This is a genomic window from Micromonospora sp. NPDC048830 (assembly GCF_043198215.1).
Classification (GTDB): Bacteria; Actinomycetota; Actinomycetes; order Mycobacteriales; family Micromonosporaceae; genus Micromonospora.
This window is the reverse complement of sequence record NZ_JBICUP010000003.1, coordinates 173,015-267,431: the sequence shown is the minus strand read 5'-3', so window position 1 is coordinate 267,431 and position 94,417 is coordinate 173,015. Positions and strand designations below refer to the sequence as shown.

Here is a 94,417-nt window from a genome sequence, read left to right as displayed (position 1 = left end):
AGTTTCTGACCTTCGACAAGCCAGAAACCTAGACGGGACACGGCGTGCCCTGTTGATCAGGGCGTCAACCCACCCACGAGAACATCACAAGAGCCATTTTTCGGTCAGTCTCGCGGCCCGAACAGGCGAGCGCGAAACCTGGCCGAGTAAGCCAGACTGGCGCCTGCCGAGCTGCGCCCGCCCGATCCGACGCACGACTTTCGGCAGAAGCGGATGCGGAGTGGTCCGCCGAAGTAGGGGCGCCCGTTACGTGGTGTTACCGATCGCGGTTCGCGGCGCAGGACCCGGAGGTAACGGTCAGCGCCGGCCCGGCGGCTGCCCGCCGACTCGCCTACGTTCCGAGGCCGAACTGTCGGACCCGACAGCCGCAGCGTCCGGCAGCCGCCGCCGCAGATCCGCCAGCCGCCGCAGATCCGCGACAATCGCCCACAAAGCCGGACCAACTGTTCGCAGCAGGCAGCGGCACCAGCTTCAGGGAGCGCTTCAGGTGCCGTCGAGGCCATGGTGGGGCCGCACTCATGTACGGCGGCGGTCCACGGCGACGGGGCGACACCGGTGAGAGGGCTCGCCACGTCACCGCAGGGATCCATTATCGGAGGTACCAGCTCCGCCAACGACCCGCCGCAACGATAACCAAAGTCATCTAATTTCTCTACGATGCGGCACCGGGACGGGCGGCTGCCCGGTCACGCCGACGATAAGGCGAAGGGGCACGAAGCTGCGCGGCCGACGTGCGCCCTGGGTGAGCGCCGCCGGCCGGGTCCGCCTCACCTGAGGTACGCACCCCCTACCTCGCGGACGCGACCACGATAATGAATTCCGATTCGGATGTCACCGAGCGCGTGGCATCGGGCGGTAGTACGACGGCGCCAGCCCAAGCAGGAACGACCAGCAGTGGCCACCTGAGCCGGGGAAGGTGTCGACTGTTGACGCGGGCCCGGTGACGTGATGTGCTCGGCACGTAACGCTAACGGCAACCATGGTCGTTAAGGCCCTGAGGAGGACCATGTCTCTCACCGTGCCGCCTGCCCTGCTCGAAGCCGCCGAGACGGGCCCCGTGGATGACGACGCCTTCGTCGCCTGCGTCCGGGACTCCCTCCCGTACGCCTGGGACACCGTCAGTCGGGTGGTCGCCGACCTGGAGTCGTCTGGCGCCGAATTCGCTGACAACGTCGTGCCACCGCCCACTGAGGCGGAGCGCGGGCAACTGCTGCGCGCGCTGGCCAGCGACGCCATCCGGGCGGGCCTGGAGCGCCACTTCGGGGTGAAGCTGGCGTTCCAGAACTGCCACCGGGTGGCGGCGTTCCGGCTCGGCGCCGTGGACTCCGACACGTACCGCAGGTTCGTCTCGACTCGCGGACAGCTGCTCAACCAGTCGCCGGAGCTGCGTGATTGCTGACGCGCCCGGCGCCTCGCGACCCGGCGAGCAGGTCCAATGGCACCTGTTCCTGCTCGCCGGGCACCGCGCCGGCGGCACGCACGCGCAGGCACTGGCGGACGCGCACCGCTACGGCCTGGCCGCGGAGGCCGCCGGTTACGCCGGCGTCTGGGTCGCCGAGCACCACTTCATCTCCTATGGCGTGTGCCCGTCCGCCGTCACCTTCGCCGCGCACCTGCTCGGGGCGACCCGCCGCATCACCGTCGGCACCGCCGCCTGTGTGCTGTCGGTCCGGCATCCGGTGAGCCTGGCGGAGGAGGCGGTGCTGCTCGACGAGTTGTCCGGGGGCCGGTTCCGGTTGGGGATCGCCCGGGGCGGGCCGTGGGTAGACCTCGAGGTTTTCGGCACCGGCCTGGATCGCTGCACGCACGGCTTCGCCGACGCGGTGGAGATCGTGCTGCGGTGGTTGTCCGGCGCGGCGCAGGTCGCCGGCAACGAAAGGTTCCCCTTCCGGCCGGTGCAGGTGGTGCCCCGGCCCCGTCGGGGAGTGCCCGTGTGGGTCGCGGCGACCTCGCCCGCCACCGTGGACCTCGCCGCCCGCCACGGCCTCCCGCTGCTGCTCGGGCTGCACGCCGACCTGACGGAGAAGCGGGCGTTGCTCGACCGATACGTGCAGGTCGCCGCCGCGCACGGTCACGACAGCACGCAGGTGCCGCACGCCAGCGCCCATCTGGCGCACGTTGAGGACACCGACGCGGATGCCGCTCGGACGGTGCGAGAGCGGCTCCCGGCGTTGCTGGCCGGCACCAGGGAGTACGTCCGACTCGACGGCGCCGCGGCCGGCCCGCCCGACATCGACGAGTACGTCCGGCGTCTGATCGCCATGCACCCGGTCGGGTCGCCGCAGCGGTGCCGGGCGGCCGTGGACGCGGCCGCGGCACTTCCCGGCGTGCGGCACCTGCTGTTTCTGGTCGAGGTGACCGGGGACCGCGCGACGACCCTGCGCACCATTCGGCGGCTCGACGGTGAGGTGTTGCGCCAGCGGTAGCGGGGGCCGAGAAGGTGACGAACGGCCCGATGGCGAACCGTTACGGCGAGTCGCCCCGGATACTGCTCGGTAGGCTCGAGTCATCACGTACGCTCCCGATCATGGAAATGGTTTCCACTAGAGCGAAAGGGTGTCAGCGGTGAAGGTCGCGTTCGTGGGCAAGGGCGGCAGCGGCAAGACGACTCTCGCCGCGCTGTTCGTCCGGCATCTCGGTGGCCAGGGCCTGCCGGTGCTGGCCATCGACGCCGACATCAACCAGCATCTCACCGTCGCATTCGGCGGCGATGCGGACGCGCCGCGGGTGAGGCCGCTCGCTGAGCACCTGCCGGCCATCAAGGACTACCTTCGCGGGGCCAATCCCCGCATCGTCAGCGCGGATCGGATGGTCAAGACGACTCCGCCGGGGCGCGGTTCACGGCTGCTGCGGGTGGTCGAGGACAACCCGATCTACGCCGCCTGCGTACGGGAGGTCGGTGGAGTGCGGCTGGCGGTCACCGGCGAGTTCGCCGCCGAGGATCTCGGCGTGGCCTGCTACCACTCGAAAGTGGGAGCGGTGGAGCTGCTGCTCAACCACATGCTCGACGGGCCCGGCGAATACGTGGTGGTGGACATGACCGCGGGCGCGGACTCGTTCGCCTCCGGGCTGTTCACCCGCTTCGACCGCACCGTGCTGGTGTGCGAGCCGACCGTGCGCAGCGTCGGGGTCTACCGGCAGTACGCCGGCTACACCCGCGACTACGGCGTGGCCCTGTCGGTGGTCGGGAACAAGGTCGAGGACGCCAGCGACGTGGAGTTCCTCCGCGAGCACGTCGGCGGCGATCTGTTGACCTGGTTCGGCAGGTCTGGCTACGTGCGCCGAGCAGAGCGGGGCACGGTCGGCCCGCTGGCCGAACTCGAGCCCGCCAACCAGGCAGCCCTCGCCCAGCTCGTTGAGGCGGTGGACGACACACCGCAGGACTGGGCGGCCTTCACCCGGTGGGCGCATGAGTTCCACCGGCGCAACGCCGCCGCGTGGGCCAACGAGCGCGCCGGGGCGGACCTCACCGACCAGATCGACCCGGAGTTCCGGATGGGACCGCACGCGGTCAGTGAGCCCGCGGTGGTGGGCGGCTGACCCAGGGAGTCGTCAGTCAGGCGGCGCACTTGCCGCAGGTGCCGAAGATCTCCAGGGTATGACCGACGTCGGTGAAACCATGTTGGCGCGCGACCTGGTCAGCCCACCGCTCCACGGCAGGGCCGGCGACCTCGACCGCACGCCCGCACTTCCGGCACACCAGGTGATGATGGTGCCGGCTCTGGCTACACCGCCGGTACAGATACTCCCCGCCCGGCAGCCGCGTCGAGTCGATCTCGCCGGTGTCCACCAGCATCTGCAGCGTCCGGTAGACGGTGGTCAGGCCGACCCGCGCCTTGCGGTCGACGAGCATCTGGTGCAGCTGCTGCGCGCTGTGGAAGCCCTCCACCTCGCGCAGCAGCGCCAGCACCTCGGCGCGCTGCCGGGTGTTACGGGTCGCACCGGGCATTGTCTCGGTCACCGTCCGCCGTCTCCGCTCGTCCCGGCGCCTGTCTCGACGCCCGACTCCCATGTCCTCCCGTGACGCTGGCGGTCACGTGATATCCGAACCCATTATGCATTGCGCATATGTTCACACTCACGCTGTCGGCAACGGCAGGCCGGCGCAACGGAACAGGAGTGGCGTCAGGGCACCTGCGCCTCGCAGCGGCGACGAGTGCACATGTGACACCGAAGGCGCCTTGGTCACGGGCAGGTCACAACGCTTCGTGCGCTTAGTGACAACCGCTTTCAATGGGCGGATGATCCCCTTCAGCCGCGCCCGTCATCGGGCGCTCGCTCTGGGAGGAATCCGCCCGTGAGACACCTAACCGTTACCTTTCAGTGCGCTCTAGTGAGCACACGGTTGGTAGTCGCGCCTTGCGGTGGGACGGTCCCGGTCTGACCGACTGGTGTCGTGCCGGGTTCACGCTTCATGGCCACCCGCCCGCGTACGCGGGTCTTCTGGTCGGCTCCACGTGCTGCCACCGGGCCACTCCCGGCGGTGTCGTGCCTGGCCGTGAGGGCGGCCAGATTGAGCGAGGCGTTGAGATCTCGATTGAGGACCAGGCCGCACGCCTGGCAGTGGTACTCGCGCTCGGACAGGGCCAGCTTGGCGCGGCCCACGCCGTACGAGGGTGGGCCGGCGATCGTTGCACGGGTGTTGATATGAGCACCTGACAGCTAGACGCGCTTATTGCACATGACTACCGTTCCGCTAAACCGATGAGCAAGGAGCGGTTGTGACCCCATCCATTCGAATGCTCGGCGCCGTCCTGGCGATCGCGGCGATCGGCGCCGCTGCCGGCTGCGGTGCTGACACTGGCACCGCGACCGCGGCGAAGAACGGCACTATCGCGGTGGTCGCCACGACGCCTGAGGTCGCCGACTTCACGCGCAACGTCGGCGGCGACGCCGTCAACGTCACCCAGATCATCAAGCCGAACGTCGACCCCCACGACTACGAGCCCACCCCCGCCGACATCCAGGCCATCGGGGCCGCCACACTCGTCATCAAGAACGGCGTCGGGCTCGAGGAATGGCTCGACGCCACCATCTCCTCGGCCGGCTTCAAGGGCACCGTCGTCGACACCTCACAGGGAGTGGCCCTGCGCAGGGGCGACCCCGGCGACGAAGAGACGAAGGACGGCGACCCGCACATCTGGCACAACCCCCGCCACGCCAAAATCATGGCGGAGAACATCACGAAGGCCCTCGTCACCGCCGACCCCGGCCATGCCGACACCTACCGCGCGAACTTCCAGGCGTACGCGGCGAAGCTCGACAAGCTCGACGCCGACAACGAGCGCAAGCTCGCCGCCCTGCCAGCGGACGACCGCAAGCTGGTCACCAACCACGACGCGTTCGGCTACTACATCGACCGCTACCAGCTGCAGTTCATCGGCGCGGTGATCCCCAGTCTGGACACCAGCGCCGAGCTGTCCGCCACCCAGATCAGCGACCTCGTGGTGAAGATCAAGGCCACCGGCACCAAGGCGATCTTCAGCGAGAGTTCCCTACCGCCCAAGGCCGCCGAGGCGATCGCCCGCCAGGCAGGCGTGAAGGTGGTCGGCGGGGAGGACGCCCTCTACGGCGACAGCCTCGGCCCCGAAGGCACCCCCCAGGGCACCTACCTCGGGGCCGAGGAACACAACACCGACACCATCGTGGCAGCCCTCGGTGGCTGAACCCACCGCCGCGCCGGTAGCCGATTCCGCCCTGCACCTCGCGCAGGCCGGCGTCGGCTACCGGCGCCACGCCGTCCTCACCGACGTGAATCTCACGGTGGCGCCCGGCCAGGTCGTCGCCCTCGTCGGCGCCAACGGCGCCGGCAAGTCCACCCTCATCAAGGCCGTCGTCGGCCTCGCCGACATCCTCGCCGGCACGATCACCGTCGGCGGACGACCAGCGCGGCGCGCCCGCGGCGCGGCCGCCTACGTGCCGCAGGTCGACACCCTCGACGCGGACTTCCCCGTCACCGCCGCCGACGTCGTGCTCATGGGCCGCTACCGGCCCGCCCGCTGGCTACGGCAGATCCGCGCGACCGACCGTGCCATCGCCGCAGACGCGCTGGCGCGAGTCGGGCTGGCCGACCGTGCGCGCACCCGCTTCGGGCTGCTGTCCGGAGGCCAACGCCAACGGGTCCTGCTCGCTCGCGCCATCGCCGCCCAGGCCCGACTGATGCTGATGGACGAACCCTTCAACGGTCTCGACGTCACCAGCCAGGACGTCATCGTGACGCAACTGCGGGACCTCGCCGCCGCCGGCACCGCCGTTCTGCTCAGTACCCACGACCTGCGCCTGACCCGCGACCTCGCCGACACCGCCTGCCTCATCCGCGGCGGCCGCGCCGTCACCGGTCCCACCGAACAGGTCCTCGCGGAGCTGCCCGGCGCCTACGGCTACGGCAGCCAGGCCGCCGACCTGCACGCCGCGCGGCCCGGGCGGTGACGGCATGAGTGGTCTCGTCGCGCCGTTCAGCGTGCCGTTCATGGGCCGCGCCCTCGCCGAGCTGCTCCTGCTCGCCGTGGTGTGCGGGCCGGTCAGCGTACTGGTCTTCCTGCGCCGGCTGGCCTTCGTCGCCGACGCGCTGACCCACACCGTCTTCCCCGGCGTGGTCCTCGGATTCCTCGTCGCCGGCTGGACCGGCATCGCCGGCGGCGCGCTCGTCGCCGCCCTGCTGACCGCGGTAGCGCTCACCGGGCTCACCCGCTGGGGTCTGCTCAGCGACGACACCACCGTGGCCGTGCTGCTGACCGCCATGTTCTCCCTCGGCGTCGTGCTCGTATCCCGGCAACACTCCTACACCAGCGACCTGACCGCGTTCCTGTTCGGCCGGCTGCTCACCGTCACCCCCGCCCAGCTCGCGCAGACCGCCGTGCTGGCCGCGATCGTGCTCACCGGCCTCGCCGTCACCGCCCGGCCGCTGGTCCTGCGGGCCTTCGACCCCATCGCCGCCGCCACCGCCGGCTACCGCCTCACCCTGCTGGATCTCGGGCTCAACACGGCCGTCGCGCTGGTCGTCGTCGCCGCCGTGCAGGCCGTCGGCACCATCCTGGTGGTCGCCCTGCTCATCGTGCCCGCCGCCACCGCGCGCCTGCTGACCGACCGGCTCACCGCCATGGCCGTGATCGCCACCGCCGTCACCGGTCTTGCCGCCTACCTGGGCCTGCTGGCCAGCTGGACCACCTCCGTCCGGTACGGCGTCCGGCTCACCTCCGCCGCCGCGGTGGTGCTCACCCTCGTGGCCTGCTACCTGCTCGCCCTGCTCGCCGGCCACCCCCGCCGCCCGCCGACCCCACCCACTGCGACGGTGACCCGGTGAGCTGGCTACTTCAGGACACCTTCGGCCGCGCCCTGGTCGAAGCCGTCGCCGTCGGGATGCTCACCGGACTGGTCGGCGTGCACGTCGTGCTGCGCCGGCTGTCGTTCTTCACCATGACCATGGCCCACGCCACGTTTCCCGGCGTGGTCGCCGCCTCCATCCTCGGCATCAACATCTACCTCGGCGGCGTGGTCGCCGGGTTGCTGACCGCCGCCGCCGTCGCCGCCCTGGCACGTACCCGCGGCCAAGAGACCACCGCCGCGACCGGGGTCATCCTCTCCGCCGGCTTCGCGCTCGGCGTCGCGCTGGTCGCCACCCAGAACGGTTTCAGCCGGGACCTGTCCGCCTTCCTCGTCGGCTCGATCCTCACCGTCACCACCGAGAACCTGGTCGTGACCGCCGCCCTGCTGGCCATCACCACGGTCGCGCTCACCGTCGGGGGCCGGCACCTGCTGTACGTCGGTTTTGATCCCGCCGGCGCCCGCGCCGCCGGGTACCGCGTCCGGCTGCTCGACCTCGCTCTCCTGCTGCTGGTCGACCTCGTCGTCGTCGCGATCGTGCCTGCCGTCGGCACCATCCTCGCCCTGGCGCTGATCGTCGCCCCCGCCGCGGCCGCCCGCGCCTGGACCGACCGTCTCGCCCCCATGACCGCTCTCGCCGCCACACTCGGTGCCGGCAGCGCGGTCGCGGGACTGTGGTTCTCCCGGCTGTGGGATGTTGCTGCCGGTGGCAGCATCTCGCTGGCCGCCGCCGCCGTCCTGCTCGTGTCGCTGGCGGCGCACCGCCTGCGCGACGGGTTCCGCACGATCTTCCTCAGCGCGACGTGACCGCCGAACCCGCCTCGATCGAGGAGATCAGCGAGCTGCTACGCACCATCGCCCACCCGGCGCGCATCCGCATCCTGCTGCAGCTCACGCGAGCCGACGCCTGCGTCACCGAACTTTCGGGCGTACTGCAGCTACCCGCCCCGCACGTGTCGCACCAGCTTCGGCACCTGCGCCACGCCCGCCTCGTACGCCGCTACCGCCAGCAGGGCCGGATGCAATACGCGCTCACCAGCGTCCCCGCCGTATCTCTCGTCCTGGACGTGCTCAAGCACTGCAGTTGACATCCTCCCGGCCCTGATGGGCGGAGATTCCCACGGTCGCCCGTGAGGCTTCCTGTTTCATCGCGGCGGGGAGTTGATCAATCCGAAGACGGCGTGAGCGGCGGCTCGCGCCGCCTGCTCGTCCGTACCGGGGGCGACCGCGCGGATCGCAGTCGCCCAGATCTCGACGTAGTTGCGTTGCAAGCGGCGGACCCGGCACCGATCGGCCTCGCCGAGGCTGGCGAGGTCGCGGCTTTGGACGACGATGAGGGCTGGCTGGTCGAGGGCGAACTCGACGTGCCAGTCGACCAGCGTGGCGAGGACCGCGGTCAGGTCGTCGAGGCCTGCTGTCCGGCGGCGCGCCTCGGTCAGCAGCCGTTCGCTGACGCCAACCAGCATGTCTCCCAGGATCGCCTCCTTGTTGGCGAAGTGCCGGTAGAGCGCGGGTCGGGAGATGTCCACCGCGCGCCGATGTCGTCGGCGCCGGGGTCCTGGGCGTCGCCGCCAGGTTGCGCGCCGCGTTGGACTTCTTCCGCAAGAGCGATATGGCAAGCTACCAAAAATGCGACAATCCGGGCATGCCCGCTGAGCCGACCGACGCGCGGAGCAGATCCGCGTCGACCGCCGCGCAACTACGGCGGTCGACGGCGGCAAGTTTCGTCGGGACCGCTATTGAATGGTATGACTTCTTCCTGTTCGGGCTGGTCACGGCGACCGTGTTCGACCGTCTGTTCTTTCCCCGACTCAATCCGACGGCGGGCACCCTCGCTTCCCTCGCAGCCTTCGCCGTGGCCTTTGTCGCCCGACCGCTAGGCGGCGTGCTGTTCGGACATATCGGGGACCGGATCGGGCGAAAAGCGACGCTCATCCTCACGCTGCTGATAATGGCCGTCGGCACGAGTGTCATCGGCCTGTTGCCCACCTACAGTGCGATCGGGATCTGGGCGCCAGCCCTGCTGGTGATCGCCCGGCTGGTGCAAGGGCTGTCGGCCGGCGGCGAACTGGGCGGCGCCATCCTCATAGCTGTCGAACCCGCGCCCGCCAAGCGTCGCGGCTACTACGGCTCGTGGCCGACACAGGGGGTGAACGCAGGCCTGGCGCTGGCCAGTGCGGCCTATCTGTTGGTGGTTCACCTGACCGGGAACTCGCTTCTGAGCTGGGGCTGGCGCATCCCGTTCCTGGCCAGCGCAGTGTTGCTGCTGGTCGGACTCTATGTCCGGCTGCGGGTACTGGAGACGCCGGAGTTCCGCGAGATCCGCAAGTCGGGGCAGCGGGCCGCCGTCCCGATCGCCGTCATCCTGCGGCACCACAAGCGGGCCCTGTTGATCGGGATGGGTGCGCTGACGGCGGGGACCATCCCGTTCTACATCGCCACCGTGTTCACCCTGTCCTATGGACCGAAGCAACTCGGCATGTCGCCGCAGATGATCCTGGCCGGTACGGTGGTCGCGGCGCTGGTGGCGGTACCGCTGATCCCGCTGCTCGGCGCCTTGTCCGACCGGCTGGGCCGGATCCGGGTGCTCAAGGCCGGCGCGGTGTACATGGCACTCATCGCGTTCCCGTTCTTCTGGCTGTTCGAAACAGGCGATCCCGTGCTGGTGGGCCTGGCGCTGTTGTTGGTGGTGGCGGTCGGCACGGCAGTGACCTTCGGCGTCCTGACGAGCTTTCTCGCCGAGTTGTTCGACGCTCCGGTACGCTACTCCGGCATTGCCCTGTCGTATCAGCTGAACGCGGTGTTGACCAGCGCTCCCGCACCATTCGTGGCGGCCGGGCTGTACGCCTGGGCGAAAGGTTTCTGGCCGGTCGCGGTATACATGATCGTCGGCTCCCTGGTCGCCCTCGTTGCCCTGGTGGCCGCTGGACGCAGGTCTGATGGCCCCGGAGAGCATCGATAATCGGTGCGCCACCACTTCTCCTGCTGACCCACCACGCTTCGGATGTGTCGGCAGCCGCGAAGGACGAGCGCCCGCGCCGCTACCGGTGCGGGCGTTCACAAGGGTCGGCGACCGCACCAGCCGTCCGGCGGTCGAGACTGCCGCCGGCGCGAACACCACGCCGGCGGCCCTCCTCCCGGTCGATGGAATCCGTCCGTGTCTCGCGGCCTACGGCCTGGTCATTCCTCGTCGTGCACCCGCACCAAGTTGCGCCGACGTCGTCGATTCGGACGTCAGCGCGGCGGGTGGCGTCGTCACCAGGACGCCTTGCGGATCCCCGGCAGTTCGCCCCGCAGCGCCATCTCCCGGAACCGCACCCGCGACAGCCCGAAGCGGGTCAGCACACCTCGCGGTCGGCCGTCGATGACGTCGCGGTTGCGTAGCCGCACCGGGCTGGAGTCGCGGGGCAGCCGCGCCAGTTGGCGGACGGCGTCGTCCCGCACCGCCGGGTCGGTGTCCGGGTGGGCGATGGTCCGCTTCAGCTCGGCGCGGCGCTGCGCGTGGCGAGTGACCAGGTCGGCGCGGCGGGCCTGCCGGTTGGCGAGGCTCTTGCGGGCCATGTCAGCGCGCCTCTCGGAACTCGACGTGCCGGCGGACGACCGGGTCGTACTTGCGCAGCACCAGTCGGTCGGGGTCGTTGCGGCGGTTCTTGCGGGTGACGTACGTGTAGCCGGTGCCGGCGGTGCTGCGCAGCCGGACGATCGGGCGGACGTCGGTCTGCCGGGCCATCAGACCGTCACCCCCTGGGCGCGCAGCTCCGCGACGACCTTTTCGATGCCCTTGCGGTCCACGGTCTTCAGCGCCTTGGCGGTCAGCGTCAGGCGGACCCAGCGTCGCTCCGAGGGCAGCCAGTAGCGGTGGTTCTGCAGGTTGGGGTTCCACCGGCGGCGGGTGCGCCGGTGGGAGTGGGACACGGCGTTGCCGAAGCTCGGCTTCGCGCCGGTGACATCACAGCGACGGGACACAAGCACTCCTCAAGGTTTGCCTTAACGATAACGGTTTTCATTCTTACCGTGGCCGGTCGGCAGCCTCCGCCCGGGGTCCCCGAACGACCTCGGCCGACGCCGGCGAGCCGGGACGATTCCCGACGCCACGGGCAGATCGCCCACGACCACCGACGCCACCGGGCCAACCCGGCACTTTCCTGCGAGAAGACCTTGCCTGCCGCCCGCCGTCGACCACATGCCTATAATGACAATCGTTTTCGACTAAGTCGAGAGGACCGTGATGTCGACGTCCCCGCTCGCACCGGCCAACGCCGGAGTTCCGGCGTCCGACGCCCGACCGTCGTTGACCGTGCTCAGTGGCTTCTGGCCGTCCGCCACGTACGCCGTGGCCCGCAGCCTGCTCGCGGCGGACCCGTCGCTGCTGCTGATCCGCCACGACCTCGCCGGCCTAGGGGCCGGCACCGTCCACCGCATCGTGCGCGACCGCGAGGGAATACTCGAGGACGAGCGCATCACGCTCGCGCACGGCTGTGTCTCCTGCACCCTGCGCGAGGACGTACTGCCGACCCTTGCCCGGCTGGCGCGTGCCCACCCACGCCGGGACCTGGTGCTGATGCTGCCGGAGGTGGTCGAGCCGGAAGCCGTCGCCGCGGTCTGCGCGCACTGCCTGGTCGACGGCGCGCCGATCACCGACCTGCTGCACGTCGACTCGTACGTCACCGTCGTCGACGCCGAGCACCTGCTCGACGGGCTGGCCAGCACCGACGGCCTCAAGGCCCTCGGCATCCACACCGCCGACAACGACGACCGCGGGCTCGCCGACGTCGTCGTCCGCCAGATCGAGTACGCCGACACCCTCGTGCTGTGGGGACAGTCGCGGGAGGGCCCGTACGACACCAGCCGGCTGTCGGTGCTGCTGGAGCGCATGGCGCCGTGGGCGACCCAGGTGCGGGTCGACGGTGAGGTCATCGACGCCAGCACGCTGGCCCGCCAGCTGCGCGGCACCAGTCGGCACCGCCCCGAGATCCCCGGTGTCCTGACCCGCGGGTTGGAGGGCTACAGCCTCGGCCTGCACGATCCGCACCCCGACTGCGGAGTGGTGTCCGTGGTCTTCCGCGCCCGCCGCCCCTTCCACCCACGACGGCTACACGACGTCCTCGAGGAGGTCAACGCCGAGGTGATCCGCTCCCGGGGGCACCTGTGGCTGGCCAGCCAACCGGACAGCGTCATCGCCTGGGACTTCGCCGGCGGCGGCCTCAGCCTCGGCTCCCTCGGCCGCTGGCTGGCCGCCCTCCCCGACCGGCACTGGGACGAGGCGTCCGACCACCGCCGGCTCGCCGCCACCCTCGACTGGGACCTCTACTACGGCGACCGGCACCAGCACCTCGTCTTCATCGGCCTCGACCTCGACCCCGCCGGCCTGCACCGCACCCTCGCCGGCTGCCTGCTCACCGACGCCGAACTCGCGGACGGTGAGGACACCTGGCGCGGCTACGACGATCCGTTCACCGGCTGCTTCCCACTCGCCGACCTCGACCCGACCGACACCGAAGGAGAACCCGTATGAGGCCCGACATCCACCCCAGCTACAAACCCGTCGTCTACCGCGACCGCGCCGCCGACTTCGCCTTCCTCACCCGCTCCACGGCCACGAGCGACCAGACGATCGAGTGGACGGACGGCCACACCTACCCCGTCATCGACGTGCAGATCTCCTCCGCCAGCCACCCCTTCTGGACCGGCAAGCAGCGCCTGCTCGACACCGAGGGCCGGGTGGAGAAGTTCCGCGCCAAGTACGCCCGCCGCGGACCGCAGCAGCCACGATGACCGCGGCGCGTATCGGCTGGGCGGTGCACGCACCCCGAGCCCGCGCCGCTATTGGAAACAGTTTTCGGTTTCGTGTTCTAGTGCTAGCCCGAAGCCGCCGCCCTGAGAGGGAGACGTATGACCCAGCCGTACCGGCCAGCCGAGTGCCTGGAGGCCGTAAGCGCCTGCCTGGCGGAGGTGCTCGATCTCGACCCGCTACAGGTGCAGCCCGATGTGCGGCTCACCGAGCTGGGCCTGGAGTCGTTCACGGCCGTGCGGCTGCGGCGCCGGCTGCGCGAGGATCTCGACGCCGACCTGCCGCTGACCGTCTTCCTGGACGGGGCGACACCACGCACGGTCGCGGCCGCAGTGGAGTCGGCACGCCAGCAGGCCACCGACTCGATCCGAAGCGTGCCGGAGCAGGTAACCGTCTCCGCCGACTCCGGACGCGAGGCGTTCCCCCTCACCGCGGTCCAGGCCGCCTATCTGGTGGGCCGAGACCCGTCCTTCCCGCTGGGCGGCGTGGCGACCTTCTTCTACTTCGAGTACGACCGGCAGCCCGCGGGCGATCCGGAACTGGACGTGCTGCGGCTGGAGGCGGGCTGGAACCGGCTGGTCGCCCGTCATCCCATGCTGCGGATGGTGGTCGACGCCGACGCGCGGCAGCACATCCTGCCCGCGGCGCCGCCCTACCGCATCGCGGTGGTCGACCTGCGCGCCCGCGACGACGAGGACGTCGCCGGTGAGCTTGCCCGGCTGCGGCACCAGTTTTCCCACCAGCTACGGCCGGTTGAGGTGTGGCCGCTGTTCGACGTGCGGGCGGCGCTGCTGCCGGACGGGCGGACTCGCCTGTTCGTGGGGATGGACATCATCGCGCTGGACATGGCGAGCTGGATGCGGCTGATGCGCGAGTGGGGGCAGCTCACCGCTGACCCCGACGCGGACCTGGCGGAGGTGTCCACCACGTTCGCGGCGGTGCTGGCCCGCCGCGAACTCGATCCGGCTGAGGCGGTGCGGCGGGCCGCCGATCACGACTACTGGTCGCAGCGGGTGCCGGCCCTGCCGCCCGGTCCGGCCCTGCCATGGGCGAAGGCGGCCGCCGACCTCGGCGTGCCGCGTTTCACCCGGTACGCCGCCGAGCTGACCGACCAGCAGTGGGCAGGTCTGCGGCGCCGCGCCGCGGCCCGTGGCATGTCCGCGACGGCGGTGCTGCTGGCCGCGTGCGCGCTGGTGCTGCACCGCTGGGGTGCCACCGCGCCGTTCTGTCTGAACACCACGCTGTTCGACCGGCCCGATGATGCCGGCCTCGATGCCGTCGTGGGCGACTTCACCACCACCGTGCTGAGCGAGTCCCCGGCCGTCGACCTCACCGCGTGGGACGGGTTCGGCTCGTACGCCGCCGTGGTGAACCGCCGGTTCTGGACGGACCTGGACCACCGCTCCGTCTCCGCCGTCGAGGTGCTGCGCGAACACCGCGACGGCGACCTCACCCCGGCGTACCCGGTGGTGTTCACCAGCGGTGTGGGCCTGGGCGGCGACGGCGCGGGACCGACCGCCTGGCTCGGGCGGGAGGTGTTCGGGGTGTCGCAGACCCCGCAGGTGCTCGTCGACCACATCGTGTGGGACGAGGCCGACCGCCTGCGGATCGCCTGGGACACCGTCGACGGCTGCCTGCCCGACGGCTTCGCCGCCGCGATGCGCGATGCGCACCTGCGCCTCCTGAGGCGTCTCGCCGACGATGAGGCCGCCTGGTCCGATCCGGCGCTGGGGTGGGATCCGTCGTTCCTGCCGGACGAGCCGCTGGACCGTGCGCCGTTCGGCGATGCGGGGCCGCTGATCGACGATCCGCTGCGGGCAGCCGCCGCGCTGGCGCCGGACGCGGTCGCGCTGCTCGGCGACGGCGGCCCGGTGACGCACGGCGACCTCGCGGCGCGCGCCAGGCGCACGGCCGCGGCGCTGACCAGCCTGGGTGTCGGGCCCGGCGACCTGGTGGCGGTGGCGGCGCCCAAGGGCGCCGCACAGATCGCCGCCGTCCTCGGTGTCACGGCCAGCGGGGCCGGCTATGTCCCCGTGGAGCCGACCTGGCCGGCGCCCCGCATCGCCTCGGTGTGCAGCCAGGCCGGCATCCGGCACGCCCTCGTGGTCGGCGAGGCGCACCCGTCGTGGCCCGACGGGGTGCGGGTGCACCAACCGCAACCGGACGGCGCCCTGCCGGCGCCGCAGATCGACGACCGCCGCCGGGCGGCACCGGACGATCTGGCGTACACCATCTTCACCTCCGGCTCGACCGGGCGGCCCAAGGGCGTCGCGGTGGAGCACCGGCAGGCCCGCACCACCCTCGACGACCTGGCCGACCGGTTCCCGCTGACCGTCGACGACCGGGTCCTGGCACTGTCGGCGATGAGCTTCGACCTGTCGGTGTACGACGTGTTCGCCGTCCTCGGCGCCGGCGCGGCGATGGTGTTGCCGGATCCGGCCCGGCAGCGCGACCCGGGCCACTGGCTGGACCTGATGCACCGTCACCGGGTCACCGTGTGGAACACCGCCCCGGCGCTGCTGGAGATGCTCGTCGAGTACGCCGAGATCGACCCGGACGCGGCCACGGCCGCGCTGTCGGCGCTGCGGCTGGTGCTGCTGTCCGGTGACTGGATCCCGGTCACCCTGCCCGACCGGCTGCGGGCCCTGGCTCCCGGGGCGCAGGTGGTCAGCCTCGGCGGCGCCACCGAAGGCGCGATCTGGTCGATCTGCTACCCGATCGGCCCGGTCGACCCGTCGTGGCCGAGCATCCCGTACGGGCGCGCGCTGCGCGGCCAGTCGTTCCACGTCCTCGACGACAACGGCCGGCCATGCCCCGTCGGGCATGCCGGGGAGCTGTACATCGGCGGTGACGGGGTGGCCCGCGGCTACATCGGCGACCCGGAACAGACCGCACACCGCTTCTCCACCCACCCGGTGCTGCGCCGCCGCGTCTACCGCACCGGTGACCTCGGTCGGTGGCGGCCCGACGGCACCATCGAGTTCCTCGGCCGGGTCGACCGGCAGGTCAAGATCCGCGGCCACCGCATCGAGCTGGGCGAGATCGAATCCGTGCTCGACCGGGCGCCCGGCGTGCGGCAGTGCGTGGCCCGCTCCGTACCCGGCCCGGACGGCCGTCCCCGCCTGGTGGTCTACGTCGCGGCCGCCGACCCCGGACGCCGCGCCGAGCGACGAGGAGCTGGCCGCCCGGCTGCGGGCCAGCCTGCCGGACTACATGGTGCCGAGCCAGTTCGTCCGCCTGGCCGCGCTGCCGGTGACCGAGAACGGCAAGGTCGACTACGCCGCCCTGCCGAACCCGTACGAGGCTGCCTCGGTCCCGGCTGCCGCCGTCGCAACCGGCGACACCGGGGCCGGCGAAGCTCCGCTTGCACCGCCGCCTGGCGCCGGCCGGTTGCCGGCGTTGCTGCAGGACGCCGCGCGCCTGGGTCTACAGCTACGCGTCACCGTGCACCCGGGGCGCCTGGACCCAGCCGCGGCCCTGGCGGCGGCGGCCGCCCTGGCGGCCGGCGGCCCCCTGCCCCTCGCCGACGGGTACGAGATGACGCCCCGCCTGGCCGACGACGCGCTGCTGGAGCTCGCCGTCACCGCCCGCTCGGCGCCGCCGGCCGTCGACAAACCGGCAACCACGCTCGAACCCGCGCTCGCCCCACACATCGCCGACCTGCCGGACCCGGAGCTGGAGCGCGGCATCGCGGCCGTTCTCGGCGACCTGCTGGGCGCGCCGGTCGACGTCACCACCCCGTTCTTCCGGCTCGGCGCCACCTCGCTGACCCTGGTTCGCGCCCACCGGAGGCTGGCCGCCGAGGTCGGCGGCGACCTGGCGGTGGTCGACCTGTTCACCCATCCCACGGTGCGCGACCTGGCACGCCACCTCACCGCCCGACGGTCCGGCGGCGCACCCACCGCCGCCGGGAATCAGGGCCTTCCCGCGTTGGTCGCCGCCCCCGGTCCCCTCGATGCCGGCACCCACTCCCCTGCCGGAGAACCGCCGCAGCCGCCCGCCGGCGTGGCGCCGCGGCCGGCGGGCCGGCGGCAGGCTCGGGCCGTCGCGGCGGAGGCCGCCCGATGACCGGCGGGCCGATCGCGGTCACCGCCGCGTCCTGCCGGTTTCCCGGCGCGGTCGACGTCGACGCCTTCTGGCGGCTGCTCGTCGACGGCCGCGAGGGGCTGACCCGGTTCACCGACGAGGAGTTGGCCGACCGGGGTGTGCCGCGGCGGCTGCGCCGTGACCCGGCCTACGTGCCGGTCGGTGGGCTGATCGAGGGGCAGGAGCTGTTCGACCCGGTGCCGTTCGGGCTCACCGACGCCGAGGCCGCGCTGCTCGACCCGCAGCAGCGGCTTTTCCTGGAGTGCTGCTGGCAGGCCCTGGAGCAGGCCGGGCACGGCGGGGGCCGCGACGCCGGTGCGGTCGCCGTGTTCGCCGGCGCGGCGCACAGCGCGTACCTGACCAGTAACCTCGCCGGCCGGTGGGACCCCACGGGCGGCGGCGCCGACCCGGGCGGCAGCCTGCAGACCGCGATCAGCACCCACACCGACTACCTGCCGCTGCAGGTCGCGTACCGGCTCAACCTGACCGGGCCGGCGATCGCGGTCAACACCACCTGCTCCACCTCCCTGGTCGCGGTGCACCTGGCCGCGCAGTCGCTGCTGGCCGAGGAGTGCGACACCGCGCTGGCCGGCGGGGTGTCGCTGATCGTGCCGCAGGGCCGCGGCTACCGGCACGTCCCGGACGGGATCTTCTCCGCCGACGGGCGGGTCCGCCCGTTCTCCGCCCGCGGCACTGGCATCGTCTACAGCCAGGGCGCCGGCGTGGTGGTGCTGCGCCGGCTGGCCGACGCCCTCGCCGACGGCGACCCGGTGCTCGCGGTGCTGCACGGCAGCGCGGTCAACAACGACGGCGCGGACAAGGCCGGATTCACCGCCCCGTCGGTACGCGGGCAGGCCCGCGTCGTGGCCGAGGCCCTCGCGGTCGCCGGTGTCGAGCCACGCCAGGTCGGTTACGTGGAGGCGCACGGCACCGCCACCCGGCTCGGCGACCCCGTCGAGGTGGCGGCGCTACGGCGGGTCTTCGGCGCCGACGGGCCGGCCTGGTGCGGGCTCGGCTCGGTGAAGGGCAACGTCGGCCACGCCAACTCCGCCGCCGGCATCGCGTCGTTCATCAAGACCGTGCTGGCCCGCTTTCACGGGATCGTGCCGGAATCGCTGCACGCCAAGCCGGTCAACGACCTGCTCGGCCTGGACGGCTCACCGTTCGACGTCGTCACCGAGACCCGGCCGTGGCCGGCCGCGCCGTACGCCGGGGTCAGCTCGTTCGGCATCGGCGGCACCAACTGCCATGTGGTGCTCGGCCCCGCACCGCACCAGCCGCCGTCGGCCCCGGACGGGCGGCCGCAGTTGCTCGTCGCGTCCGGCCACACCCCGCAGGCGGCCGCCGCCACGGGGGCCGCGCTGGTCGCGGTGCCGGCCGACGAACGGCTGGCCGACGTCGCGTACACGCTGCAGGTGGGGCGCGCGCACGGCCCGCATCGAGTGGCCGGCGTAGCGGATGTCGGGCGACGGCGGCGGATGTCGGCGCCGGTGGCCGCGGCGACGCGGCCACCCCGGCTGGTGTTCGCCTTCCCCGGCGCCGGCAGCGCGTTCGCCGGCATGGGTGGGCAGCTCTACGAGCAGGAACCCGTCTTCGCCGCCGCCGTGGACACATGCGCCGACCTGCTCGCCGGCGAGCTCGGCGCCGACGTGCGCGCGGCGCTGCGCCCGGACACGGACCCGGCGCGGCTGGCCGACGCCGCGTTCGGGTTGCCGGCGCTGTTCGCCGTCTCGGTCGCCACCGCCCGACTGCTCGACAGCTGGGGTGTCCGACCGGACGTGGTGCTGGGCCACAGCGTCGGCGAGTACGCGGCCGCCGTCGCCGCCGGAGTGTTGAGCCTGCCTGAGGCCGCCCGCCTGATCGCCGTGCGGTGCACGCACGTCGCCCGGTCCGCCGGTGGCGGGGCGATGCTGGCGGTGCCGCTGCCCGCCCGGGAGGTGACCGGGCTGCTCGCCGGGCACCCGGCGCTCGACCTGGCGGTGCTCAACGCGCCGGACGCGTGCGTCGTTGCCGGCCCGGCGGCGCCGCTGCAGGCGCTGGAGGAGGCGCTGCAGTCCGACGGCGTCGCGGTGACCCGCCTGCGGGTGTCCGCCGGGCTGCACTCCCGGCTGGTCGAGCCGGCCCTGCCTGCGCTGCGTGCGGCGGCCGACACGATCCGCCCGCGGCGGCCACGCGTCGAGTACGCGTCGACCGTCACCGGCGCCCTCGCCGACGCCGAGCTGACCGACCCCGGCTACTGGGTGCGGCAGCTGCGCCAACCGGTCAGGTTCTCCGAGGCGCTCCGCGCCGCCGTCGGAGACGCCCCGGCCGTGCTGGTGCAGGCCGGGCCGGGTGCCGCGCTGGTGACCCTCGCCCGACGGCACGGGTTGGCCGCCCTGCGCGACGCGCTCGCGACGCTGCCGGCCGACGAGCCGGGCGCCGACGCGGTCACCCTGCGGGAGGCGGTCGGCGGCCTGTGGTGCCACGGCACGCCGGTCGACCTCGCCGCCCTGCACCTGCCGGGCCGTCGCAAGGTCACCGCGCCCGGGTACGCCTTCCAACGCCGGCGCCTGTGGATGGACCCGGCGGACACCAGCAGCAGCGCCGGCGACGGCCAGACCGACACCGACGAGCCGCTGCTCGTGCCGGTGTGGCACCAACAGCCCCCGGCACCAGCCGCGCCGCGGCTGCCCGGCAACTGGCTCGTCGTGCCCGGCGTCGACCAGCGGCTCGCCCGGGCGGTCGTCGACGCTGTCCGCGCCGCCGGTGGCGCGGCCCGCACCTGCGACGCCGACAGCGACCTCGCGGCCCAGGACGAGCCGGCGTGGGCCGGACTGATCGTCCTACCCGGCGCGCCGGTCGGCGAGGACATCGTGGATGCCGACGCCGGCGCCGCTGCTGGTGCTGGTGCCGCTGCTGGTGCTGGTGCCGCTGCTGGTGCTGGTGCCGCTGCTGGTGCTGGTGCCGCTGCTGGTGCTGGTGCGGGCGCCGGCATCGGTGCCGTGGCGGCTGAGGTGGTCCGCGCCGCCACGCTGGCCGGCCGGCTCGCCGCGGCCCCGGTCCCGCTGCTCGTCCAGGTCACCCGCAACGCCCTCGCCGTCCTGCCGGCAGAACGGCCGGATCCCGCCGGTGCCGCGGCCCGCGTGCTGCCCCGCGTCATCGCCCAGGAGCGGCGCGGGCTTCGGTGGCGCACCATCGACATCAGCGGCGACGACGGCACCGGGACGGTCGCGGCCCACGTGGTCGCCGAGGCGGCGGATCTCGCCGACGGTACCGGGTCGGGCATGGAGGTGGCTGTCCGCGGCGAGCAACGCTGGCGGCGCACCGCCGTGTCGTGGCGCCCAGCAGCCGGGGACTCCGAGGCCACCGCAGGGACAGCGGTGATCGTCGGCGGGCTCGGCGAGGTCGGCCTGACCATCGCCGGTCACCTCACCGGCGCCGGCCACCGCGTGGTGCTCACCTCCCGGCACGGCGAACCGCCGCCGGACAGCGACCGTGGCCGGGCGTTGACCGCGCTGCGCGACGGCGGCGCCGACGTCACGGTGCGGCGGCTCGACGTCACCGACGCTGCCGCCACCGTCGCCCTGCTCGCAGAGCTGTCCGACCGAGGACCGCTCGCGCTGCTGGTGCACGCCGCCGCAGCAGTCGGCGACGACCGGTGGGTGATGCTGCGCGACACCGCACCCGCCGACGTCAACTGGCATCTCGCGCCCAAGCTGACCGGCGCAGGTGTCCTGCGCGACGCCGTCGCCGCGCTGCCGGACGAGCGTCGACCCGGTCTGGTGCTGCTGATGTCCTCGGCGGCCACCATGCTCGGCGGCGTCGGCACCGGCCCGTACGCGGCGGCCAACGCCGCCCTGGAGGCGTACGCCCACACCGCCCCCACCGGACGGACCCGGTGGCTGGCCGTGGCGTGGGACGGCTGGCGCACCAGCGCCCACCGCGAAGACGCCGCCGTCACGCTGACGAGCACCCTGGACGCCGCCAGCGGCCTCGCCGCCCTCGACCGGCTCCGCGGCGCGGTCACCGCACCACCGGTGGTGGCGGTGTCCCACCGCGACCTGGTCACGGCGATGGCCGCTGCGGCCCGGGCCGGAGCGCAGGCCGCGCCGGCCGCACCGGTCGCGTCGGCGGAATCGGCGCTGACGGCGGTCGAACGCGCGGTCGCCGACGTGTGGGCGCGGTTGACGGGCAGCCCGGTCGACAGCCCGACGGCCGACTTCTTCGCCCTCGGCGGCCACTCCCTGCTGGCGACGCGGATGCTCGCCGAGCTGCGCGACCGGTTCGGTGCCGACCTGCGCCTGCGTGACCTGCTCGACCACCCGACCGTCGCCGGCCTGGCCACGCTGCTGAACCCGGCCGCCGGTGTCCCGGCAGCCGAACCCGCGGCGGTGGCGCTGCCGTCGCCGGCTGGTCCATCGGGCGTCGACGCGGACGGCACGTTCCCGCTCACGCGAGTACAGCACGCCTACTGGGTCGGCCGCGCCGGTGGCTACCGGTGGGGAGACCGGCCCTGCCATTTCTACCTGGAGTACGACTGCCCGAACCTCGACCTCGACCGCTATCAGCAGGCGTGGCGGCAGGTGATCGACCGGCACCCGATGCTGCGGGCCGTCGTCACCACCCAGGGCCGCATGCGCGTTCTCGACGACCTGCCCGCCTACCGCGTCCGGGTCCACGATCTGACCGGCGCCGACGATGAGCACCGACAGCACCGCCTGGCCGCGCTGCGCGAGCGGATCTCCACCCGGCCCGGCCCACCGGAGACGTGGCCGCTGTTCACCGTGCAGGCCGCCCGCCTGCCCGACGGCGCGGTCCGGCTGTTCATCGGCGTCGACGTGCTGATCTGCGACGCGTCGAGCTGGTGGCTGATCGACCGGGACCTGCGCGCCTTCTACACCGATCCGCACGTTCCCTTGCCGGCGCCGGTGGTGCACCCCGCCGCCTGCGTGGCGGCGCTCGATGCCCGCCGCGCCGGCCCGGCCGCGGCGAAGGCTGCCGCGTACTGGCGGCAGCGGCTGCCCGGCCTGCCACCGGCGCCGGCCCTGCCGGTGGCCGAGCACACCGCCGCCCGGTTCGTGCGTCGCACCGCCCGGCTGTCCCCGACCCGGTGGCGGGCGCTGCAACGGCACGCCGCGCGGCACCGGCTCACTCCGAACGCGGTGCTGCTGGCCGCCTACGCCGACGCCCTGCAGGAGTGGTCCGGCAGTGACCGGTTCAGCGTCATGCTCACCCTGTTCGACCGGCCGGACGACCTGCCCGGCGCGGGTGCGGTCGTCGGTGACTTCACCTCCCTGATCGTGCACGAGGTGGACCGGCGCGCACCGGCGCCGTTCGTCGGGCGGGCCGCCGCAGCGCAGCAGCGGCTGTTCGCCGACCTGGACCACCGGGAGTTCTCCGCGCTGGACGCCCTGACCGAACGCTCCGCCGCCGGAGGACAGCTCGCGTCGGTGCCGGTGGTGTTCACCAGCGCCCTCGGTGTGGCCGACATGATCGGCGAGGACCACGACCTGCAGTGGGCCGGCCGGCAGGTCTACGGGGTGAGCCAGACCCCGCAGACCCTGCTCGACCATCAGGTGCTCGAACAGGGCGGCGAGCTGTGGCTGCAGTGGGACGCCCTCGAACCGGTCCTCGACCCCGGTCAGGTCCAGGCGGCGTTCGACGCCTACGCCACCGCGCTGACCCGCCTGGCCGACGACGCGGACGCCTGGACCGACCAGCCGGCCGCCGGCTCCCACAGCCGCCCGGCACCGGTCACGTACCGGCCGGCACTGGCCGAGCTGCCGGACGTCGCGCTGCCGATCCGCGCCGGCACCGGAGCGCACAGGCTGTTCCTGATGCATCCGTCCGGCGGAGACATCCTGTGCTACACCGAGCTGGCCCGGCTGCTCGACGAGCGGGTGAACGTGGTGGCGCTGACCGACCCGGCCCTGGTCGGCGCGGCAGCACCGGACACCGTCGCCGACCTCGCCGCGCTGTACCTGGCCGTGGTGCGGCGGCTGCAACCGGCCGGCCCGTACCTGATCGGCGGCTGGTCGATGGGCGGCAGCGTCGCCCAGGAGATGGCCCGCCAGGCCCACGCCGACGGCACGCCGGTGCCGCTGCTGGCCATGGTGGACTCCAACGACCCGACCCACATCCGCCCGATTTCCGGCACGCCGCCGCAGGTGCAGGCCGATCTGGTCGTCCGCCATCTCGGCGCGCTGGAGGCCTACCTCGGCATCGACCTGGACAGCACCCGGCCCGGCCTGCGGGACCGGCTGGCCGCCGCCACCGAGGACGACCGATACGGCCACGCCGAACGGCGGCTGCGTGCCCACCGGCTGCTCGGCCGCGGCGAGCAGGTCCGCGACCGACTGGCGGTCCTCGACCGCCACCTGCGGGCCCTGGCCGCCCACGAGCCGGCCCGGCTCGACGCCACCGACACCACCACCCTGCTGGTACGCGCCGAGCAGCCGGCGCCGCGCAACTCCGGCATCGGCATGGGCGTCGACGACACCCCACCCGGCGAAGCCGCCCTGGGCTGGGCCCGGCATCTGACCGGTCCGCTGCGCGTCGTCGGCGTCGACGCCCACCACTACTCGGTGCTGCGCCGCCCCGCGGTCGCCGCCGTCGCCGACGCGATCAACGAAGCGCTGCACCCGCACCTGTCCACGAACAACGGCATCCGATCCTGAAGGTGATCATGGCAATTTCCCTACGGCGCCGGCGTGCCGGCGTCCTGACCGTCCTCGCGTTGCTGGCCACCGTGGCCGGCTGCGGCGGCACCGCCGCGCCGGCCACGACCAGCTCCGGCGACACGCTGCGCTACGTGTCGATCGGCTCGCCCGCAACGGCCAGCAACGACCCGCACGGCGGGCTGGCCAACGAGTCCGACGCGCTGCGCTTCGCCCTGACCTACGACGTGCTCACCGGCCAGGGACCCGACGGCCGTACCCAGCCGCGGCTGGCCGAGTCCTGGCAGCCCGACCCGACCCTGACCAGATGGCGGTTCGCCCTGCGCCGCAGCGCGGTGTTCAGCGACGGCCGGCCGGTGCGCGCCGCGGACGTGCTGTACTCGCTGCGGCGCATCGAACGCAAGGCCGCCGAGAACTACGGCCGGCTCGCCGCGTTCGACCTGGCCGCCTCGCAGGTCGTCGACGAGCACACCGTCGAGGTCGTCAGCCGGCAGCCGTTCGCCGACGTGCCCCGCGCCCTGGAGTCGGTGACGTTCGTGGTGCCCGAGGGCAGCGACGACTTCACCACCCCGGTGCCCGGTTCCGGGCCGTTCCGGCTGGTCAGCAGCGACGCGCAGACCGCGGTGCTGGAACGCCACGACCGGTGGTGGGGTCCGACCCCGCCGCTGCGTCGGGTCGAGGTTCGCGCCGTGGCCGACCCGCAGGCCCGCGCGCAGGCCGTGCTGTCCGGGCAGGCCGACGTGGCCGCCAGCATCGCCCCGACGGCGGCGAAGCAGGCCGAGGGTCGCGGTGACCTGACGCTGGTGCGCCGCCCGGCGGTGACCATGTACCCGTTCGTGATGCGCACCGACCGCAAGCCCTTCACCGACCCCCGGGTACGCGAGGCGGTCAAGCTGGCCGCCGACCGGCCGGCGCTGGTGCAGGCGGCCTTCCTCGGCTACGGGCAGGTCGGCGACGACGTGCTCGCCCCGGCCGACCCGTCCGCCCCGACCGGGCTGGCCCCACGCCAGCGCGACGTCGCCCGGGCCAAGCGGCTGCTGGCCGAAGCCGGCTACGGCAACGGCCTGACGGTCACGCTGCACACCACCACCTCCTACCCGGGCATGGACACCGCCGCGACCCTGTTCGCCCGCCAACTGGCCGAGGCCGGTATCACCGCGCAGGTGAAGCTGAACCCGCCGGACACCTACTTCACCAACGTGTGGGCCAAGCAGGACTTCTACACCGGCTACTTCGGCGGCATCCCGTTCTTCGACGTGGCCCGGGTGGCGCTGCTGTCCACGTCCCCCACCAACGAGACGGCCTGGAGGCGGCCGGCGTTCGACACCGCCCTGAACGCCGCCCTGGCCAACCCCGAGAGGGCCGCCCGCAACCGGGCCCTGGGTGAGCTGCAGCGGCAGGTCCGCGACGAGGGCGGCTACGTCGTGTGGGGCACCGGCGACGGCCTGGACCTGACCCGCAAGGGTGTGCAGGGCCTGCCCACCGGTCCGGGGTTCGCCCGGCTTTTCATCGACCAGGTTCGGATCGGAGCATGATGCTCCGGCTGGTGCGGGCGCCGCTGCTGCTGGTCGGGGTCTCGGTGCTGGTGTACGCCGCCACCGAGGCCCTGCCCGGCGACGCCGCGGACGCCCGCACCGCCGGGCGGGCCACCGCCGCGCAGCTGGCCGCGCTCCGTGCCCGCACCGGCCTGGACGCCGCGGCCTGGCAGCGGTACCTGGACTGGGTCAGCCGCCTGCTGCGCGGCGACGCCGGTGTGTCGCTGCTGTCCGACCGGCCGGTGGCCGACCTGGTCAGCCAGCGGCTGCCGGCCACCACCACCCTCGCTGCCGCCGCCCTGGCGGCAGCCGTGCCGGCGATGCTGGCGCTGGCCTGGGTCGCCGGTGCGCCGTCGCGGACCGGCCGGATCGCCGCGGCCGCTGTCACCGCCGCGGCGGCGGTGCCGCAGGTGGTGGTCGCCGCCGGCCTGACCGCCGTGTTCGCCGGGATGCTCGCCTGGCTGCCGCCGGTGTCGCTGCTGCCGCCCGGCGGCACCCCCGCCGACCCGCGGGCGCTGGCGCTGCCAGTGCTCAGCCTGGCGCTGCCGTCGGCGACGTACGGGGCGGCCCTGCTGCGCGGCGTCGTCGCGGACGCCGCCGCGCGGCCGTACGTGCGCGACGCGCACCTGCGCGGGCTGCCCCGATGGCGCGTCGCCGTTCTCTACGTCGGCCCGATGCTGCTGGCCCCTGCGGCACGCGTCGTCGCGGTGGTCGCCGGTGGTCTGGTCGCGTCGACCGCGGTGGTGGAGACCCTGTTCGGCTACGCCGGGCTCGGTGAGCTGCTCACCGGGGCCGTGGCCAACCGGGACACGCCGGTGGTGCAGGCGGTGGCGATGCTCGCCGCCGCGGTCGTGCTCGCCGGCTTGTTCCTCGCCGACCTGCTGGCCGCCGCCACCGACGCGCGGAGCGCCGCATGACCGGCCCCTCTGCCCGGCTCTCCCGCGTCCGGTACGGCGCCTGGGCCGGGGCGGCGGCCGTGACGGCCGTGGGTCTGCTGGCGGTGGCGGGCGGCATCCTGGCTCCCCACGATCCCACCGCCCCGGTTGGTGCCCCCTGGACGCCGCCGGGCCCCGACGCCGCCTGGGGCACCGACGCCCTCGGCCGCGACGTGCTGTCGAGGGTGCTCGCCGGCGGCGGGCATCTGACGCTGACCGCCGCCGCGGCGGCGGTCACCGCCAGCACGCTCGGGGTGGCCGGCGGGCTGGTCGTCGGCTGGCACCGCGGCCGGGTCTCCCGGCTGCTGGCCGCCGGCATGGACCTGCTGCTGGCGGTGCCGCTGCTGCTGATCGCGATGGTTCTCGCCGTCGCGCTGCCAGGCCCGGTGGCGGTGGTCGCCGGCACGGTGTGCGGGGGCACCCCGCTGACCCTGCGGGTGGTCGCCGACACCGTCACCGCCGTACGGCACACCGGGTATGTGGAGGCGGCCCTCGGCCGCGGCGAGTCCGACCCGGTGATCCTGGCGCGGGAGGTGCTGCCCGCGCTGGCCGGGCTGGTCCGCGCCGACCTGGCCGCCCGGTTCGTCGTCGCCCTGCAACTGGCCGCCGCGCTGAGTCTGCTGGGCCTGGGTCCGGCGCCACCCGCGCCGGACTGGGCCGCCATGATCCGGGAGAACCTCATCGGCGCGGCCCTCAACCCCGCTGCGCTGGCCGCGCCCGCGGCCGCGCTGGCCGTGGTGTCCCTGCTCGTCACGGTCGCTGGTCAGCTCGCCGGCCGCACCCGCGGACGGCCGGCATGACCGGCCACCGGTTCACATCAGACGGCGGGCTGTCCGTCACCGGCCTGCACGTCGTGGACGCCGGCGGACGCACCGTGATCGGCCCGGTCGACCTGCACGCCGCGCCGGGCGAGGTCGTGGCGCTGGTCGGTCCGTCCGGCACGGGCAAGACGGTCCTGCTGTCGGCCGTGCTCGACGCGCTGGCGCCGCCGCTGCGGCGCGCGGCGGGTCAGGTGCGCTGGCAGGGCACACTCATCGCGCCCGGCACGGCGGCCCGCCGGTGGCGGCGCCGCTGCGTCGGGGCGGTCGGCCAGGATCCCGCCCAGGCGCTGCACCCGTTGCGGCGCGCCGTCACGCTGATTGCCGAGAGCGGCGCCGATGCCGTGTCCAGCCGGGCAGCGCTGGCCGCGGTCGGCCTCGACCCGGCCAGGTACGCCGACCGCCGCGCCCACCAGCTCTCCGGCGGACAGGCCCAGCGCGTCGCCGTCGCCCGGGCGGTAGCCGCAGCACCCGATCTGCTGGTCCTCGACGAGCCGACCAGCGCCCTGGACGAGGCGGCCATGCAGCTCGTGGCCGCCGCGGTCCGCGCCCGGCGTGGCGATCCCCGCTGCGTCACCCTGCTCGTGTCGCACGACGCCGCCGTCGTGGCCGCCCTCGCCGACCGCGTTGTACAGATCGGCGCACCGGTGACGCCAGCGAAGACCGGATCGGTGTCGCGGCCGGCGCCTGGGGCCACACCGCTGCTGAGCGTCCGCGGCCTGACGGTGTCGCAGCCGCCCGGCGGCACCGCCCTGCTACGCGAGACCGACTTCCAGGTGGCCGCCGGCGAGCTCGTCGCGGTGCGCGGACCGTCCGGCTGCGGAAAGAGCACCCTGCTGCGGGCCGTGGCGGGGCTGCACCCGGTCGACGCCGGGCACGCCCGGCTCGGCGGCACGGACCTGCCGTGGCCGGTCCGCAAGCGAGCCCGGCCGCTGCTGCGGGCCGTCCAACTGGTCGGCCAGCACCCGGCCGACGCGCTCAACCCCGCCCACCGCGTCGGCGCCGCGCTGGCCCGCCCGCTGCGCACCCTGGCCGGCGCCGACGCCCCCGACACTCACGTCGCGCGACTGCTGACCCAGGTCGGCCTCGACCCGGACATCGCCGCACGCCGCCCCCACGAGCTGTCCGGCGGGCAGCGGCAACGCGTCGCGCTCGCCCGCGCCCTCGCGGCCGGACCGCGGCTGCTGCTGGCCGACGAGGTCACCGCCGCGCTCGACGCCGCCACCGCAGCCGGTGTCCTGGACCTGCTCGACCGGCTGCGCGGCGACGGCCTGGCGGTACTCACGACCAGCCACGACCCGGCGGTCGCCGCCCGCGCCGACCGCGTCCTGCTCCTGCACGACAACCACCTCGCCTCGGAGGATCCCGCACATGCCCGTTGAGCCGCCCACCCCGACCAGCCAGGCCGCCGCTGTGCTGGCCGCCCACCCGTGGATCGCCACCGCGTACCCCGACGAGGCGCGCGGCCTGCGGATCGCACCGGACCCCGCCGCGCTGACGGTCGGCGCCCACCCCGGCGCGCTGGTCGTCGAGTTCCTGGACCACTGGAGCGAGCTGTACGAGGCGACCTACGCCGGCGCCCGCGGCCGCCACGCCGACGACCTGGACCTGTCCGGCTGGCGGGCCACCGACACGGGCCGGCCGCTGCCCACCGACCACATGACCGAATGGGTCGATCGGACCGTCGCACTCATCCGTGGCACCGGAGCCCGGCACGTGCTCGAACTCGGCTGCGGCACCGGGCTGCTGATGCACCGCCTGCACCCGCACCTGACCGGCTACGTCGGCACCGACGTAGCCGAACACGCCGTAGCCACGCTGTCGGCGACCGCGCCGCCCACCGTGCGGGTGCTACGCGCCGCCGCCCACGAGCTGGCCGGCCCGCCCGTACGACGGGCCCTGCACGAGCTCGACTTCCCGGGCGGGCGGCCGGACTGCGTCGTGCTCAACTCGGTCACCCAATGCTTCCCCACCGTCGCCTACCTGACCCACGTCGTGGCCACCGCCATCGACCTCGTCGCACCGGGCGGCGCCGTGGTCGTCGGCGACGTGCGCCACGCCGGCCTGCACGAGCACTTCTGCCGGTGGGCCGAACGCGCCGCCGACCCGGACGCCGACGCCGCCACCGTGGCCGCGCGGGCGACGGCCCGCGCGGCCCGGGAGGAGGAGCTACTCGTCGACCCGGCCACCATCGCCGCCGCCACCGGCGGCACCGGCCGGGTCGTGCAGGTCGGCGTGTACGCCAAGACGATGCGGGCCGACACCGAACTGACCCGCTACCGCTTCGACACCGTGCTGCACGTCGACGCCGCGGCCCCGGCGTCGCGTCCGCCCGCCGTGCGGTGGGCTGACCTGCCAGCACCCGACCGCCTCGACGCGGTGCGGAAGCTGCTGGCCGACGGCCCCGTCCACGTGCACGGCGTCCCCAACGCACTGCTGCACCCGGGCGCCCCGGACGCCGTCACCGCGCACGCGCTGCAGAACGTGACCGGCGACCGCGGTGCGGTGCTGCTGGACCCGTGCGACCCCACGCTGCTGGAGCTGGTCGCACCGGCCGGCGCCGTTCCGGTTCCCGCCGCTGCGCTCGCCGCCAGCGACCGGCAGGCCCACGAGCCGCTGCCCGCGTTCGTGCGCCGACGCCTGACCGAGGAGGCCCGTCGCACCCTGCGCCGCCGCCTTCCCGCGGCCGCCGGCACCCCCGTCCGCGTCGACCTGGGCCGGGCCGCCCGATGAGCGTCGAGTTGCTCCGGCAGCGGGCGACGCAGGCCGGCGAGCAGGCCATGGCCGGGGTGAACCGGGCGGCGTTGCCGGGATTCATGCGCCGCCTCGACGAGGCGGCGCTGGTGGCGATGGCGGCCACGCTGCACGCTGGCGGCGTTTTCCGGGCAGGTGTGGCGCGCACCGGGGACGAGGTCGGTGACCTGCTGCGCGTCGCCCCTCGACACCGGTGGATCCTGCGCCGCTGGCTGGCCGTGCTCACCGCCGAGGGCTGGCTGCGTCACGGCGCCGGCCCCGGCCGCCACCACGGGCTACGCCCGGCCACCCACGACGATCTCGCCGCCACCGCCCGCGACCTCGACGCCGCCCGCGCCGGCCTGGGCTACCCGGCCGCGATGACCCGGTTCTTCACCACCGCCGCGGCGCACCTGCCGCAGCTGCTCCGCGACGAGGTCCCCCTGCAGGCGCTGCTGTTCGCCGACGACGACCTGGCCACCGCCGAGGCCGCCTACAAGGACAACGTCATCAACGGCTACCTCAACGCGGTCACCGCCGTCGCCCTCGCCGCGTTGGCCAGCCGGCACCGTAGGCTGGAACCGCTGCGAATCCTGGAACTCGGCGCCGGCGTCGGCGGCACCACCACCGACGTGCTGCCCGCGCTGGCCGGGCAGCCGGTGACCTACCACTTCACCGACGTGTCCCGGTTCTTCCTCGACACCGCCCGGGGCCGGTTCGCCGCCTACGACTTCCTCACCTACGGGCTGTTCGACATCAACCGCCGCCCCACGGAACAGCTACCCGCCGGCTCGCAGGATGTCATCGTGGCCGCGAACGTCGCGCACAACGCGGTCGACGTGACCCGGCTGCTGGCGGGGCTGCGCGCGCTGCTGGCACCCGGCGGGCACCTGCTGCTCATCGAATCCTGCCGCGAGCACTACCAGATCGCCACGTCGATGCAGTTCCTCATGTCCGCCCGCCCGGGCACCCCGGCGGCCGGCAGCGGCGACCTGCGTGCCGGCACCGACCGGATCTTCCTCACCCGCACCCAGTGGCTGGCGCAACTGTCCGGCGCCGGGTTCACCGGCGTGCTGGACCTGCCGCACCCCGACGATCCGCTGAGCGCCCTCGGCCAGCACGTCTTCCTGGCAGCCCGGTGAGCCGCCCCGGGCGTCCTGCCGCTGCGGCCACCGGCCGTCGCGGTCCCGCTGCCTCACCCGACGCGTACGGCACGGACCACGTCCATGGGGCCGACCTCGGCGCGCAGTCCCGCCTCGGCCAACTCGGCCCTCAGGTCGTACTCGGACAGTACGTGCCAGGGGTAGTCGACGGTGTGTTCCCGCAGCGCCACACCGTCGCCGTCGAGCACCCGGTAGCGCATCCGCCAGGTCACCGTGTCGGGCGCGGCCGGCTCGGCGGCGCCGCCGCCCTCATAGGTGTGCCGGCCGATGCGCACCGCGCCGAACGTGGCGAACCCGACCACCGCCGGCTCGGCCGGCGGCTGCAGGTTGACCACCAGGGGCGCGCCGGGCGACAGGCGCGCGGCGACCCGGTGCCAGAATTCGCGCCGGTCCTGCGGGGGCAGGTGTCCGATCATGTTCGCCGCGAGCACCGCGCCAAGCTGCTCGGGCAGCGACGCGCTGAGGGCGTCGCCGGCCAGCACGGTGACCCGCTCGCGCAGGTCCGCGTCGGCGGCGACGCGTGACAGCAGCACCGCCCGCAGGACCGGCGACGGCTCCACGGCCAGCACGGTGGCAGTGGGGCACGCATCAGCCAGTATCTGCGTACCGAGTCCGGTGCCGGCGCCAACGTCGAGCACCGGCCCGTGCTCGGGATCGACCCCGCGCAGCGCCGCCCGCACCGGATCGCGGAGCACCTGCCATGCCGGTCCACTCAGGACGTCGATGAACTCCCCCGACGCTTCGTACCCGTCTTTCATGCCGCCAGATTAGTGGAAACCGTTCTCATTTTCGACTAGGCTGCCGTGGTGACATCCCGGCCATCACCGCTGGAGACTGCGACACCCATGACCCTCACCTCGACCGCCGCCCCCACCGAGCACGACCAGACCACCGTGCTGGCCGGCATCTGGGCCGAACTGCTCGGCATCGACCCCGACGCGCTACCCCGTGACGTCAGCTTCCTGCGTCTCGGCGGCGACTCCGTGCTGGCCGTACGGATGTCCGCGCTGGTGCGCCGGCGACTCGGCGTGCAACTCGCCCTGTCCGACGTACGCGTCGACACCACACTCACCGAACTGGCCGCTCTGGTCGCCAGCCGCGCCGCCGGCACCACGACCGACGACCGGCCCCTGCCCGTAGACCTGCACCGCCGCGCCGACCCGGCAGCGCCGTTCCCGCTGCTGCCGCTGCAGCAGGGCTACTTCGTCGGCCAGCAGGACGGCTGGGAGCTGTCCTACGACTCCGCGCACTACTACCTGGACCTCGCCCTGACCGGCCTCGACACCGACGAGGCACCGGAGGCGCTGCGCGACGCGCTACAGCGTCTGGCCGCCCACCAGCCCACCCTGCGGGCCCGGGTCACGCCGGAAGGCCACCAGCACGTGCTGCCCCTGGAGCATCCCGGCGCGGTTCCGCCGCTGCACGTGCTCGACCTGCGCGACGATCCGGACCCCGACGCTCGGCTGGAGGTGCTGCGCCGCGAGATGAGCACCCGCGGCCCCGATCCCACCCGCGGGCCCGGCGTCGACGTACGGCTGAGCCTGCTGCCCGCCGGCCGGGGTCGACTGCACCTGTCGCTGAGTCTGCTGCTGGTCGACGGCTGGTCGTCCAACGTGTTCACCCGCGAGCTGCTCACCCTCGCCGCCGACGTCAACGCCACCCTTCCCGCCCTCGACGTCGACTTCGGCGACTACGTCAACGCCCTCGAGCACCTTCCCGCCACCGCCGGATGGCGAGCCGACCGACAGTGGTGGCGGGCGCAACTGCCGAGCTGGCCCGCGGCACCGGCGCTGCCGCTGACCCGCGACCCCGCCGAGGCGACGCCCCAGGTGATGGCGAACCGGGAGGCCCGGCTGCCGGCAGCAGTCTGGACGGCGCTGCGGCAGCGGTGCGCCGAGCAGGGCGTCACACCGTCCGTCGCCCTGCTCACCGCCTACGCGGCCGTCCTGGCCCGCTGGGCCGGGCACCACCGGCTGCTGCTCAACACGTTGCAACTCAACCGGCTTCCGCTGCACCCCGACGTGCACCGCCTCGTCGGCGCGTTCGCCTCGACCATGCTGCTGCCGGTCGACCTGCCACCCGGTGCCACCTTCGCCGAACTGGCCGGGCAGACCCAGCGCCGGTTCGCCGAGCACACCGCCCACAACCTCGTCTCGGGTGTCGAGATCGCCCGCGACCTCGCCCGCCTGCGGGGCACCCACCGGCCGGTCGCCCCGGTGGTGTTCCTCAGCACCATCGGCATGGACGCGGCGATGGGCGAACGTGCGCCCCGGCACGCGGGCCCGCTCGGCGACGTGAACGCCACCGACCACCACCACCAGCTGCGTACCCCGCAGGTGGCCCTCGAAGCGCGCCTGTTCGAGCTCGACGACGAACTCGTGCTGGTGTTCAGCACCGTCGCCGAGATCCTGTCCGCCGAGCAGGTCGACCGGGCGTTCGCGGAGTTCGTCGACCAGGCTGCCACCCTCGCCGACGCCGACGCCTGGCACGAGGCGGTGCCGCTGCCTACCGCGCCGGACCCCGGCCCCCTCACCGGTGGTCTACGCCTCGGCCTACTCGACGAGGCGCCGCAGGCTTGCCACGACGAGCCCGGCCCGCCCCGCGATCGCGTCGAGGAACAGATCGCCGCCGCCTTCGCCGACCTGCTCGGCGTCGCGGTCACCGACCGCACCACCAGCTTCTTCACCCTCGGTGGCGATTCCCTGCTCGCCGTGCGCGCCCTCGCCCGGCTCGCCCGCGACGGCCTCGCGGGCGCCACCGTGCGGGACTTCCTCGCCGCGCCCACCGTTGCCGGCCTCGCCAACGCCACTCGCCCCACCCAGAACCAGTAGAGGGAGCACCAACGAGGTGTACGACGTCATCATCATCGGCGCCGGCGCCGCCGGGCTCAGCGCCGCCCAGGTCCTCGGCCGCCAGCAACGCCGCACCCTGCTCATCGACGGCGGCCCACCGCGCAACCATCCCGCCGACGGCATCCACATGTACCTCAGCCGCGACGGCTTCCCACCCCTACGCCTGCTCGGCACCGGCCACCGCGAACTGGCCGCCTACCCCAGCGTCGAGATCCGTCAGACCCGCGTCGAGGCCGCCCACGGCAGCATCGACGACTTCGCCGTCACCCTCACCGACGGCACCACCCACCACGCCCGCCGCCTGCTGCTGGCCACCGGCCAGGTCGACGAACCCTGGCCTGTCGACGGCGTCGCCGAACGCTTCGGCCGCAGCGTCTTCCACTGCCCCTTCTGCCACGGCTGGGAAGCCCGCGGCAAGAGCATTGCCGTGCTCGGCCGCGAACCCGCCCAGGTCATGCTCGCCGCATACCTCGCCGACCGTTACACCGACGACATCGTCGTCGCCACCCACGGCCCGCACCAGCTACCCGAGCCGATCCTGGACAACCTCAACGCGCTGAACATCCCCCTCATCGAGCAGCCGGTCACCGCGCTCACCGGCGACCTCGACGCCCTGCAGCTGCACCTCGCCGACGGCACCACCCTGGACCGGCAGGTCGTCTTCCACCGGGCGCCCACCCGCCAGCACGCACCCCTGGCCGCCCAGCTCGGCGCCGAACTGCTGCCCGACGGCTACGTGCGCGTCGACGAGTTCGCCCAGACCACCGTGCCCGGGGTGTCCGCCGCCGGCGACCTCGCCCGCCTGCCCGCCCTACCCGACGGGCTCACCCTCGTCAGCCAGGCCGCCGCCGACGGCGTACGCGCCGCCGTCTGGCTCGAACAGGGCCTGTTCCGCGCCGGCCTACCCGTCCCCCTTCGCTGACAGCCCCGCTGCCGACTGCCACGGCGACAGTTCCGCACGGCCGACCGGCCAGCAGGTATCCGAGGGGGCGATCCAGGCGCAACCGCGAAGGGCCCGGCCCGCCGAAGCGGTCCGGGCCCGTGTGGGAGAACGCGTCCGTTGCTGACTAGAGAGTCAGGGTCCAACTGTCGATGTAGCCCGTGTCCGCCGTGGCGGCGTCCTGCACCCGCAGACGCCAGGTGCCGCTTCGCGCCTCGCTGGAGAGGTTGACGGTGTAGGTCTGGTTGATGTTGTCGGCACTGCCGCCAGCGCGGTTGTGCAGGACGTAGGCGCTGCCGTCCGGGGCGATCAGGCTGACCACCAGATCGCCGATGTACGTGTGGACGATGTGCACTTCGACCTTCGAACTGCTCGACCCGGTGCCCGTACAACCAATCGAAATGTTGCTGTACACCGTCGTGTTGTCGGGAATTGACACATTGGTGCCATTGGTGGCGGGTGGGCACCCCCCAACCGGATTGACCGTCCAGGTGAACGACGTACTGCCGGTCTGGCCCGTACTGTCCCGCGCCGTGACCGTCGTGGTGTAGGTCGCCGCGGTGGTCGGCGTACCGGTGATCTGCCCGGTCGAGGAGCTGATGACCAGGCCGGCCGGCAGGCCGGTGGCCGACCAGGTGTACGGCGCGGTGCCACCCGTGGCACTGTTGCCCAGGGTCACCGCGGTACCGACCGTGCTGGTCTGGTTGCCAGGGTTGTTCACCGCAAGGCCGCCTGGCGCGCCGCCGAGGGACTGCGCCGCCGCCCTGATGTCGTTGGCGAAGTAGCGCACCTCGGTGTAGACACCGGGCGCGTTGGGACGGGCGCAGCCGATGCCCCAACTGGTGATCCCGACCTGGATCCACTGGCCGGCGGCGTTGCGCTTGAACATCGGACCACCGGAGTCACCCTGGCAGGTGTCCACTCCACCCGTACTCATGTAGCCGGCGCAAATCTCCTCGTCGTAGATCAGACCGGAGTAGCTGCCGCCGGCGCTGGCACAGGTCGGATCGCTCACGAACGGAACGTCGGCCTTCATCAGGTACCGCGACTGGGGGCCGCCCTCACTGGTGGCGCCCCAGCCCGCGACGGTGAAGGTGCCGCTGTGCAGCGAGGTGTCCGTGGCGATCGGCAGCAACGGACTGTTGATCGGGCTCGACAGGCGTATCAGCGCCCAGTCTTTGCCGGTGCCGTTGTACCCGGGCGCCCGGTACACGTAGTTGGACGTCCGGGTCACCCGGTTCGCGTCCTGCAGGTCCACCACGCCCCAGGTGGCCGTGATGGAAGTGGTCGGGCCGGTAGCCCCCACGCAGTGCGCCGCGGTCAGCACCAGGCTCTGGGTGTACATGGCGCCACCACAGCCCATCGACAACCGGACCATCCATGGAAATTCGCCCTGCGCCGCCTGCGTGCCACCCACGACCATCGGACCGACGTCAGAAGCGTGGCTCGGCACTGCCGTGAGACCACCGCCCATCATCGCTCCGACCAGCGCCACGACGCCGACCCGGAGCGCCTTGCCCAGTGCTCGTCTCAACAGATTCCTCCCTCGATCCACCGGCGCGACGCGCCCACCCATGCGCACATCGCCGCCTGCTGCAAGGTAACCCCAACAGAGATTAATTTCAATGTAGAAGATTACTGATGGGAGTGGGTTGAGGGAGGTCCCTCACGGCTGCTCGCCGACGCCACGGACTGCTCGCTGGCGAGCATGTTGACGCCGAAGCAACGAGTGGTACGGACGACGGCCAACAGATCGGAGTTCCGGCTCAGCGAGACCAGGATCATCGGCGGGTCCATGGAGAGCGGGGCGAAGGCGCTCACGGTCGTACCGTGGGGCAGACCGCACGACATCGCGGTGACGACCGGGACCGGGTGCAGACATGGGCCATGTGCTCGCCGCGGTGGGCGGCACCGGACGGGACACGTTCACCCGGCTGGCCCGGCAGGTCAAGGCGTGGGCGCGGGCCCGAGGGCTGGACTCGGCGCCGCACGGCTGGTTGCCCGGGCTGGCCTGGGCGGTGCTCGCCGCCCGGACCGTCGCCGACGGCGGGCGCGACCTGGTCGACTTCTTCGGCAAGTGGGCCGCGTGGGACTGGCGGCAGCCGATCGCCCTGCCCGGCCACCCGCCGGTGCCCGGTGGCGCGGTCGCCGTGGCCACCCCCACGTGGCCGGTGCGATCCTGCACTGGGCAGGTCGGTGTGGGTGGCGCCCGGACCTGCTCACCCAGGAGTTCTACGAGGCCTGGGAGGTCGCGGCGGCCGACGCCGACCCGTGGCCGCGGCTGCTCGCCCCGCCGCCGCTGCACCGGCGGCACGCCGTGTGGGCGGTGCTGGCCGTCCACCGGGTGCCCGGCGAGGCGTACCCGGTCACCGCCGGTCGGGTCCGGGGTCGTCTCCGTGCCCTGCTGTCGGTCCTGGAGTCGGCCGGCAGCCCGGACGTGCACGCGTGGCCCTGGCCGTTCGAGACCGCCGACGGCGTCACCCGACACGCCGTCGGGCTGGGGCGTGCCCCACCGGACCGGGACCGGCTCACCCGGCTCACCGCCGACTGGTGTGCCGACCTGCCCGGCGTCGACGTCGGGTGGGCGGCCGGCGGCGCGGTGCCCACCCTGACTTACCTGTGGCAGGTGCTCCAGGCGTACGAGCGGACTCGATCGCGCGAGCCATCGGACCATGGTGCCGCAGCCCACACAGGCTGCGGCACCTTAACCGGAAGACTCTTCTCAGTTATCAAGCATGAGAAGACTCAGCTCGGATGAATTCCGGCATTACTGGAAGCAACTGGGCGCCTGCAGATTCCGATAGATCTTTGATGTAGCGGAATGCGCCGCAGTCATCTCCTGAGCCTCATACAATCGAGCTGCCATCTGGGTCCGCTCCTGCGGAGACGCAGAACGCCAACCAATCTTCAACGCGGCGTTGTAGAACGCTTCGGTCTCAGAGGAATCGAGTCGTGCCCGCCCCTCGTGTTGCACTGTTGCCCAGGGCATCTCCCTCGCTGCACGCTGGCCCACCCGGGCGCGCCCGCGCTGCCGTTGCTGCAGGGGCCTTGTCAACCTCGATCGCCGCGACCGGGCAGGACTCAGCGGCGTCCAGCACGTCGTCGAGACGGTCTGCCGCGGGGCGTGGCTCCAGCAGCCGTACCCAGCCGCTGTCATCGGCGCCGAAGACGTCGGGCGCCGCAGCCCGGCAGTGGCCCATCGCCATGCACCGCTCGGGGTGGACGGTGACCTCAATGCCGGTGCCGCTCACAACCGGACCGGCCGCTTCTCCCAGCCCCGGGCGACCGCGTTGCGCGTGCGACGCACGGCAGGTTCGGAACCTGCGCTGAAATCGGGGTAGTGCCGTAGCAGTTCCTCGAACACGACCTGTCCCTCCAGGCGGGCCAGCGCAGCGCCGACGCAGAAGTGGATGCCGTGCAGGAACGCGAGATGCTTGTTGTTCTCGGCCCGGTGGATGTCGAAGCGACCGGGGTCGGGAAAGGCTCGTGGGTCGCGGTTAGCCGTGGCGATGCACGGCGCTACGAGTGTCCCGGCCGTCAGGTGCTGCTCGCCGACGATGGCGTCCTTTGTCAGCAGCCTGAAGGTGAGGTGCAGCGGCGGATCGATCCGCAGCATCTCTTCGATGGTTTTCGGCAGTAGCGCAGGATCGGCGGCGATCTCGGCACGTACCTCGGGGTTGTCGAGCAGCAGGGTGATGCCGTTGCCGATGAGGTTGGTGGTCGTGTCGTTGCCGGCGACCAAGAGCAGCGCGATCTGTGCGATGAGTTCGGCCTCGCTCAGCAGGTCGCCGTCGTCGGTCCTGGTCTGCACGATGGTGGAGATCAGGTCGTCGGCGGGGTGGGCACGGCGCTGCTCGGCGAGGTCGGCGAGGAAGTCGAAGAGCACCAGGCTGGTGCGGATCGCCTCGTCGCGCCGCTCACCTTGGACCATCGGGTCGAACGTGGAGGCGTAGGCGAACGACCAGCTGCGGAAGTTGCCCCAGACGTCCCGGGGGACGCCGAGGATCGAGGCGATCACCGCCACCGGTACATCGGCCGCGAGCCGCGGCATGATGTCGATTTCGCGACCGGGCTCGAACTCGCCGAGCAGGGTGGTGGTCGCGTCGAGCACGGCGCCGCGCCAGCGTTCGACGGCATCGGGCGTGAACGCTGTGCGGAAGGTCGAGCGGATCCGGGTGTGCACCGGTGGATCCGCGCACATCAACACCCGCGACGCGATCTCGACGAATCGCTGATGTTCGGTGTCTGCCGGGTCGTGCATCCCGGCTGGCGTGACATCGAACAGGTCGTTTGAAAACGTGGTGTGGTCGGTGGCGATCCGTCGCACGTCCGTGTAGCGGGTCACGAAGAAGCTCCCCAGCAGCGGCGAGTAGTGCACGCCGTCGCCAGCCTCGCGTAGTTCGTCGTACAGCGGGAACGGGTCCTGGACCACACCTCCGAACAGGTCCGCGAAGATCGACTCCGCCCCTCTCGTTCCGCGGTCCGTAATGGTCTCGCTCGCCATGACACCTCCGATGTGTTGATTACAAGGAGTGTGGAGAGGTGATGAGGCAAAGTCAACGATCCGTCGAGGCCGTACCCGTGCCCACCGGCATTAGGTCCGGCTTGTTCTTTACGTGCGGCACGAGCACGGACAGTGAGGTCGATGCAGGGGGTCTCATTTGACGCGGTGCCGTGCAGGAGATGAAGGTTTTGTGGCCCTTCAGCATCGCCCTGTGGGGGGGAGATGCCAAACCGACTCAAGCTGCGTTGGCTGAAGACCGTCGCGGTGAGCGTTGAGAAGTATGAACGCTTGACGGGTCAGGTTGAGTTCCCCCTGCTTCGATGGAGCGGTGGTTACCTGCTGCCAGCTGGCGCAGGGGTGACGATATCCGGCTCGGCTGGGTGTGTTGGCGGGTGTGCCAGGCGGTTTCATGCTCGTCAGGGCTGCGGTCGCCCAGTTCCTTCTGGATGCGGCGGGTGTTGTACCAGCCGTCGATGTAGGCGAAGATCGCGTTTTCGGCCCCGTCGCGGGTCTGAGCAATCCCGGGGCCCTAATATCGGCGGCCATGGGCATCCGGGTGAACTACGTGCTCGTTCGGGACGGACGGTGCGAGCGGTACGCAAGGCGGTGGCGCCGGCCACGGACTCGATTATCACTTCGCGGTCGGGCCTGACATCACGCTTCGCTGGCTCGCCCAGCTCGACGACTACCGGGACGACTTCTGGTTCCACGACCTGGTCTGCGAAGGCGGGTGCTCGTCGACGTCGACGCCCGCCACCTGCTGCTCTTCACGGAGCTGGGGCAGTTCTACCTCCATGAGCGGTACGCCTACCGCGCGGGGCTGCTCGACGCGTACCGGCGCACCTGGAGCGGGTGGACGGTGAACTGGGCGTACGACGGGATCGCCGACCTGGCGGCGTACCTCGGGGAAGCCCGCGACCAGGTGCGCAGCGACTCCACGTGGTGGCACGGCCTGTACCCCGACGGCGGCGACCGGCCGAACGGCCCGGTGGAATACCTGGTCAGCGTTGCCGACGCTGACGGGTGCCGGGCGTACGCCCTGCCCTTCGAGTCCTGCCCGGCGTGGCTGCTCGGTCCGCGCCTGCTGGACCGGCTCGACCCGCGCGACCTCGTCACAGGGTGCTCGACACTTCCGACGGCGGGGCTGCACCTCGACCTGGCGCGGCGTCGGGCCGGGCTGTGGACCATCCGACCACTGGCCGGCTTGGCCGAGAAGTGGTCCGAGCTGTGGCCAGGCTGGGAATTGGAGCTGTGAAGAAGCGATTGCTGATCTTGAAAGCATCCGTGAGGCGGTCGGTGTCGGCACATGGATAGTGATCGGCCATTCGTGGGGTTGTGATCTGGGTGTACGCTACGCGGTCGAACATCCAGAGGCGGTGGCCGCGGTGGTCGGCATCGCTGGCAGGGGTCCCCAGCGTGACCGCACATGGTCCGAGGCGTACGAAGCCGGTAAGGCCGCAGAGCCGGTTGCCAACATCGACTGGGTGCCCGAAGTGCATGCGGCTCTCAGCGGTTCATTCACCGATTGGATTCATCAACCCAATCTATGGCGCGGACTGGCCGACTGCGGCGTGCCAATGCATTTCATCGCAGCCGGCGACGACATCCGCCCGTCGTGGCCACTAGCGCAACTTGCCGCGCTGGTCCCGCGCGGGAGGTTCTCCACCGTCCCTGGCGTACCGCATGACTTCTGGTTCACCCACCCCGAGGTGTGGACCAAAACCGTCACGAACGCCTGCACCGCTTCGTGACCTCAAACGTAGACATGCGCGCATCTCGGCAGTTCGAGATGCCCGCTCGACTCAGACGCCAACTACCCGCGGTGATCGCTCTTGATCGCTCAACAGGAACGGATGGCGGCCCGATGAGTGCGTCTGATCTTGACAGTCGGCGTGTGCTGAACAGCGGCGGCGAACTGCGATGCAAGTGAACCCGCCGCTGCACCTCATACGGTCGCCTGTGCGGTTGGCTGCGCGGTTGCGGTCAGTAGGTCGGCGGCCGGGCGTCGTGGGCGCAGGCTGCCGGCAAGACACAGCAGTACGCCGAGCGTTAGCCACGTCGCGAGGACGATGACCGAATGGGTGGCGCCGTGGCCGTCGAAGAAGGCGGTGGACCGCAGCAGCCGGCCGCCCGCGCCGGGCGGCAGCAGTTGGCCGAGTGTGCCGGACCAGCCGGGCAGCATTTCGGGCGCGGTCGCGGTGCCCGACAAGGGATTGCCGATGAGCATCATGGTGGCCGCGCCCAGGCCGAGCCCGGCGTATCCGAGCAGGGACTCCAGCCCGAGGATAGTCAGGGAGGTGGCCGCGACGGTCAGGGCGACCGCTCCGGTGTTCGCCCAGTAGGAGCCGGTCAGGGAGCCGAACCAGAACTGCAGGATGGCCGCTACGGCCAGGCCGCCGGTGACGGCGAAGGCGAGCGCTCCGATGACCCGGCGGGTGGTGCCAAGGACGAGTCTCGCCAGCAGAAGTGCGGCGAGCAGACCGCCCATGACCAAGGGCAGGGCCCCGGCGGCCAAGCCGGCGCCACGCGGATCGTCGGCTGGCAGCGGGACGAGGTCGCGGACGGCGGACGGCGTGCTGGCGCCCTGGGACTGCGCCTGGTTGAGCGCGGTGGCGATGCTGTTGAGAGTCTGGGCGACGGCTGGGCTGCTGGCGGTGGCGAGGATGACCTGTGGTGCGCCGGAGCTTACGTCGATCGCCCCGTACGCTTCGCGGTCGCGGATCAACTGTTCGGCCGCGGCGGTATCGGCGACTTCGGTGATCTCGAAGGCGTCGGGAAGGCGCTCGTCGAGGGCGGCACTGATCTGTCTGAGCGCGGGTGCCGGCCCGGCGACGGCGATGGGCACGTCGTGCACCGACGAGCGTACCGAGGGCCAGGCGAAGGCGGTCAGGAGCACGCTGACGGCCACTGTGAGCAGGGCGACGGCCCTGGCCACCGCCGACCAGGGCGACGGCGATGCATCGGTTGCGGGCTGGACCTGAACGGCCATGTCATCTCCTCCGGATCGGACGGTGTTCATCGCAGGGTGAGCGGGAGTAGTGGGCTCTCAGCGCGCGGGACGGCAACACGTCGCTGCACACTGTCGGCATGCGGCTGGTGGCGTCCGAAGCCTGGGAGCGGTTCATCGCAGCGCGGGTGCTGCGCCTGGCCGCGATCGGCGTCGGGTCACCACTGCGCGATGAGCGGCGGGTCCGGTTCGTGCTGCCGCCAGGCTTCGGCGAGGCGGGCGAGGCGGGTGGGGGCGGCGATACCGCGCACGGTTGCGATCTTGCCGTTGGTGATGTCGAACGCCACGGCGCCGACGACCTGGTCGCCGAGCACGAAGAGGATGGCGGGGGCGCCGTTGACGAGCGCGTAGTGGATGGCGGGCGTGCCGCCGACAAGTCGCCGTTTCGCGGGTGTGGGTTTGAAGCCGGCCCGTACCACGGCGGCGATGCGATACGGAGTGTCGTACCGCAGCAGCGTCTCGGTCAGGCCGCCGCCAGCGCCGTCGGAGATCGCGGTCGCGTCGTCGGTGAGCAGCGCCACCAGCCGTTCGGTGCGGCCCGAGGAGGCAGCGGCGAGGAATTCCTCGACGATCCTGCGGGCGGATGCCGGGTCGACTTCGCCGCCGCGGCGGCCCGCGGCGGTGATGCGGCGCCGGGCCCGGTGGAGGTGCTGCTGGCTTGCCGACTCGGTGATGTCGAGGATCTCGGCGATCTCGGCGTGGCTGTAGGAGAACGCTTCGCGCAGGACGTAGACGGCCCTCTCGAGGGGTGACAGGCGCTCCATGAGAGTCAGCACGGCCAGGGAGACCGATTCGCGCTGCTCGAAAGTGTCGGCCGGGCCGAGCATCGGGTCGCCGTCGAGGAGCGGTTCGGGCAGCCAGGCGCCGACGGTGCGTTCGCGGCGGGCTTGTGCCGAGCGGAGCCGGTCGAGGCACAAGTTGGTGACGACCTTGGTCAGCCATGCTTCCGGCACCTTGATCCGCTGCCGGTCGACGGCCTGCCAGCGCAGGAACGCATCCTGCACGGCATCTTCGGCGTCGGCGGCGGAGCCCAGCAGCCGGTACGCCAGCGAGGTCAGCGGGAACCGGCTGGCCTCGAACCGGCTGGTGTCGAAGCGATCAGTGGCGGTGCTGTCCACGCGGATCACCCTAGGCGGCTACGCGGCCGCCTTCTTGACGGACGCATCCGGCGCGACGGTCAGGCGGTACTTGTGCGTGGGCAGGCCGAAGGTCGGGTGCGAGGTGGCCCACAGCGACATCTTGAGGATGCCAGCCTTGATCCGCGCGGCCTTTCGGCCGCCCACGTACTTCGGCTTTGCTTGCGCTTCGTCGTCGACCAGCTGCAGGATCCCGTCCTGCCGCCCGAGGCTGATGTGGTTGCCCGGGTAGGCCAGCTTGGTGTGCGCGATCTTGCGCCCGGTCAGGCGTCCCACGATCGCCTCGATGGCCTGCTTGCTGGTGTAGCCGGCCGAGGCGCAGGACATCGGCAGCGGGCGGCCGTTGTCGCCGATGGCGTAGGCGCTGTCGCCGGCGGCGTAGACGTTCGGGTGCGAGACCGACCGCATGGTGCGATCGACGACGATCTGACCGTTTTCGGTGACGTCCAGCCCGCTGGCGGCGGCGATGGGGTTGACCGCGAACCCGGCCGTCCACACGGTTGCGTCGGACGCCAGGGCGGTGCCGTCGGCGCACAGCACCCGCCTCGCTTCGACGGCTTCGACCTCGGTGTGCTCCAGGACGGTGACGCCCAGCCGGTCGCAGGCCTGGCGCAGGTGGCTGCGGGCTCCGGCGGAGAGCCGGGCGCCCAACTCGCCGCGGGCGATCAGCGTCACCGACAGGCCAGGCCGGGATTCGGCGATCTCGGTGGCGGTCTCGATGCCGGTCAACCCGTCGCCGACGACCAGTACCCTCCCGCCTCCGCGCCGCCTGCCCTGGCTGTCCAGGCGCTCGCGCAGGCGAAGCGCCGAGGGCCGGGCGGCGATGTCGAAGGCGTGCTCGGCCACGCCGGGGACGCCGCGGTCGTCGCCGTGGCTGCCGAGGGCGTAGAGAAGCGTGTCGTAGCCGAGTTCGCCGCCGCCGTCGGTGTCGGCCACGGTGACGACCTGCTGCTCGGGGTCGATGGCGGTGACACGGGCCAGGCGCAGCCGTATTCCCGTGCCCGCGAAGACGTCGGCGAGCTTCGGAGCCTTGATCTCCTGGCCGGCCGCGAGCTGGTGCAGCCGCAGCCGCTGGACGAAGTCCGGCTCGGCGTTGACCACGGTGATCTCGGTGTCCGTCGGGGACAGCCGGCGGGCCAGGTTCCCGGCCACGAAGGCCCCGGCATAGCCGGCGCCGAGGATGACGATGCGGTGCTTCATGTGTTGCTCCTGTCGGTTCGCTTGCTCTCGTGAGTTGAGCGGAACGGCGCCCCGATTGCTGACAGGAACTGCGTATGGCATGGGTCACAGCGGCCGCAGCGATGCTACGCGTCGGCATCACACCCGAACCTGGCCGTGCTGAAGAATGGCCGCGCCAATGTGGTCCACTTCACCACCCTCACCGCACTCTGCGAAGCCCTCGACTGCCAGCCCGGCGACCTGCTGCGCTGGGGCTGGGAGACCGCGGACTCCGCGGGCGCGTGAGGGCCACGGCCACCGAGACCTGCGACGCGGGCGCCGGGCGCTGCGGTGAGCCGATTCTGCGTACAAGTTCAAACGCACTGCTTTCGGCAAGTCCGGGCGTTCTCAGATCCGTCAGCCGGCTACCGACAGTAACGGTAGATCGGCGGCAGATGAAGTTGTCCTACCGCTCGGCGAGTTTGATCGCTTTGGGGTCGTGGCGATCCCGGCGAAGCCACGACGGCGGCCGGGTGCCGGCCATCCGCCGACCGAAAGCAGTCCCACCCCCGCTGACGCCAGCACGGCGAACCCGGCCGTGGCCACGACCGCCACAGCGAGCGGCGCAAGGGCACGGCTATGGGCACAGCCGGCCGCCGATGCGCCGGGTCAGTTCGGCGGTCGTTCGGGCGACCTGCCGGGCCAACTCGCGCTGCCCGTCGACGTCCACGTCGGCGGCAGGGTAGGTCACGGCCACGGCCGCGACCGGGTGGCCGGTGTGGTCGTGTACGGCTGCGGCGACCGAGGAAACCTCGGGTGTGACCAGCCCCTCCTCGATGGCGTAGGTGCGTTGCCGGACTCGGATCAGCTCGGCGCGCAGCTGGGCCAGACTGGTGACGCCGACGCCGTGCCGCTGCACGAACGCGTCCCGGCCCGGGAAGAGGGCGCGCACCTGGGCGTGCGGCAGGGCGGCGAGCATGGCCAGGCCGCTCGCGGTCAGCGCCGCCGGCAGCCGTACCCCGACATCGGTGACCAGCGGGGGGCGGCCAGGCGCGCGCTCCTCGATCACGTAGAACACCTCGCGGCCGTGCAGCACGGCCAGATGGGCGTTGTGCGAGCTGGTCTCGACCAGGCGGGTCAGCAGCGGCCGGGCGACGCGCTGCAGCGGGGCCTGACGGGAGTACGCCGAGCCGAGGGCGAACGCTTCGACCCCCAGGCCGTACCGCCGCTCCTCCGCCAGGTGCATCACGAATCCCTCGTGCCGCAGCACCGCCAGCAGGTGGTAGACGGTGGACCGCGGCAGCTCGAGGTCGCGCGCGATCGACGCGGCGGGGAGGGGTTCGGCGTGCCGGGCCAGCAGCTTGAGCAGGCTGATGGCGTGGGCCGCGGCGGGGACGTTCGCCATGCCCCCAGTGTCTCAGATCCGAGACAGAACCTGGCTGCCGGTCGTATCCGGCAGGCTCGGTCGTCGGTTCGAATAGAGGGCATGAGAACAGCCCAACCCCGTCGGGCCGCTGCCGTCGTCACGGTCGGCACCGGCCCGCTGAGCTTCGACGACGTCGTGGCGGTCGCCCGCCACGACGCCCCCGTCGAGATCTCCGCCGATGCGCTGTCCGAGATCCGCAGGAGCCGCGAGATCGTCGAGGCGCTCGCCGACGACGCTGAGCCCCACTACGGCGTGTCCACCGGGTTCGGGGCGCTGGCGACCCGGCACATCCCGGTCGAGCTGCGCGCCCAGCTCCAGTCCAGCCTCGTCCGCAGCCACGCCGCCGGGTCGGGGCCGGAGGTGGAGCGGGAGGTCGTCCGGGCCCTGATGCTGCTGCGCCTGTCGACGTTGGCGACCGGCCGTACGGGAGTCCGCGCCGAAACCGCGCTCACGTACGCGCGGCTGCTGAACGCCCGGATACACCCGGTCGTGCACGAGTTCGGCAGCCTCGGCTGCTCCGGCGACCTCGCGCCGCTGGCGCACTGCGCGCTGGCGCTGATGGGTGAGGGCCCGGTGCGCGACGCCGCCGGTGAGCTGCGCGACGCCGGGGACGCCCTACGCGAGGCAGGCATCGAGCCGGTCTCCTTGGCTGAGAAGGAGGGCCTCGCGCTGATCAACGGCACCGACGGCATGCTGGGCATGCTGGTGCTGGCGATCAGTGACCTGCGCCACCTGCTCAAGGTCGCCGACCTGACCGCCGCGATGAGCGTGGAGGGGCTGCTCGGCACCGACGCCGTGTTCACCCCCGAGCTGCAGGCCCTGCGTCCCCACCCGGGCCAGGCCGCCTCCGCGGCCAACATCCGCGCCGTGCTCGCTGGCAGCCCGATCGTGGCCAGTCACCGCAGCCCGGACTGCACCCGCGTCCAGGACGCCTACTCGCTGCGCTGCGCGCCGCAGGTGGCCGGGGGCGCCCGGGACACCGTGGACCACGCGGTGCTGGTCGCCTCCCGGGAGCTGGCCGCCGCGGTGGACAATCCGGTAGTCACCCGCGACGGGCGGGTCTCCTCGAACGGTAACTTCCACGGCGCCCCGCTGGCGTACGTGCTCGATTTCCTCGCGGTCGTCACTGCGGACGTCGCCTCGATGGCCGAGCGCCGCACCGACCGGTTCCTCGACGTGGCCCGCAGCCACGGGTTGAACGCCTTCCTCGCCGAGGACCCGGGCGTCGACTCGGGCTACATGATCGCGCAGTACACCCAGGCCGCGCTCGTCTCGGAGCTCAAGCGGCTCGCCGTACCCGCCAGCGTCGACTCGATCCCGAGTTCGGCGATGCAGGAGGACCACGTCTCGATGGGCTGGTCCGGCGCCCGTAAGCTGCGCCGCGCCGTCGACGCGCTGACCCGCGTGCTCGCCATCGAGCTACTCACGGCCGCGCGCGGCATCCAGTTGCGGGCGCCGCTGCGCCCCTCCCCCGCCACCAGCGCGGTGATCGACGCCCTGCGCGAGGTGGCCCCCGGTCCTGGGCGCGACCGCTTCCTCTCGCCGGAGATCGACGTCGCCGTGCGGTTCGTGGCCAGCGGGGCCGCGCTTCGCGCCGTCGAGTCGGTCACCGGACCGTTCAACTGACCCCCGGGCAAGCAAGGAGACACGCCATGGAAGGCGCACGTCCCGTCCGTGCCGCGCGCGGCACGACTCTGACCGCCAAGTCGTGGGCCACCGAGGCCCCGCTACGAATGCTGATGAACAACCTGGACCCGGAGGTCGCCGAGCGCCCCGACGACCTCGTGGTGTACGGCGGCACCGGCCGCGCGGCCCGCGACTGGAAGTCCTTCGACGCGATGGTCCGCACCCTGACCACGCTGGAGCGGGACGAGACGATGCTGGTGCAGTCGGGTCGCCCGGTGGGCGTGCTGCGGACGCACGAGTGGGCCCCGCGGGTGCTCCTGGCCAACTCCAACCTTGTCGGCGACTGGGCCACCTGGCCTGAGTTCCGGCGGCTGGAGCGGCTCGGCCTGACAATGTACGGCCAGATGACGGCCGGCTCGTGGATCTACATCGGCACGCAGGGGATCGTGCAGGGCACGTACGAGACGTTCGCGGCCGTAGCGGAGAAGCGCTTCAACGGCACCCTGGCCGGCACGCTCACGCTCACCGGGGGCTGCGGCGGCATGGGCGGGGCGCAACCGCTCGCGGTGACCCTGAACGACGGGGTCTGCCTGATCGTCGACGTGAACAAGGCCCGCCTCGACCGCCGGGTGCAGCACCGCTACCTGGACGAGATCGCCACCGACCTGGACGACGCGATCGAGCGGGTGCTGCGCGCCAAGGGCGAGCGCCGCGCACTCTCCGTCGGGCTGGTCGGCAACTGCGCCGAGGTCTTTCCCGAACTGCTGCGTCGTGGTGTCCCGATCGACATCGTCACCGACCAGACCAGCGCCCACGACCCGCTGTCGTACCTGCCCGAGGGCGTCTCGGTCGAGGACTGGCACGACTACGCGGAGGGGAAGCCCGAGGAGTTCACCGCCCGGGCCCGCGCATCGATGGCCCGGCACGTCCAGGCGATGGTGGAGTTCCAGGATGCCGGCGCCGAGGTCTTCGACTACGGCAACTCCATCCGGGACGAGGCACGGCTCGGCGGGTACGAGCGGGCGTTTGAGTTCCCCGGGTTCGTCCCCGCGTACATCCGGCCGCTGTTCTGCGAGGGCAAGGGCCCGTTCCGCTGGGCGGCCCTGTCGGGCGACCCGAAGGACATCCACGCCACCGACCGCGCCGTGTTGGAGCTGTTCCCGGACAACGACCGCCTGCAGAAGTGGCTACGCGGGGCGCAGGAGAAGATCGCGTTCCAGGGCCTCCCGGCGCGCATCTGCTGGCTGGGCTACGGCGAGCGGGACAAAGCCGGCCTGCGGTTCAACGAGATGGTCGCCTCGGGCGAACTCAAGGCGCCGATCGTCATCGGGCGGGACCACCTGGACGCCGGCTCGGTCGCCTCGCCGTATCGGGAGACCGAGGCCATGCTCGACGGGTCGGACGCCATCGCCGACTGGCCGCTGCTGAACGCGCTGATCAACACCGCATCCGGGGCGTCCTGGGTATCGATCCACCACGGCGGGGGTGTCGGCATCGGCCGGTCGATCCACGCCGGCCAGGTGTCGGTCGCGGACGGGACCGCCCTGGCGGCCGAGAAGGTGGCACGGGTGCTGACCAACGATCCCGGCATGGGCGTGATCCGCCACGTCGACGCGGGCTACGAGCGCGCCGAGCAGGTCGCCGCCGAGCGGGGCGTGCGGATCCCGATGCGGGAGAGCTGAGCCGCTGCGATGAGCTCCGCCAGCACGTGGGCGGCGATCGAGCCGATCGGGCGCGATCGCCGCACCCGGGCCTCGACCTCATCACCGACCGGATGGGCAACCAGTGGTCTTCTCTTCACTCGGGTCTCCCCCGAGTCTCGCCGGACATGTGAGCGGCACCCCACGTGCCGGATCCCGAAGACCGGACCGGGCGGGTGGACGGTGAGCGAGCGCCCTGGCCCAGGACGGCAACGGCGTCCGGGGCGGTAACTCCGGACGCCGTTGCCGTCGGAAAACTCACCACTCGCGCAAATGCCTCCTATCACTTGCGCTTGCGGATCTCCTCGGCGGCCTGTGGAACGACTGTGAACAGGTCGCCGACGACGCCGAAGTCGGCGAGTTCGAAGATCGGCGCTTCGGCGTCCTTGTTCACCGCGACGATGGTCTTCGAGGTCTGCATGCCGGCCCGGTGCTGGATCGCACCGGAGATGCCCAACGCGACGTACAGCTGTGGGGAGACGGTCTTGCCGGTCTGGCCGATCTGGAACTGGTGGGGGTAGAACCCGGAGTCCACGGCGGCGCGGGACGCGCCGACGGCGCCGCCGAGCAGGTCGGCCAGCTCCTCGAGAAGTTTGAAGTTGTCGGCGTTGCCGACCCCGCGGCCGCCGGAGACGACGACCGAGGCTTCGGTGAGCTCCGGGCGGGAGCCCTTCTGCTCGGCGACCCGGTCGACGACCCGGGCCAGCTTGTCCGCCTCACCAACCTGCACGGTGAGCTGCTCGACGGCCGGTGTGGCCGCCGCCGGGGTCGGGGTGAGCGAGTTCGGGCGGACGGTGACCAGCGGCAGGCCGCGGGTGACCTTGGACTTCACGATGGTCGAGCCGGCGAACGCCACCTGGGTCGCGGTGCCGTCCGCGTCGAGGGCGACCACGTCGGTCAGGATGCCGTTGTCCAGCTTGACGGCCAGCCGGGCGGCGATCTCCTTGCCCTCCTGCGACGAGGCGAGCAGCACGGCGGCCGGCTGCACCCGCCGCACCAGGTCGGCGAGCACGGTGGCCTTCGGGGCCACCAGGTAGCCGTCGATGTCGGCGCTCTCGGCGGCGTAGACCTTCTCCGCGCCGTACTCGCCCAGCCTGCCGGTCAGCGCGTCGGCGGCGCCGGGACCGCCGAGCACCACCGCGGCGGGCGTGCCCAGCTCGCGGGCGAGGGTGAGCATCTCCAGGGTGACCTTCTTGACGCCGAACTCCCGGGTGGCGTCGACGACGACGAGAACCTCAGCCATGTCCAGACCCCTCACACGAACTTCTCGGTGGCGAGGAACTCGACCAGCTGCACGCCGCCGGAGCCCTCATCGGTGACCTTGGTGCCGCCGGAGCGCGGCGGCCGCTTGCTGTGCTCCAGCACGGCGCTGGTCGCGCCGTCGAAGCCGACCTCCGTCGGGGCGATGCCCAGATCGGCCAGCGACAGCGTCTGGACCGGCTTCTTCTTCGCGGCCATGATGCCCTTGAACGACGGGTACCGCGGCTCGTTGATGGTGTCCCACACCGAGACCACCGCCGGGGTCGAGGCGGTGACGACCTCGTAGCCCTCCTCCGTCTGCCGCTCCACCGTCAGGGTCGCCCCGTCGACGGTCAGCTTCCGCGCCCCGGTCAACGCCGCGACGCCGAGCCGCTCCGCGAGCATGTGCGGCATCACCTGCACCCGACCGTCGGTGGACTCCGAACCACACAGCACCAGTTCCGCATTGAGCCGACCGAGGGCGGCGGCGAGCACCTTCGACGTGGCCACCGCGCAGGAGCCGTGCAGGGCGTCGTCCACCACGTGCACCGCCTTGTCCGGACCCATGGACAGCGCCTTACGGATCGACTCGGTCGCCTTGTCCGGACCCATGGTCAGGACGGTGACCTCACCCCCGTGCGCCTCCTTGATCTTCAACGCCTCCTCGATGGCGTACTCGTCCATCTCGTTGATCACGTTGTTCGCCGAACCGCGGTCGACGGTGTTGTCGTCAGCACGCAGGTTGCGGTCCGCGCCCGAATCAGGCACCTGCTTGACGAGTACGACGATATTCATCGCGTTTCGACATCCTCTCTACGTTGTTCGCCACGCCGGGCCGCGAGGCGACACACGGCTCAGTTGAATGAGCTTTCTTCGGCCCTGACACCCGATGGATCAAGCCAGCGCCGGACGGTAGATGTCTGCCCCGCGAACTGCTGAAACACGGTCCAGGGCTCGGACGATGTCCTCGACCCGCTCCTTGGCGTCGCCGAAGAGCATCTGGCTGTTGTCGCGGAAGAACAACGGGTTCTGCACGCCGGCGTAGCCTGTGGCCATCGACCGCTTGAAGACGATCACGTCGTGGGCGTTCCAGACCTTCAAGACCGGCATGCCGGCGATCGGCGAGGACGGGTCCTCCGACGCGGCCGGGTTGACCGTGTCGTTGGCGCCGATGACCAGGACCACGTCGGTGGCGTCGAAGTCGTCGTTGATCTCGTCCATCTCGAGCACGATGTCGTAGGGCACCTTGGCCTCGGCCAGCAGCACGTTCATGTGGCCGGGAAGGCGACCCGCCACGGGGTGGATGCCGAACCTCACGTTGACGCCCCTGGCCCGAAGCTTCGCGGTCAGGTCGGCAACGGGGTACTGCGCCTGCGCCACCGCCATGCCGTAGCCGGGGGTGATGACGACCGAGGACGCGCCGGCCAGCAGCTCGGCGACGGCGTCGGCCTGGATCTCGCGGTGCTCGCCGTAGTCCCTGTCGCCCCCGGGGCCGGCCTCGACGCCGAAGCCACCGGCGATGACGGAGATGAAGGAGCGGTTCATCGCCTTGCACATGATGTAGGACAGGTAGGCACCGGATGAGCCGACCAGCGCACCGGTCACGATCAGCAAGTCGTTGCTGAGTAGGAACCCCGAGGCGGCCGCGGCCCAACCCGAGTAGCTGTTGAGCATCGAGACCACGACCGGCATGTCGCCGCCACCGATGGAGGCGACCAGGTGCCAGCCCAGGGCCAGAGCGAGCACCGTCAGCACGACGAGGACGACATCCTGTCCGGTGCCGCCGGCGTCGATGGCGGCGTAGACGATGGTGAGGATCGTGAAGAGGACCAGCGAACCGACGTTGATGAAGTTCTTGCCCGGCAGCATGAGCGGGGCGGACTTCATCTTCGCCGAGAGCTTCAGGTTGGCGACGATCGAGCCGGTGAAGGTGACCGCGCCGATGAAGATACCGATCGAGACCTCGGCCTCGTGGATGTTGTTGAGGCTGTCCAGAGCGTAGTGCGAGCCCTGAAGGTGGCCGTTCCACCCGATCGCGACGGCGGCAAGGCCGACGAAGCTGTGCAGCAGCGCGATGAGCTCGGGCATTCCGGTCATCTCGACGATCCTGGCCCGCCACAGGCCGATCACGGCACCGACCGTGATCGCGGCCAGCATGAGCGGGATCGAGATCATGCCGCCGTCGAGGTCGGTGGTGACGTCGACGACCAGGGCAACGGTCGCGACGAGCGCCATCGCCATGCCGACGATCCCGTAGGTCAGGCCGTTCTTGGCGGACTCGTGCTTCGACAGGCCCGCCAGCGAGAGGATGAACAACAGCGAGGCAACGATGTACACCGCGCCAGTGGTGGAGATGATGTCCATCGCTCAGACCCCCTTGTTGAACATGCCGAGCATGCGCCGCGTGACCGCGAAGCCACCGAAGATGTTGATCGAGGCAAGCAGGGTCGCGACGGCGGAGAGAATCCGTATGGTGGTGTTCTCCGAGGCGACCTGGATCAGCGCGCCGACCACGACCACGCCGGAGATGGCGTTGGTGACCGACATCAGCGGCGTGTGCAGCGCGTGCGCCACCTTGCCGATGACGTAGTAACCGATCACGATCGAGAGCATCAGCGTCGTGAAGTGCCGCGGGATCGGGTCCGGCGCGGTCGCGTTGACCAGCCAGAGCAGGGCGATGCCGCCCAACACCAGGCCGACCTTCGCACCTGCGGACAGCCGCGCCTTCTCCTCCTTGACCGGAGCAGCAACCGTGGGAGTCGCGGCCGCGGGGGCGGCCGAGACCTGCACGGCCGGCGGCGGCCAGGTGGACTCGCCATCCTTGACGACGGTGATGCCACGCTGGACGACGTCGTCGAAGTTCAACGTCAGGTTGCCGTCCTTCTCCGGGGTCAGCAGCTTGAGCAGGTTGACGACGTTGGTGCCGTACAGCTGCGACGTCTGCGCGGCCAGGCGGCCGGCGAGGTCGGTGTAACCCAGGATCGTCACGCCGTTCTGGGTGACGACCTTCTGATCCGCCACGGTGCCCGCGACGTTTCCCCCGTTGGCCGCGGCCATGTCGACGATCACGGAGCCGTTCTTCATGCCGGCCACAGTCTCGGCGGTGAGCAGGCGCGGTGCCGGGCGTCCGGGTATCAGCGCGGTGGTGATGACGATGTCGGCGGCGCGCGCCTCCTCGTCGTACATCGCGGCAGTCGCGGCCTGCTGCTCCTCGGTCATCTCCTTGGCATAGCCGTCGGAAGACTTCTCCGCCTTGAACACGGACCGGTCCAGCTCAACAAACTGCGCGCCCATCGACTCGACCTGCTCGGCCACCTCGGGACGCACGTCGAACGCGCGCACGACCGCACCCATCGCCGATGCGGCACCGATCGCGGCCAGGCCCGCGACACCGGCGCCCACCACGAACACCCGGGCCGGAGGGATCTTGCCCGCGGCGGTCACCTGGCCGGTGAACATCCGGCCGAACTCGTGCGCGGCCTCGACCACGGCGCGGTAGCCCGCGACGTTCGCCATCGAGGACAGCACGTCCATCGGCTGCGCGCGCGAGATCCGCGGCACCGCGTCCATCGCGAGCGCGGTCACGCCCTGCGCCTGCAGCTCCTCCAGCAGCTCGGGGCTACGGCCCGGCGCCATCATCGAGATGATCGTGGCGCCCTGCCGGAGCCGGCCGATCTCCTCGTGGGTGGGGGCGTTGACCTTCACGACGACGTCGGCGGCCCACACCTCCTCCGTCGTACCGACCCGGACACCAGCGGCGGTGTACGCGCTGTCGGGCTGGTCGGCGAGGTCGCCGGCGCCCGACTCGACGATCAGGTCGTAGCCGAGGTTGGTCAGTTGGGAAACGGTCTTGGCGGTCGCCGCAACCAGGGCGCCCTGTTTCGACTCGCTCGGGATGCCGATGAGCATCGATACCCTCCTTCTCTCGTTTCCACCGGGTCCACCCTGTCCGGGCAGCCAAGGGAGCGCCGGGCGACGGCGAGCCGCGAGACCCTGCCGTTGCCGACGGACGACCGGTGCGATCCCGGGCCACGGGACGGTCACGGCAGGATGCCGTTGTCCCCCGTACCCCTGTCACGAATAGCGACCACGGACCCGGTGCGCCTGGCACACGCGTTCGATGGCCATGCATGCCTCCTCGACCTGCTTGCCGAAGCCCTGCCCGCGCTGTCGACCCGCCGTCGGCGCCGGGGGGCGATGCCGACGTGGGTCAGCGCCTTGAGGGCGATGGCGCCACGCCTCGGGACGTCGACGCGGCCAAGGGCACGGCCAGGAGGGCGCACTGCCAGGTCAGCCACATCGCGAACGCCCGGGCTTCGTAGCGGTCGACGCCGGCGTCGCGGATGGACGGACCTCTTGCTGGTCGGGAGAGACCGCTAGTAGAGCGCCTTCCCGCCATCGAGACGGATGACCGTGCCATTCAGGTAGGGCGAGCACGTCGCGAGGAAGAGCAGCGTCTCCGCGACATCGTCGGCATCCCCGTTGCGGAACTCGTACCGCGTCCCGACCCGGTAGGTGTCGCCATCGACGAGCGGTTCGCCGCGATAACGACGCAGCGCGTCATTGGTGCCGTCGTCCGAACGGAAGAACTGCGTCGGTGCCACCGCGTTGCACTGCACCGTCGGAGACAACGCGACGGCGAGCTGCTCCATGAGCCGAATCAGGGCCGTCTTGGACAGGCCATGCGGAATGAGGTTCGGCCATGCCTCGTTGGTCGAGTTCCCCACCAGCGCGATGATCCTGCCGTGTCCCTGTGCCTTCATGACCGCGGCCGCGGCTTGGCTGAGGAAGAACGGTCCCCGGATGTTGACCCCGAATGAGGCGTCGAAGTCGTCCTCGGTCACATCTTCGAACTCCTTCGCGCGAAGTGAGCTCGCATTATGGATCAGCACGGAGAGATCGCCGCGCCAGGCCGCCGCTTGGTCCACGAGCCGGCGGGCGTCCGCGGTGTTCGACACGTCCGCCTCCACGGCGATCGCCTCGCCGCCCTCGGAGCGGATGAGCTTGACGGTCTTCTCGGCGAGCTCCGCCTGCTTCCAGTGGTTCACCACCACCGCCGCCCCGGCCGCTCCGAACCTGCGCGCGAACACGCGGCCCGCACGTTCGGCCGCGCCGGTGATGAGAACCGTCCGGCCGACGATAGATGAACTCATGATGTCTCCAGATAGTCAGAATGAGGGGAATGAATTCTGGACTGGTCCCCGCCACGGCGACGGGCCGCAGGCGGAAGCAGAAGTGTCTCGGCGGACGGTAGGTCAGACTTGGCGGATGCCGGCCCGCCACACGGCGCTCGTGAGCGGGACCCCGGGACGGTAGGCAAGGTGGGTGACCGAGGGGGCGTCCAGCACCTGAAAATCCGCCCGCCGGCCAGGACCAATCACCCCGACGGCCGGCTGCGCCGCGCCACGGGGATCGAGCCACCCCTCCTCGTCCATTCCCAACGCGATCGCCCCTCCCAGCGTCGCCGCGCGGACCGCCTCCTGCACGGTGAGACCCATCTGCAGCACGGCGGTGGCGACGGAGAACGCCATGGAGGTGGTGAAGGACGTCCCGGGGTTGCAGTTCGAGGCGATCGCGACGACCGCGCCGGCGTCCAGGAGACGCCGGGCAGGCGCGAGCGGCATCCGAGTGGAGAGGTCGCAGGCCGGAAGAACCGTCGCGACGGTGCCTCGCCTCGCGCCCGCCCAGGAGGAGGCCAGGGCCGCGATGTCGTCGTCGGTCAGGAAGCCGAGGTGGTCCACGCTGAGGGCGCCGTACTCGACAGCGAGCTGCGCCCCTGGCCCGTGCCCGAGCTGGTTGCCGTGCAGGCGACGCGCCATTCCCCGCGCCCTGGCTACGTCGAGGATCCTGCGGGTCGCCGCCTCGTCGAAGGCGCCGACCTCACAGAAGACGTCCACCGCGGTCACGAAGGGAGCGACGGCGTCGAGCATCGGACCAGCGACGAGCGCGACGTACCCGTCCGGGTCGGCGCCCGCGGGCACGACGTGCGCGCCGAGGAACGTCACCGCGTCCGCGTGCCGACCGGCCAGGCGAGCTGCCCGTACCTCGTCGGTCACTGTCAGGCCGTACCCGGTCTTCGTCTCGATCGTCGTCGTCCCGCCCCGGCGCGCCTCCGCTACCAGCCGCTCGATGTTTCCCTCGAGATCCGCGTCGCTCGCCGCCCGCGTGGCCTGGACCGTCACGTTGATACCGCCCGCCGCGTACGGCTCACCGGCCATCCTCGCCTCGAACTCCGCAGTGCGGTCCCCGGCGAAGACCAGGTGGGTGTGGGAATCGACCCAGCCCGGGAGCACAGCTCGTCCGGCCAGGTCCACCCTCCGGTCGGCGGGGGGCGCCGCACGAGATGGCCCGACCCACGCGATCCGGTCTCCTTCGACGACCAGCGCCGCATCGGGGATCCGCCCGCCGTTGGCCTCGTCGTTCGTGGTCAACTCTGAGATGCCGTCGATGACGACGGCTTCCTGTGGCTCGTTCACGTCCTGGTGCCTCTGGCTGTCCCACATGTCTGCAGGCCCCTCATCCCCGAAGCTGGCCCTTGCGCGGATCACGCAGCCGGGAGAACTGCGCCGTCGAATAGCTGCGCCCGCTGGTTGGGGCGAGGAACGGTTCGGCGGTGTGGTCGCGGCCGTCCAGCTCTGTCTCGACGACATGGCGAAGTAACTCACCCACGATCGGCGCCGTCTTGAACTGTGTACCTGAGGTCGCCATCGCGACGAACAGCCCGTCGAAGCACGTCCGGTCGTAGATCGGCAGCCAGTCCTCCGCCGCGTCGTACAGCCCGACGACGCCGGTTCGAGCACGCGGGATGCCCAGTGCCGGGATGCGCCGAGCCAGCCGCAGCGTCGTGCGTTCCCAGACGTCCGCCGTCACCAGCGGGTCGAACTCGTCGGGGTCCTCGATGACTGTCTGCTCCTCGACGAGATCACCGTTACTGCCACCGAGGAACGCGTTGCCCAGCTCTGGACGAAAGTTGATGTTGAGGTCGCCGTCCACGAGGTGTACCCCTTGAAGCGCGAGGTCCAGCCCAGCAGGCGCCGGCACGTGGACCAGTTCCTCCCGGATCCGCCGGGTTCGGACCCGGAAGTCGGAGGTTCCGCCGATTGCACCGACGAGTGAGTCGGTGTGCGGTCCGGCAGCGACGAGAACCGCCTCCGCTCGCACCCTGCTCCCATCGGCCAGGGTCGCTCCCACGGCGCGGGCACCCTCGAGATCGATCCGCACGACCGGGGCCGATCGCCGCAAGCGGGCACCTTCTCTCTGGGCCGCGTGCATCAGATTGACTGCCGCGAGGGTCGGGTCGCCGACGTACCCCGACTGCGCGGTGTAGAGAGCGCCCGGCAGCAACTCTGTCGGCTCCGACCAGAACTCCTCGTCGTCCACGGGCCGGGGCGGTCCGAACCGGTGGAAGTCGAAGTACGGGAAGTGGCCACTCATCTCGTCCAGCGACCACTCCTCGAACGAGACCTCGGCGGCCCTCATCGCCGCTGCGGCTCGGTCGACAAACCCGGTCCCGGCGTCAAGGATCAGCGAGCCACACCGCACGAAACGGGCGACTTCCTCGGTGCTGTCGGCACCAAGGAAGTCACGCCAGTTGTTCCACACCGCCAGGGCGTCGGCAGCGAGCGCCGAGCTCTGCGCGTCGCTCGCGTGGACGCGGATGATGCCTGCCGACGACCCGGTCGAACCGTCTCCGACCCCGCTGCTGCGGTCGACCACGAGCACGTCGTGGCCCGCCTTCGCCAGCGCGAAGGCGGCACTGGCGCCGATCACCCCCGCCCCGACGATCAGCACGTCAGCGCGGTTCTCTACCTCGGTACCCATGTTCCCTCACAGTCTGGATCAACGCGGCGCTCAACGATCGTCAACGGCGGAGACTCAGAGACCCCAGCCGGCGTGAGGCTGAAGAGCACCCTTCTGCTTGACGAACGACTCGCGCAGGTCCGCAACCCTGTTCCCGGCGAAGGTCAGCAGGAAGTTGCCCGCCAGGGTGTAGTCCTCCCCGCCCGAGCGGAGGGTGGCCCACCATTCGACGCCCACCCGGTCTCCCTCGATCACCGGCGTCCCGTAGCGGAAGTCGACATCAGAGACGCCAACGAGCGCGGCCTCCCAGAACCCCGCGATAGCGTCGTGACCGACGAACGGCTGCTCCAGGAAGGGACTGTTCCGGTAGCTGGCGTCCTCGGTCATGATGGCCGCCGCCCCCGCCACGTCGCCTTCGCGCCACACCCGCCCGAACTCCTCCAGCCATGCCTTGACGACGTCAGCCGACACGCTCACTTGATCTTCCTCGCTCTCGTTGGGGACGGAACCGCATCGGCCACGGTGCGGCCGGCGTCGCGGCCGGCCGTCCACCCCGGCCCGGCACAACTCTATGCGAGATGCCGCCGCTAGCATAGTATTATGCGGGCGAGAAACGGCCAGCTCCGACACTGCGCATCCCGCACGGACGTCCGTCGCGCCAGAAGGAGGTAGCAACCCGAATGACACCGACTCCCGAACCTGATGCCGACGAGATGCATCGGTTCGACGACCTCTACCAGGTCTCTCGGTCCGAAGCCATCGTCGAGGACGACGAGTTCCTCAAGCACATGTCGGCCGGCTCGGAGCTGCCCGTCCTGCTCGCTGCGCTGGCGGCAGCTCTCGGCGACACGTCGATCCTGCACGCGGACCTCCAACCGCCCCTGACGCCGATGGACACGCAGCCGCACCCGCACGGGGGGATGTCGGAGGATCAGAAGGAGAAGGCTGTCTCCGTCGCCCTCTCTGCGCTGACCGTCCTGCGCGACAAGGGGATCACCACGGTCGACGTGCTGCCGGACGAGACAGTTCGAGAGATCCTCCACTACCTCAGCGGCGGCCGCGAGGAGTGGTACCGGATGCTGACCCATGAGCTCGACCTCGCAGCCGACAAGGGCGGCCGGCCGTCCTGGAAGTTCGGGGATGTCGCGAAGGGGCGACCGTTCCCCACCCTCATCATCGGCGCAGGTGTCGCGGGGATCGCCGCCGCTCACCGGTTCGCCCAGGCGGAAGTGCCGTTCACCCTGATCGAGGCCAACACGTCCGTGGGAGGTACGTGGGCGAAGAACACCTATCCCGGGGTCCGTCTCGACACTCCCACCTTCGGATACTCCTACTCGTTCGCGCAGCGTGGGGATTGGCCGCACCAGTTCGCGCAGGGCGGCGAGATCCTCGACTACCTTCGTGACGTGGCCGAGCGGGCCGAAATCACCGACAGGATCGAGTTCTCGACCAGACTCCTTCGCCTCCGCTGGGACGACGACGGCAGGTTCTGGGAGGCGACCACGCGTGGACCGGACGGCGGCGAGCAGGTCCGCCGGTTCTCGGCGGTGGTCAGCGCGTTGGGCCAGCTCGACAGGCCGAACATCCCGGAGTTCGAGGGCCAGAGCCTGTTCCGCGGAACGACGATGCACTCGCAGGAGTGGGATCACGCAACCGACCTGAGGGGCAAGCGGGTTGCCGTCATCGGCACCGGCGCGAGCGCCTACCAGATCGTGCCCGCCATCGTCGGGGATGTGGATGCCCTCACCGTCTTCCAGCGCAGTGCGCCGTGGATGCTGCCGGCGCCGAACTATCACCACCCGATGACGGACGCGTTCAGCTGGCTCGTGCGGAAGGTTCCGCACTACGCCCAGTGGTACCGCCTCTGGGTGATCCTCACGGGCATCCCCGGACGGACCCACACCGTCACGGCGGAAGCGGACTGGCCGGGTGCGCCGCTCAGCGTCTCGGCCAAGAACCAGGAGCTGCGGGAGTACCTCGTCGCCCGACTCGAGGCCCAGTTCCAGGACGCCCCGGAACTCCTCCAGCACATCGTCCCCACGTACCCGCCCGGTGCGAAGCGCATGCTGCGGGACAACGAGGTGTGGGCCGCCGCGCTGCTCGCCGAGAAGACGACGCTCGTGACCTCCGGGATCGAACGGTTCACCGAGGACGGGATCGTCGACAACGACGGTCTCCTGCACGAGGTGGACGTCATCGTGTACGCGACCGGCTTCAAGCCGTCCGACTATCTCGACGAGGTCGAGGTCCTGGGACGAGACGGTGTGGAGATCCACGAGTTCTGGGACGGTGACGCACGCGCCCACAACGGCGTCATGGTCCCGGGGTTCCCCAACTTCTTCCTGATCTACGGCCCCAACGTGGGTGGCGTTGTCGCGGGCAGCTTGCACTTCATGCTGGAGCGCGCCGTCGAGTACTCACTCAAGGCGATTCACGAGGTTCTTCGCCGGGGGGCGGCCGCGATCGACGTACGCAGGGAGGCGCTCGACCGCTTCGTCGCGTGGGTCGACCAGGGCAACCGGAGGATGGCGTGGGGCCAGCCGTATGTGAGCACCTGGTACCAGAACCGGCACGGACGGGTGTCCCAGATCTGGCCGTACACCAATGTGGAGTACTGGGAGATCACCGAGTCGGTCAGCGAGTCGGACCACGAGTTCCTCGACTAGACCGGCAGATCCCCCGATGACCCCTGGCACTACACGCCCCTCCACAGGAGACACCGACATGTCGGCAATCAAACGAGACCAGATCAACGTCGGCGGGCTTGTGACGAGCTTCCTGTCGGCGGGATCCCCATCCGCACACCCCCTGGTGCTGCTGCATGACGGGGCATGGGGTGGTTCGGCCGAGGCAAGCTGGATCAACGTGGTCCCCACCCTGGCGAAGCGCTACCGGGTGATCGCACCAGACCTCTACGGCTACGGGGCCTCCAGCAAGATGGTGCAGCTCGACGTGGCGCCCTACGAGTTCCGACTCCGCCAGGTAGCGGCGCTGCTCGACGCGCTCGGGCTGGAGGACCGCCCCGCCCACCTCGTCGGCAACTCCTTCGGCGGCGCCATGGCGCTGCGGGCAGCGACCCTGCCCTGGTTCTCGTGGCGGGTCAGCGCGGCCGTGTCGATCTCAGGAACGGGTGGCCCGTACCGCACCAAGGAGGGGCTGGCCGCACTGTCGCACTTCGACGGCACCCACGCGGACATGCTGCGGGTCGTGCGCCTGCTCACCGATCATTTCCCGGCGATCGACGACCACGTCGAGCTTCGGCTACGTGACGCGTGCAACCCAGGTCACTACCGAGCCGTCGCTGCCGCCGGACTCGCCACCCCGTTCGAGGGCGCGCCGAAGCGTCACGACGACTACCCGCGGAGCCTCCGAACGGTCCGGACGCCACTGGCACTGGTGAGCGGACGCCAGGACAACCTCGTCGAGCCGGACTGGGCGCACAGGATCGCCGAGCACGCCCCCAGCTGCAAGGTCTACGAGATCGATGCCAGGCACTCACCCAACATCAGTGACCCCGAGACGACGGCGGCTCTCCTCCTGACGATCCTGGGAGAGCTCGAGGGTGGCGCCGCGACGCAGGACCATACCGCGCCCGGGACGAGCCGGTGACGCGGAAGCCGACGGTCCGCCACGAAGCCAGTCGCGGTCGCGGGGATCTCGGCCGGGGGGCCGGAGCCGCCCCAACGAGCGGGCCACCTGGTGACGGCGGGGTGCCGGCACCGCTGCGCCGGTTCTGCCAGCTTCGGCCGACTCCGTGGGCGACGGGTGCAGGTGTGACCCGCGAAGTGGTGTCGTACCACGAGAGCCGGAGGCTGGCCACCGGTCGGCCGCCCTGGCGACTGAGCATCGCCGATCTGACCGGACCAGGCCCGTTCTCACGCCTGCCGGGGATCACACGCACCTTCGTTCCGATTGACAGCCCCGTCGAGCTGCGGGTGGATGGTGAGACCCACCGCATCGCCGCTGCCACGCCGTTCTCGTTCGCCGGCGACTCCGAGACGACGCTGGTCCGGCTGACGGCGCCGTGCCGTGCCGTCAACCTCATGGTCAAGGCCGACGACCCCGACCCGGCTGAACTCCTGCCCTGCCGGTTCCCAGGGCTGGAGTTCCCGACGGCAGCCGTCGTGATCGCCCTCACCGCCGGCCTCGGGATCAGCAGGTTCGACGTCTGGCGACCGTCGGCCGCCCTCGACGGGCTAGGGGTTCGGCAGTGGCTCGCGGTTCGGTGACCTTGGAGAGACCTCAGTAGGCGTTATCTGAGGCGGCGGGCGCGTTCGACCGGCCAGCGGTTGCTGGCCTGCATCGGGGCGCGCCCGCCTCGTTTGGCGATCTTGGCGTCGAGGCCGTGGCCGGCCGGTGCCGTGCGGCTGGGCTTGTATCGTAGCCGCTGCCCAGGTGGACCGTGACCTGTCCGACGGCGATCGTGGCGTCCGGGCACTGGGCGGACGCGACCCGCTCGTAGCCCGAACCGTGCGCCAAAGCCGCGATGACGTGCGCGAACACGACCCGGTCCGGGGATCCGACGTCGGTGACAGCGCAGCGGGTGACCGGGGTGGGACCCGCCCCGGCCGGGCAGCAGTGCGGTGAACTGAACCCAGCCGGGTTCCAACAGCGAAGGGCAGCGCAGGCACGGGAATCCTTGTCGGTCACGGAGCGTAGAGAACTCACGTGATCGACAAGCCCCGTGCCTGTCTGCTACCCGCGAACGGTAACCCCTGTTGACGGTCTCAGCTGCCGGGACGTGTCAGCCGACCGCCGACGATGGTTGCCCGCACATCGCAGGCACGCGCCGCGAGTGGCAACTGCCACGGGTCAGCACCTCGGACCCTCGTCGACGTCGCGTCGATTTCGACCGCGTCGCAGTGCTCGCCCACGCGCAGTCCCGGCGGAAGTCCAGGATTCCTCGACAGGCCGAGGGATTCGTACCCCCCGACGGTTCCCGCCGCCCAGAGCGTGTCCGGCGGGAAAACCCCACGCCGCTGCAGCCGCAAGCGCTGGTCGAGCTCCAAACGGCTGAGCTCCTCGAACGGATCGATCACCACGTGCTGGTCCGAACCGATGGCGAGGCGTGCCCCCGCGCCCTGGAGCTCGGGGGCGGGGCCGATCCCGTCGCCGAGATCAGCTTCGGTCGTGGGACACATCACGATCGTCGCGCCGGCGTCTCCGAGCAGGCCGATGTCGCCAGTGGTCAGGTGCGTCGCGTGAACCGCGGAGAACCGCGACGACACCAGCCCGTGATCCGCGAGCAGTCCGACCGGAGTCAGGCCGTGCGCCTCGAGGCAGGCATGGTTCTCCGCGGGCTGCTCGGACACGTGGGCGTGCAGCGGCACGTCCTGAGGGAGGCCGTCGGCGATCACGGAGAGGTCGGATCGCGATACCGCTCGGACCGAGTGAATGGCGGCCCCCAGGGTGACGAGTCCGTCGCCCTGTTTTGAAAGCACGTCGCGCAGCCGATGCCAGCGGTCCAACCAGCGGTGGACGTCTCCGTCGCTGAAACGCTGCTGCTCCGCGCCCAGTGGCGCGTTGACGCCACCCCACAGGTAGCAGGTGTCCAGAAGTACCAGCCGAACGCCGGCGGAGGTCGCCGCCGCCACCAGCGCCAGCTCCATCTCGTGACCGCCGTACGGCGTTCCGCCAGGCTGGTGGTGCAGGTAGTGAAACTCACCGACTGCCGTGTAACCGGCGTCGCGCATCTCCTTGAAGACCCGCTCCGCGACGACGTGGTAGCTGTCCGGCGTCAGACTGTTGGCGACGTCGTACATCCGGTGCCGCCACTGCCAGAAGTCACCTCCGTTGGCGTGCGTACGACCGCGCAGCTCTCGATGAAACGCATGGGAATGGGCGTTCGCGAATCCCGGCACGACCATTCCGAGCACGACATCGTCGGGCTGCGGCGGCACGCCTGCGACGACCTCGACGATCACGCCGTCCACCGCCTCCACCCGCACCCTCTCGGCCAGGCGTCCCTCCACGAGCGCGACCTGGCAGTGAAAGCGCTGCCGTTCGCCGCTCATCGGGAGGCCCCGCCGGTGAGGTCTCGGAGAACGGCGGCAAGCCCTTGCGCGCCGGCTTCGCAGTCCTCCTCGCGGGCGGTCTCCTCCGGGGCGTGCGAGACGCCAGTCGGATTCCGGACGAAGATCATCGCGGATGGGACGTACGCGGAGAGGACACCCGCGTCGTGACCAGCGCCTGTCGGTATCGCCGGCACGCCGCCGAGAAGACCGGCGATCCTCGCCGTGAGCGGCTCGTCGAAGAGGACCAACGGCGAAAACGACTCCTCGTGGACCTCAAGAGCACAGCCCTCGGCCGCAACCCGCTTCCCGATGAGCGCAACCGTCGCGTCCAACTGCGCGCGTACCTCCGAGTCGGTATGAGCCCGGATGTCGAGCCAGGCGTCAACACGCGAGGCGATGACATTCGTTCCGTTCGGGGTGACCGAGATGCGGCCGATGGTGCCACGAGCGGCCGGTCGCTCCAAGGCGATCTCGCGGACCGCGAGGGCCGCCGACGAGACCGCGACCACCGGGTCGCGGCGCCCCTGCATCGGCGTGGTCCCGGCATGGTTACCCTCCCCGACGATCGAGAGCCGCCACCTGCCGTGCGCCATGATCGCCGAACCCACTGCGAGCGGGAGACCACGGTCCTCCAGGTCGAGGCCCTGCTCGACGTGAAGTTCGAGGAACATGTCGATGCCAGCGAGTCGGTCGGGGTCCGGGCCGATGGTGGAGACCTCCAGGCCCGCCTGCCGCCAGGCCTCTTCGAGGGTGACGCCACTGCGGTCGACCCGGGCGAGCGCGTGCTCCGGCGCGATCTCACCGACCATCAGTCGGGAGCCCAGGCACGGCATGCCGAAGCGGGATCCTTCTTCCTCCGCGAACGCACAGACGGCAATCGGCCGCGTGGGACACCAGCCTTCAGCCCTGAGGATCGCGACCGCCTCGAGTGCACTCACCACACCGAGAGGTCCGTCGAACGCGCCTCCACCGGGGACGGAGTCAAGGTGACTGCCTGTCGCGACGGCTCCCTGTCGGGACTCGCCCCACCACGCCCACAGGTTCCCGTTCCCGTCCACCTCGACGGAAAGACCCAGTGCCTCCGCTGACCTTCTGAACCAGCTGCGAAGCGCCACCTCCGCCGGCTCCAGCAGGTGACGCGAGTAGCCACCGCGGACGTTGTCTCGGCCGATCGCGCTGATCTCCGCCAATTTGTCACGAACCGACACGGCGCCCGCTCCTTGCGTCGACGTGCGTCACTGGTCGCCGTCGACCGACAGCGATGTGGTCAAGGAAGGCTGTACTGGGCATAAGCTCTGTCAACGTCGTTTCTATCGGGGACACAGGTCCTCACCGGCATCTTGAGTTCGTCAGCAGGCGCGTTCTACATGTTGCCTCCACGAGCACCAGGACATGACCGCAGGGGCTCGGGCGGTAACGGCGGTGCAGTCTTCCACATTCGACCGTGCCGTCACTCGCGGACAACACTCACAGGCATAGGAAGAAGTCGACCAGCAGATCCGAGACGGTCGTGGGCTGCTCGAGGGGCGCGGCATGTGCCGCACCAGGAACGCACTGGAGAGACCCGCGCGGCAGCCCTCGAGCGAGCTCGGCCAACTTGCGCTCGGGGACGAGTTGGTCGTGCTCGCCCCACAGCGCGAGAGCACGGACGTCCATCCGTGGCAGATCGGGGAAGACGTCGTAGGCGGCGAGAGCCTCGCACGCCCACGCATAGCTACGGTCGTCAGCGCGACGAAGTTCCTCGATCAGCGACGCCGCTCGCTCGCCGCGGTGCTCTCGCGTCGCCGGCGCGAACCAGCGCTGCAGCGATCCCGCCACCAACGCCTCAGTCCCTTCCGAGCGCACCAGGGCAGCCCGCTCAGCCCAGGCCGCTGGTGCGTCGACGTTGGCGCCGGCGGAGATGACCGCAACCGCGTCGACGCGCTCGGCATGCCGGAGGGCCACGTCCATCCCCACGGTGCCACCGATGGAGACGCCCGCGTACAGGAACGTGGAGACCCCCCGTGCGCCGAGCTGACCGACCACTGCGTCGGACAGGTCGCTGATGGTGAACGCACCGTCTGCGGCGGGCGAGGCGCCGTGTCCGGGCAGGTCCCAGGTGATGACACGGAAGTGTCTTGCGAGCAGCGCGGCCGCATCGGCCCAGAGGGCGGATGACGTACCCAGGGAGTGGCCGAGGACCAGGCACGGAGCATCCGTGGCGCCGTGTGGCTCACCGAACGCGATCTGCAGGTTGACCATACCGACCCTCACTTCACGTGGTTCAGGAAGTTCTTCGTACGCTCGGATGTCGGCGAATCGATCAGCTTCTTGGCGTCGTCGATCTCGGCGATCCGGCCCTGATCCATGAAGGCAACCCGATCGGCGACGTCCCGCGCGAACCGCATCTCGTGGGTCACCACGATCATGGTCATCCCCCGCTCAGCCACGCGACGCATCACCGACAGCACCTCCCCGACGAGCTCGGGATCCAGGGCGCTCGTCGGCTCGTCGAACAGCATGAGCTTCGGCTCCATGGCCAGCGCGCGGGCGATGGCGACACGTTGCTGCTGCCCACCGGAGAGATGGCGTGGGTACGAGTTCTCCAGGTGCGCCAGTCCGACGTCGGACAAGCTCGCCCGCGCGCGGGCGACCGCCTCGCTCCTTGCGAATCCCCGGACCTTGACAAGGCCGATGGCCACGTTCTCGAGCGCTGTCAGATGGGAAAAGAGGTTGAAGTGCTGGAAGACCATGCCGATGCGCTGGCGGTACCTCGCGATCTCGGCCTCGCTGGGCTCGTGGAGCTCCCCGTTCTTGACCGTCGCGCCCGCGAATTCGTTCTCTACCTGGATGTAGCCGCCATCGATCTGTTCGAGGACGTTCACGCAACGAAGCAGCGTACTCTTTCCTGAGCCTGACGGCCCGATCAGACACAACACCTCTCCGTGCATGACGTCGAGGTCGATGCCTTTGAGGACCTCGATCTCGCCGTAGCACTTCCGCACGTCCCGGATGGTCACAAGTGGCTGCTGCTTCACTTCGACGCCTCCCCGACTCGAGATTTCATGAACTTCCGCTGCGGTCCTGCGGACAGGGAGTACTTCTTCTCGAGGAAGTGCTGACCCAGGGTCGCCAGCATGACGATCGTCAGGTACCAGAAGCTGACCACCATGAGGAGCGGGATGACCTTGAAGTTGGAGCCGTAGATCTGCTGGGCACGGGTGAGGAGGTCACCTCCACCGATGACCGCGACGAGCGAGCTCGCCTTGAGGAGGCTGATGAACTGGTTGCCCGTCGGGGGGATGATGACCCTGATCGCCTGTGGGATGACGATGGTCCGCATGGTGAGGCCACGCTTCATTCCCAGGACCTGGGCCGCCTCACGCTGACCGGGTGGGACCGACATGAAGCCCGCACGGATGATCTCGACCATGAAGGCGCCCTCGTGCAAGGAAAGGCCGATGATGGCGGCCGTGAAACCGGTGATGAGGGTGTTCGTGTCCCAACTGGCCGCACCGAACCCGACTCGCGGGATGAAGAGTGCCGCGTTGAAGCAGATCAGCAGGAGAACAAGGAGCGGCAGCCCTCGGAACAACCCGACATACGCCTTGACGAAGGTGCGGAAGACCGGGTTCCGGGACTCACCGAGAAGGGCGAGCAGGCAACCGATCAGCACTGCGATGAGCTGGGCGAGCAATGAGAGCTTGATCGTCATCCACAAGCCCTCCATGATGGGATCGGCGAAGAGGTAGTCGCCTACGACATCCCATTCCAGGTGCTCATTGGTCACGAACCCGTAGACGAGAAAACCCAGGATCACAGCCGCGACAAGCCCACTGATCCAGTAGCTCGGGTGTCTGCGTGGCCGGGGTTTCGCGAAAGGATCTCGCACTTCGACATCAGCTGCCGGGTGTGTCACGTGTGTCACGGTTCACCTTCTTTTGTTTCTCGTTAGCGATGATCCGAGAGGCGTGGTTGGTGTCCGAGGTCGACGCTTCTCGTGTGCTCGCGACAGACGGCCGGCCTGAACGGTCGGGTTTGCGCTCAAGTCAGCCTGACCGCCGGGTCTGACGCGGCGCGGATGTCCGCGCCGCGTCAGACCCGCGTCCCGCGAGTCAACGACAATGCATCAGGAGATCATCGATACGCTCGGGGCGACGCCCACATCGGCGCCAGGTCAGGAGCCGCACGCCCCGCAGACCTTCGGCAGCTCGAGGGGACGCTCGGTCGCCAGGTTGATGCCGGGCTTGTCCAACGCGATGTCGTTGAGTTCCCACTTCGACATGATCTTGCCGTAGGTGCCGTCCGCGATGATCGCCTCGAGCGCACCGAGCAGGGCCTTGGCGGTGTCGTCGGCCTGAAGGCCGACCACGATACCGACGTAGGTGCGCGACAGCAGCGGGCTCGGGATGATCTCGAAGTGGCCGCCGCTGGCCTTCGCCTGCCACACTCCAGTCGCCGTGTTGGTGAAGGCGAAATCGATCCGACCGGACTGCAGTGCGGTGTTCTGGTCGCCGGCGGTCGGGAAGTTGGTGATCTGCAGCGCGGCCTTGCCCTCCGACTCGCAGTTCTTCGAGAACAGCTTGGCGTCTTCGACGAACTCGGTTCCGGTCTGAACGCCCGCCTTCAGCCCACACGTGGTCAGGGGGTTCTTCGTGATGCCGTGCTTGTTCTCCGACGTCGTGATGACGCTCTTGGTGGCGTAGGCATAGTCGACGAACTTCACCGTCTTCTGACGCTCCAGGTTGTCGGTGATGCACTCCATCGCCGCATCGAACCGACCGCTCTGCACTCCGGGCAGCAGGCCGTCGAAGGCGATCGCCTGCTGGCGGATGTCGACGCCAAGTCGCGGCGCCATCGCCATCAGGATGTCGTGGTTGAAGCCATCGATCTGCCCTGACTGGTTGGTGAAGTCGCACGGCGGGTACTGCGGGTCGGTCCCCACGGTGAGGACACCGGCGTCCCGCACCTTCTGCGGCAGCAGTTCATTCAGCTTCGGGACAAGCTGAGCGTTGTCCTTCGGCGTGTCGGCCTCCGCCCCGCAACCGCTCAGCAGGAGCGCGGTGGCGGCAAGCAGGGAGAGGGTGGCGGTCACTACACGGCTTTTCGGCATCGATGGCTCCTGGTGGGCTACTCGAGGCTGGCGTGAAAGAATTCATTCAGCGCTGGCGGAACGGTATCCCCTTCCATGCAGCACGGCAACCCCCTCGCGCATGCGATCTGAAGATGTTTCGCAGACGCAACACAGCCGTCTCCAGGTCACCCTTCTGGAAGAACGATGGGTAACCGAATGAGTGTGATGGGTTACGGTGAGGGACGTCTATATTAGGTGATCGACAAACAGGCCATCCCGCCACGATCGCGTGGTGTGCGCCAATGCGAATACAGCAGGGATGATGCCCGCGCATTCTAGCCATCGAGATTAGCCGATGTGACGCCGACCGTACTGGCTCCGCTGCGGCAACTCGGCCACCCGGTCAGCGGCCTGCCAGAAGTTCCCCGCAAGCTCGTTCCCGGCATCGACATGATCACCGTCGAGGGCGACATGGCCGTCGATCACCACATGACTCACCGCAACCGAGGCGGGGAGCACCAGGTGTACTCGTCACGCCCCGTCCGTCCCAGCGGATGCGGGACGATACGGTGTCGATCGAGACCATGTCTGCGCGCTGCCCCACCTCGATGGAACCGGCGTCGGTAACGCCGAGAGACCCATGGGCCACGCCGACGCCGAGAAGCTCTGACCCGGATCCGCGGTTAGGGATACGACACCGTGTGGTATAGACGAACGGATGCCTTGCCAGCAGGGACAATTGGGGTTGTCGAGACACCAATCGGTCGCTGTGGGAAGGACACCCGTTCGGTGAAGAAGGTACCTGGTTTGGCTGGGCGGGTGCGGGTCGGCGCTCCGGACGCGTCACTAACCCCGGTGTCGGGTGTGGCGGTGGTGGCCGAGTTGGTCGGCCGGCTGGGCGTGACCGCCGCGTTGGACGACGCTGTGGGCCAAATCAAGCAGCGGGACCGAGGACTGTCCGGGGGTGAGTTCCTGGTCGCGTTGGCGCAGGCGCAGATGTGCGGCGCGCAGTTCTGGATCGGGTTGGACCATCGCCGCGCTGATAGGGCCGGGGAGGCGTTGTCAGCTGTGGCCACGCCGGCCTCGACCACCGCGGTGGGGTTGGCCGAACGGTTCGGCCCGGCCCAGTTCGCCGGGATCGAGGAAGGGATCGGGGAGATCGCCTGCCGGGTGATCGGTTTACTGCCGGCCGCTCGGCGGGCGGTGCTGCGCACCGGTGGGGCCACCATCGACCTGGACGGCACCGATGTCGAGGTGTACGGGGCGATGAAGGAAGGGATCGCCTACAGCTACAAGGGCGCCCGGGCCGGGCGTCCGCACGTGGCGACGTGGGCCGAGGCCGGGATGGTGACCGCCGCGGACCTGCTCGCCGGTGATGAGGACCCCCGCCCCGGCGCGGGCTCGCTGATCGAACGCAGCGTGGCCACCCTACACGCGGCGGGGGTCACCACCCGACCGAAAGTCCGCGGCGATGTGGGCTACTTCGCCAAGGACATCGCGCAGGCCGCGGTCGAGGCCGGCTGCGACTTCTCGTTGGGGGTGACCCGTAACCCCGCGGTCTGGCGAGCCGCCGCAGCCATCTCCGAAGACGCGTGGACGAAGGCGAGGCGAATGAAAGGCGCCCAGGTCGCCGTCTGTGACTACGCCCCGGCCGGTTGGCCACCCGGCACTGTGACCGTGGTACGCCGGGTCAAGGTCGGGCCTGTCCGATTTTCTCGATTTTCTGTGTAACGTCCTATCCTGTCTAACTATCGGACATCGACGGAAATGCGGCGGGAAGAAGATTTCCAGTGAGTTCAGGGCCTGCTTCCAGCCGTGCACGCCGGCGCCTTCGACCAGTCTGGGCGGAGCGGTGCGGGTGCCGGCGGGCTTGCCGGCCTCGGCGGCGCGCTGGCGGGCTCGCTTGTCCTCGATGTCGGCGATGGCCAGCCAGATCAGCTTGACCACGGCGTCATCGGTCGGGAAGTGCCCGGGCGTCACAGGTGTAAGGCGACCATCGACTACCTCGACGAGCACGTTGTCCCGGACCCCGCAGTGTGTGCTCGACCCGATCCATGCCCGCTCCGACAGGAACGAGGTGCTCACGTTCGGACACCTCGCACCTTCGGCATCTGCGGACCCGTCCGATGCCTCCGTGACATCAGCCCGAGTGCCTTGCCGCTGCGACGTCCCCGTCCTGCGTGATCTGGTCGCGGATCCGATGCGCGAGTTCAGCAAATTCCTGGCTGTACTTCACGTCGGCAAGCCTCGGCCTCGGAATGTCGACGTCAAACCGTCGGGAGATCCGCCCGGGACGGGCAGACATCACGTAAACGGTGTCGGACAGGAGGACCGCTTCCTCGATGGAGTGCGTCACGAAGATCACAGTCTTGTGCGACTTCTCCCAGATCGAGAGCAGCAACGCACTCATGTCATCGCGAGTCAGGGCGTCAAGAGCTCCGAAGGGTTCATCCATCAGCAGGATGTCGGGGTCGTTGATCAGAGCTCGGCAGATCGAGACCCGCTGCTGCATCCCCCCGGAGAGTTCGAACGGATACTTGTTCTCGAATCCGGCTAGGCCAGCGATGGTCAGCAGCTCTCTAGCATGCTCACGCTTCGACTCCGGGATCCGGCCCTTCAGCTGGACCGGCAGAAGCACATTGTCGAGCAGACGGCGCCACGGCATCAATGCAGCAGATTGAAAGACCATGCCGATGGTGCTGTTCACCATTTCCTCGGTACGTTCGATCCGTCCCGACGTGATGCCCTCGAGACCGGAAATCATCCGAAGCAGAGTGCTCTTTCCGCATCCGCTGGGCCCGACCAGGGAAACGAACTCACCCGGTCGAACGGTCATGGAGACGTCATCGAGGGCAACAACGTCCCCGCTCCTGGTATTGTAGGTCTTGGAAACCGCAGAGATTTCGATCATTGACAATCCTAAGGTTGGGCCCTCAACGCGTCGAGCGGCTAGTACCGGCGTTCCCACGGCGCGATGACTCGCCCGACCGCTTCGATGACGTAGAAGAAGACGATTCCCACTAGGGCCAGAATCGGGAACGTTGCGAACGCGCGCACCGTCTCCATACGGGCGCTAGAAGACGCGATCAGGTATCCAAGTCCCGACGTTCCGGACATGAATTCACCCACGACCGAACCGATCAGGGCTAGCGTGATGGCGACCTTCGCCCCTTCGATGATGTAGGGGATCGCATTTGGGAATCTGAGATACAAGAACTCTTGGTGGCGCTTGGACTTTAGCGACCTGTAGAGATTCATGATGTCGCCATCGAGCGACTTCATCCCAAGCACCGCGTTGAGCACGATCGGAAGGAACGAGATCAGCACGGTCAGCGTTATCTTCGGCGCGTCGCCGAACCCCATCCACACGACGAGCACCGGCGCGACCGCAACCTTGGGAATCACCTGGCTGGTGATGATCAGCGGGAACAGCGCCCGCTCGACGCGCTCGGACGCCACGAGGATCACCGCCAGCCCCAGCCCCAGCACCATGGCGATCGCGAAACCTGCGAGCGTGACGTAGGCCGTCGACAGGGTGTTGGTGGCCAGCACACGGTAGTCCTCGACCATGTACTCTGCGATCGCACTCGGCGCCGGCAGCAGGTACTCCGCCGTGTCCGTGACTCGGACGTACAGCTCCCATGCGCCGATGATCGCGATCATGGTGAAGGTCGGCGACACCCAGGACCGGCCACGCGTGTCAGCGCGTGGGCCCTGATCGATCGCAGTTTTCGTTGACATGATCTGGTCTTCTCCTACTTGGTTCTGCGCCGCAGCCTGTCGCTCGATCATCGAGTGGTCTCGGCCGGCATCTGGCATGGGGCGAGGTCGTGGTCGCTGGGCGAGCAGTCGCCGCCAGCGACCGCGACCTGTCGAGCCCTAGTGGACCTCGACGTACTTATTCGTGAAGTAGCGCGACGGATCCGACAGCGTGACTCCGAACGAGTCCTCTGCATTGCGCACGGTCGCTGCAATGTCGTCGTCCGTGAAGGTGTACCGGGTCGCTTCATCTTTGATGATGCACGGAATTACCTCGTCAACCAATAGGTCCAGTTCGGTGCGCTCGGTCACGTCGGGAACGTTTGCCTTCAGGCCAGCAACTGCGGCTTTCGGGTCGTCGATAGTCAGTTGAGTCGCCTCGGTGAATGCAGCCACGAACCCCGCGACCGTTTTCTCGTCCTTGTCGATGACCGATCGCGCAACAACGAGGCTGAATCCAACAGCGTCGAGTCCGTGATCGGCCAAGGAGAAGAACCCGACATCGACTCCCGCTGCCTTGCCTCCTCGGATCGCACCCATCTTCGACTGTGTGGAGCACGGGATCATGTCGACGCGGCCAGCAAGAAGCGCGGACTGCTGGGTCGCTGCATCGGTGATCACTTCCTTAATCGCCGAAGCTGCATCAATACCGTTGCGCTTCAGGAGCGACTTGAGACCCAACGTGAACGCATCGTTTTCCACAGTGCCCAAGGTGGCGCCCTTAAAGTCCTCCAGCGAGTTGATCTTGACCTTCCTCTCGTTGAAGCAAATTCCTCCTGGGTACTTCTTCATGTACGCCGCAACGTTCACAACCTCAGCCCCCTTGCCGATAGCGACCAGCGCTGCGGTAGTGTCGATCAGGGCGAACTGCGCACTGCCGGCTCCGACTTTCAAAGCCGCGTCCAGCGACCCCTTGCCGGGCTCGACCTTCACGTCGAGGCCGTGCTTCTTGAATAGGCCCTGGTTTAGGGCGACGTACAACGGCGCGTGCTGGGCGGACGGGACCCAGTTGGTCGTGACCGTCACCTTCGTCAGATCGCCGCTGCCACCATCAGATCCCCCACCGCACCCCGAGACTGCCGCTACGAGACCCAGCGCGAGCACTGCGGCCCACGCTCGCTTTCGAGCGGTTCGGTTCATCAACCATTTCACTTTCTTCTCCTCAGTTCTGTGGGTGCGCGGCCCCGTGAAAGGTCGTCGCTCCTTGTGCCCCGAAGGTTCGGTCGTCGGTCTGGTCCGGCCGACCATCGTCGCCGATCGCTCGGCTCACTGATCTGCGAACAACCTCACTCCGACCGCGAAGCGCTCGAAGCGTTCGAGCCCTTTTCGGGGTGGGGAGATCGGTTGATCCTGGATTCGATCTTCTATGTGCTGCGGTCGGGCTGTCCGTGGCGGATGCCGCCTCGGGATCTTGCGCCGCCGAACGGGGCGCATCGCTGGTCTACGACGTGGCGCAGGAACGGGACGTGAGACGCGCTTTTATGACGAGCTTCGTCGGCAGGTGCGGGTGACGGCCCGTCGTGAGCCAGATCCCACCGCGGCTCGAGTGACTCACCGCCAACTCCGAGGCGATAATCGAAATCGCGATGACTTGACTCATGACGATACGTCTCGCCCGCGAGAACGTTCGCTAGAGCGACGCCGCCGAGTGCGAAGCGGCCCGACGCCCCAACGACGAACTCAACAAGCAATAGTCAATATTTTCTGAGGGCGACCAGATTCCACGAGCATCGGCCCAGAAAAGACGCGGAGGTGGAGTGCACACCATTTTGTGCCCACTCCGTGGCGAGGCCACCCCATACGGCAGAAGCGGAAAGCTGTCGGTCAGGCGTTGGCGTCCAGTGGACCACCCACGATGTCGATGAACACCCCGTCGAGGACCTCCGCGGCAACGGCCTCCATCTCCCCCGCCATAATACGGTCGTCCTTGAGGAATTCGGCCTTGGAGCGCACAAGGTCGTAGGTGGGGCGATTCGCCGGCGCTGCGGCCCCGCCGTTTCTCAGGTCCAGACCCTGGGCAGCACACAGCAGCTCAATCGCGATGATGTACGCCGCGTTGCGCACCATGGGCCCAAGGCGCACGGATGCATGCGTCGCCATGCTGACGTGATCCTCTTGGCCGGCGGAGGTCGGAATACTGTCGACACTGTTCGGAGTCGCCTTGGCCCGATTCTCCGCGACGAGCGCGGCACTGGTGACCTGAGCCATGATAAATCCCGAGTTCAGGCCCGCATTGCCAACCAGGAACGGCGCCAATCCGCTCATGGAGGCGTCCATGAGCATTGCCTGGCGGCGCTCGGAGATCGACCCGATCTCGCAGATCGCCATGGCGATGATGTCCGCCGCGTAAGCGATGGGCTGGCCGTGGAAGTTGCCGCCCGACAGGACGACATCATCGTCGGGGAACATCAGTGGGTTGTCGGAGACCGCGTTGACCTCCTGCTGGACCGTGCGCGCGGCGAACGTCAGGAGATCCAGCGCTGCCCCCATCACCTGTGGCTGGCAACGCAGGCAGTACGGATCCTGGAGCCGACGTCCCTCGAACTCCACGTCGAGGACCGCACTGTCGGCGACCAGGCGGCGCAGGAGGCCTGCGACCCGGATCTGGCCAGCGTGCCCGCGGACCTGCTGGATGCGGTCGTCGAGAACGACCTGCCGGCCCGCCGTCGCCTCCAGCGTCAGCGCACCTGCGGCCAGGCCGGCGTTGAAGACGGCCTCGGCGCCGAACAGTCCCCGTAGGGCGATGGCGGTGGATGCCTGAACGCCGTTCAGGAGTGCCACCGCCTCCTTGGGGCCCAGCTCGACGGGAGTCAGTCCGACCTTCGCGAGGCCCTCTACGGCGTTGTAGGTGACGCCGTCGATCCGGACACGACCCTCTCCCATCAGGGCGCCGGCGAGGTGCGCCAGCGGCGCCAGGTCTCCCGAGGCTCCGACGGAGCCCTGCGTCGGGATGACAGGCAGCACGTCCGCGTTGATCATATCCACGAGCATCTCCGCGGTCTCGACGCGGATGCCGGAGTGCCCGCGCGCAAGACCGATGAGCTTGATGACCATGATGGCGCGGACCGTCTCGTCGGGAAGCGGGTCGCCCACCCCGACCATGTGCGACAGCACCGACCGGCGTTGCAGCTCCAGGAGGTCCGAGGGTGAGATCCGTCGGTCCGCCAGCTTACCGAAGCCGGTGTTCACCCCGTAGACCACATCTCCGCGGCTGATCGCGTCCAGGATCACCTGGTGCGCGCGTCGCAGGTTCTCCACCGCCTGAGGACCGAGCGCCACCCGGACAGGGCCCCGGAACACGGGACGAAGCGTATCGAGGCTCAAATGCTCGCCGGTGATCGTGATGGTGCTCACGATGATCATCCTCCTGTTAGCTGATCTCTTCAGGCTCACATTCGACGGCGACCCAGCGACGAGAGCGACGGCAGCGACAGGTCGCCCGGCGACTGGCACCCTCGACGTCGAGCGAGGACCTTGCCCTGGTTGCAGAAAGGCATTCATCTGCCTCGGGCACCGTATCTCACGCTATGCAGGGCGGGCAACCTCCGTTATGTTGCCTCCTGTGACCCACTCCCGTGCCGTCGTCCTCGCCTCCCGACCCGTCGGCGAGCCCGCCCGCTCGAACCTTCGTCTCGAGACGCGCGAGCTCCCGGCCGTCGCCGACGGCCAAGTCTTGCTGAGGACGATCTACCTCTCGCTGGACCCGTACATGCGTGGCCGGATGAACGCAGCGCGTTCCTACGCCAAGCCGGTGGAGGTTGGCGAGGTGATGGAAGGCGGCACCGTCTGCGAGGTACTCGAGTCGGCGTCGCCTTCCTTCAGCCCCGGCGACATCGTCCTCGCGCACTCCGGCTGGCAGACCCACGCCGTGCAGGACAGTCAGTCCCTGCGCAGGGTCGACCCGGCCAAGGCACCTATCTCGACCGCTCTCGGAGTGCTCGGCATGCCAGGTTTCGCGGCGTACGTCGGACTCACCGAGATCGGGCGCGTCCGCGCGGGCGAGACGCTCGTGGTGGCGGCCGCGACAGGGGCCGTCGGGTCCGTCGTCGGCCAGATCGCCAAGATCCAGGGCGCCCGTACCGTCGGCATCGCGGGCGGCGCCCGCAAGGTGGCATGGCTGCGCGAGCTGGGATTCGACGTCGCCCTCGACCATCGATCCCCCACCTTCGAGAACGAGCTGAGCGAGGCCGTTCCGGACGGAATCGACATCTACTTCGAGAACGTCGGCGGCGCCGTGTGGGACGCCGTCTTCGATCACCTCAACGATTTCGCACGGGTCCCCGTCTGCGGCCTGATCTCTCAGTACAACGAGACGTCGGCGCCGACTGGGCCCGACCGGCTCCCGCAGCTGATGAGCGCGATCAACATCAAACGACTCGTCGTCCGCGGTTTCACGCAGCGAGACTTCATCTCGACCCACTACTCCGACTTCCAGCGCGACATGTCGGCCTGGCTTTCCGCCGGTCGGATCAAGTACCGAGAGGATTTCGTCGACGGGCTCGAGAACGCCCCTGACGCGTTCTTCGGCCTCCTGAAGGGGAAGAACTTCGGGAAGCTCATCGTCAAGGTCGCCGACGACCCCACGCGCCCCGCACCGCCCGTGCCGTGATGCGCTGGTCGCCGACGGCCTCGATCAGTCCTCGAAGACCACGAGGTCGGTGGCGTGTCGCTCAAAGCGCTCGAGCCCGTCCTGTGAGGCTCCGGGGTTGGAGTCGGCCATGGCGTGAAGGAGCGCGGACGAGGCGATGTTCATCGCTGCGGACGTGTCGAAGAGCAACCCACTCCCGAGCCTGACGGTGATGAGCTCGTCGGTCTCGTGCCCGACGGTCGCAAACGACTCGTCACTGAGAACCGCGGCCTTGAGCCCGATCTGCCTCGCATAACGCACCAGGTCACAGGCTTCTCGCGGGTAGCGCGGGAGGATGAACGCCAGGCACCAGGTGCCCCCCTCCGCCGCCGCACGAGCAAGGCTCTCCTTGGCCTCTGTGTCGCCGCGGTCGATCACAGAGATGTTCGGGTGCACCTTGGCACCGAGGTAGGCAAAGTGCTGGGCGAACGAACGCGAGATCCGCAGCCCGATGACCGGCAGCCGCTGCGAGGACATGAGGGCGGACCCGACCCGAGAAATCTGCTCTTCGAGGGTGACCGACTGGCCGAGCCACTGTAGATTGGCCACCTCGGCCCCGATCGCCTCGGCCAAAGGACTCGCGCTCTCGCCTTCGGGCGGAAGCGTCGACATCTCAGAGCGGGCCCACTTCTGGAGCGCTCGCTTGAAGTCCGAGAACCTGGCGTAACCGAGCGCGGCCGCGAACCGTGAGACCGAAGGTTGGCTGACGCCGACCTGCCGAGCAATGCTCTCGCTGGTGAGGAAGGCCGCAGCATCACGGTGATCGATCACATAACGCGCGATTCGTCGTTGCGCAGGCGATAGCCGGGCGTTGGTCAAGCGCTCATAGACGTCGGCCGGCGCCGGGGCCGCAGTGGCGGTCATGTCAAGCATCTCCTAGCGCGGATCAAACACGAGTGGGCGGGTGTGACGCCTCGGCAGTAGGGCCGGTCTCCCGGAGCAAGCGACACGGGTGATGTTCAGGTGCGCGAAGTTCTGGACTGCGCGCGACGTTGAAGGAACCAAGGCACAAAGAGTCATGCTCATCTTTCACCCCTTCCTCCCGGAACGCGAGACTCAGGCGACAGTCGACCCGCCGAGCCGAGCTGAATAGCTCTATGCATACTACTAGCCTCGATGATTCGCGCCTGACGTCGGCTCGTTCCGCCCGGCGGACCTGAGCACTGATGGTCGATGTCGGGGGCTCCGGGCATGGTGGCAGGGCCGTCTGTCGCAGCGGCGGGCGTAATCTCCCGGGGTCCTCCGGGTTGTTGGGGCAGCGGCTGGGCTGCTCAGCCCGGGGGCGGGGATGGCCGTGATCCGGTGGAACGCGGTGGTGGATCTGTTCGGCCCGGGGCCAGCTGGAGGCGATGCGTAAGCCAGTGGCGGCGTTGGCCGTGGACGAGGCGGGCGGCGGTGTGCGGGATCCGGGTAGCGCAGCCGCTTCGGTTCAGCTTTGGCCAGGTCGCCGTCGAGGCCGATGAGTTGCAGCCACGCGACCAGGTCGACGGCGATCGCGGCAGCGCTGCACCAGGCCCGGTGGATGGCGAGCTCGCGCGAGGGTGGCCGGCGCAGGCCGGTGTCCTTGGCGCAGCGGATCCGGTCCTCGACGCGGGCGTGGGCCCGGTGGCGGGCCTCCAGCCACTGCAAGGCGCCGCTGGTGGTGTTGGTGACGAACGCGGGTGTGGCGCCACCCATCGCGCTCCGCGAACAAGACCAGTTGGGCGCGGGGTGGGGGCGTTCTCGCCGGACGATGACCCGCATCCCGGCCGGCCAGCCCCGCAGGTGTCGCCGATCGACCAACCCAGGGAACACTCCACGGCGCGGCGGACGGTGTGACGTCCGGCCAGCCAGTCCAGCACTGCTGGAACCCGAAGAAGCGCTTGTGGTGGCCGCAGGGCAAGGTCACCCACTACCAGATCGAGGTGAGTCTGAACCTGGTCGCCGACACGGCATCGGCCTGCCACAGGGCCCGTGAATCAACGCCTACGCCGAATTTTTCGTCTGCCTCGCTGCAGCGTCCCCAACGTGGCGCGTTCGGTTCACCTCGGACGCTGGAGGGACTCCAGCGGCGACGCATAGGCGGGAGCCGGGAAGGTCCCAGGGGTCCTTCCCAGCTCCCAGCACGCCGCCATCCGCAGTCAGACAACCGGCACGTCGGACTTTCGGTCCGGACCGAGGTGGCGGGCGTACGCGCCGTTGGTGAAGAACGCCGGCAAGTCCTCACCGAATGCGGTTTCCTCGACGATCTGCGCGGCCCGCTCGGCACGGTCCCGGTCGGGGCCTTCGCGTCCCGCGGCCAGGGCGGCAAGTTCCTCCGCGAGGATCGACCGGACCAGTTCCTCTGTGACGCAGCCGCCGCCGGCCAGCGGAGTGCCGTGGTACAGCCACTGCCAGACCTGGCAGCGGGCGATCTCGGCGGTCGCCGCGTCCTCCATCATGTTCCACAGTGCCACCGCGCCCACGCCGCCGAGCCAGGCGTCGATGTAGTGCAGCGCGACCGCGATGTTGCACCGGAGTCCCTCCGCGGTGACCTGGCCCGGGGTCTTGTCCACGGCCAGCAGGTCGGCGGCGGTGACGCTGACATCGTCGCGAAGTCGATCGAGCTGGTTCGGGCGGTCGCCCAGCACCGCGTCGAACTCCTCCCGGCAGGTCTCGACCAGGCCCGGGTGGGCAACCCACGAGCCGTCGAACCCGTCGCCGGCCTCCCGCCGCTTGTCCGCCCGCACCCGGTTGAGTGTGACCTGGTTGACCTCCGGGTCCCGGCTGGGGATGAAGGCGGCCATCCCGCCGATGGCGTGCGCCCCACGCCGGTGACAGGTACGCACGAGCAGTTCGGTGTAGGCGCGCATGAACGGCACCGTCATGGTGACGTCGGATCTGTCCGGCAGGGCGAAGTCCGGCCACTGACCGAAGTTCTTGATCACGCTGAAGATGTAGTCCCACCGCCCGGCGTTCAGTCCCGCCGAGTGCTCGCGCAGCTCGTACAGGATCTCCTCCATCTCGAAGGCGGCGGTGATCGTCTCGATCAGCGTGGTGGCTCGGATGGTGCCGTGCGGCAGGCCGAGATACCGCTGCGCGAAGACGAAGATGTCATTCCACAGCCGCGCCTCCCGGTGGCTCTCCAGCTTCGGCAGGTAGAAGTACGGTCCGGCGCCGGCATCGAGCTGCCTGCGAGCGCAGTGGAAGAGGTAGAGCCCGAAGTCGACGAGGCTGGCCGAGATCGGCCGCCCGTCCACCGCGATTCCCTTCTCCACGAGGTGCCAGCCACGCGGCCGGACCACGATGGTGGCCAGCTCGTCGCCGAGGGCGTACCGCCTGCCGCGTGGGTCGGTGAAGTCGATCCTCCGGTCGAGGGCGTCGATCAGGTTGAGCTGGCCGCTGATGACGTTGTGCCAGGTCGGCGCGGTGGCGTCCTCGAAGTCGGCGAGCCACACCTGCGCGCCGGAGTTGAGCGCGTTGACGGTCATCTTGCGGTCGGGCGGTCCGGTGATCTCGACCCGCCGGTCGATGAGGCCGGGTGCCGGCGGGGCCACCCGCCAGGTGGGGTCGGCGCGGATGTCAGCGGTCTCCGGAAGAAAGTCGGGCAGCTGGCCGGTGGCGTACCGGTCGCGGCGGGCCCGCCGGGTGTCGAGCAGGGCCACCCGGCTGGCGGCAAACTCGTCGTCCAACCCGACCAGGAAGGCGAGCGCTTCGGCGGTGAGAACCTCGCCGAACCGCTCGGCCATCGGGCCGATGACCTCGTACCTCATGCGAACTGCTCCTCCTCGGTCGAGCCCCGCAGGGCGGTGGTCTCGGCGGCTGGGTTGAGTACCGTGCTGATCAGGTCGAAGTAGCCGGTGCCCACCTCGCGCTGGTGCTTGACGGCGGTGTAGCCGGTCGCCTCGGCGGCGAACTCCCGCTCCTGCAGCGCCACGTAGGCGGGCATTCCGTCACTGGCGTAGCCACGGGCCAGGTCGAACATCGAGTAGTTGAGGGCGTGGAAGCCGGCCAGGGTGATGAACTGGAACTTGTAGCCCATGTGGCCGAGCTCCCGCTGGAACTTCGCAATGGTCGCGTCGTCGAGGTGTTTGCGCCAGTTGAACGACGGCGAGCAGTTGTAGGCGAGCAGCTGGTCCGGGTACTGGTCCTTGATCGCCTCGGCGAAGCGACGGGCCACCTCCAGGTCCGGCGTGCTGGTCTCCATCCAGAGCAGGTCGGCGTGCGGGGCGTAGGCCAGGCCACGGGCGATGCACGGCTCGACCCCGTTTCGCACCCGGTAGAAGCCCTCGGCGGTCCGCTCGCCGGTGACGAACGGCCGGTCCCGTTCGTCCACGTCGGTGGTGAGCAGCGTGGCCGCCTGCGCGTCGGTGCGGGCGATGACCACTGACGGCACGCCGGCGACGTCGGCGGCGAGCCGCGCCGCCTCGAGGGTGCGAATATGTTGGCCGGTGGGGATGAGCACCTTCCCGCCGAGGTGGCCGCACTTCTTCTCGGCGGCGAGCTGATCTTCCCAGTGCACCCCCGCCGCGCCCGCCGTGATCATCGCAGTCATCAGCTCGTAGGCGTTGAGCGGGCCGCCGAAACCGGCCTCCGCGTCGGCGACGATCGGCGCCAGCCAGTCCGTTCCCGCCGTCTCGCCCTCGGCGGTGGTGATCTGGGCTGCGCGCAACAGGGCGTTGTTGATCCGGCGCACCACCATGGGCACCGAGTTGGCCGGGTAGAGGCTCTGGTCGGGGTAGGTGTGCCCGGCGAGGTTGGCGTCCGCGGCCACCTGCCATCCGGAGAGGTAGATTGCCTTGAGGCCGGCCCGGACCATCTGCACGGCCTGGTTGCCCGTGAGCGCGCCTAGGGCGTGGATGTAGTCCTCGCTGTGCAGCAGGCGCCACAGCCGGTCCGCCCCGTGCCGGGCAAGGGTGTGCTCCTCCTGGATCGCCCCGCGCAGGCGCACCACGTCCTCCGCGCGGTAGCTGCGCCGCACCCCCCGCCAACGCGGATCGGTCTCCCACTCGGTACGCAACCGCTCAACGGCGTTCTGCATGATGTTGTCCCCCTCGGACGTCGACGACGCCGGCAATCCGGACGCCCCCGCGGTGCGGCGTCGACCCGATGGCCGGTTCCGGTGTGCCGCCCACGGTCACACGGTGCCCACGGTGGGGTCGAGGGACGGAACAGGCCAATTTCTGAGAATTTCCCGCGTCGTCTTGCGAAGTTGTGAACGGGTATATTCACATCCTGCCAATGCTGTCCGACCTGCCAACGACCAGCGGGGAGGTGATGGCGATCACCAAGACCTTCGGCGGCGCCCGACTGCGCCGGATGCGCGAGGACCGAGCGCTCAGCCAGGCGCACCTGGCGCGCCTGCTGAACATTTCGCCCAGCTACCTCAACCAGATCGAGCACGATGCGCGGCCGCTGACCGTCCCGGTGCTCATCCGCATTACCGAGGTGTTCGGCGTCGATCCGACCACCTTCGCCCCCCGGGACACGCCGAGACTGGTCGCCGGGTTGCGAGAGGCTCTCCCCGGTCGGACGGGCGTCGCCGATCTCACGGAACTCGCTACCCGGCTGCCTGAGGTCGCAGAGGCGGTCATCGACCTGCATCGCCGGTACCGGCAGGCGGACGAGCAGCTCGCCGAGCTGCTGGGCAATCGCGAGGCGATCGGCCACAGCCCCCACGACCAGGTGACCGAGTTCTTCTACCGCCGGCAGAACTACGTGCCGGACCTGGACGAGGCGGCGGAGCGGCTGGCCGCGAGCATCGGGCTCCGCCGTGGCGAGGTCGGCGCCGCGCTGCAGGACCGGCTGGCCCAGCGGCACGACGTTCACGTGCGCCGCGACGACGCCAGTTCGCTCGGCGACGAACTGCACCGCTACCGTCCGCAGACCCGCACCCTGCACCTGTCGACGTCGCTGCGGGCCGGACAGGAGGCCATGCGGATGGCGGCGCAGATCGCGCTGCTGGAGTTCGCCGACGTGATCGACGAGATCGTGGAGGAGGAACAGTTCGACGAGACGCAGACCCAGATCCTCACCCGGGTCGGGTTGGCGAACTACTTCGCCGCCGCGCTGATCCTGCCGTACGAGCAGTTCCTGTCGGCGGCAGAGCAGCGCCGGTACGACATCGACCTGCTCACCCAGCATTTCGCGATGGGCTGGGAGACCGTGTGCCACCGGCTCAGCACCCTGCAACGCCCCCGCGCGCGCGGCGTGCCGTTCTCCTTTGTCCGGGTGGACCGGGCTGGCAACATGTCCAAACGCCAGTCCGCCACCGGCTTCCCGTTCTCCAGGACGGGCGGCACCTGCCCGCTGTGGAACGTCTACGAGGCGTTCAGCTCGCCCGGCCGGGTGGTCGTGCAGGTCGCCACGATGCCCGACGGGCAACGCTACCTGTGGATCGCCCGCACCATCACCCGCCACCACGGCGGCTACAACCAGCCGGGGAAGGTCTACGCGATCGGCCTGGGCTGCGAGACCCGGCACGCCGACCGGCTGGTCTACTCCGCCGGAATGGACCTGCAGGCAGCGGGGGCCGCCACACCGATCGGCCCCGGCTGCAAGACCTGCGAGCGGATGACCTGCCCGCAGCGGGCCGCCCCACCGATCAGCCGCCGGCTCGACCTGGACGAGAACCGGAGCACCTTCATCCCGTATCCGTTGAAGGACTGAACCGAGCCTGTCGTGCTGACCCGCTCCGTCTGCGCTACGCGGCCGGCCGGCGGGTGTGCCGGTTGATCAGCCGCTCCAGTTCGGCTCGCATGTCCAGCGTCGTCGCGACGTCCAGCAGCGCCCTCGCCAGCATCGGTGGCGGCTCCCGGTCCGCCAGCACCAGCCCGACGTGGTGCGCGCGCTGGGGCCGGGCTATCGGAATCAATTGCATTCCGTCCGGAACACCGAAGGCGTGCAGCCACGGCTGCGCGATCACCGTCGACCAGCGGTGGGTCGAGACGTGCGCATAGAGCACCGAGATGGTGTCGGACTCCAGCTTCGGCAGAATCGTCACCCCGGCCTCGGCGAAGTGCTGGTTGAGGATGCGGCGGTTCTGCATGTTCGACGGAAGCAGGCACAGCGGCACCTCCGACAACTCGGCCCAGCCGATGCTGTCGCGCTCGGCGAAGGGCCCGCCCTCCGGCGTGAGCAGCAGATAGCGCTCTCGGTAGAGGGGCACGGTGCGGACCGCGCCCAGGGGCTCACCGTCGATGTAGGTGATCCCGACGTCGAGCTCGAACGCCGCCAGTTGGCGTACGATCTGGCGCGACGACAGCGACTCCACCGCGAGCCGCACCAGCGGGTGGCGGGCGGAGAACGGCTCGGTCAGCAGTGCCACCGCCGTCAGGGCGGTCGGGATCGCCCCGATCCGCAGTACCCCCGACAACGCCCCGCGCATCGCCGTCAGGTCATGGCACAGCGCGTCGCGCTCGGCGAGCATCCGACGCGCCGACGCGACGACCCGCTCGCCCTCCGGGGTGAAGCCCTCGAACCGGTGGCCCCGCCGAACGACCTGCACGCCGAGCTCGGTCTCCAGTTTGCGGATCCCCGCCGACAGGGCTGGCTGCGAGACGTGGCACACCTCGGCGGCGCGGGCGAAGTGCCGTACCCGCGCCAGCGCGTCGAGATACTCGAGATAGCGCAGCAGCATCGCCCCGGACTATCCCACCTTCTCCTGCCCTGCCAGCTCCCGGCCCCCGGTGCCCGGCGCCGCGGGCGGCTGCCGGGCCGGCTCGGCCTGCTCCACCAGCACGCGCTCGGCGCCGGCGTAGACGTTCATGCTCGCTCCGCGCAGGAAGCCGACAAGCGTCAGACCCGACTCGACGGCCAGATCGACGGCCAGCGAGGACGGCGCGGAGACCGCGGCCAGCACCGGCACGCCCGCCATCACCGCCTTCTGCACCAGTTCGAAGGAGGCTCGCCCGGACACCATCAGCACGCACCCACGCAGCGGGACCCGCCCGCCCAGCAGGGCCCAGCCCAGCACCTTGTCCACGGCGTTGTGCCGCCCGACGTCCTCCCGGACCACCAGCAGCTGCCCGTCGGCGGTGAACAGCGCCGCAGCGTGCAGCCCACCGGTGGTGTCGAAGACCTGCTGCCCCGCCCGCAGCGCAGCGGGCAGCCCGGCCAGCACCCGGGTGCTGATCCGCACCGGGTCCGCGGCGGGACGGAAGCTGGAGGCCAGCCTCACCGCGTCCAGCGAGGCCTTGCCGCACACCCCGCAGGAGGACGTGGTGTAGAAGTTGCGCTCCACCCCCGGCTCCGGCGGCGCAACCCCGGCCGCGAGCGCGACGTCGAGCACGTTGTAGGTGTTGCGGCCCTCGTCGTCGCGGGACCCGCAGTAGCGGGCGGTGGTGACATCGGCTGCGGCGCGGATGACGCCCTCGGTGAGCAGGAACCCGTGGGCCAGCTCGACGTCGTGTCCCGGGGTGCGCATCGTCACTGCGAGCGCGCGGGCGCCGACCCGCAGCTCGAAGGGCTCCTCGGCGGCGAGGCTGTCCGGGACGCGGTGGGCGCCGGCCGGGGTGACCCGCAGCACAGGCCTGCGGACCGACAACCTGCCCATCAGCACCCCCCGCCGGGCAGCGCGATCAGCCGTACCGGGCCCTCGCCCGGCCCGACGACCGCAATCGCGTCCGCACCGGCGGCGCCGCGCAGCATCGCGCTGCCGACGTGCGTCACCGGCTCCGCGATACCCGCGCGTACCCGGACCGGAATCAGCGTCGTGACGCCGGGACGCCGCGGCAGCCGGGGGCCGCGCGCGGTGCCCAGCGGGGGTGGCCCCTCCCCGCGCAGCCCGGCGAGCACCGGTACTGCCAAGGTCAGGAACGCGACGAGAGCGGCCAGCGGGTTGCCGGGCAGCCCGACGACCAGCCTCCCGTCCGGGAGCCTGGCCAACGACTGGGGGTGACCCGGCCGGCAGGCCACGCCGTCGACCAGCAGCTCCGCGCCGAGCCGCTTGAGACACGGGCGCAGGTGGTCGGCCGGTCCGGCCGAGGACGAGCCCGAGACCAGCAGTACCTGGCCGCTGCCTGCCTCCAGCGCGCCGACCAGCGCCCTTTCCGAGTCCGGCAGCCGGGTGAGGCCGGCCGGCTGCCCGCCCGCCCATCCGATCAGCCCGGGCAACATCGGACCGATCGCGTCGCGCACCGCGCCCGGCCCCGGCAGCCCCCTGCTGCACAGCTCGTCGCCGGTGAGCAGCGCGCCGACCAACGGCCGCGGGTGCACCTCGAGCAGGTCGTTGCCGACTGCGGCGGCCAGCGCGGCCAGCAGGGGCGTGACCCGCGTGCCGACGGGGGCCAGCTGCTCCCCCCGCCGGCACTCCTCGCCCGCCCGGCGCACGTGCCGACCGAGCGGCGCAATCGCCGCCGCGGTCACCGACTGTTCGTAACGAAGGGCCTGCTCGTAGGGCAGCACCCCGTCGGTCCCCTCCGGAACCGGGGCGCCGGTGGCCACCTCACGGGCCTCGCCGTGCCGCAGCGCCGGCCCGGCAGTCTGGCCCGCATCGACCCGACCACGGATCGTCCACGGCGGTGCGCCCCGCACGGCGTAGCCGTCCATCGCCGACCGGTCGAACGACGGCAGGTCGATCAGGGCGAGCAGCGGCCGGGCCAGCGTCGTGCCGACCGCCGCCGCGGGGTCCAGCCGGTTGGGCGCCAGCGGCTCGGCCACCGAGTGGGCCAGCGCCCGTGCCTCATCCCAGTCCACCGTCTCCCCATCCACCCGTTTCCAGCCGTAGCTCGTATCCGTTGTTGCCTGTCCATCGCGGCGGCAGTGGCAGGCTCGGCGGCGCGGCCTTCCGCCGACGAACGTCCGGCCGCAAGAAGCTCACGCCGTCTCGGCCAGCCGGGCGGCGGCCGCCACGGCGAGCGGGTCGAGCCCGTCTCCGCCCTGATCGATGTGCACGAGCAGGGCCGCGCGCAGCCTCGGTGCCCAGAACCTCCGGATGTGGTCGGCCACCGCCGCCACCGCCGCCTCCTGCGGGTGGTGTTGAAACTGCCTGGAGATGTCGTTGGCCATCCGCACGTGCGGTGGGGTCGTGAGGGCGCTCATCGCTCGTCTTCCACGATCGCGACCGGGAGCGCGGGGCGCTCGGCCTCCGCGGCGGCCGTCGCCGTCGCGCTCGCTGGTGTCACCTGCACCGCGGTCACCTTGTACTCCGGGCAGTTGGTCGCCCAGTCGGAATGCTCGGTGGTGACCACGTTCGCCCCGGACTCCGGATGGTGGAAGGTCGTGTAGCAGACCCCGACCGGCATCCGGTCCGACAGCTGGGCACGCATCGTGGTCTGCCCGACCCGGCTGGCGAGGGTGACCCTGTCCCCGTCGTGGATGCCGCGCACCTCCGCGTCGTGCGGGTGGATTTCCAGCACGTCCTCCGGATGCCAGGCGACGTTGCCGGTGCGCCGGGTCTGGGCGCCCACGTTGTACTGGCTCAGGATCCGGCCTGTGGTCAGGATCAGCGGGAAACGCCGCGTGCTGCGCTCCTGGGTGGGCACGTAGTCGGTTCTGTTGAAGCGTCCCCTGCCGCGCACGAAGCCGTCGACGTGCATGATCGGCGTTCCGTCCGGCGCCGCGGCGTTGCATGGCCACTGCACGCTGCCGACCCGGTCCAGCATCTCGAACGAGACCCCGGCGAAGGTCGGGGTGGTCAATGCGATCTCATCCATGATTTGGGCCGCCGACTCGTAGTGCATGGGGTAGCCCATCGCCTGTGCGATCTCGCAGACAATCTGCCATTCCTGCTTCCCGGTGCGGGCCGGCCGCACCGGGCGGACCCGGTTGATCCGCCGCTCGGCGTTGGTGAACGTGCCGTCCTTCTCCAGGAAGGACGTGCCGGGCAGCAGGACGTGGGCGAACCTGGCCGTCTCGTTGACGAACAGGTCCTGCACGACCAGCAGGTCGAGCGCCGTCAGGGCGGCGTGCACGTGCGTGGTGTTCGGGTCGGACTGGGCGATGTCCTCGCCTTGTACGAACAGGGCCCGGAACGACCCGTCCAGCGCCGAGTCGAACATGTTCGGGATGCGCAGGCCCGGCTCGTCGAGCAGCGGTACTCCCCACAGGTGCTCATAGACCGACCGCACACCGTCGTCGGCGACGTGACGATAGCCGGGCAGCTCGTGCGGGAAGGAGCCCATGTCGCACGAGCCCTGCACGTTGTTCTGCCCGCGCAACGGGTTGACCCCCACCCCGGGGCGGCCGATGTTGCCGGTCGCCATCGCGAGGTTGGCCATACCCATGACCATCGTGGAACCCTGGCTGTGCTCGGTGACGCCAAGGCCGTAGTAGATCGCGGCGTTGCCCGCGGTCGCATACAGCCGGGCCGCCTCGCGCAGTTCGGCTGCTGGCACCCCGGTGATCTCCTGCACGGCCTCGGGGCTGTTCTCCGGGCGGGCGATGAACTCCGCCCACTCGTCAAAGCCCTCGCAGCGCTGCGCGACGAACTCGTCGTTCACCAGGCCCTCGGTGACCACCACGTGTGCCATCGCGTTGACAACCGCGACGTTGGTGCCGGGGGCCAGCTGCAGGTGGTGGCGCGCCTCCACGTGCGGAGAACGGACGAGCCCGATACGCCGTGGATCCACCACGATCAACTGGGCTCCCCGGCGTAGCTGCTGCTTGAGCCGGGAGGCGAAAACCGGGTGCGCGTCGGTGGGGTTCGCCCCGATCAGCAGCACGACGTCGGCCTCGGCGACCGAGGCGAAGTCCTGCGTGCCTGCCGAGGTGCCGAACGCCTGGCTCAGGCCGTAGCCGGTGGGCGAGTGGCACACCCGCGCGCAGGTGTCGACGTTGTTGTTGCCGAACGCCGCCCGCACCATCTTCTGGACGACGTAGACCTCCTCGTTGGTGCACCGCGACGAGGTGATCGCACCGATCGCGCCCTGGCCGTGCTCGGCCTGGATCTCGCGCAGCCGCCGGGCGGTGAACGAGATCGCCTCCTCCCAGCTGACCTCCCGCCACTCGTCGGTGATCGATTCGCGCAGCCGCGGGGTGAGCACCCGGTCGGGGTGGGAGGCGTAGCCGAAGGCGAAACGGCCCTTGACGCACGAATGGCCCTCGTTGGCGCCGCCGTCCTTGTAGGGCACCATGCGGACCAGCTCGTCGCCGCGCAACTCCGCCTTGAACGAGCAGCCGACGCCGCAGTAGGCGCACGTGGTGATCACGGTACGGGTGGGCATGCCGAGCTCGACGACCGAGCGCTCCTGCAGCGTCGCCGTCGGGCAGGCCTGCACGCAGGCGCCGCACGAGACGCACTCGGAGCTGAGGAAGTTGTCGGCCGCGGTGCCCGCGGAAACTCTCGAGCCGAAGCCGCGCCCCTCGATCGTCAGCGCAAAGGTGCCCTGGATCTCGTCGCAGGCCCGCACACAGCGCGAGCAGACGATGCACTTGGACGAGTCGAAGTCGAAGTAGGGGTTGGAGCGGTCGGTCGCCCCGTCGAGGTGGTTCTCGCCGTCGAACCCGTAGCGGACCTCGCGCAGCCCTACCACGCCGGACATGTCCTGCAGCTCGCAGTCGCCGTTGGCCGAGCAGGTCAGACAGTCCAGCGGGTGGTCGGAAATGTAGAGCTCCATGACGCCGCGGCGCAGGCGCTCCAGCTTCGAGGTCTGGGTGTGTACGACCATGCCCGGCCCGACCGGGGTGGTGCACGAGGCAGGCGTACCGCGTGCACCGTCGATCTCGACCACGCACAGCCGGCACGAACCGAAGGCCTTCAGGCTGTCGGTGGCGCACAGCTTGGGGATGTCGATCCCGGCCTCCGCAGCGGCGCGCAGCACCGAGGTGCCCGGCGCGACAGCGACCACGACACCGTCGACGGTGAGTTCCACGGTGGCCTCACCGGGAACAGCAGGGGTGCCGAGATCGGGTTCCTTGAGCAGACTCATCGGGTGCACTCCCCCTCGGTGTCGGCGGATCGAACGTCGAAGTCGGTGCCAAAGTGCCGGACCGCGCTGCGGACCGGCATCGGCGTCAGGCCGCCCATCGCGCACAGCGACCCGTCGGTCATCAGCTCGCACAGGTCCTCGAGCAGGACCAGGTTGCGCTCCCGCTGCTCACCGGCCCGAATCCGGTCGATCACCTCAACCCCACGCACGGCACCGATCCGGCAGGGCGTGCACTTGCCGCAGGACTCCTCGGCGCAGAACTCGAAGGCGAAGCGGGCCATCCTGGCCATGTCGACGGTGTCGTCGAACACGACGATCCCGCCATGTCCGAGCATGGCGCCCGCCGCGGCGAACGCCTCGTAGTCCATCGGCAGGTCGAACTGCTCGACCGGCAGGTAGGCGCCCAGCGGGCCGCCGACCTGGACCGCGCGTACCGGCCGGCCGCTGCGGGTGCCTGCGCCGTAGTCCTCGACCAGCTCCCGCAGGGTGACGCCGAAGTCGGTCTCGACGATTCCGCCACGGGCGATGTTGCCGCCGAGCTGGAACACGCTGGTGCCGCGCGAGCGCCCGGTGCCGCGCGCGGCGTAGGCCGCCGCGCCGCCGGCCAGGATCGCCGGAACGGTGGCCAACGAGAGCACGTTGTTGACCACGGTCGGACGGCCGAAGAGCCCTTCCACGGCCGGGATCGGCGGTTTGCTCCGGACCATGCCGCGCTTGCCCTCCAGGCTCTCCAGCATGGAGGTCTCCTCGCCACAGATGTAGGCACCGGCACCGACCCGCACATGCAGGTCGAACCGCAGCGACGAGCCGAGCACCCGCTCACCCAGCCAGCCGTGGGCGTAGGCGATCTCGATCGCGGAGGTCACGGTGGCGACCGCGTCCGGGTACTCCGAACGGATGTAGACGTACCCCTCGGTCGCGCCGGTCGCGTGCGCGCCGATCGTCATACCCTCGATCAGGCTGAACGGGTCGCCCTCCAGCAGCATCCGGTCGGCGAAGGTCCCGCTGTCGCCCTCGTCGGCGTTGCAGCAGATGTACTTCACAGGGTCCTGCGCCTCGAGCACGGTCCGCCACTTGACGCCGGTCGGGAATCCCGCCCCGCCGCGGCCACGCAGGCCGGAGTCGATGACCTCGGCGACGACGTCGGCCGGGGCGAGCTCCAGCGCCCTGCGCAGCCCGGCCAGCCCGCCGTGGGCCTGAAAGTCCCCCACCGACAGCGGGTCGACCACGCCGACCCTGGCGAAGGTGACCCGCCGCTGGTCGCGCAGCCACGGCAGCTGCTCAACCGGACCGAGGCACAGCGGGTGGTCGGTCGGCCCGTCGGTGACTCCGGCCGTGGCCAGCAGGCCGTCGACATCGCCCGGCTCCACCGGCCCGTAGCCGATCCGCCCGGCGGGAGTCGCCACCTCCAGCAACGGTTCCAGCCACAGCAGCCCACGCGATCCGGTCCGCACGACCCGCCACTGGCCCGGCGCGCCCGCCAACTGCTGGGCCACCGCGTCGGCGCCGACCGAGCGGGCCGCGGTGTCCCGCGGGAGGTAGACGGTGACCGGCTCGTTCATCGTGCTTCCTCGCCGTCGCGGTCGGACCGGTCAGCCGCGGGCGCACCCGCTGCCGGGGCGGTACCCGCGCCGTCGGCCGGGGCGGCCGGTGGCCCGCCGGGCCGCTGCCGTGCACTGGTGACGAGGCCGTCCAGTCGGGCGCCGTCGACCCTCCCGTATACGGTGGTCCCGATCTGGACCGAGGGGCCGAGCGCGCAGTTGCCGAGGCAGAACACCTGGTCGAGGGTGACCGAGCCGTCCGCCGTGGTCTGGCCGACGTCAACGCCGATGCTGGTGCGGGCGTGCTCGACGAGCTGGTCGGCACCGACCGACTGGCAGGCTTCCCCCCGGCAGATCCGCACTGTGGTAACGCCGGCCGGGGTGGTCCGGAAATCTCGATAGAAGCTGATCACGCCGTGGATCTCGGCCCGGGAGAGGTTGAGCCCCTCGGCCATGACGCCGATCGCGGCAGGGTCGACGTGACCGAACTCGGCCATCAGTGTGTGCAGGATCGGTAGCAGGGCCGCAGGGTCCCCGCGGTGCGCGGCCACGACCGACCGCACCCGTTCCTCGTATCCAGATCCGCTCACCACGACGCCGTGTGTCATCGGGTCATGTTCCAGGGAGCCGATTGGGCAGGTCAAAGCACTCCTGGCTATCAGCGGATAACTACCATCTATCACCCGTACGAAACACCAGAAGCGGTCAACCGCTCACCGTTGCAGATTCCGCTTCAGCGGTCTCCCGACTTGCAGACCGGCTGACTCGATCACGTGCACGCCTCGCGTCAGCGTCCGCGGCTCCGGGGCTCGATCACGTCGACGACCAGCGTCGGCCACGGCCGTTCCCTCGGTGCCACCCGCGGCCAGGTACGCACCCGCTTCCTGGCCGAGGCGCTGCTGCTGTCCGCCCTCGGCGGGATCGGTGGCGTCCTGCTCGGCGCCGGGGTGACGGCCGGCTACGCCTTCTCGCAGTCGTGGCCAGCGGTGGTGCCGGTGTGGGCGGTGGCCGGCGGGGTCGGTGTGACCCGTGCTGCCCACCGGTACCCCCGGGCCGGGGGACAGCACGCGGGTTCGCCCCTTCACCGGGATGCACAATGGTTTGCCGCTGACCGGGTGTGCCTGCACCTGCGCTTCGATGCCGAACACCTCGTACAGCAGCTCAGGGGTGAGCACCTGCTCGGGTGGGCCTTCGGTGACCAGGACGCCGGACTTCATCACGAAGATGTGATCGGCGTCCTCGGCGGCCATGTTGAAGTCGTGCAGCACCATCGCCACCGTCTTGCCCTGCGCGCGGTTGAGCTCGGCCAGCAGGTCCAGCACCTCGAGCTGGTAGGCGACGTCCAGGAAGGTCGTCGGCTCGTCGAGCAGGATCAGATCGGTGCCTTGGGCCAGGCACAGCGCGATCCAGGCGCGCTGGCGCTGCCCCCCGGAGAGCTGGTCGACGTCCTGGGTTTCGGTGACGACCTCGCCACCGGGCTCGGCGGGCTGAGAAAGAGCTGCGCGGCGATGTCGCGGTTGGCGGCGCCACCGGCCCGCCAGCCGTACGACCTGGCGTTCCTGGGGGTGAGCACGCTGAGCGGGTCACCCGCCCGGCGCGGCGCCGCCGGCACGTCCCCGGTGGCCCGCAGCTCCGCGCGAGCAACAGACCGTCGATGGCGGTGAGCAGGTCGTCGTCCGGGCTGGGCACCGGACCGCGTGCCGACCGGGCCCGGACCGCGCAGCTCCGGGGCCGGACGGTTCGGTGTTAGCATCGACCGACTGCCGCGCGGGATCGGGGCTCATGAACGAATTCGTTGAACTGGGCATCTACACCCAGTTGGCCCGGATCGGCAAGGCGCTGGCCCATCCCGTACGCCTGCGGCTGCTCGATCTGCTCGAGGACGGCGAGATAGAGGTCGATCGGCTGGCGCGTGCCGCCGACGTCAGCCTGAAGAACACCTCGGCGCAGCTGCAGCAGCTCCGGAGCGCCAACCTGGTTGTCACGCGCAGGCAGGGCAACCGGATCTACTACCGGCTTGCCGGGCCCGAGGTGTCCAGCCTGCTGTCCGCGCTGCAGTCGTGTGCCGAGCAGCGGCTCGCCGATCTACGTGAGGCCATCGCCGACCTGCTCGGCGATCCCGACGAGATGATGCCGGTGACCGTCGATCAGCTACGCACGCGCCTCGA

General features: G+C 70.5%; 79 protein-coding genes and 8 pseudogenes (1 of these 87 only partly in view). 39 read left to right on the top strand and 48 right to left on the bottom strand.

Annotated elements, in window-relative coordinates:
- The first annotated feature begins 1,006 nt into the window (after positions 1–1,006).
- The 3 genes from ACGFIZ_RS05315 (at position 1,007) to ACGFIZ_RS05305 (ending at position 3,540) form a co-directional block, all read left to right on the top strand.
- A complete protein-coding gene (locus ACGFIZ_RS05315) occupies positions 1,007–1,399 on the top strand; it encodes an SCO5389 family protein (RefSeq protein ID WP_393416040.1) in 393 nt (130 codons plus the stop codon).
- Positions 1,389–2,426: an LLM class flavin-dependent oxidoreductase gene (locus tag ACGFIZ_RS05310; RefSeq protein WP_393416038.1), complete on the top strand. Its 1,038-nt coding sequence runs from the start codon at positions 1,389–1,391 to the stop codon at positions 2,424–2,426. Before ACGFIZ_RS05315 ends, ACGFIZ_RS05310 begins: the two co-directional genes overlap by 11 nt.
- 139 nt (positions 2,427–2,565) lie before the next feature.
- On the top strand, positions 2,566–3,540 hold the full coding sequence (locus ACGFIZ_RS05305) for an ATP-binding protein (protein ID WP_393416036.1): 975 nt from the start codon (positions 2,566–2,568) through the stop codon (positions 3,538–3,540).
- Between the two features lie 16 nt (positions 3,541–3,556).
- On the opposite strand, the gene ACGFIZ_RS05300 is transcribed toward ACGFIZ_RS05305, so the two are convergent.
- Positions 3,557–3,949 (bottom strand): Fur family transcriptional regulator, encoded by a 393-nt coding sequence (locus tag ACGFIZ_RS05300; RefSeq protein ID WP_393416068.1) that lies wholly within the window; start codon positions 3,947–3,949, stop codon positions 3,557–3,559.
- Positions 3,950–4,320: 371 nt separating this feature from the next.
- Positions 4,321–4,605, bottom strand: a complete 285-nt coding sequence (locus ACGFIZ_RS05295) for a zinc ribbon domain-containing protein (protein WP_393416034.1) — start codon at positions 4,603–4,605, stop codon at positions 4,321–4,323.
- Positions 4,606–4,721: 116 nt separating this feature from the next.
- Between ACGFIZ_RS05295 and ACGFIZ_RS05290 the strand changes: the two genes are divergently transcribed.
- From ACGFIZ_RS05290 to ACGFIZ_RS05270, 5 genes are read left to right on the top strand one after another with little or no spacing between them, the layout of a single operon-like run.
- Positions 4,722–5,666, top strand: a complete 945-nt coding sequence (locus tag ACGFIZ_RS05290; protein ID WP_393416032.1) for a metal ABC transporter substrate-binding protein — start codon at positions 4,722–4,724, stop codon at positions 5,664–5,666.
- A complete protein-coding gene (locus ACGFIZ_RS05285) occupies positions 5,659–6,429 on the top strand; it encodes a metal ABC transporter ATP-binding protein (protein WP_393416030.1) in 771 nt (256 codons plus the stop codon). Before ACGFIZ_RS05290 ends, ACGFIZ_RS05285 begins: the two co-directional genes overlap by 8 nt.
- A gap of 4 nt (positions 6,430–6,433) precedes the next feature.
- Complete coding sequence (locus ACGFIZ_RS05280; RefSeq protein WP_393416028.1) at positions 6,434–7,303, top strand: metal ABC transporter permease; 870 nt, start codon at positions 6,434–6,436, stop codon at positions 7,301–7,303.
- Entirely contained in the window at positions 7,300–8,130 is an 831-nt protein-coding gene (locus ACGFIZ_RS05275) for a metal ABC transporter permease (protein WP_393416026.1), read from the top strand. Before ACGFIZ_RS05280 ends, ACGFIZ_RS05275 begins: the two co-directional genes overlap by 4 nt.
- Positions 8,127–8,411, top strand: a complete 285-nt coding sequence (locus tag ACGFIZ_RS05270) for an ArsR/SmtB family transcription factor (RefSeq protein WP_393416023.1) — start codon at positions 8,127–8,129, stop codon at positions 8,409–8,411. The genes ACGFIZ_RS05275 and ACGFIZ_RS05270 overlap by 4 nt, the downstream gene beginning before the upstream one ends.
- 57 nt (positions 8,412–8,468) lie before the next feature.
- Here the strand turns inward: ACGFIZ_RS05270 and ACGFIZ_RS05265 are convergent, their stop codons facing one another.
- Entirely contained in the window at positions 8,469–8,852 is a 384-nt protein-coding gene (locus ACGFIZ_RS05265; protein ID WP_393416021.1) for a TetR/AcrR family transcriptional regulator, read from the bottom strand.
- A 59-nt stretch (positions 8,853–8,911) separates the two neighbouring features.
- Between ACGFIZ_RS05265 and ACGFIZ_RS05260 the strand changes: the two genes are divergently transcribed.
- Positions 8,912–10,285, top strand: coding sequence for an MFS transporter (locus ACGFIZ_RS05260; RefSeq protein WP_393416019.1), 1,374 nt, complete (start codon positions 8,912–8,914; stop codon positions 10,283–10,285).
- 293 nt (positions 10,286–10,578) lie between these two features.
- Here ACGFIZ_RS05260 and rpsN read toward each other — a convergent pair whose 3' ends face one another.
- From rpsN to rpmB, 3 genes are read right to left on the bottom strand one after another with little or no spacing between them, the layout of a single operon-like run.
- The gene (rpsN, locus tag ACGFIZ_RS05255) at positions 10,579–10,884 is read right to left on the bottom strand and encodes a 30S ribosomal protein S14 (protein WP_393416017.1); all 306 of its coding nucleotides are present in this window, start codon (positions 10,882–10,884) and stop codon (positions 10,579–10,581) included.
- 1 nt (position 10,885) lies between these two features.
- Positions 10,886–11,053, bottom strand: a complete 168-nt coding sequence (gene rpmG, locus ACGFIZ_RS05250) for a 50S ribosomal protein L33 (RefSeq protein WP_013287204.1) — start codon at positions 11,051–11,053, stop codon at positions 10,886–10,888.
- Positions 11,053–11,289, bottom strand: a complete 237-nt coding sequence (rpmB, locus tag ACGFIZ_RS05245; protein WP_089006389.1) for a 50S ribosomal protein L28 — start codon at positions 11,287–11,289, stop codon at positions 11,053–11,055. The genes rpmG and rpmB overlap by 1 nt, the downstream gene beginning before the upstream one ends.
- 262 nt (positions 11,290–11,551) lie before the next feature.
- Between rpmB and ACGFIZ_RS05240 the strand changes: the two genes are divergently transcribed.
- The 12 genes and pseudogenes from ACGFIZ_RS05240 to ACGFIZ_RS05185 all read left to right on the top strand — a co-directional run bounded on the left by ACGFIZ_RS05240 (position 11,552) and on the right by ACGFIZ_RS05185 (position 31,019).
- A complete protein-coding gene (locus tag ACGFIZ_RS05240) occupies positions 11,552–12,838 on the top strand; it encodes a CobW family GTP-binding protein (RefSeq protein WP_393416015.1) in 1,287 nt (428 codons plus the stop codon).
- Positions 12,835–13,098, top strand: a complete 264-nt coding sequence (locus tag ACGFIZ_RS05235; RefSeq protein ID WP_393416012.1) for a type B 50S ribosomal protein L31 — start codon at positions 12,835–12,837, stop codon at positions 13,096–13,098. The genes ACGFIZ_RS05240 and ACGFIZ_RS05235 overlap by 4 nt, the downstream gene beginning before the upstream one ends.
- A gap of 117 nt (positions 13,099–13,215) precedes the next feature.
- Positions 13,216–16,143, top strand: a pseudogene (locus tag ACGFIZ_RS05230) (amino acid adenylation domain-containing protein); the annotation flags it as partial.
- Between the two features lie 184 nt (positions 16,144–16,327).
- A complete protein-coding gene (locus tag ACGFIZ_RS05225; RefSeq protein ID WP_393416066.1) occupies positions 16,328–17,182 on the top strand; it encodes a phosphopantetheine-binding protein in 855 nt (284 codons plus the stop codon).
- Positions 17,179–19,539, top strand: a pseudogene (locus ACGFIZ_RS05220) (type I polyketide synthase); the annotation flags it as partial. The gene ACGFIZ_RS05225 and the pseudogene ACGFIZ_RS05220, both read left to right, overlap by 4 nt.
- A gap of 924 nt (positions 19,540–20,463) precedes the next feature.
- On the top strand, positions 20,464–23,856 hold the full coding sequence (locus tag ACGFIZ_RS05215; protein WP_393416064.1) for an SDR family NAD(P)-dependent oxidoreductase: 3,393 nt from the start codon (positions 20,464–20,466) through the stop codon (positions 23,854–23,856).
- An 8-nt stretch (positions 23,857–23,864) separates the two neighbouring features.
- Entirely contained in the window at positions 23,865–25,391 is a 1,527-nt protein-coding gene (locus tag ACGFIZ_RS05210; protein WP_393416010.1) for an ABC transporter substrate-binding protein, read from the top strand.
- The gene (locus tag ACGFIZ_RS05205) at positions 25,388–26,308 is read left to right on the top strand and encodes an ABC transporter permease subunit (protein WP_393416008.1); all 921 of its coding nucleotides are present in this window, start codon (positions 25,388–25,390) and stop codon (positions 26,306–26,308) included. Before ACGFIZ_RS05210 ends, ACGFIZ_RS05205 begins: the two co-directional genes overlap by 4 nt.
- On the top strand, positions 26,305–27,126 hold the full coding sequence (locus tag ACGFIZ_RS05200) for an ABC transporter permease subunit (protein ID WP_393416007.1): 822 nt from the start codon (positions 26,305–26,307) through the stop codon (positions 27,124–27,126). Before ACGFIZ_RS05205 ends, ACGFIZ_RS05200 begins: the two co-directional genes overlap by 4 nt.
- A complete protein-coding gene (locus ACGFIZ_RS05195; protein ID WP_393416005.1) occupies positions 27,123–28,526 on the top strand; it encodes an ABC transporter ATP-binding protein in 1,404 nt (467 codons plus the stop codon). Before ACGFIZ_RS05200 ends, ACGFIZ_RS05195 begins: the two co-directional genes overlap by 4 nt.
- Positions 28,516–29,877, top strand: a complete 1,362-nt coding sequence (locus ACGFIZ_RS05190; RefSeq protein WP_393416003.1) for a class I SAM-dependent methyltransferase — start codon at positions 28,516–28,518, stop codon at positions 29,875–29,877. Before ACGFIZ_RS05195 ends, ACGFIZ_RS05190 begins: the two co-directional genes overlap by 11 nt.
- Positions 29,874–31,019 (top strand): class I SAM-dependent methyltransferase, encoded by a 1,146-nt coding sequence (locus ACGFIZ_RS05185; protein WP_393416001.1) that lies wholly within the window; start codon positions 29,874–29,876, stop codon positions 31,017–31,019. Before ACGFIZ_RS05190 ends, ACGFIZ_RS05185 begins: the two co-directional genes overlap by 4 nt.
- 53 nt (positions 31,020–31,072) lie before the next feature.
- On the opposite strand, the gene ACGFIZ_RS05180 is transcribed toward ACGFIZ_RS05185, so the two are convergent.
- Complete coding sequence (locus ACGFIZ_RS05180) at positions 31,073–31,798, bottom strand: class I SAM-dependent methyltransferase (protein WP_393415999.1); 726 nt, start codon at positions 31,796–31,798, stop codon at positions 31,073–31,075.
- Positions 31,799–31,885: 87 nt separating this feature from the next.
- Between ACGFIZ_RS05180 and ACGFIZ_RS05175 the strand changes: the two genes are divergently transcribed.
- Complete coding sequence (locus tag ACGFIZ_RS05175; RefSeq protein ID WP_393415997.1) at positions 31,886–33,871, top strand: condensation domain-containing protein; 1,986 nt, start codon at positions 31,886–31,888, stop codon at positions 33,869–33,871.
- 16 nt (positions 33,872–33,887) lie between these two features.
- On the top strand, positions 33,888–34,814 hold the full coding sequence (locus ACGFIZ_RS05170; protein ID WP_393415995.1) for an NAD(P)/FAD-dependent oxidoreductase: 927 nt from the start codon (positions 33,888–33,890) through the stop codon (positions 34,812–34,814).
- A 145-nt stretch (positions 34,815–34,959) separates the two neighbouring features.
- On the opposite strand, the gene ACGFIZ_RS05165 is transcribed toward ACGFIZ_RS05170, so the two are convergent.
- Complete coding sequence (locus tag ACGFIZ_RS05165) at positions 34,960–36,366, bottom strand: trypsin-like serine protease (protein ID WP_393415994.1); 1,407 nt, start codon at positions 36,364–36,366, stop codon at positions 34,960–34,962.
- A 101-nt stretch (positions 36,367–36,467) separates the two neighbouring features.
- Entirely contained in the window at positions 36,468–36,710 is a 243-nt protein-coding gene (locus ACGFIZ_RS05160; RefSeq protein WP_393416062.1) for a flavin reductase, read from the bottom strand.
- A 2-nt stretch (positions 36,711–36,712) separates the two neighbouring features.
- On the opposite strand from ACGFIZ_RS05160, the pseudogene ACGFIZ_RS05155 reads away from it, so the two are divergent.
- Positions 36,713–36,937: pseudogene (locus ACGFIZ_RS05155) on the top strand (poly(A) polymerase); the annotation flags it as partial.
- Between the two features lie 59 nt (positions 36,938–36,996).
- Entirely contained in the window at positions 36,997–37,590 is a 594-nt protein-coding gene (locus ACGFIZ_RS05150) for a hypothetical protein (RefSeq protein WP_393416072.1), read from the top strand.
- Positions 37,591–37,768: 178 nt separating this feature from the next.
- Here the strand turns inward: ACGFIZ_RS05150 and ACGFIZ_RS05145 are convergent, their stop codons facing one another.
- The 3 genes from ACGFIZ_RS05145 to ACGFIZ_RS05135 all read right to left on the bottom strand — a co-directional run bounded on the left by ACGFIZ_RS05145 (position 37,769) and on the right by ACGFIZ_RS05135 (position 39,856).
- Entirely contained in the window at positions 37,769–38,083 is a 315-nt protein-coding gene (locus ACGFIZ_RS05145) for a ferredoxin (protein ID WP_393415992.1), read from the bottom strand.
- Positions 38,080–39,177, bottom strand: coding sequence for a cytochrome P450 (locus ACGFIZ_RS05140; protein ID WP_393415990.1), 1,098 nt, complete (start codon positions 39,175–39,177; stop codon positions 38,080–38,082). Before ACGFIZ_RS05140 ends, ACGFIZ_RS05145 begins: the two co-directional genes overlap by 4 nt.
- Before the next feature lie 394 nt (positions 39,178–39,571).
- On the bottom strand, positions 39,572–39,856 hold the full coding sequence (locus ACGFIZ_RS05135; RefSeq protein WP_393416060.1) for an IS3 family transposase: 285 nt from the start codon (positions 39,854–39,856) through the stop codon (positions 39,572–39,574).
- Between the two features lie 487 nt (positions 39,857–40,343).
- Between ACGFIZ_RS05135 and ACGFIZ_RS05130 the strand changes: the two are divergent.
- Both ACGFIZ_RS05130 and ACGFIZ_RS05125 read left to right on the top strand, forming a co-directional pair.
- Positions 40,344–40,712, top strand: a pseudogene (locus ACGFIZ_RS05130) (alpha/beta fold hydrolase); the annotation flags it as partial.
- Positions 40,713–41,087 (top strand): alpha/beta fold hydrolase, encoded by a 375-nt coding sequence (locus tag ACGFIZ_RS05125; protein ID WP_393416070.1) that lies wholly within the window; start codon positions 40,713–40,715, stop codon positions 41,085–41,087. It begins immediately after the preceding pseudogene.
- Positions 41,088–41,281: 194 nt separating this feature from the next.
- Here ACGFIZ_RS05125 and ACGFIZ_RS05120 read toward each other — a convergent pair whose 3' ends face one another.
- From ACGFIZ_RS05120 to ACGFIZ_RS05110, 3 genes are all read right to left on the bottom strand, one after another.
- Positions 41,282–42,325 (bottom strand): hypothetical protein, encoded by a 1,044-nt coding sequence (locus tag ACGFIZ_RS05120; RefSeq protein WP_393415988.1) that lies wholly within the window; start codon positions 42,323–42,325, stop codon positions 41,282–41,284.
- 176 nt (positions 42,326–42,501) lie between these two features.
- Positions 42,502–43,461 carry a sigma-70 family RNA polymerase sigma factor gene (locus ACGFIZ_RS05115; RefSeq protein ID WP_393415987.1) on the bottom strand — a complete coding sequence of 320 codons (960 nt, stop codon included), beginning with the start codon at positions 43,459–43,461 and terminating at the stop codon, positions 42,502–42,504.
- Between the two features lie 18 nt (positions 43,462–43,479).
- Positions 43,480–44,679: an NAD(P)/FAD-dependent oxidoreductase gene (locus ACGFIZ_RS05110; protein WP_393415985.1), complete on the bottom strand. Its 1,200-nt coding sequence runs from the start codon at positions 44,677–44,679 to the stop codon at positions 43,480–43,482.
- A gap of 107 nt (positions 44,680–44,786) precedes the next feature.
- Between ACGFIZ_RS05110 and ACGFIZ_RS05105 the strand changes: the two are divergent.
- A pseudogene (locus ACGFIZ_RS05105) lies at positions 44,787–44,943 on the top strand (helix-turn-helix domain-containing protein); the annotation flags it as partial.
- Positions 44,944–45,274: 331 nt separating this feature from the next.
- On the opposite strand, the gene ACGFIZ_RS05100 reads toward ACGFIZ_RS05105, so the two are convergent.
- A complete protein-coding gene (locus ACGFIZ_RS05100; RefSeq protein ID WP_393415983.1) occupies positions 45,275–46,042 on the bottom strand; it encodes an IclR family transcriptional regulator in 768 nt (255 codons plus the stop codon).
- A gap of 81 nt (positions 46,043–46,123) precedes the next feature.
- Between ACGFIZ_RS05100 and hutH (ACGFIZ_RS05095) the strand changes: the two genes are divergently transcribed.
- A complete protein-coding gene (gene hutH, locus ACGFIZ_RS05095; RefSeq protein ID WP_393415981.1) occupies positions 46,124–47,689 on the top strand; it encodes a histidine ammonia-lyase in 1,566 nt (521 codons plus the stop codon).
- 26 nt (positions 47,690–47,715) lie between these two features.
- Positions 47,716–49,371, top strand: a complete 1,656-nt coding sequence (gene hutU, locus ACGFIZ_RS05090) for a urocanate hydratase (RefSeq protein ID WP_393415979.1) — start codon at positions 47,716–47,718, stop codon at positions 49,369–49,371.
- A gap of 301 nt (positions 49,372–49,672) precedes the next feature.
- Here the strand turns inward: hutU and ACGFIZ_RS05085 are convergent, their stop codons facing one another.
- From ACGFIZ_RS05085 to ACGFIZ_RS05050, 8 genes are all read right to left on the bottom strand, one after another.
- Positions 49,673–50,632, bottom strand: coding sequence for an electron transfer flavoprotein subunit alpha/FixB family protein (locus ACGFIZ_RS05085; protein WP_393415977.1), 960 nt, complete (start codon positions 50,630–50,632; stop codon positions 49,673–49,675).
- An 11-nt stretch (positions 50,633–50,643) separates the two neighbouring features.
- The gene (locus ACGFIZ_RS05080; RefSeq protein WP_393415975.1) at positions 50,644–51,423 is read right to left on the bottom strand and encodes an electron transfer flavoprotein subunit beta/FixA family protein; all 780 of its coding nucleotides are present in this window, start codon (positions 51,421–51,423) and stop codon (positions 50,644–50,646) included.
- A 99-nt stretch (positions 51,424–51,522) separates the two neighbouring features.
- The gene (gene pntB, locus ACGFIZ_RS05075; protein ID WP_393415973.1) at positions 51,523–52,992 is read right to left on the bottom strand and encodes a Re/Si-specific NAD(P)(+) transhydrogenase subunit beta; all 1,470 of its coding nucleotides are present in this window, start codon (positions 52,990–52,992) and stop codon (positions 51,523–51,525) included.
- Between the two features lie 3 nt (positions 52,993–52,995).
- Positions 52,996–54,537: a Re/Si-specific NAD(P)(+) transhydrogenase subunit alpha gene (locus ACGFIZ_RS05070; protein WP_393415971.1), complete on the bottom strand. Its 1,542-nt coding sequence runs from the start codon at positions 54,535–54,537 to the stop codon at positions 52,996–52,998.
- A gap of 467 nt (positions 54,538–55,004) precedes the next feature.
- Complete coding sequence (locus ACGFIZ_RS05065) at positions 55,005–55,781, bottom strand: SDR family NAD(P)-dependent oxidoreductase (RefSeq protein ID WP_393415969.1); 777 nt, start codon at positions 55,779–55,781, stop codon at positions 55,005–55,007.
- Between the two features lie 102 nt (positions 55,782–55,883).
- Entirely contained in the window at positions 55,884–57,104 is a 1,221-nt protein-coding gene (gene hutI, locus ACGFIZ_RS05060) for an imidazolonepropionase (RefSeq protein WP_393415967.1), read from the bottom strand.
- Positions 57,105–57,144: 40 nt separating this feature from the next.
- Positions 57,145–58,449 (bottom strand): NAD(P)/FAD-dependent oxidoreductase, encoded by a 1,305-nt coding sequence (locus tag ACGFIZ_RS05055; protein ID WP_393415965.1) that lies wholly within the window; start codon positions 58,447–58,449, stop codon positions 57,145–57,147.
- 54 nt (positions 58,450–58,503) lie between these two features.
- Positions 58,504–58,905, bottom strand: a complete 402-nt coding sequence (locus tag ACGFIZ_RS05050) for a nuclear transport factor 2 family protein (protein ID WP_393415963.1) — start codon at positions 58,903–58,905, stop codon at positions 58,504–58,506.
- 203 nt (positions 58,906–59,108) lie between these two features.
- On the opposite strand from ACGFIZ_RS05050, the gene ACGFIZ_RS05045 reads away from it, so the two are divergent.
- The 3 genes from ACGFIZ_RS05045 to ACGFIZ_RS05035 are packed head-to-tail and all read left to right on the top strand — an operon-like array spanning position 59,109 to position 62,657.
- A complete protein-coding gene (locus tag ACGFIZ_RS05045; protein ID WP_393415961.1) occupies positions 59,109–61,094 on the top strand; it encodes a flavin-containing monooxygenase in 1,986 nt (661 codons plus the stop codon).
- Positions 61,095–61,152: 58 nt separating this feature from the next.
- Positions 61,153–62,037, top strand: coding sequence for an alpha/beta fold hydrolase (locus ACGFIZ_RS05040; protein ID WP_393415960.1), 885 nt, complete (start codon positions 61,153–61,155; stop codon positions 62,035–62,037).
- Entirely contained in the window at positions 62,034–62,657 is a 624-nt protein-coding gene (locus ACGFIZ_RS05035) for a HutD family protein (RefSeq protein WP_393415958.1), read from the top strand. Before ACGFIZ_RS05040 ends, ACGFIZ_RS05035 begins: the two co-directional genes overlap by 4 nt.
- A gap of 190 nt (positions 62,658–62,847) precedes the next feature.
- Here ACGFIZ_RS05035 and ACGFIZ_RS05030 read toward each other — a convergent pair.
- The 8 genes and pseudogenes from ACGFIZ_RS05030 to ACGFIZ_RS04995 all read right to left on the bottom strand — a co-directional run.
- Positions 62,848–63,065, bottom strand: a pseudogene (locus tag ACGFIZ_RS05030) (IS5/IS1182 family transposase); the annotation flags it as partial.
- A gap of 90 nt (positions 63,066–63,155) precedes the next feature.
- The gene (locus tag ACGFIZ_RS05025) at positions 63,156–64,442 is read right to left on the bottom strand and encodes a formimidoylglutamate deiminase (RefSeq protein WP_393415956.1); all 1,287 of its coding nucleotides are present in this window, start codon (positions 64,440–64,442) and stop codon (positions 63,156–63,158) included.
- Positions 64,439–65,650 (bottom strand): allantoate amidohydrolase, encoded by a 1,212-nt coding sequence (locus ACGFIZ_RS05020; RefSeq protein ID WP_393415954.1) that lies wholly within the window; start codon positions 65,648–65,650, stop codon positions 64,439–64,441. Before ACGFIZ_RS05020 ends, ACGFIZ_RS05025 begins: the two co-directional genes overlap by 4 nt.
- A gap of 259 nt (positions 65,651–65,909) precedes the next feature.
- Entirely contained in the window at positions 65,910–66,683 is a 774-nt protein-coding gene (locus tag ACGFIZ_RS05015) for an alpha/beta fold hydrolase (protein ID WP_393415952.1), read from the bottom strand.
- Between the two features lie 8 nt (positions 66,684–66,691).
- Entirely contained in the window at positions 66,692–67,441 is a 750-nt protein-coding gene (locus tag ACGFIZ_RS05010; protein ID WP_393415950.1) for an amino acid ABC transporter ATP-binding protein, read from the bottom strand.
- A gap of 14 nt (positions 67,442–67,455) precedes the next feature.
- Positions 67,456–68,349 (bottom strand): amino acid ABC transporter permease, encoded by an 894-nt coding sequence (locus ACGFIZ_RS05005; protein ID WP_393415948.1) that lies wholly within the window; start codon positions 68,347–68,349, stop codon positions 67,456–67,458.
- Positions 68,350–68,598: 249 nt separating this feature from the next.
- Positions 68,599–69,534, bottom strand: a complete 936-nt coding sequence (locus ACGFIZ_RS05000; RefSeq protein ID WP_393415946.1) for an ABC transporter substrate-binding protein — start codon at positions 69,532–69,534, stop codon at positions 68,599–68,601.
- 309 nt (positions 69,535–69,843) lie between these two features.
- Positions 69,844–69,984: a hypothetical protein gene (locus ACGFIZ_RS04995; RefSeq protein WP_393415944.1), complete on the bottom strand. Its 141-nt coding sequence runs from the start codon at positions 69,982–69,984 to the stop codon at positions 69,844–69,846.
- Between the two features lie 300 nt (positions 69,985–70,284).
- Between ACGFIZ_RS04995 and ACGFIZ_RS04990 the strand changes: the two genes are divergently transcribed.
- Positions 70,285–71,226 (top strand): transposase, encoded by a 942-nt coding sequence (locus tag ACGFIZ_RS04990; protein ID WP_393415942.1) that lies wholly within the window; start codon positions 70,285–70,287, stop codon positions 71,224–71,226.
- A gap of 42 nt (positions 71,227–71,268) precedes the next feature.
- Here the strand turns inward: ACGFIZ_RS04990 and ACGFIZ_RS04985 are convergent.
- The 4 genes and pseudogenes from ACGFIZ_RS04985 to ACGFIZ_RS04970 form a co-directional block, all read right to left on the bottom strand.
- Positions 71,269–71,466 (bottom strand): annotated as a pseudogene (locus ACGFIZ_RS04985) (IS256 family transposase); the annotation flags it as partial.
- Positions 71,467–71,635: 169 nt separating this feature from the next.
- Positions 71,636–72,406, bottom strand: coding sequence for an ABC transporter ATP-binding protein (locus ACGFIZ_RS04980; protein ID WP_393415940.1), 771 nt, complete (start codon positions 72,404–72,406; stop codon positions 71,636–71,638).
- 38 nt (positions 72,407–72,444) lie between these two features.
- Positions 72,445–73,287 (bottom strand): ABC transporter permease, encoded by an 843-nt coding sequence (locus tag ACGFIZ_RS04975; protein ID WP_393415938.1) that lies wholly within the window; start codon positions 73,285–73,287, stop codon positions 72,445–72,447.
- An 87-nt stretch (positions 73,288–73,374) separates the two neighbouring features.
- Complete coding sequence (locus tag ACGFIZ_RS04970; protein WP_393415936.1) at positions 73,375–74,406, bottom strand: ABC transporter substrate-binding protein; 1,032 nt, start codon at positions 74,404–74,406, stop codon at positions 73,375–73,377.
- Positions 74,407–74,424: 18 nt separating this feature from the next.
- On the opposite strand from ACGFIZ_RS04970, the gene ACGFIZ_RS04965 reads away from it, so the two are divergent.
- A complete protein-coding gene (locus tag ACGFIZ_RS04965) occupies positions 74,425–74,724 on the top strand; it encodes a transposase (RefSeq protein ID WP_393415934.1) in 300 nt (99 codons plus the stop codon).
- A gap of 354 nt (positions 74,725–75,078) precedes the next feature.
- On the opposite strand, the gene hutH (ACGFIZ_RS04960) is transcribed toward ACGFIZ_RS04965, so the two are convergent.
- On the bottom strand, positions 75,079–76,608 hold the full coding sequence (hutH, locus tag ACGFIZ_RS04960) for a histidine ammonia-lyase (protein WP_393415932.1): 1,530 nt from the start codon (positions 76,606–76,608) through the stop codon (positions 75,079–75,081).
- A gap of 208 nt (positions 76,609–76,816) precedes the next feature.
- On the opposite strand from hutH (ACGFIZ_RS04960), the gene ACGFIZ_RS04955 reads away from it, so the two are divergent.
- Positions 76,817–77,863 carry an NADP-dependent oxidoreductase gene (locus ACGFIZ_RS04955; protein WP_393415930.1) on the top strand — a complete coding sequence of 349 codons (1,047 nt, stop codon included), beginning with the start codon at positions 76,817–76,819 and terminating at the stop codon, positions 77,861–77,863.
- Positions 77,864–77,887: 24 nt separating this feature from the next.
- Here ACGFIZ_RS04955 and ACGFIZ_RS04950 read toward each other — a convergent pair whose 3' ends face one another.
- From ACGFIZ_RS04950 to aceA, 4 genes are all read right to left on the bottom strand, one after another.
- Positions 77,888–78,745 (bottom strand): MurR/RpiR family transcriptional regulator, encoded by an 858-nt coding sequence (locus ACGFIZ_RS04950; protein ID WP_393415928.1) that lies wholly within the window; start codon positions 78,743–78,745, stop codon positions 77,888–77,890.
- A gap of 243 nt (positions 78,746–78,988) precedes the next feature.
- Positions 78,989–79,675 carry a transposase gene (locus ACGFIZ_RS04945; protein ID WP_393415926.1) on the bottom strand — a complete coding sequence of 229 codons (687 nt, stop codon included), beginning with the start codon at positions 79,673–79,675 and terminating at the stop codon, positions 78,989–78,991.
- Positions 79,676–80,001: 326 nt separating this feature from the next.
- Positions 80,002–81,612, bottom strand: a complete 1,611-nt coding sequence (gene aceB, locus ACGFIZ_RS04940; protein WP_393415924.1) for a malate synthase A — start codon at positions 81,610–81,612, stop codon at positions 80,002–80,004.
- Complete coding sequence (gene aceA / locus ACGFIZ_RS04935; protein WP_393415922.1) at positions 81,609–82,880, bottom strand: isocitrate lyase; 1,272 nt, start codon at positions 82,878–82,880, stop codon at positions 81,609–81,611. Before aceA ends, aceB begins: the two co-directional genes overlap by 4 nt.
- Before the next feature lie 200 nt (positions 82,881–83,080).
- Between aceA and ACGFIZ_RS04930 the strand changes: the two genes are divergently transcribed.
- Positions 83,081–84,508, top strand: a complete 1,428-nt coding sequence (locus ACGFIZ_RS04930; RefSeq protein ID WP_393415920.1) for a short-chain fatty acyl-CoA regulator family protein — start codon at positions 83,081–83,083, stop codon at positions 84,506–84,508.
- 34 nt (positions 84,509–84,542) lie between these two features.
- Here ACGFIZ_RS04930 and ACGFIZ_RS04925 read toward each other — a convergent pair whose 3' ends face one another.
- From ACGFIZ_RS04925 to ACGFIZ_RS04895, 7 genes are all read right to left on the bottom strand, one after another.
- Positions 84,543–85,478, bottom strand: a complete 936-nt coding sequence (locus tag ACGFIZ_RS04925; RefSeq protein ID WP_393415918.1) for a LysR substrate-binding domain-containing protein — start codon at positions 85,476–85,478, stop codon at positions 84,543–84,545.
- A 9-nt stretch (positions 85,479–85,487) separates the two neighbouring features.
- The gene (gene fdhD / locus ACGFIZ_RS04920) at positions 85,488–86,393 is read right to left on the bottom strand and encodes a formate dehydrogenase accessory sulfurtransferase FdhD (protein ID WP_393415916.1); all 906 of its coding nucleotides are present in this window, start codon (positions 86,391–86,393) and stop codon (positions 85,488–85,490) included.
- Positions 86,393–87,535, bottom strand: a complete 1,143-nt coding sequence (locus ACGFIZ_RS04915) for a molybdopterin molybdotransferase MoeA (protein WP_393415914.1) — start codon at positions 87,533–87,535, stop codon at positions 86,393–86,395. The genes fdhD and ACGFIZ_RS04915 overlap by 1 nt, the downstream gene beginning before the upstream one ends.
- Positions 87,536–87,655: 120 nt before the next feature.
- Positions 87,656–87,880 carry a formate dehydrogenase subunit delta gene (locus ACGFIZ_RS04910; RefSeq protein ID WP_393415912.1) on the bottom strand — a complete coding sequence of 75 codons (225 nt, stop codon included), beginning with the start codon at positions 87,878–87,880 and terminating at the stop codon, positions 87,656–87,658.
- Positions 87,877–90,708 carry a formate dehydrogenase subunit alpha gene (gene fdhF, locus ACGFIZ_RS04905; protein WP_393415910.1) on the bottom strand — a complete coding sequence of 944 codons (2,832 nt, stop codon included), beginning with the start codon at positions 90,706–90,708 and terminating at the stop codon, positions 87,877–87,879. Before fdhF ends, ACGFIZ_RS04910 begins: the two co-directional genes overlap by 4 nt.
- Positions 90,705–92,270, bottom strand: coding sequence for a formate dehydrogenase beta subunit (locus ACGFIZ_RS04900; RefSeq protein ID WP_393415908.1), 1,566 nt, complete (start codon positions 92,268–92,270; stop codon positions 90,705–90,707). The genes fdhF and ACGFIZ_RS04900 overlap by 4 nt, the downstream gene beginning before the upstream one ends.
- Entirely contained in the window at positions 92,267–92,857 is a 591-nt protein-coding gene (locus ACGFIZ_RS04895) for an NAD(P)H-dependent oxidoreductase subunit E (protein ID WP_393415906.1), read from the bottom strand. The genes ACGFIZ_RS04900 and ACGFIZ_RS04895 overlap by 4 nt, the downstream gene beginning before the upstream one ends.
- 222 nt (positions 92,858–93,079) lie before the next feature.
- Between ACGFIZ_RS04895 and ACGFIZ_RS04890 the strand changes: the two are divergent.
- Both ACGFIZ_RS04890 and ACGFIZ_RS04885 read left to right on the top strand, forming a co-directional pair.
- Positions 93,080–93,277 (top strand): annotated as a pseudogene (locus ACGFIZ_RS04890) (FtsX-like permease family protein); the annotation flags it as partial.
- A 754-nt stretch (positions 93,278–94,031) separates the two neighbouring features.
- A protein-coding gene (locus tag ACGFIZ_RS04885) for an ArsR/SmtB family transcription factor (protein WP_393415904.1) crosses the window boundary here: on the top strand, positions 94,032–94,417 show its 5' portion. Its footprint extends 295 nt past the window's final position; only the first 386 of its 681 coding nucleotides appear in the window; its start codon is at positions 94,032–94,034; its stop codon lies off the right edge, out of view.

What these genes read in the sequence shown, in the direction of transcription:
- ACGFIZ_RS05315 (WP_393416040.1), top strand. Translation starts at nt 1,007, where the DNA reads ATGTCTCTCACCGTGCCGCCTGCCCTGCTCGAAGCCGCCGAGACGGGC.
- ACGFIZ_RS05300 (WP_393416068.1), bottom strand. Translation starts at nt 3,949, where the DNA reads ATGCCCGGTGCGACCCGTAACACCCGGCAGCGCGCCGAGGTGCTGGCG.
- ACGFIZ_RS05280 (WP_393416028.1), top strand. Translation starts at nt 6,434, where the DNA reads ATGAGTGGTCTCGTCGCGCCGTTCAGCGTGCCGTTCATGGGCCGCGCC.
- rpsN (WP_393416017.1), bottom strand. Translation starts at nt 10,884, where the DNA reads ATGGCCCGCAAGAGCCTCGCCAACCGGCAGGCCCGCCGCGCCGACCTG.
- rpmG (WP_013287204.1), bottom strand. Translation starts at nt 11,053, where the DNA reads ATGGCCCGGCAGACCGACGTCCGCCCGATCGTCCGGCTGCGCAGCACC.
- ACGFIZ_RS05240 (WP_393416015.1), top strand. Translation starts at nt 11,552, where the DNA reads ATGTCGACGTCCCCGCTCGCACCGGCCAACGCCGGAGTTCCGGCGTCC.
- ACGFIZ_RS05235 (WP_393416012.1), top strand. Translation starts at nt 12,835, where the DNA reads ATGAGGCCCGACATCCACCCCAGCTACAAACCCGTCGTCTACCGCGAC.
- ACGFIZ_RS05225 (WP_393416066.1), top strand. Translation starts at nt 16,328, where the DNA reads ATGGTGCCGAGCCAGTTCGTCCGCCTGGCCGCGCTGCCGGTGACCGAG.
- ACGFIZ_RS05215 (WP_393416064.1), top strand. Translation starts at nt 20,464, where the DNA reads ATGGAGGTGGCTGTCCGCGGCGAGCAACGCTGGCGGCGCACCGCCGTG.
- ACGFIZ_RS05210 (WP_393416010.1), top strand. Translation starts at nt 23,865, where the DNA reads ATGGCAATTTCCCTACGGCGCCGGCGTGCCGGCGTCCTGACCGTCCTC.
- ACGFIZ_RS05205 (WP_393416008.1), top strand. Translation starts at nt 25,388, where the DNA reads ATGATGCTCCGGCTGGTGCGGGCGCCGCTGCTGCTGGTCGGGGTCTCG.
- ACGFIZ_RS05200 (WP_393416007.1), top strand. Translation starts at nt 26,305, where the DNA reads ATGACCGGCCCCTCTGCCCGGCTCTCCCGCGTCCGGTACGGCGCCTGG.
- ACGFIZ_RS05195 (WP_393416005.1), top strand. Translation starts at nt 27,123, where the DNA reads ATGACCGGCCACCGGTTCACATCAGACGGCGGGCTGTCCGTCACCGGC.
- ACGFIZ_RS05190 (WP_393416003.1), top strand. Translation starts at nt 28,516, where the DNA reads ATGCCCGTTGAGCCGCCCACCCCGACCAGCCAGGCCGCCGCTGTGCTG.
- ACGFIZ_RS05185 (WP_393416001.1), top strand. Translation starts at nt 29,874, where the DNA reads ATGAGCGTCGAGTTGCTCCGGCAGCGGGCGACGCAGGCCGGCGAGCAG.
- ACGFIZ_RS05180 (WP_393415999.1), bottom strand. Translation starts at nt 31,798, where the DNA reads ATGAAAGACGGGTACGAAGCGTCGGGGGAGTTCATCGACGTCCTGAGT.
- ACGFIZ_RS05175 (WP_393415997.1), top strand. Translation starts at nt 31,886, where the DNA reads ATGACCCTCACCTCGACCGCCGCCCCCACCGAGCACGACCAGACCACC.
- ACGFIZ_RS05120 (WP_393415988.1), bottom strand. Translation starts at nt 42,325, where the DNA reads ATGGCCGTTCAGGTCCAGCCCGCAACCGATGCATCGCCGTCGCCCTGG.
- ACGFIZ_RS05110 (WP_393415985.1), bottom strand. Translation starts at nt 44,679, where the DNA reads ATGAAGCACCGCATCGTCATCCTCGGCGCCGGCTATGCCGGGGCCTTC.
- ACGFIZ_RS05100 (WP_393415983.1), bottom strand. Translation starts at nt 46,042, where the DNA reads ATGGCGAACGTCCCCGCCGCGGCCCACGCCATCAGCCTGCTCAAGCTG.
- hutH (WP_393415981.1), top strand. Translation starts at nt 46,124, where the DNA reads ATGAGAACAGCCCAACCCCGTCGGGCCGCTGCCGTCGTCACGGTCGGC.
- hutU (WP_393415979.1), top strand. Translation starts at nt 47,716, where the DNA reads ATGGAAGGCGCACGTCCCGTCCGTGCCGCGCGCGGCACGACTCTGACC.
- ACGFIZ_RS05085 (WP_393415977.1), bottom strand. Translation starts at nt 50,632, where the DNA reads ATGGCTGAGGTTCTCGTCGTCGTCGACGCCACCCGGGAGTTCGGCGTC.
- ACGFIZ_RS05080 (WP_393415975.1), bottom strand. Translation starts at nt 51,423, where the DNA reads ATGAATATCGTCGTACTCGTCAAGCAGGTGCCTGATTCGGGCGCGGAC.
- pntB (WP_393415973.1), bottom strand. Translation starts at nt 52,992, where the DNA reads ATGGACATCATCTCCACCACTGGCGCGGTGTACATCGTTGCCTCGCTG.
- ACGFIZ_RS05070 (WP_393415971.1), bottom strand. Translation starts at nt 54,537, where the DNA reads ATGCTCATCGGCATCCCGAGCGAGTCGAAACAGGGCGCCCTGGTTGCG.
- ACGFIZ_RS05065 (WP_393415969.1), bottom strand. Translation starts at nt 55,781, where the DNA reads ATGAGTTCATCTATCGTCGGCCGGACGGTTCTCATCACCGGCGCGGCC.
- ACGFIZ_RS05055 (WP_393415965.1), bottom strand. Translation starts at nt 58,449, where the DNA reads ATGGGTACCGAGGTAGAGAACCGCGCTGACGTGCTGATCGTCGGGGCG.
- ACGFIZ_RS05045 (WP_393415961.1), top strand. Translation starts at nt 59,109, where the DNA reads ATGACACCGACTCCCGAACCTGATGCCGACGAGATGCATCGGTTCGAC.
- ACGFIZ_RS05040 (WP_393415960.1), top strand. Translation starts at nt 61,153, where the DNA reads ATGTCGGCAATCAAACGAGACCAGATCAACGTCGGCGGGCTTGTGACG.
- ACGFIZ_RS05025 (WP_393415956.1), bottom strand. Translation starts at nt 64,442, where the DNA reads ATGAGCGGCGAACGGCAGCGCTTTCACTGCCAGGTCGCGCTCGTGGAG.
- ACGFIZ_RS05015 (WP_393415952.1), bottom strand. Translation starts at nt 66,683, where the DNA reads ATGGTCAACCTGCAGATCGCGTTCGGTGAGCCACACGGCGCCACGGAT.
- ACGFIZ_RS05000 (WP_393415946.1), bottom strand. Translation starts at nt 69,534, where the DNA reads ATGCCGAAAAGCCGTGTAGTGACCGCCACCCTCTCCCTGCTTGCCGCC.
- ACGFIZ_RS04980 (WP_393415940.1), bottom strand. Translation starts at nt 72,406, where the DNA reads ATGATCGAAATCTCTGCGGTTTCCAAGACCTACAATACCAGGAGCGGG.
- ACGFIZ_RS04975 (WP_393415938.1), bottom strand. Translation starts at nt 73,287, where the DNA reads ATGATCGAGCGACAGGCTGCGGCGCAGAACCAAGTAGGAGAAGACCAG.
- ACGFIZ_RS04950 (WP_393415928.1), bottom strand. Translation starts at nt 78,745, where the DNA reads ATGACCGCCACTGCGGCCCCGGCGCCGGCCGACGTCTATGAGCGCTTG.
- aceB (WP_393415924.1), bottom strand. Translation starts at nt 81,612, where the DNA reads ATGAGGTACGAGGTCATCGGCCCGATGGCCGAGCGGTTCGGCGAGGTT.
- aceA (WP_393415922.1), bottom strand. Translation starts at nt 82,880, where the DNA reads ATGCAGAACGCCGTTGAGCGGTTGCGTACCGAGTGGGAGACCGATCCG.
- ACGFIZ_RS04930 (WP_393415920.1), top strand. Translation starts at nt 83,081, where the DNA reads ATGCTGTCCGACCTGCCAACGACCAGCGGGGAGGTGATGGCGATCACC.
- ACGFIZ_RS04925 (WP_393415918.1), bottom strand. Translation starts at nt 85,478, where the DNA reads ATGCTGCTGCGCTATCTCGAGTATCTCGACGCGCTGGCGCGGGTACGG.
- fdhD (WP_393415916.1), bottom strand. Translation starts at nt 86,393, where the DNA reads ATGGGCAGGTTGTCGGTCCGCAGGCCTGTGCTGCGGGTCACCCCGGCC.
- ACGFIZ_RS04910 (WP_393415912.1), bottom strand. Translation starts at nt 87,880, where the DNA reads ATGAGCGCCCTCACGACCCCACCGCACGTGCGGATGGCCAACGACATC.
- fdhF (WP_393415910.1), bottom strand. Translation starts at nt 90,708, where the DNA reads ATGAGTCTGCTCAAGGAACCCGATCTCGGCACCCCTGCTGTTCCCGGT.
- ACGFIZ_RS04900 (WP_393415908.1), bottom strand. Translation starts at nt 92,270, where the DNA reads ATGAACGAGCCGGTCACCGTCTACCTCCCGCGGGACACCGCGGCCCGC.
- ACGFIZ_RS04895 (WP_393415906.1), bottom strand. Translation starts at nt 92,857, where the DNA reads ATGACACACGGCGTCGTGGTGAGCGGATCTGGATACGAGGAACGGGTG.